At 63.0% G+C, this 110,070-nt stretch carries 108 protein-coding genes, 1 tRNA gene and 2 rRNA genes (2 of these 111 cut by a window edge); 57 read left to right on the top strand and 54 right to left on the bottom strand.

Annotation, left to right across the window (positions count from 1 at the left end):
* The 3 genes in view from lptB to lptC are tightly spaced (each overlapping or abutting the next) and all read right to left on the bottom strand, a layout consistent with a single transcriptional unit that may run on beyond the window.
* A protein-coding gene (lptB, locus tag NKJ23_RS00295; RefSeq protein WP_292664962.1) for an LPS export ABC transporter ATP-binding protein crosses the window boundary here: on the bottom strand, nucleotides 1-654 show its 5' portion. It extends 165 nt beyond the left edge of the window; the window shows 654 of its 819 coding nt (coding positions 1-654); it begins with the start codon at nucleotides 652-654; its stop codon lies beyond the left edge, outside the window.
* Nucleotides 654-1,262 (bottom strand): LptA/OstA family protein, encoded by a 609-nt coding sequence (locus NKJ23_RS00300; RefSeq protein ID WP_292664963.1) that lies wholly within the window; start codon nucleotides 1,260-1,262, stop codon nucleotides 654-656. Before NKJ23_RS00300 ends, lptB begins: the two co-directional genes overlap by 1 nt.
* Nucleotides 1,249-1,962 (bottom strand): LPS export ABC transporter periplasmic protein LptC, encoded by a 714-nt coding sequence (gene lptC / locus NKJ23_RS00305; protein ID WP_023675263.1) that lies wholly within the window; start codon nucleotides 1,960-1,962, stop codon nucleotides 1,249-1,251. Before lptC ends, NKJ23_RS00300 begins: the two co-directional genes overlap by 14 nt.
* Before the next feature lie 308 nt (nucleotides 1,963-2,270).
* On the opposite strand from lptC, the gene sppA reads away from it, so the two are divergent.
* The 4 genes from sppA to lhpI all read left to right on the top strand — a co-directional run bounded on the left by sppA (nucleotide 2,271) and on the right by lhpI (nucleotide 4,994).
* Complete coding sequence (gene sppA / locus NKJ23_RS00310) at nucleotides 2,271-3,227, top strand: signal peptide peptidase SppA (RefSeq protein WP_352677593.1); 957 nt, start codon at nucleotides 2,271-2,273, stop codon at nucleotides 3,225-3,227.
* Between the two features lie 81 nt (nucleotides 3,228-3,308).
* Nucleotides 3,309-3,593, top strand: a complete 285-nt coding sequence (locus tag NKJ23_RS00315; RefSeq protein ID WP_023675261.1) for an integration host factor subunit beta — start codon at nucleotides 3,309-3,311, stop codon at nucleotides 3,591-3,593.
* A 47-nt stretch (nucleotides 3,594-3,640) separates the two neighbouring features.
* The gene (locus NKJ23_RS00320) at nucleotides 3,641-3,973 is read left to right on the top strand and encodes a LapA family protein (RefSeq protein WP_352616482.1); all 333 of its coding nucleotides are present in this window, start codon (nucleotides 3,641-3,643) and stop codon (nucleotides 3,971-3,973) included.
* A gap of 52 nt (nucleotides 3,974-4,025) precedes the next feature.
* The gene (lhpI, locus tag NKJ23_RS00325) at nucleotides 4,026-4,994 is read left to right on the top strand and encodes a bifunctional Delta(1)-pyrroline-2-carboxylate/Delta(1)-piperideine-2-carboxylate reductase (RefSeq protein WP_352677595.1); all 969 of its coding nucleotides are present in this window, start codon (nucleotides 4,026-4,028) and stop codon (nucleotides 4,992-4,994) included.
* 115 nt (nucleotides 4,995-5,109) lie between these two features.
* On the opposite strand, the gene NKJ23_RS00330 is transcribed toward lhpI, so the two are convergent.
* Together NKJ23_RS00330 and NKJ23_RS00335 are read right to left on the bottom strand one after the other, a co-directional pair.
* On the bottom strand, nucleotides 5,110-5,478 hold the full coding sequence (locus tag NKJ23_RS00330; protein ID WP_352506606.1) for a VOC family protein: 369 nt from the start codon (nucleotides 5,476-5,478) through the stop codon (nucleotides 5,110-5,112).
* Nucleotides 5,479-5,564: 86 nt separating this feature from the next.
* A complete protein-coding gene (locus NKJ23_RS00335) occupies nucleotides 5,565-6,248 on the bottom strand; it encodes a helix-turn-helix transcriptional regulator (protein WP_352677597.1) in 684 nt (227 codons plus the stop codon).
* Nucleotides 6,249-6,354: 106 nt separating this feature from the next.
* Here NKJ23_RS00335 and NKJ23_RS00340 point away from each other — a divergent pair, with 106 nt between their 5' ends.
* The 7 genes from NKJ23_RS00340 (at nucleotide 6,355) to olsB (ending at nucleotide 13,800) form a co-directional block, all read left to right on the top strand.
* A complete protein-coding gene (locus tag NKJ23_RS00340) occupies nucleotides 6,355-6,840 on the top strand; it encodes a DUF1772 domain-containing protein (protein WP_352677599.1) in 486 nt (161 codons plus the stop codon).
* Nucleotides 6,841-6,928: 88 nt separating this feature from the next.
* Complete coding sequence (locus NKJ23_RS00345; protein WP_352677601.1) at nucleotides 6,929-7,990, top strand: RsmD family RNA methyltransferase; 1,062 nt, start codon at nucleotides 6,929-6,931, stop codon at nucleotides 7,988-7,990.
* The gene (locus NKJ23_RS00350; protein ID WP_023675255.1) at nucleotides 7,991-8,854 is read left to right on the top strand and encodes a TrmH family RNA methyltransferase; all 864 of its coding nucleotides are present in this window, start codon (nucleotides 7,991-7,993) and stop codon (nucleotides 8,852-8,854) included. It begins immediately after the preceding gene.
* A 26-nt stretch (nucleotides 8,855-8,880) separates the two neighbouring features.
* Nucleotides 8,881-9,357, top strand: coding sequence for a signal peptidase II (lspA, locus tag NKJ23_RS00355; RefSeq protein WP_352678072.1), 477 nt, complete (start codon nucleotides 8,881-8,883; stop codon nucleotides 9,355-9,357).
* A 51-nt stretch (nucleotides 9,358-9,408) separates the two neighbouring features.
* A complete protein-coding gene (gene acuI, locus NKJ23_RS00360) occupies nucleotides 9,409-10,398 on the top strand; it encodes an acrylyl-CoA reductase (NADPH) (RefSeq protein WP_352453975.1) in 990 nt (329 codons plus the stop codon).
* An 88-nt stretch (nucleotides 10,399-10,486) separates the two neighbouring features.
* Entirely contained in the window at nucleotides 10,487-12,775 is a 2,289-nt protein-coding gene (locus tag NKJ23_RS00365) for a PAS domain-containing hybrid sensor histidine kinase/response regulator (protein WP_352677603.1), read from the top strand.
* Nucleotides 12,776-12,924: 149 nt separating this feature from the next.
* Entirely contained in the window at nucleotides 12,925-13,800 is an 876-nt protein-coding gene (olsB, locus tag NKJ23_RS00370) for a l-ornithine N(alpha)-acyltransferase (RefSeq protein ID WP_023675251.1), read from the top strand.
* 104 nt (nucleotides 13,801-13,904) lie between these two features.
* Here the strand turns inward: olsB and grpE are convergent, their stop codons facing one another.
* Entirely contained in the window at nucleotides 13,905-14,540 is a 636-nt protein-coding gene (gene grpE / locus NKJ23_RS00375) for a nucleotide exchange factor GrpE (RefSeq protein WP_023675250.1), read from the bottom strand.
* 236 nt (nucleotides 14,541-14,776) lie between these two features.
* Here grpE and NKJ23_RS00380 point away from each other — a divergent pair, with 236 nt between their 5' ends.
* Entirely contained in the window at nucleotides 14,777-14,980 is a 204-nt protein-coding gene (locus NKJ23_RS00380) for a hypothetical protein (protein ID WP_023675249.1), read from the top strand.
* Nucleotides 14,981-15,107: 127 nt separating this feature from the next.
* Complete coding sequence (locus tag NKJ23_RS00385) at nucleotides 15,108-16,130, top strand: fatty acid desaturase (RefSeq protein WP_352568236.1); 1,023 nt, start codon at nucleotides 15,108-15,110, stop codon at nucleotides 16,128-16,130.
* Nucleotides 16,131-16,277: 147 nt separating this feature from the next.
* Here the strand turns inward: NKJ23_RS00385 and NKJ23_RS00390 are convergent, their stop codons facing one another.
* The 6 genes from NKJ23_RS00390 to cysG form a co-directional block, all read right to left on the bottom strand.
* Nucleotides 16,278-16,898: a DJ-1/PfpI family protein gene (locus NKJ23_RS00390; protein WP_352468335.1), complete on the bottom strand. Its 621-nt coding sequence runs from the start codon at nucleotides 16,896-16,898 to the stop codon at nucleotides 16,278-16,280.
* 135 nt (nucleotides 16,899-17,033) lie between these two features.
* Nucleotides 17,034-17,570 carry a DUF934 domain-containing protein gene (locus NKJ23_RS00395; protein ID WP_352568237.1) on the bottom strand — a complete coding sequence of 179 codons (537 nt, stop codon included), beginning with the start codon at nucleotides 17,568-17,570 and terminating at the stop codon, nucleotides 17,034-17,036.
* 210 nt (nucleotides 17,571-17,780) lie between these two features.
* On the bottom strand, nucleotides 17,781-18,545 hold the full coding sequence (locus NKJ23_RS00400; RefSeq protein WP_352448339.1) for a phosphoadenylyl-sulfate reductase: 765 nt from the start codon (nucleotides 18,543-18,545) through the stop codon (nucleotides 17,781-17,783).
* The gene (locus NKJ23_RS00405; protein WP_352568238.1) at nucleotides 18,520-20,190 is read right to left on the bottom strand and encodes a nitrite/sulfite reductase; all 1,671 of its coding nucleotides are present in this window, start codon (nucleotides 20,188-20,190) and stop codon (nucleotides 18,520-18,522) included. The genes NKJ23_RS00400 and NKJ23_RS00405 overlap by 26 nt, the downstream gene beginning before the upstream one ends.
* A 49-nt stretch (nucleotides 20,191-20,239) precedes the next feature.
* Nucleotides 20,240-20,542, bottom strand: coding sequence for a DUF2849 domain-containing protein (locus NKJ23_RS00410; RefSeq protein WP_352677606.1), 303 nt, complete (start codon nucleotides 20,540-20,542; stop codon nucleotides 20,240-20,242).
* The gene (gene cysG, locus NKJ23_RS00415) at nucleotides 20,539-21,990 is read right to left on the bottom strand and encodes a siroheme synthase CysG (protein ID WP_352677608.1); all 1,452 of its coding nucleotides are present in this window, start codon (nucleotides 21,988-21,990) and stop codon (nucleotides 20,539-20,541) included. The genes NKJ23_RS00410 and cysG overlap by 4 nt, the downstream gene beginning before the upstream one ends.
* Nucleotides 21,991-22,430: 440 nt before the next feature.
* On the opposite strand from cysG, the gene NKJ23_RS00420 reads away from it, so the two are divergent.
* Complete coding sequence (locus NKJ23_RS00420; protein WP_352448343.1) at nucleotides 22,431-22,880, top strand: baeRF12 domain-containing protein; 450 nt, start codon at nucleotides 22,431-22,433, stop codon at nucleotides 22,878-22,880.
* Between the two features lie 91 nt (nucleotides 22,881-22,971).
* On the opposite strand, the gene NKJ23_RS00425 is transcribed toward NKJ23_RS00420, so the two are convergent.
* The 5 genes from NKJ23_RS00425 to NKJ23_RS00445 form a co-directional block, all read right to left on the bottom strand.
* On the bottom strand, nucleotides 22,972-23,724 hold the full coding sequence (locus NKJ23_RS00425) for an SDR family NAD(P)-dependent oxidoreductase (RefSeq protein WP_023675240.1): 753 nt from the start codon (nucleotides 23,722-23,724) through the stop codon (nucleotides 22,972-22,974).
* 61 nt (nucleotides 23,725-23,785) lie between these two features.
* Nucleotides 23,786-26,038: a transglycosylase domain-containing protein gene (locus NKJ23_RS00430; RefSeq protein WP_352677610.1), complete on the bottom strand. Its 2,253-nt coding sequence runs from the start codon at nucleotides 26,036-26,038 to the stop codon at nucleotides 23,786-23,788.
* A gap of 291 nt (nucleotides 26,039-26,329) precedes the next feature.
* Nucleotides 26,330-26,581: a hypothetical protein gene (locus NKJ23_RS00435; protein WP_352668657.1), complete on the bottom strand. Its 252-nt coding sequence runs from the start codon at nucleotides 26,579-26,581 to the stop codon at nucleotides 26,330-26,332.
* A 43-nt stretch (nucleotides 26,582-26,624) separates the two neighbouring features.
* Entirely contained in the window at nucleotides 26,625-27,245 is a 621-nt protein-coding gene (locus NKJ23_RS00440; RefSeq protein WP_023675237.1) for a ribonuclease D, read from the bottom strand.
* A gap of 103 nt (nucleotides 27,246-27,348) precedes the next feature.
* Complete coding sequence (locus NKJ23_RS00445; RefSeq protein WP_352677612.1) at nucleotides 27,349-28,734, bottom strand: M20/M25/M40 family metallo-hydrolase; 1,386 nt, start codon at nucleotides 28,732-28,734, stop codon at nucleotides 27,349-27,351.
* A gap of 444 nt (nucleotides 28,735-29,178) precedes the next feature.
* Between NKJ23_RS00445 and polA the strand changes: the two genes are divergently transcribed.
* Nucleotides 29,179-32,127 carry a DNA polymerase I gene (polA, locus tag NKJ23_RS00450; protein ID WP_352677614.1) on the top strand — a complete coding sequence of 983 codons (2,949 nt, stop codon included), beginning with the start codon at nucleotides 29,179-29,181 and terminating at the stop codon, nucleotides 32,125-32,127.
* Between the two features lie 260 nt (nucleotides 32,128-32,387).
* Here the strand turns inward: polA and NKJ23_RS00455 are convergent, their stop codons facing one another.
* Nucleotides 32,388-32,792, bottom strand: coding sequence for a Fur family transcriptional regulator (locus NKJ23_RS00455; protein WP_023675234.1), 405 nt, complete (start codon nucleotides 32,790-32,792; stop codon nucleotides 32,388-32,390).
* 211 nt (nucleotides 32,793-33,003) lie between these two features.
* Here NKJ23_RS00455 and NKJ23_RS00460 point away from each other — a divergent pair, with 211 nt between their 5' ends.
* The 3 genes from NKJ23_RS00460 to NKJ23_RS00470 all read left to right on the top strand — a co-directional run bounded on the left by NKJ23_RS00460 (nucleotide 33,004) and on the right by NKJ23_RS00470 (nucleotide 36,389).
* Nucleotides 33,004-35,205 carry a caspase family protein gene (locus NKJ23_RS00460; RefSeq protein ID WP_352677616.1) on the top strand — a complete coding sequence of 734 codons (2,202 nt, stop codon included), beginning with the start codon at nucleotides 33,004-33,006 and terminating at the stop codon, nucleotides 35,203-35,205.
* Between the two features lie 102 nt (nucleotides 35,206-35,307).
* Nucleotides 35,308-35,688: a hypothetical protein gene (locus NKJ23_RS00465; protein WP_031211345.1), complete on the top strand. Its 381-nt coding sequence runs from the start codon at nucleotides 35,308-35,310 to the stop codon at nucleotides 35,686-35,688.
* Nucleotides 35,685-36,389 (top strand): DUF4760 domain-containing protein, encoded by a 705-nt coding sequence (locus NKJ23_RS00470; protein ID WP_352677618.1) that lies wholly within the window; start codon nucleotides 35,685-35,687, stop codon nucleotides 36,387-36,389. Before NKJ23_RS00465 ends, NKJ23_RS00470 begins: the two co-directional genes overlap by 4 nt.
* Nucleotides 36,390-36,473: 84 nt before the next feature.
* On the opposite strand, the gene NKJ23_RS00475 is transcribed toward NKJ23_RS00470, so the two are convergent.
* A complete protein-coding gene (locus NKJ23_RS00475) occupies nucleotides 36,474-37,556 on the bottom strand; it encodes a trypsin-like serine peptidase (protein ID WP_023675230.1) in 1,083 nt (360 codons plus the stop codon).
* A gap of 391 nt (nucleotides 37,557-37,947) precedes the next feature.
* Between NKJ23_RS00475 and NKJ23_RS00480 the strand changes: the two genes are divergently transcribed.
* Entirely contained in the window at nucleotides 37,948-39,036 is a 1,089-nt protein-coding gene (locus NKJ23_RS00480) for a S1 family serine peptidase (protein WP_352677620.1), read from the top strand.
* 67 nt (nucleotides 39,037-39,103) lie between these two features.
* Here the strand turns inward: NKJ23_RS00480 and NKJ23_RS00485 are convergent, their stop codons facing one another.
* A complete protein-coding gene (locus NKJ23_RS00485) occupies nucleotides 39,104-39,454 on the bottom strand; it encodes a hypothetical protein (protein ID WP_023675228.1) in 351 nt (116 codons plus the stop codon).
* Between the two features lie 190 nt (nucleotides 39,455-39,644).
* Here NKJ23_RS00485 and NKJ23_RS00490 point away from each other — a divergent pair, with 190 nt between their 5' ends.
* A complete protein-coding gene (locus NKJ23_RS00490) occupies nucleotides 39,645-39,941 on the top strand; it encodes a DUF2934 domain-containing protein (RefSeq protein WP_352677622.1) in 297 nt (98 codons plus the stop codon).
* Between the two features lie 47 nt (nucleotides 39,942-39,988).
* Here the strand turns inward: NKJ23_RS00490 and NKJ23_RS00495 are convergent, their stop codons facing one another.
* The 8 genes from NKJ23_RS00495 to NKJ23_RS00530 form a co-directional block, all read right to left on the bottom strand.
* Complete coding sequence (locus NKJ23_RS00495) at nucleotides 39,989-40,681, bottom strand: molybdate ABC transporter substrate-binding protein (RefSeq protein WP_352677624.1); 693 nt, start codon at nucleotides 40,679-40,681, stop codon at nucleotides 39,989-39,991.
* An 82-nt stretch (nucleotides 40,682-40,763) separates the two neighbouring features.
* Nucleotides 40,764-41,810 (bottom strand): L-glyceraldehyde 3-phosphate reductase, encoded by a 1,047-nt coding sequence (gene mgrA, locus NKJ23_RS00500; RefSeq protein WP_352677626.1) that lies wholly within the window; start codon nucleotides 41,808-41,810, stop codon nucleotides 40,764-40,766.
* Between the two features lie 129 nt (nucleotides 41,811-41,939).
* Entirely contained in the window at nucleotides 41,940-43,088 is a 1,149-nt protein-coding gene (locus NKJ23_RS00505) for a Gfo/Idh/MocA family protein (RefSeq protein WP_352456787.1), read from the bottom strand.
* Nucleotides 43,089-43,100: 12 nt separating this feature from the next.
* Nucleotides 43,101-43,847 carry a sugar phosphate isomerase/epimerase family protein gene (locus NKJ23_RS00510; protein ID WP_352677628.1) on the bottom strand — a complete coding sequence of 249 codons (747 nt, stop codon included), beginning with the start codon at nucleotides 43,845-43,847 and terminating at the stop codon, nucleotides 43,101-43,103.
* 86 nt (nucleotides 43,848-43,933) lie between these two features.
* Nucleotides 43,934-45,046 carry an ABC transporter ATP-binding protein gene (locus tag NKJ23_RS00515; protein WP_352448362.1) on the bottom strand — a complete coding sequence of 371 codons (1,113 nt, stop codon included), beginning with the start codon at nucleotides 45,044-45,046 and terminating at the stop codon, nucleotides 43,934-43,936.
* A 5-nt stretch (nucleotides 45,047-45,051) separates the two neighbouring features.
* Nucleotides 45,052-45,987, bottom strand: coding sequence for a carbohydrate ABC transporter permease (locus NKJ23_RS00520; protein WP_352644084.1), 936 nt, complete (start codon nucleotides 45,985-45,987; stop codon nucleotides 45,052-45,054).
* The gene (locus NKJ23_RS00525) at nucleotides 45,980-46,873 is read right to left on the bottom strand and encodes a carbohydrate ABC transporter permease (RefSeq protein WP_352644083.1); all 894 of its coding nucleotides are present in this window, start codon (nucleotides 46,871-46,873) and stop codon (nucleotides 45,980-45,982) included. Before NKJ23_RS00525 ends, NKJ23_RS00520 begins: the two co-directional genes overlap by 8 nt.
* 107 nt (nucleotides 46,874-46,980) lie before the next feature.
* Nucleotides 46,981-48,219 (bottom strand): ABC transporter substrate-binding protein, encoded by a 1,239-nt coding sequence (locus NKJ23_RS00530; RefSeq protein WP_352506635.1) that lies wholly within the window; start codon nucleotides 48,217-48,219, stop codon nucleotides 46,981-46,983.
* Nucleotides 48,220-48,614: 395 nt separating this feature from the next.
* On the opposite strand from NKJ23_RS00530, the gene NKJ23_RS00535 reads away from it, so the two are divergent.
* The 4 genes from NKJ23_RS00535 (at nucleotide 48,615) to NKJ23_RS00550 (ending at nucleotide 53,611) form a co-directional block, all read left to right on the top strand.
* The gene (locus tag NKJ23_RS00535; protein ID WP_352677630.1) at nucleotides 48,615-49,664 is read left to right on the top strand and encodes a LacI family transcriptional regulator; all 1,050 of its coding nucleotides are present in this window, start codon (nucleotides 48,615-48,617) and stop codon (nucleotides 49,662-49,664) included.
* A gap of 313 nt (nucleotides 49,665-49,977) precedes the next feature.
* Entirely contained in the window at nucleotides 49,978-50,358 is a 381-nt protein-coding gene (locus NKJ23_RS00540; protein ID WP_352677632.1) for a hypothetical protein, read from the top strand.
* Nucleotides 50,355-52,403, top strand: coding sequence for a hypothetical protein (locus NKJ23_RS00545; protein ID WP_352677634.1), 2,049 nt, complete (start codon nucleotides 50,355-50,357; stop codon nucleotides 52,401-52,403). The genes NKJ23_RS00540 and NKJ23_RS00545 overlap by 4 nt, the downstream gene beginning before the upstream one ends.
* Entirely contained in the window at nucleotides 52,403-53,611 is a 1,209-nt protein-coding gene (locus NKJ23_RS00550) for a hypothetical protein (protein ID WP_352677636.1), read from the top strand. The genes NKJ23_RS00545 and NKJ23_RS00550 overlap by 1 nt, the downstream gene beginning before the upstream one ends.
* Before the next feature lie 128 nt (nucleotides 53,612-53,739).
* Here NKJ23_RS00550 and gnd read toward each other — a convergent pair whose 3' ends face one another.
* The 7 genes from gnd to NKJ23_RS00585 all read right to left on the bottom strand — a co-directional run bounded on the left by gnd (nucleotide 53,740) and on the right by NKJ23_RS00585 (nucleotide 59,951).
* Nucleotides 53,740-55,164 carry an NADP-dependent phosphogluconate dehydrogenase gene (gene gnd / locus NKJ23_RS00555; protein WP_352677637.1) on the bottom strand — a complete coding sequence of 475 codons (1,425 nt, stop codon included), beginning with the start codon at nucleotides 55,162-55,164 and terminating at the stop codon, nucleotides 53,740-53,742.
* 267 nt (nucleotides 55,165-55,431) lie between these two features.
* A complete protein-coding gene (locus NKJ23_RS00560; protein WP_352677639.1) occupies nucleotides 55,432-57,060 on the bottom strand; it encodes a copper resistance CopC/CopD family protein in 1,629 nt (542 codons plus the stop codon).
* A 58-nt stretch (nucleotides 57,061-57,118) separates the two neighbouring features.
* A complete protein-coding gene (locus NKJ23_RS00565) occupies nucleotides 57,119-57,637 on the bottom strand; it encodes a YcnI family copper-binding membrane protein (RefSeq protein WP_352456800.1) in 519 nt (172 codons plus the stop codon).
* Between the two features lie 25 nt (nucleotides 57,638-57,662).
* Nucleotides 57,663-58,199, bottom strand: a complete 537-nt coding sequence (locus tag NKJ23_RS00570; protein ID WP_352677641.1) for a copper chaperone PCu(A)C — start codon at nucleotides 58,197-58,199, stop codon at nucleotides 57,663-57,665.
* Between the two features lie 99 nt (nucleotides 58,200-58,298).
* Nucleotides 58,299-58,655 carry a DUF2946 family protein gene (locus NKJ23_RS00575; protein WP_352677643.1) on the bottom strand — a complete coding sequence of 119 codons (357 nt, stop codon included), beginning with the start codon at nucleotides 58,653-58,655 and terminating at the stop codon, nucleotides 58,299-58,301.
* 119 nt (nucleotides 58,656-58,774) lie between these two features.
* Nucleotides 58,775-59,677 (bottom strand): GntR family transcriptional regulator, encoded by a 903-nt coding sequence (locus NKJ23_RS00580; protein ID WP_352677645.1) that lies wholly within the window; start codon nucleotides 59,675-59,677, stop codon nucleotides 58,775-58,777.
* Nucleotides 59,640-59,951, bottom strand: a complete 312-nt coding sequence (locus NKJ23_RS00585; protein WP_352592773.1) for a hypothetical protein — start codon at nucleotides 59,949-59,951, stop codon at nucleotides 59,640-59,642. Before NKJ23_RS00585 ends, NKJ23_RS00580 begins: the two co-directional genes overlap by 38 nt.
* Between NKJ23_RS00585 and NKJ23_RS00590 the strand changes: the two genes are divergently transcribed.
* From NKJ23_RS00590 to NKJ23_RS00610, 5 genes are all read left to right on the top strand, one after another.
* Complete coding sequence (locus tag NKJ23_RS00590) at nucleotides 59,932-61,437, top strand: UxaA family hydrolase (RefSeq protein ID WP_352592776.1); 1,506 nt, start codon at nucleotides 59,932-59,934, stop codon at nucleotides 61,435-61,437. The two genes, NKJ23_RS00585 and NKJ23_RS00590, sit on opposite strands and share 20 nt — an antisense overlap.
* A gap of 330 nt (nucleotides 61,438-61,767) precedes the next feature.
* On the top strand, nucleotides 61,768-62,763 hold the full coding sequence (locus NKJ23_RS00595; protein ID WP_023675208.1) for an ABC transporter substrate-binding protein: 996 nt from the start codon (nucleotides 61,768-61,770) through the stop codon (nucleotides 62,761-62,763).
* A 105-nt stretch (nucleotides 62,764-62,868) separates the two neighbouring features.
* A complete protein-coding gene (locus NKJ23_RS00600) occupies nucleotides 62,869-64,422 on the top strand; it encodes a sugar ABC transporter ATP-binding protein (protein WP_352456805.1) in 1,554 nt (517 codons plus the stop codon).
* Nucleotides 64,419-65,384 (top strand): ABC transporter permease, encoded by a 966-nt coding sequence (locus NKJ23_RS00605; protein WP_352448376.1) that lies wholly within the window; start codon nucleotides 64,419-64,421, stop codon nucleotides 65,382-65,384. Before NKJ23_RS00600 ends, NKJ23_RS00605 begins: the two co-directional genes overlap by 4 nt.
* A 70-nt stretch (nucleotides 65,385-65,454) precedes the next feature.
* Nucleotides 65,455-66,468: a zinc-binding alcohol dehydrogenase family protein gene (locus NKJ23_RS00610; RefSeq protein WP_352577422.1), complete on the top strand. Its 1,014-nt coding sequence runs from the start codon at nucleotides 65,455-65,457 to the stop codon at nucleotides 66,466-66,468.
* A gap of 18 nt (nucleotides 66,469-66,486) precedes the next feature.
* Here NKJ23_RS00610 and phnF read toward each other — a convergent pair whose 3' ends face one another.
* On the bottom strand, nucleotides 66,487-67,230 hold the full coding sequence (gene phnF, locus NKJ23_RS00615; RefSeq protein WP_023675205.1) for a phosphonate metabolism transcriptional regulator PhnF: 744 nt from the start codon (nucleotides 67,228-67,230) through the stop codon (nucleotides 66,487-66,489).
* Between the two features lie 135 nt (nucleotides 67,231-67,365).
* Between phnF and phnG the strand changes: the two genes are divergently transcribed.
* From phnG to phnE (NKJ23_RS00670), 11 genes are all read left to right on the top strand, one after another.
* Nucleotides 67,366-67,827: a phosphonate C-P lyase system protein PhnG gene (phnG, locus tag NKJ23_RS00620; RefSeq protein WP_352577420.1), complete on the top strand. Its 462-nt coding sequence runs from the start codon at nucleotides 67,366-67,368 to the stop codon at nucleotides 67,825-67,827.
* A complete protein-coding gene (gene phnH, locus NKJ23_RS00625) occupies nucleotides 67,827-68,438 on the top strand; it encodes a phosphonate C-P lyase system protein PhnH (protein WP_352577419.1) in 612 nt (203 codons plus the stop codon). The genes phnG and phnH overlap by 1 nt, the downstream gene beginning before the upstream one ends.
* A gap of 1 nt (nucleotide 68,439) precedes the next feature.
* Complete coding sequence (locus NKJ23_RS00630; RefSeq protein WP_352577418.1) at nucleotides 68,440-69,552, top strand: carbon-phosphorus lyase complex subunit; 1,113 nt, start codon at nucleotides 68,440-68,442, stop codon at nucleotides 69,550-69,552.
* A gap of 265 nt (nucleotides 69,553-69,817) precedes the next feature.
* Nucleotides 69,818-70,777: an alpha-D-ribose 1-methylphosphonate 5-phosphate C-P-lyase PhnJ gene (locus NKJ23_RS00635; RefSeq protein ID WP_502899011.1), complete on the top strand. Its 960-nt coding sequence runs from the start codon at nucleotides 69,818-69,820 to the stop codon at nucleotides 70,775-70,777.
* Nucleotides 70,774-71,550 carry a phosphonate C-P lyase system protein PhnK gene (phnK, locus tag NKJ23_RS00640; RefSeq protein ID WP_352577417.1) on the top strand — a complete coding sequence of 259 codons (777 nt, stop codon included), beginning with the start codon at nucleotides 70,774-70,776 and terminating at the stop codon, nucleotides 71,548-71,550. The genes NKJ23_RS00635 and phnK overlap by 4 nt, the downstream gene beginning before the upstream one ends.
* Before the next feature lie 211 nt (nucleotides 71,551-71,761).
* The gene (gene phnL / locus NKJ23_RS00645) at nucleotides 71,762-72,469 is read left to right on the top strand and encodes a phosphonate C-P lyase system protein PhnL (protein ID WP_352633814.1); all 708 of its coding nucleotides are present in this window, start codon (nucleotides 71,762-71,764) and stop codon (nucleotides 72,467-72,469) included.
* Nucleotides 72,466-73,083, top strand: a complete 618-nt coding sequence (locus NKJ23_RS00650) for a DapH/DapD/GlmU-related protein (protein WP_023675198.1) — start codon at nucleotides 72,466-72,468, stop codon at nucleotides 73,081-73,083. The genes phnL and NKJ23_RS00650 overlap by 4 nt, the downstream gene beginning before the upstream one ends.
* Nucleotides 73,084-73,314: 231 nt before the next feature.
* Nucleotides 73,315-74,163, top strand: a complete 849-nt coding sequence (gene phnC / locus NKJ23_RS00655; RefSeq protein ID WP_023675197.1) for a phosphonate ABC transporter ATP-binding protein — start codon at nucleotides 73,315-73,317, stop codon at nucleotides 74,161-74,163.
* 90 nt (nucleotides 74,164-74,253) lie between these two features.
* A complete protein-coding gene (phnD, locus tag NKJ23_RS00660; protein ID WP_352448387.1) occupies nucleotides 74,254-75,162 on the top strand; it encodes a phosphonate ABC transporter substrate-binding protein in 909 nt (302 codons plus the stop codon).
* 66 nt (nucleotides 75,163-75,228) lie between these two features.
* Entirely contained in the window at nucleotides 75,229-76,191 is a 963-nt protein-coding gene (gene phnE, locus NKJ23_RS00665; protein ID WP_352677648.1) for a phosphonate ABC transporter, permease protein PhnE, read from the top strand.
* Nucleotides 76,192-76,252: 61 nt separating this feature from the next.
* Nucleotides 76,253-77,620, top strand: coding sequence for a phosphonate ABC transporter, permease protein PhnE (gene phnE / locus NKJ23_RS00670; RefSeq protein WP_352677649.1), 1,368 nt, complete (start codon nucleotides 76,253-76,255; stop codon nucleotides 77,618-77,620).
* Nucleotides 77,621-77,644: 24 nt separating this feature from the next.
* On the opposite strand, the gene NKJ23_RS00675 is transcribed toward phnE (NKJ23_RS00670), so the two are convergent.
* The 3 genes from NKJ23_RS00675 to NKJ23_RS00685 form a co-directional block, all read right to left on the bottom strand.
* Nucleotides 77,645-78,496, bottom strand: a complete 852-nt coding sequence (locus tag NKJ23_RS00675; protein WP_352677650.1) for a sugar phosphate isomerase/epimerase family protein — start codon at nucleotides 78,494-78,496, stop codon at nucleotides 77,645-77,647.
* A 225-nt stretch (nucleotides 78,497-78,721) separates the two neighbouring features.
* A complete protein-coding gene (locus NKJ23_RS00680; protein ID WP_023675192.1) occupies nucleotides 78,722-79,909 on the bottom strand; it encodes a Gfo/Idh/MocA family protein in 1,188 nt (395 codons plus the stop codon).
* A gap of 161 nt (nucleotides 79,910-80,070) precedes the next feature.
* Entirely contained in the window at nucleotides 80,071-81,126 is a 1,056-nt protein-coding gene (locus NKJ23_RS00685; protein ID WP_292661180.1) for a sugar phosphate isomerase/epimerase family protein, read from the bottom strand.
* Nucleotides 81,127-81,518: 392 nt separating this feature from the next.
* Here NKJ23_RS00685 and NKJ23_RS00690 point away from each other — a divergent pair, with 392 nt between their 5' ends.
* Genes NKJ23_RS00690 through NKJ23_RS00710 form a run of 5 tightly spaced genes read left to right on the top strand, consistent with a single transcriptional unit; the run spans nucleotide 81,519 to nucleotide 85,756 of the window.
* Complete coding sequence (locus NKJ23_RS00690; protein ID WP_023675190.1) at nucleotides 81,519-82,406, top strand: sugar phosphate isomerase/epimerase family protein; 888 nt, start codon at nucleotides 81,519-81,521, stop codon at nucleotides 82,404-82,406.
* Nucleotides 82,407-82,460: 54 nt separating this feature from the next.
* Nucleotides 82,461-83,630 carry a mandelate racemase/muconate lactonizing enzyme family protein gene (locus tag NKJ23_RS00695; RefSeq protein ID WP_023675189.1) on the top strand — a complete coding sequence of 390 codons (1,170 nt, stop codon included), beginning with the start codon at nucleotides 82,461-82,463 and terminating at the stop codon, nucleotides 83,628-83,630.
* A gap of 1 nt (nucleotide 83,631) precedes the next feature.
* Complete coding sequence (locus NKJ23_RS00700; RefSeq protein ID WP_292661187.1) at nucleotides 83,632-84,348, top strand: FadR/GntR family transcriptional regulator; 717 nt, start codon at nucleotides 83,632-83,634, stop codon at nucleotides 84,346-84,348.
* Nucleotide 84,349: 1 nt separating this feature from the next.
* Nucleotides 84,350-85,330, top strand: coding sequence for a hydroxyacid dehydrogenase (locus NKJ23_RS00705; protein WP_352677652.1), 981 nt, complete (start codon nucleotides 84,350-84,352; stop codon nucleotides 85,328-85,330).
* Between the two features lie 42 nt (nucleotides 85,331-85,372).
* A complete protein-coding gene (locus NKJ23_RS00710) occupies nucleotides 85,373-85,756 on the top strand; it encodes a DUF6748 domain-containing protein (protein WP_352677654.1) in 384 nt (127 codons plus the stop codon).
* Between the two features lie 14 nt (nucleotides 85,757-85,770).
* Here NKJ23_RS00710 and NKJ23_RS00715 read toward each other — a convergent pair whose 3' ends face one another.
* On the bottom strand, nucleotides 85,771-87,066 hold the full coding sequence (locus NKJ23_RS00715; protein WP_352677655.1) for an amidase: 1,296 nt from the start codon (nucleotides 87,064-87,066) through the stop codon (nucleotides 85,771-85,773).
* A gap of 120 nt (nucleotides 87,067-87,186) precedes the next feature.
* Between NKJ23_RS00715 and NKJ23_RS00720 the strand changes: the two genes are divergently transcribed.
* Nucleotides 87,187-87,534: a GFA family protein gene (locus NKJ23_RS00720; protein WP_352677657.1), complete on the top strand. Its 348-nt coding sequence runs from the start codon at nucleotides 87,187-87,189 to the stop codon at nucleotides 87,532-87,534.
* On the opposite strand, the gene NKJ23_RS00725 is transcribed toward NKJ23_RS00720, so the two are convergent.
* A complete protein-coding gene (locus tag NKJ23_RS00725; RefSeq protein ID WP_352677658.1) occupies nucleotides 87,531-88,754 on the bottom strand; it encodes an MFS transporter in 1,224 nt (407 codons plus the stop codon). The genes NKJ23_RS00720 and NKJ23_RS00725 overlap by 4 nt on opposite strands.
* A gap of 94 nt (nucleotides 88,755-88,848) precedes the next feature.
* Here NKJ23_RS00725 and NKJ23_RS00730 point away from each other — a divergent pair, with 94 nt between their 5' ends.
* Nucleotides 88,849-89,829 (top strand): AraC family transcriptional regulator, encoded by a 981-nt coding sequence (locus tag NKJ23_RS00730; protein ID WP_023675183.1) that lies wholly within the window; start codon nucleotides 88,849-88,851, stop codon nucleotides 89,827-89,829.
* A 12-nt stretch (nucleotides 89,830-89,841) separates the two neighbouring features.
* Here the strand turns inward: NKJ23_RS00730 and NKJ23_RS00735 are convergent, their stop codons facing one another.
* From NKJ23_RS00735 to NKJ23_RS00770, 8 genes are all read right to left on the bottom strand, one after another.
* Complete coding sequence (locus NKJ23_RS00735; protein ID WP_352448400.1) at nucleotides 89,842-90,123, bottom strand: hypothetical protein; 282 nt, start codon at nucleotides 90,121-90,123, stop codon at nucleotides 89,842-89,844.
* 245 nt (nucleotides 90,124-90,368) lie between these two features.
* Nucleotides 90,369-91,472 (bottom strand): ABC transporter ATP-binding protein, encoded by a 1,104-nt coding sequence (locus tag NKJ23_RS00740; RefSeq protein ID WP_352677660.1) that lies wholly within the window; start codon nucleotides 91,470-91,472, stop codon nucleotides 90,369-90,371.
* Nucleotides 91,472-92,575: an ABC transporter ATP-binding protein gene (locus tag NKJ23_RS00745; RefSeq protein WP_352677662.1), complete on the bottom strand. Its 1,104-nt coding sequence runs from the start codon at nucleotides 92,573-92,575 to the stop codon at nucleotides 91,472-91,474. Before NKJ23_RS00745 ends, NKJ23_RS00740 begins: the two co-directional genes overlap by 1 nt.
* On the bottom strand, nucleotides 92,572-92,793 hold the full coding sequence (locus NKJ23_RS00750; RefSeq protein WP_352677663.1) for a hypothetical protein: 222 nt from the start codon (nucleotides 92,791-92,793) through the stop codon (nucleotides 92,572-92,574). The genes NKJ23_RS00745 and NKJ23_RS00750 overlap by 4 nt, the downstream gene beginning before the upstream one ends.
* Nucleotides 92,790-93,749, bottom strand: coding sequence for a carbohydrate ABC transporter permease (locus NKJ23_RS00755; protein WP_292661213.1), 960 nt, complete (start codon nucleotides 93,747-93,749; stop codon nucleotides 92,790-92,792). The genes NKJ23_RS00750 and NKJ23_RS00755 overlap by 4 nt, the downstream gene beginning before the upstream one ends.
* Nucleotide 93,750: 1 nt before the next feature.
* Nucleotides 93,751-94,656, bottom strand: coding sequence for a carbohydrate ABC transporter permease (locus tag NKJ23_RS00760; RefSeq protein WP_023722315.1), 906 nt, complete (start codon nucleotides 94,654-94,656; stop codon nucleotides 93,751-93,753).
* Between the two features lie 74 nt (nucleotides 94,657-94,730).
* Entirely contained in the window at nucleotides 94,731-96,047 is a 1,317-nt protein-coding gene (locus NKJ23_RS00765; RefSeq protein ID WP_023722314.1) for an ABC transporter substrate-binding protein, read from the bottom strand.
* A 357-nt stretch (nucleotides 96,048-96,404) separates the two neighbouring features.
* Nucleotides 96,405-97,094 (bottom strand): TetR/AcrR family transcriptional regulator, encoded by a 690-nt coding sequence (locus NKJ23_RS00770; protein ID WP_352678075.1) that lies wholly within the window; start codon nucleotides 97,092-97,094, stop codon nucleotides 96,405-96,407.
* Between the two features lie 109 nt (nucleotides 97,095-97,203).
* Between NKJ23_RS00770 and NKJ23_RS00775 the strand changes: the two genes are divergently transcribed.
* The 3 genes from NKJ23_RS00775 to NKJ23_RS00785 are packed head-to-tail and all read left to right on the top strand — an operon-like array spanning nucleotide 97,204 to nucleotide 99,694.
* A complete protein-coding gene (locus NKJ23_RS00775; RefSeq protein WP_352456828.1) occupies nucleotides 97,204-98,400 on the top strand; it encodes a Tm-1-like ATP-binding domain-containing protein in 1,197 nt (398 codons plus the stop codon).
* A gap of 11 nt (nucleotides 98,401-98,411) precedes the next feature.
* Nucleotides 98,412-99,251 carry a phosphoenolpyruvate hydrolase family protein gene (locus tag NKJ23_RS00780; protein ID WP_352456829.1) on the top strand — a complete coding sequence of 280 codons (840 nt, stop codon included), beginning with the start codon at nucleotides 98,412-98,414 and terminating at the stop codon, nucleotides 99,249-99,251.
* Between the two features lie 26 nt (nucleotides 99,252-99,277).
* Nucleotides 99,278-99,694 carry a cupin domain-containing protein gene (locus NKJ23_RS00785; RefSeq protein WP_352677665.1) on the top strand — a complete coding sequence of 139 codons (417 nt, stop codon included), beginning with the start codon at nucleotides 99,278-99,280 and terminating at the stop codon, nucleotides 99,692-99,694.
* A gap of 2 nt (nucleotides 99,695-99,696) precedes the next feature.
* Here the strand turns inward: NKJ23_RS00785 and NKJ23_RS00790 are convergent, their stop codons facing one another.
* Entirely contained in the window at nucleotides 99,697-100,377 is a 681-nt protein-coding gene (locus NKJ23_RS00790; RefSeq protein WP_352622262.1) for a DUF4304 domain-containing protein, read from the bottom strand.
* 50 nt (nucleotides 100,378-100,427) lie between these two features.
* A complete protein-coding gene (locus NKJ23_RS00795) occupies nucleotides 100,428-101,645 on the bottom strand; it encodes a M24 family metallopeptidase (protein ID WP_352677667.1) in 1,218 nt (405 codons plus the stop codon).
* A 366-nt stretch (nucleotides 101,646-102,011) separates the two neighbouring features.
* Here NKJ23_RS00795 and NKJ23_RS00800 point away from each other — a divergent pair, with 366 nt between their 5' ends.
* From NKJ23_RS00800 to NKJ23_RS00830, 7 genes are all read left to right on the top strand, one after another.
* Complete coding sequence (locus tag NKJ23_RS00800; RefSeq protein WP_352677668.1) at nucleotides 102,012-103,622, top strand: ABC transporter substrate-binding protein; 1,611 nt, start codon at nucleotides 102,012-102,014, stop codon at nucleotides 103,620-103,622.
* 287 nt (nucleotides 103,623-103,909) lie between these two features.
* On the top strand, nucleotides 103,910-104,896 hold the full coding sequence (locus NKJ23_RS00805; protein ID WP_352677670.1) for an ABC transporter permease: 987 nt from the start codon (nucleotides 103,910-103,912) through the stop codon (nucleotides 104,894-104,896).
* Nucleotides 104,893-105,723: an ABC transporter permease gene (locus NKJ23_RS00810; RefSeq protein ID WP_352677671.1), complete on the top strand. Its 831-nt coding sequence runs from the start codon at nucleotides 104,893-104,895 to the stop codon at nucleotides 105,721-105,723. Before NKJ23_RS00805 ends, NKJ23_RS00810 begins: the two co-directional genes overlap by 4 nt.
* Nucleotides 105,720-106,724, top strand: a complete 1,005-nt coding sequence (locus tag NKJ23_RS00815) for an ABC transporter ATP-binding protein (RefSeq protein ID WP_352677673.1) — start codon at nucleotides 105,720-105,722, stop codon at nucleotides 106,722-106,724. Before NKJ23_RS00810 ends, NKJ23_RS00815 begins: the two co-directional genes overlap by 4 nt.
* Nucleotides 106,721-107,512 (top strand): ATP-binding cassette domain-containing protein, encoded by a 792-nt coding sequence (locus NKJ23_RS00820; RefSeq protein WP_352677675.1) that lies wholly within the window; start codon nucleotides 106,721-106,723, stop codon nucleotides 107,510-107,512. Before NKJ23_RS00815 ends, NKJ23_RS00820 begins: the two co-directional genes overlap by 4 nt.
* Nucleotides 107,509-108,015, top strand: a complete 507-nt coding sequence (locus NKJ23_RS00825) for an L-2-amino-thiazoline-4-carboxylic acid hydrolase (protein WP_352677677.1) — start codon at nucleotides 107,509-107,511, stop codon at nucleotides 108,013-108,015. The genes NKJ23_RS00820 and NKJ23_RS00825 overlap by 4 nt, the downstream gene beginning before the upstream one ends.
* A gap of 38 nt (nucleotides 108,016-108,053) precedes the next feature.
* Complete coding sequence (locus NKJ23_RS00830; protein ID WP_352677678.1) at nucleotides 108,054-108,320, top strand: hypothetical protein; 267 nt, start codon at nucleotides 108,054-108,056, stop codon at nucleotides 108,318-108,320.
* Here NKJ23_RS00830 and NKJ23_RS00835 read toward each other — a convergent pair.
* The 3 genes from NKJ23_RS00835 to NKJ23_RS00845 all read right to left on the bottom strand — a co-directional run.
* Nucleotides 108,291-108,367 (bottom strand) — tRNA-Met (locus NKJ23_RS00835). The genes NKJ23_RS00830 and NKJ23_RS00835 overlap by 30 nt on opposite strands.
* A 130-nt stretch (nucleotides 108,368-108,497) precedes the next feature.
* Nucleotides 108,498-108,612, bottom strand: a 5S ribosomal RNA gene (rrf, locus tag NKJ23_RS00840).
* A 96-nt stretch (nucleotides 108,613-108,708) separates the two neighbouring features.
* Nucleotides 108,709-110,070 (bottom strand): 23S ribosomal RNA (locus NKJ23_RS00845); it runs 1,437 nt beyond the window's last position.

Below are 110,070 nucleotides of genomic sequence, written 5' to 3' on the forward strand. Positions count from 1 at the left end.
GCCACGTGCCGTCAAGTGGCGCACGAGCTGCTGGATGTCGGCGACGGCGATCGGATCGATGCCGGCGAAAGGTTCGTCGAGCAACATGTAGGCGGGGCGGGTTGCCAAGGCGCGGGCAATTTCGAGGCGTCGCCGCTCACCGCCGGAGAGCGACAGCGACGGAGCCTTGCGCAGATGGCTGATGTGGAATTCCTCGAGCAATTCGTCGAGCAGGCGCTCACGCTCCTTGCGGCTCTTTTCGACCACTTCGAGCACGGCCCGGATGTTTTGCTCGACATTCAGGCCGCGAAAAATCGAGGCTTCCTGCGGCAGATAGCCGATCCCGAGACGGGCGCGGCGATACATCGGCATCGACGTGACGTCGAAACCGTCGATTTCGATCGTGCCTTCATCGACCGGCACCAGGCCGGTTACCATGTAGAAACAGGTCGTCTTGCCGGCGCCGTTGGGGCCGAGCAGCCCAACCGCCTCGCCGGCGCGCACGCCCAGCGTCACGCCGCTGACGACTTTGCGGCCCTTGTAGCTTTTGGTCAGCCCCTTGGCGATCAAGGTTCCCTTGAACTTTGCCGCTTCGACGGTGACCCTGGCCGGTGCCGCAAGTTTGCTGGCGGCGCGCCCTGGAAGACGCGCCAGCAGCGACGATATACCGGTCATCAGGGTTTCGCTGCTCCAGACTTCGCCGGCGGCGTGATCGACATCATGACGCGGCCGCCGCAAGCGTCGACCTGGGCAAGGCCGCTCTTCATCTGCACAGTAAGCTTGCAGCCGACAAGCACGTTGTCGCCTTGCGAGAGCACGACCTTGCTGCCCGAAAGCACCAGCACTTCGGTCTTCATGTCGAAGGTGCCGCGGTCGCCGGTAGCAACCTGATTGTCCGATTTGATGTAGACCTTATCGTCGACCTCGAGATGGTCGATGTTGGCGGATCCGGTCATTGCCGCGGCACCCGCGGGCTGGGCGCCTTTAGCGGCGCCTGCATCCCTGACGTAATAGACCGTCATTTTGCCGGCCTTGAGCACGGTTGGACCCTGGACGACGTTGACGTTGCCGGTGAAGACGGCAACGCTTTCCGCCTGGCGCACCTCGAGCTTGTCGCTTTCGATCTGGATAGGCTTGTCGCCCGACAGCCTGAGGCCGGACATTTGGCTCGTGGCACTGGATTGCGCCAGAGACGGCGCCGTCCCGAAGGTCAGCCCCAAGGGCAACCCAAGCGTCAACGCCGAAATCGCGGCGAGGCGCCGTGCCGAACTACTGAACCGCATTGGTCTCTCCGCTCTTTGCCTCTGCCGCCTTCAAACTGGCGGGATCGATGTCGACGCGCACCTTGTTCTCGAAAACCAGGACCTTGCCATTGTCCTGGACCGACATCGAATCCGCCCTGATCCGCGACCCGCCGCGGCTGACATCGACGGGCTCGCTTGTCTTCATAGTGCCTTCGCCCATGTCGAGATAGACTGATTTGAATTTTGCCACCACACCATCCGTGGTCGACACGGTCACATCGCTGGTCAGGCTGAGCGTGTTGCCGTCGCGATCATAGGTGCCGTGCGTGGCATCGATGGCCGCCGTGTTGTCGGCCGCAATCGGCAGCTTGGCCTTGATGCCTTCCAGATCGATGATGCCTTGTTTGCTGACATCCTGTATGGCGCGCAGGGCTGTCATCGAATAGGGCAGGTTCTGTTTGGTGAAGCCGTTGAGCTTGGGGTTGGCCATCACCAGCTTGCCATCGGCAAAGGCGCCGCCGTCGGCCTGCACCTCGATTGCAGCGGGAGCCATGAGATAGGAATAGACGGGAAACGCGACCGCAATCACGGCAGCGACCAGCGGCACGGCCAGCTTGAGGATACGAACCCGGCGCGAATGACGCTGCGCAACGTCAAACGCGTCGACCCGCGCCCGGCCTGCGGCCTTGGGAGCCAACTCCGTCTCGGTGTTGGTCGGTTCGATTGGTCCCGCTAACATGACTGCTTCTTCTAAACCCCTGCCCGCCAGGCCGCCCTATAGGTGGGGTGCCGGCGCCCTCAAGCAAGCACAAGCCGAGGAAAACCGCAAAAATGTGACAGCCGCCCCTGTACAATGCAAATGGCCCCAGCGCAGCCTGTACCTCATACCAGATATGGGCGCACAGTGTTAGAGCCTGTAGAACGTGACAGGTTGAGGCTTGTCGCGAATGCCTAAGACGGCCTTTGGCGCAAGGCCGTCAGGAAACGGTAGCCGGGCGCGAATGGTTGCTTTAAAAGCATCTGCTCCCACCGACTACGAGGCTGACCATGGCATTGAGAGCCGACGACCTGATCGACCGCCGCCGCTTGCGCCGCAAGCTGACATTCTGGCGTGTCGCGGCGGTTATCGTCGCCGCAGCCGGGCTGATCGCCTTTTCGGCGTGGATCTATGGTGACGACTTCACCGGCGCGACTGTCGACCACATCGCCAAGGTCAAGATCGAAGGTACCATCACCGAAGACGAAGAACTGATCAAGCGGCTGGATGCAATCCGTCAGTCGCCGCGCGTCAAGGCTGTGATCCTGTCGATCGATTCACCCGGCGGCACCACCGTCGGTGGCGAATCGATCTACGAGGCAGTGCGCAAGCTCGCTGCCGACAAGCCGGTGGTGGCCGAGGTCGGCACGCTCGCGGCTTCGGCGGGCTACATGATCGCCACCGCGGCCGACCATATTGTCGCACGCAAATCCTCGATCGTCGGCTCGATCGGCGTGCTGATCCAGTACCCGGACGTCAGTGGCCTCATGGACAAGCTCGGCGTCAAGCTGGAGGAGGTGAAATCCTCGCCCTTGAAGGCCTCGCCTTCTCCCTTCAAGCCGACCAATGACGATGAGCGCGCCATGGTCCGCAAGCTCATCCTCGACAGCTACGACTGGTTCGTCGGCATCGTCGCCGAGCGCCGCAACATGACCAAGCCGGAGGCGCTGGCGCTCGCAGACGGGTCGATCTTCACCGGCCGGCAGGCGGTCACCAACAGATTGATCGACGCAGTCGGCGGCGAAGCCGAAGCAATCGACTGGCTTGCAGGCAAGGGTGTCGATGCCAAGCTCAAGGTGGTGGAATGGAAGGACACGGAAAAACGTGGTGGTTTCCTGTTCTCCAAGGCGATGGCGCAGACCGTCGGTGCTGCGCTTGGCCTGGCCGGCCATGGCGGCGACGTCCTTCACGAAATTGGAGCGGACCGCTTGTTTCTTGACGGTCTCGTTTCCGTCTGGCACCCTTGAGCAACCGCTTGGGACGAGTGAAAAACCAAATAAAATCATTCTGATAATTTCGGCGGCACTGCTTTTACGGGGAGCCTTTTCATGATCAAATCCGAACTTGTGCAGATCATCGCCACGCGTAATCCGCATCTTTTCCTGCGCGACGTCGAAAACATTGTCAGCGCCATCTTCGATGAAATCACCGACGCGCTTGCCGAGGGCAACCGGGTCGAGTTGCGCGGCTTCGGCGCGTTTTCGGTGAAAAATCGCCCTGCCCGCACCGGCCGCAACCCGCGCACCGGCGAATCCGTAGAGGTCGAGGAGAAATGGGTACCGTTCTTCAAGACCGGCAAGGAATTGCGTGAAAGGCTGAACGGAGGCAAATAGGCGCGGCGCCCGCCACCGCTGGTGCCTTTGCTTCCGAACGGAAAAACATGTTCAATCGCTTCATTCTCATCGTGGTTTTCGTGCCGCTGGCCGTCATCCTGATTGCGCTGGCCGTCGCCAACCGCGAACCGGTGGCCTTCACGCTCGATCCGTTCAATCCCGGCAATCCGGCGCTGACGCTGACCGTGCCGCTCTTCATTTTCCTGTTCCTGGCGCTGGCCATCGGCATGATCGTCGGCAGCCTGGCGACCTGGATCAAGCAGGGCCGCTACCGCAAGCTGGCGCGCCAGCGCGGCGCCGAGGCAGAGAACCTGCGCCAGGCGGTCAGCCGCGCGCCCACCGCGTCGCAGAGCCCAGCCTTGCCGAAGCCGACGAACTGAGCCGCGACTCGGGCCTGAAGCGCAGCTGGCCTATTTCTCCACGGAGCCTTTCATGCTGACCATTTCCGCCGCCGAGGTCGACCGCGCGCTGACCTTTCCCGGGCTGGTCGAGACATTGCGCGCCGCTTTTCGCGACGGCGCCGTGCAGCCGGTCAGGCATCATCACACGGTCGAGCGGCCCGACGGCGCCGCCTCGACGCTGCTTTTGATGCCGGCCTGGACGGACTTCAACGCCGCCGGCACCTCGGCCGATGGCCATATCGGCGTCAAGATCGTCACCGTGTCGCCCGACAACAATGCCGTCGGCAAGCCCGCGGTGATGGGGCTTTACCTCTTGCTCGACGGCACCACCGGCGAACCGCAGGCCTTGATCGATGGCCAGCGGCTGACACAGTGGCGCACTGCCTGTGCCTCGGCGCTGGCCGCCTCCTATCTGGCCCGCGAGGACGCATCGCGGCTGCTGATAGTGGGCGCCGGCGCGCTGTCGCCATTCCTTGCAAAGGCGCATTCGGCGGTGCGTCCGATCAAGAACATCCGCATCTGGAACCGCACGCCGGCGAATGCCGAAAAGGTCGCGGCAAAATTGCGTGCCGAGGGTTTTTCGGCCGAAGCAGCAGGCGATCTCGACGCCGAACTCGGAAAGGCCGATATCGTATCGTCGGCGACCATCACCACCATGCCACTGATCAAGGGGGCACTGTTGAAGCCCGGAACCCATGTCGATCTGGTCGGCGGCTTCACGCCGGCGATGCGCGAAAGCGACGACGACGCGATCGTACGCGCCCGCGTCTATGTCGACACCCGCGCCGGCGCCACCAAGGAAGCCGGTGACATCGTCCAGCCGCTGGCATCCGGCATGTTGAAGCCGGAAGCCATCGTCGCCGACCTTTATGAACTCACGCGCGGCCAGAAAAAAGGCCGGCAGAACGACGACGAGATCACGCTGTTCAAGTCGGTCGGCGCAGCCCTCGAGGACCTCGCCGCCGGCATTGCCGTGTGTCGCGCAAGCGTAGGGCAGTAGGGCAGTAGGGCAGTAGGGCAGTAGGGCAGTAGGAAACCGTACTGATCGTGCGGCGTCGCGCCAGCTATGTTTCCTGTCACGTACTGCCTTACTGCCTTACTCCCTTACTGCCGCCCTACTCCCTTTGCCAATAAACCCGCAGCCGGTGGCTGTCGGGATCAAGCGCGACGAAGGTGCGGCCGAAATCCATGTCGGTCGGCGTCTGCAGAATTTTCAGCCCGCGCCCGGCCCACTCGGCATGGGTGGCGTCGACGGCACCCGGCGTGTCCAGCGCAAAGACGATCTCGGCGCCACCGCCTGCTGCCGCGGCGGCCGGTTCCACGGTGTGACGCGACCAGAGGCCGAGCTTGAAGCCGTTGTCGAGCACGAACAGCACGAAGGTCGGCGAGGTCTCGACCGGCTGCCGCCCAAGCAGCGCGCTATAGAAGGCGCCGCTTTGCTCAGGCTTGTCGACATAGAGGATGACGAAATTGGGCGGTGTCATGAATTGCTCTCCAGATGGTTTCGACTGGAGGAGCATACCGTACGCCACTGCCAGATTCTGGCAGCAGTCTCAACTGAGCAGCAGCCTTAGCTTGGCGTGTCGAGCGTCGCCCGCCATTCTTTGAGCAGCACCTGACGGCGGCGCGGATAGCGCATCTCGGTGGCATTGAGGCCGGATATCCGGTCGGCGCGAAAGTGCCTGAAATTCTGGCGCATCTCGCACCAGGCCGCGACGACGCGCACCTTGTCGAAGAAGCCGAGTGCGAACGGCCAGACGGTGCGCTCGGAGGCAGCGCCGCCGGCGTCGCGATAGACAAAGCTCAGCTTGCGCTCCTCGCGGATGGCCTGCCGCACCACGCCGAGATCGACGCCTTCGGTGACCTCGGTGCGCGACCCGACCAGCAGCGTCGAGGCGTCGAGCTCTTCGCGCAAATCGTCCGGCAGCACCGCCGCGATCTTGGCCAGCGCGTCGGTGGCGGCGTTCGCAAGCCGCCAGTCCGGCTGCTTGGCCACCCAGCGCGAACCGAGCACGATCGCCTCGATCTCCTCATCGGTGAACATCAAGGGCGGCAGCATGAAGCCTGGCCTGAGCACGTAACCCAGCCCCGCCTCGCCCTCGATCGGCGCGCCCTGCCCCTGCAGCGTGGCGATATCGCGATAGAGCGTGCGGATCGACACACCCATTTCGCCCGCGAGGCTGCGGCCGCTGACCGGCCGGCGATGCCGGCGCAGGATCTGGATCAGGTCGAGCAGGCGTTCAGCACGGGACATGAATCATGACCTGGTTTCAATCACGATAGAGCCCCAGCACTTTCGGCGGCAAGCGACATGGTGGCAGACGGGAACGCCTGCGCCCTGACGCCGTTGTCTGGCTATTATGGATATACGCGGTTTTCTGTTGTTCTGGTCTGTTTTGACCGCCATCGTCGCTGCGCTCAGCCTTGGGCCGTCCTTCGCCCATGTGCTGGAATCGGTGCCGCGGCTGACCAGATGGCCGCCTTCGCTCTGGCGTGACACCACTGTCTTCAACGCTCAGTTCCAATTCTTCGCGATTGTCGGCGCACCGCTGGACGTGGCGGCGATCGTCTGTCCGGGCCTCCTCGCCTGGATGCTGCGCAGCGACCGCCCGGCATTCTGGTGGATTTTGGCCGCCACCGTGCTTTATCTGATGGCCCTCGTGGCGTGGTTTACCCTGGTCAAACCGGCAAACGATGTCCTGGCCACCTGGGTGCCTGGACCGATCCCGGACAATTTCGAAAGTATCCGGAGCAGCTGGGAAACCGGCCATATGGTCGTCACCGGCTTCAAGGCCGTTGGTTTCATAGCGCTCGCAGTCGGCCTGCTGTCGATCAGGCGCGGCTGATCCGGTTGCACACGTCGGCAGCCCTTTTGTTGCGCCGGTCAATGTGCTGTGGCAGAAGCGGCGAGCCGCCTTCCGGAGATGCGCCTTCTTGAAACCTTTTCGCGACAAACGCCGCGACAGCCGCCCGCCCGCGAAGGGCGTGGCGGAGCAGCCGCGGCAGCGCGACGCCAATCGAACTGCTGGTCCGGAGACAAAACCGCAGGATCGGTCCGAGCCGAAAGCCGCGCCGCGCCCTCTATCCCGCCGCGATGGTACGCTGCCTGCCGAACATTTGCCGCTGATCCTCGAAGTCGGCCCCAATCAGGACTACGCGCTGCTCGACAGCGGCGCCGGAGAAAAACTCGAGCAATACGGCCCCTACCGCATCGTTCGGCCGGAGGGCCAGGCGATCTGGCAAAAGGCTTTGCCGGCCAGGGACTGGGAGCGCGCCGACGCCATTTTCACCGGCGATACAGACGAGGAAGGCATCGGCCGCTGGCGTTTCCCCAAGACGCCGCTCGGCGAGACCTGGCCGATGAAGCATGACGGCATCGATTATCTCGGCCGCTTCACCTCGTTTCGCCATGTCGGCGTCTTTCCCGAGCAGGCCTCGCACTGGGACCACATGGCCGGACTGATCGCGGCGGCAAAACGGCCGGTGAAGGTGTTGAACCTGTTCGGTTACACCGGCCTTGCCTCCTTGGTGGCGGCGCGTGCCGGCGCCGAGGTCACCCACGTCGATGCTTCCAAGAAGGCGATCGGCTGGGCGCGCGAAAACCAGGAAATAGCGGGCTTGTCGCAAAAGCCGATCCGCTGGATCGTCGACGATGCCGTGAAATTCGCCGAACGCGAGGAGCGCCGCGGCAGCCGCTACGACATCATCCTGTTCGACCCGCCCGCCTATGGCCGCGGACCGAAAGGCGAGGTCTGGCAGCTGTTCGAGGACCTGCCGGCGCTGACCGATATCTGCCGCGCGATCCTGACGCCGAAGCCGCTCGCCGTGGTACTGACCGCCTATTCGATCCGCGCCTCTTTTTTCGCCATCCATGCCCTGATGCGCGACACCTTCGCCGGCATGGGCGGCACGGTCGAGTCGGGCGAATTGATCATCCGCGAGAAATCTGCCGGTCGGGCGCTTTCGACCTCGCTGTTCTCACGCTGGGTGGCCTGAATGAGTGCGTACGAACGGCACGCGGGCGCGCCAGGGCAGGTGAAGGAAGTCACCAGCCTCGCCAACCCGCTGGTCAAGGACATCAAGGCGCTCGCGCTGAAGAAATTCCGTGACCAGCAGAATGCCTTCATGGCCGAAGGCCTGAAGTTGGTCATCGACGCGCTCGATCTCGGCTGGTCGATCAGGACATTGGTCTTCGCCAAGGCCGGACGTGGCAATACGGCGGTTGAAAAGATCGCGGCGCGCACGGTCGCCGCCGGCGGCACCGTCCTTGAAGTTTCGGAAAAAGTGCTGGTCGCCATCACCCGCCGCGACAATCCGCAAATGGTCGTCGGCGTGTTCTCGCAGAAATTCCTGCCGTTGAAGGATATCCGCGCCCGTGACGGCGACGTCTGGGTGGCGCTCGACCGCGTCCGCGACCCCGGCAATCTCGGCACCGTCATCCGCACGGTCGACGCTGTCGGGGCCAGGGGCGTCATCTTGGTCGGCGAGACCACCGATCCCTTTTCGGTCGAAACGGTGCGCGCCACCATGGGCTCGATTTTCGCCGTGCCGGTCGCCAAGGCGTCGCCCGAAGCTTTTCTCGCCTGGCGAACGAGCTTTCCCGGCCTCGTCGCCGGCACCCATCTGAAGGGTGCGGTCGACTACCGCTCGGTCGATTTTTCAAAAGGCCCGGTGCTTTTGATGATGGGTAACGAGCAGCAAGGCCTGCCTGACGAGCTTGCCGCAAGCTGCGACAAACTGCTGCGGATACCGCAGGCCGGCCGCGCCGATTCACTCAACCTTGCGGTGGCCACCGGCGTCATGCTGTTCGAGATCCGGCGCGGCGCGCTGAAGCTCGGCCCGGAGGACGCCAGATCGTGACATCTCAAACCGTGAAACTGCAAACCATGAAGTCCTGGAGGCCGTATGCTCTTCTGGTCGTCGCCGCGATAGCGCTCGACCAGTGGCTGAAATACCTAGTCGAAACCGGTCTTGCCTTTCAGGAACGGCTCGACCTGCTTCCGTTCCTGGCGCTGTACCGCACCTATAACACCGGCATCGCGTTCTCGCTGTTTTCGTCCTTCGGCGACACCGGCCTGGTGGTCGTCGCGGTTGTGGTGGTCGCTTTCGTGCTCTATCTTGCGGCCCGCACGCCGCCGGGCCACCTGCTTGCTCGCGTCGGCTTCGCGCTGATCGTCGGCGGCGCGCTCGGCAATCTGATCGACCGCGCTATCTACGGTCATGTCATCGACTATATTCTGTTTCACACGCCGGTCTGGTCCTTCGCGATCTTCAACCTCGCCGATGCCTTCATTTCGGTCGGTGCCGTGCTGGTCGTCTTCGATGAGCTCATTGGCTGGCGGCGCGGAGCGTCGAGCGATTGACCTCGCTCGCCTGGCGCCGCACATTCTGATCTGCAAGCCCGAGGAGAAAAAATGCCCGAAACCTTCAAAGCCATCCTCGTTTCGCGTGACGCCGAGAAAAACCAGTCAGTCGCGGTGACCGAGCTTACCGAGGCAGACCTGATGGAGGGCGACGTCACCGTCGCGGTCGAGGCGACGACGGTGAACTACAAGGACGGTCTTGCAATTACCGGCAAGGCGCCGGTGATCCGCCGCTGGCCGCTGGTGCCGGGCATCGATTTCGCCGGCACCGTCATCTCGTCTTCCAATCCCGACTGGCGCGAAGGTGACAAGGTCATATTGAACGGCTGGGGCGTCGGTGAGACGCATTTCGGCGCCTTTGCAGGGCGCGCCCGCGTCAAGGGCGACTGGCTGGTGCCGTTGCCGGACGGCATGAGCCCGCATGATGCGATGGCGGTCGGCACCGCCGGCTACACCGCCATGCTTTGCGTCATCGCGCTGGAGCGCCACGGCATCGTGCCCGATCGCGGCCCGGTGGTGGTGACCGGCGCTGCCGGTGGCGTCGGCTCGGTCGCGGTCTCGATCCTGTCCAGCCTCGGCTATCACGTCATCGCCTCGACCGGCCGCGCTGCCGAAAGCCCCTATCTGATCGACCTCGGCGCCGCGGAAGTGATTTCACGCGACGAGCTCACCCAGCCGGCAAAACCGCTCGCCAAGGAACGCTGGGCCGGCGGCGTCGATGCGGTCGGCAGTCACACGCTGGCCAACGTTCTGTCGATGACCTCCTATGGCGGCGCCGTCGCCGCTTGCGGCCTCGCCGGCGGCATGGACCTGCCGGCAAGCGTCGCCCCCTTCATCCTGCGCGGCGTCTCGCTGCTCGGCATCGATTCGGTGATGGCGCCGAAGGCGGTCCGCCTCGAGGCCTGGCGCCGCATCGGCGCCGATCTCGACCACGCAAAGCTTGCCAGCCTGTCGACGAGCATCGGCTTCGACGGCATCATCGGCGCCGCGCATGACATCGTCGAGGGTAAGATCCGCGGCCGCGTGGTGGTGGATATGTGAGCCCCCAAGGGATAAAAAAGAGCGCGACCGCTAAAATTCGAGCGATCAACCACAACCTTCGATAAGCTCTGCCTGGCAGGATTTCCGTATGATTGCGGAACCCGGCATCAGAGAGGCGGAACCAGCCGAACGGGCCGACGGGACGGCCCCCGCGGCGCCAGGACGGCAGCTTGTCGACGCGCCACCGCTGGCGCCGGAACTGCCGGCCTCCAACCGCGAAGGCCTGCCCTTCCTGACGCTCGTCGCCATCGTCGTGCTGGCAGGCTTTTCGCATCTGACCGGGGCACCGATCTTCATCACCATCGGCCTTTTGGCGACAGCCATCGCCGGGCTCGCCATGCATCTGCGCAACAGGCGCACCGAGCGCCGCGCGGTGGCCCTGCTCGATGCCACGACCGCCCGCAGCCGCGCCGAAATCGAGACGCTGGCCGACCGCATGTGGGAGATGCAGGAGAGCGAGGAGCGCTTTCGCGGGCTGATCGATGCACTCGGCGATCTCGTCGTCCATCGTGACCGCGACGGCCACATTGTCTACGCCAACAAGGTTTTCGCCGACCTTGTCGAAACCGACCAGCGCGACCTTGCCGGCAAGACCCTGGCCGAACTAGGCATCGATGTCGGCATCGTCCCCGACGCCGCGTTTTCCGACCATGAATGCCTGAGTTCCACCGACGTCGCCATTCGCACGCCGGACGGCCCACGCTGGTTCTCTTGGATCGAGCTGTCGGTGCGCGACAAGGACAGCGGCGCCGTTTCGCATCGCGCCATCGCCCGCGACATCACCGCTCGCAAGCGCGCCGAATCCTCGCTGATCACCGCCCGCGAGCGGGCCGAATATGCGAGCCAGGCCAAATCGCGCTTCCTCGCCACCGTCAGCCACGAGATCCGCACGCCGATGAACGGCATCATGGGCATGGCCCGGCTTCTCGCCGACACCAGCCTTTCGCCCGAGCAGCGGACCTATGTCGGCGCCATCTCGACCTCGGCCAGCGCGCTGCTGGCGCTGATCGAGGACCTGCTCGACTACTCCAAGATCGAGGCCGGCCGCTTCGATCCCGAACCGCAGCCAATGTCGGTGCGCGAGATCGCCGACAATGTCATCGAGCTTTTGGCGGCGCGGGCTTTTGCCAAGGATATCGGCCTCGGCTGTCATGTCGAACCCGACGTGCCGCAGCTGATCACCGCCGACCCCGGCAGGGTCAGGCAGGTGCTGCTCAATCTCATCGGCAACGCCGTCAAGTTCACCGACAGCGGCGGCGTCCTGGCAAGCATCGCTCGCGTCCGCACCGAAACCACCGACCGCATCCGCTTCACCATCACCGACACCGGCCCCGGCCTGCGCGAGGAGGACATGGAGCGCATATTCGAGGACTTCGAACAGGCTGACGGCACCTCGACCCGTGCGCATGGCGGTGCCGGCCTCGGTCTCGCCATTTCCAAGCGCCTGGTGACCGCCATGGGCGGCGCTATCTCGGTGTCGAGCCGGCTTGGCCAGGGGTCCGAATTCGTCTTCGATATTCCCGCTATTTCCGCCGTCGAGGCGCCGCAGATCCGCCAGGACGCGCTGTCGGGCCGGCATGCGGTGATCGTGTCGAAGAACCTGGTCGAGGCCGAAGCCCTCGCCCGCACCATTCGCGCCAATGGCGGCACGGTCGATCTGGCCACCGCCGCCGCCCAGGCCACCGCTTTCGCCGAGGGCTGTGACGTGCTTCTGATCGATGCTGCCATGGAGCAAAGCGACGGCAGGCTGCTCAGGCGCCTGCGCCAGAGCGGATTTGCCGATTGCGAGGCAGTGACGCTGATCGCGCCGACCGACCGCGGCATGCTTGGCGAGTTCCGTGCCAACGGTTACGCCACCTTCCTGGCGAGGCCGGTGCGCGGCGAGACACTGCTGCGCGTGCTTTTGACCAGCCATGCACCGGTCATCGCCGAGCCGCAACTGCAAAGGCGCGGCGCGCAGGCGGGGCACGCCATTGGCGCCCGCCAGCAGGGCCTGTCGGTGCTGATCGCCGAGGACAACGACATCAACGCCATGCTGGCCCGCGCCACGCTGCTGAAGGCCGGGCATCGCGTGAAAGTGGTCGGCAACGGCAAGGCCGCGGTCGAGGCGGTCATCAGCACCGGCCACAAGCACCGCTACGACGTGGTGCTGATGGACTTGCACATGCCTGTCATGGACGGTCTGGACGCCATCGCCGCCATCCGCCGCCATGAGGAGGAGACCGCGGTGCCGCCGGTGCCGATCATGGTGCTGTCGGCCGACAGCCAGGAAAAGACCCGCCACGCCGTGCTCGCTCACGGTGCCAGCGGCTTCGTCACCAAGCCGCTCGACCCCGATGCCCTGGTTCATGCGGTCGAAGGGCAAGCGGCCGCCTGAGGCACAACATAGACGGTTGATAGATTACCCAGCCGACGAAGTATTGCCCGCAGAGGCGTATCACGGTACTGTCACAATCCTGTTGCACCTACACCGTATCCCCGTGCCAAGAGGGATGGCTCGAAGGAGAATCACTCGTGCATACAGTCATGCCGGAATGTGATGCTCGGCCGAACGCCAGCGGGCCTTTGCTCGTCGGCCGGAACGCCGATGCCGTCATAAAAGGCGCATCGCTCGGCCGCATCGGCAATCTCGAAGTGCGGCTCGCCCGCAACGAGGCCGAGATCGCTGCCGCGCAGGAAGTGCGCTACCGGGTGTTCTACGACGAGCTTGGCGCCAGGAAGGACCTGTTTCAGATGCAGGACCGCCGCGATGCCGACCGCTTCGATCCCCTCTGCGACCATCTGCTGGTCTTCGATACTTCGCTTTCCGGCCCTGAGCATCGCCGCATCGTCGGCACCTACCGCCTGCTGCGGCAGGAGATTGCCGCGGCCGCCGGCGGCTTCTATTCCGAAGGTGAATTCGAGCTGACCAAGCTGATCGCGCGGCATCCCGGCCAGCGCTTCCTCGAGCTCGGCCGCTCCTGCGTTCTGCCGGAATACCGCTCGAAGCGCACCATCGAGGCGCTGTGGCAAGGCATCTGGGCCTACATCAACCATTACGGCATCGGCGTGATGACCGGCTGCGCGTCGTTCCACGGCACCGTGCCGGCGGCACATGCGGAGGCGCTGACCTATCTTGCCCACCACTGCCGGACGAATTCATCCTGGGACGTGCGCGCCGTCGCCGGGCGCTATTGTTCCATGGATCTGATGCCGATCGAGGCGGTCAATACCAAGGCGGCGATCGCGGCGATGCCGCCGCTGGTCAAGGGCTATCTGCGCGTCGGCGCGCGCATTGGCGACGGTTGTGTCATCGACCGTGAATTCTCGACGGTCGACGTGTTCGTGGTGATGCCGGTCAAGGAGATTGGTGCCCGCTACGTCAATTATTATGGTGGAGAAGCGCAGCGGTTTGCGGCGTGAATAGTGAATAGTGAATAGTGAATAGTGAATAGAACATAGCACTGACTGCTGGAGCAGCAATTGGCTACTCACTACTAACCATTCACTATTGACCATTCACCCATTCACGCATCTTTCTCAGCCTGCTCGTTGACCGGCCCCGGCTCGACTGGCGCTTCGCTCGCCACATGCTTGGGGCCGCCCTTAGCGACGCCGACCATGGCGGGCCGCAGAACACGCTCGCCGATCGAATAGCCGGGCTGCACGACCTGCACGACCGTGTTGGCCGGTACGTCGGGATTGGGCACCTCGAACATCGCCTGGTGGAAATTCGGATCGAATTTCTCGCCCTCGGGCTCGAGCTTCTTCACGCCGTGGCGTTCCAGCGCCGACAGCATGGCGCGCTCGGTGATCTCGACGCCGTCGATCAGCGCCTTGAAGCCGGCATCGCCCGAAGCCTTGGCCTCCTCCGGGATGGCATCCAGCGCACGGCGCAGATTGTCTGACACCGAAAGCATGTCGCGGGCAAAATTGGCAACCGCATAGGCGCGCGCGTCGTGGACGTCGCGGGCGGTGCGGCGACGCAAGTTCTCCATGTCGGCCGCGACGCGCAGCGCGCGATCCTTCAGCTCTTCGTTTTCCTTCAGAAGCCGCACAAGCGCTTCATAGTCGCCGTCGACGCCACCTTCCCTTGGCTCCGCGGCAGCCTCGGTCTTCTCGGCTTCATCGGGCGCGCGTTCGTCTTTTGCCTGGTCGCTCATCGCCGTTTCCCGTCATTTTCGAATGGTGTGGATTTGCGCCCGATATCGAGGTTTAGCGGCCAAAAATCAAGGGGCAAGCGATACTGCAGCCGCTGTCGCTGATTGATGGCGGACGGCGCAGACCTTTCGATTTTAATTCAAACTTTACCGTACCCGACGTCTTTGCTTGCCGGGACACTACAATGCGGGAACCATTCCTCCCTTGGAAGAGTTTCGAAGCCGACACAGGATTTTGGATGATGCCCCGCAGGAATGGCGAAAAACGCGATGGGCTCGCCGCCGATATCCGGCGCCAGCTCGGCACCGAGGCGACCAAGCGCTTTCTGCGCACCTTGCCGGCCTTCCGCACGGAGTCCGATATTCCCGACCGTCTGAAGGAATTGCTCGACCGCCTGGACGGCGTGGAAGCCAAGGTGGTCGCAGGCGGGCGCCGTCGGTAGACACCATTGCAGGCCGTGCGCCCGGCGACTGCGGCCATCAATTCCTCGCCATCGCGCGACATTTACCCGCAGTAACTTTGCGTGATCGCCGGCTTGCGGCAGCGCGCTGCTCCGCCTATGTTTCATGATGAACATGATTTCCCCCGAAGCTGTGGCAAACAGCAAGCGCGCCTGGTTGAAAATCCTGTCGCGCTATAAAAAGCCCGACAGGCGTCGCAGCGCCGTCGAACTCGCCATCACCCTCATCCCCTTCGCCACGCTGTGGACATTGTCCTCGGCCGCTTATGCCTATGGCCATTGGTGGGGTCTGGTCCTCATCCTTCCAGCCGCCGGCTTTCTGGTGCGGATCTTCATGATCCAGCACGATTGCGGCCACGGCTCCTTCTTTGCCAATCGCTATGCCGACGACTGGATCGGCCGCGTCCTTGGCGTGCTGACGCTGACGCCCTACGATTGCTGGCGCCGCGCCCACGCAACCCATCACGCCAGCGCCGGCAATCTCGACGAGCGCGGCACCGGCGACATCAAGACACTGACCGTCGCCGAATACCGGCAACTGTCGTGGCGGGGCCGGCTCGCCTATCGCCTCTATCGCCATCCGCTGGTGATGTTCGGCCTTGGCCCGATCTGGATTTTCATTTTCGAGCAGAGACTGCCCTTGGGCATGATGCGGGGCGGCCTCACCCCTTGGGTGTCGTCGATGTCGACCAACCTAGCCATCACGGTCATAGCCGCGCTGCTCATCTGGTTCGTTGGCCCCGGCGCGTTTCTGGTCGTGCATTTGCCGATCGTCATCCTCGCCGGATCGGCCGGCATCTGGCTGTTCTATGTCCAGCATCAGTTCGAAGAGACGGAGTGGACAAAGGACTCCGAGTGGGAATTCCAGCACGCTGCCCTGCACGGTTCGTCCTATTACGACCTGCCGCCGGTGCTGAACTGGATCACCGGCAATATCGGCGTCCACCACGTGCACCACCTCTCGGCCAAGGTGCCATGCTACCGGCTTCCGGAAGTGCTGAGGGACTATCCGGAGCTGCGTGAGATCGGCCGCGTCACACTCCTCGACAGCCTGCGCTGCGTCAAGCTGGCGCTGTGGGACGAGAGCCGCAGCAAGCTGGTATCGTTCCGCGAAGCGCGGATGGCCGTGTAGACGTACCGCCGCACCTAAAGCGCGTCGCGCTCGACCGGCCTCATGCGACGCGCTTTAGGTTCTTGTTTATGCATGCCGTTATCGCAAAACCGCTGAACACTTTTGCGCGACATGCGTTAGGGGTGCGGCGGGCTCCACATTCCGAGCTTAAGCCGCCTGGCGCTGGTCGCGCATCAGGATCTCGCCCTGGCGGATCTCGGTGCCCAGCACTTTCAGGCATTCGCGCATGAACGCGGCAAGGCCCGGCCAGCCCTTGGCCGACACCAGATTGCCGTCGACATGGGCGCCGGTCGGCGCAACATCGATATAGATGCCGCCGGCCAGCGTGACTTCCGGCTCGCAATACTGCAGCGCCGCGACTTCGCGGCCGCGCACCACGCCGTCGACCGCGATCAGGATCTGCACGCCGTGGCAGATGGTGAAGATCGGTTTTCCCGTCTCATGGAAATGCCGCACCAGCGCCTGCACGCGCTTGTCGATGCGGATATATTCCGGCCCGCGCCCGCCCGCCGCGTAGACGGCGTCGTATTCGGCCGGGTTGACCTCGGAAAACGTCTTGTTGAGAATGTAGTCGTGGCCGAGCTTTTCCGTATAGGTCTGGTGGCCCTCGAAGTCGTGCAGCGAGGTCTTCAGGATATCGCCGGCCTTCTTGTCGGGGCAAACGACATGGACGGTGTGGCCCACCGCATGCATGGCCTGTTCAAAGACGAAAATCTCGTACTCCTCGCTGAACTCGCCAACGAGCATCAATATCTTCTTGCCAGCCATACCCGGTTCCTCCCTTGTGGCCACATTTATTCGGATCGCGAAATAATGGGTCTATCCTAAGGCGGAGAGGCGCAAAATAAAAGGTTGAATCTGGAATGTGGTCCGACCAGAAGGCTTCTGGCCCTCTGGAGCGGATCAGCCGGCGCGCACCCGCCGCCAGGAATATTTCGGGCCTTTGGCCTCCGGCTTCACCGCCGGCTGATAGAACAGCGGCAGTCCGCCTGTGCGGCCTTGCTCGAGCCGCTTCAGCAGCACCGGGTGCGATATCTCGAATTCATCGAAGCCGACGCGCAGCATATGCGGCAGCTGATCAATCAGCACCTGCCCGGTGGCGCGCATAGCGCCTGCAAAATGATAACGGCTGCGCAGCAATTCGCCCTTGGAGAACGAGCGGCCGTCATTGAACGCCGGAAACGCCAGCGCCACCAGTGACAGCTGATCGAGCAGGCCTGCGATCTTTTCGAGCTGATCGCCGGGCTGCAGCAGCACACCGATGCGCTCCTTCGCCGACCGCCGCACCTCCGGATCGAGGCCGAGAAACGCCTGCAACGGCAGGATGAAACGGCCATTGCCGACCAGCGCCTCGGCGCTTTCGGCATGAACCCACTCGTCCTCGCGGAACCCATCCGGTGTCCACAGCCGCATTGCGTTTTCGGCTATCAAGTCGCTCATCAAGAAAATTCCCAAGTCCACAATATTCTCAAATTCAAAACACCCCGGGGGTGTGTCGAGATTCAGGTCAGGCCAAGCCGAAGCCGACGGCGGGCGCGAAGCGACCAAACTGGGTGGCTTCCGAGAACCGGAGCGGAGCGTACTTTGGGTACGTGAGCGCCGGAAGCGCAGGAAGCCGCCGTTTGCAGGCCGGCTGAATATCAACATATCCTAAAGCGAGGCGTCGGTCAGCGACCTTTCCAGCCCCGACAAGTGGATGCCGCATTCGGTCTTGGCGTGCCCGGCCCAGCGGCCGCTGCGCGCGTCGTCGCCCGGCTGCACCGGCTGCGTGCATGGGAAGCAGCCGATCGACAGATAGCCATAGGCGACCAGCGGGTTTTCACGCAGCGCATGTGCGCGCATGTAGCCGGCCTGGTCCGATGTCGTCCAGTGCGCCAGCGGATTGATGCGGATGCGCGAGCCGACCGCCTCGAACACTGGCAGCGCTGCCCGGGTCGCCGCCTGGAAGCGCTTGCGGCCGGTGAACCAGGCGCGGAACGGCTCGACGCCGCGCGCCAGCGGCTCGACCTTGCGCACGTCGCAGCAGGCGTCGGTGTCGGTCTCGTTCAGATTGCCGGTCGGGTCGATCCTTGCCAGCGCCGCATCGTCGGGCCTGATCACCCGGATATCGCTCAGCCCGAAATCGGCGGCCAGCGCGTCACGATAGCCGAGCGTCTCCTCGAAATGCTTGCCGGTGTCGAGAAAGATCACCGGCAGCGTGCGGTCGATCTCGGCGATCATGTGCAGCAGCACCGCCGAATCCGCGCCGAAGGACGAGACGGCGGCGATTTCGCCGTGAAAGAACTCCCGGGTCGACCGCTCGATGATCTCCAGCGGCTTCAGATGGCCGTAGAGCGCGTCGAGACCCGCCGCTTGGGCGGCGATGCCGGCCTCGACGTCGACAATACGGTCAAGCGGCCTTGGCTTCGCCAGCATAGAGCGCCTCCTTGAACGGCGCGGGACCGACTCGGCGGTAGGCGTCGATGAATCTTTCGTTTCTGTCCAGCCGAAGCCCGAGATAGGTCTCGACGATCTGCTCGATGGCATCGGTGATCTCTTCCGAACTGAAGCCGCGGCCGATGATCTCGCCGACCGAGGTGTTCTCGTCGGCCGAGCCGCCGAGCGTCACCTGGTAAAGCTCGGCGCCTTTCTTCTCGACCCCGAGGATGCCTATATGGCCGACATGGTGATGGCCGCAGGCATTGATGCAGCCGGAAATCTTCAGCTTCAATTCGCCGATCTCGCGCTGGCGCTCCAGCGAAGCAAAGCGCCGCGAGATTTCCTGCGCCACGGGGATGGAACGCGCCGTTGCCAGCGCGCAATAGTCAAGGCCGGGGCAGGAGATGATGTCGCTGATCAGGTTGGAATTGGCCGTCGCCAGCCCGATATCGACAAGCGCGTCATAGACCGCCTTGAGGTCGGCCCGCGCCACATGCGGCAGGATCAGGTTCTGCTCGTGACTGACGCGCAGCTCGTCGAATGAATATTTTTCGGCAATGTCGGCGACCGCTTCCATCTGGCTGTCGGAGGCATCGCCCGGCGTCTCGCCGATGCCCTTGAGCGAGATGGTCACTGCCGCGTAGTCGGGATGGCGATGGGTGACCACATTCTGGTCCAGCCATTCGGAAAAGCTCTTGGAGTCGAGGCGGGCAAGCTTGACCGCCTCGTCGCCTTCCGGCCGATCGACAAGCGGAGGCGGCGCGAAATAGGCATCGATGGCGCGGATGTCTTCTTCCGGCAGCCTCAGCTCGGCGTCCTTCAATTCCTGCCATTCGGCCTCGACCTGGCGGGTGATCTCCTCGACGCCGGTCTCATGGACCAGGATCTTGATGCGCGCCTTGAACTTGTTGTCGCGCCGGCCATAGAGGTTGTAAACGCGCAGGATCGCCGTGCAGTAGGACAACAGATCCGCTTCGGGCAGGAAATCGCGGATCTTCTTGGCGACCATCGGCGTGCGGCCCTGGCCGCCGCCGACATAGACGGCGAAACCGAGCTCGCCGGCGGCGTTCTTCTTCAGGTGCAGGCCGATGTCGTGCGTCTGGATGGCGGCGCGGTCGCGCTCGGCGCCGGTCACCGCGATCTTGAATTTTCGCGGCAGGAACGAGAACTCCGGATGCACCGAGGACCATTGCCGCAGGATTTCGGCATAGGGGCGCGGATCGGCAACCTCGTCAGCGGCGGCGCCGGCGAAGTGGTCGGCGGTGACGTTGCGGATGCAATTGCCGCTGGTCTGGATGGCGTGCATCTCGACGCTTGCCAGATCCGCCAGGATCGCCGGGATGTCCGACAGCGCCGGCCAGTTGAACTGGATGTTCTGGCGCGTCGTGAAATGCCCATAACCCTTGTCGTATTTGCGGGCGATGTGGCCGAGCATGCGCAGCTGCTTGCTGTTCAGCGTGCCGTAGGGCACCGCGATGCGCAGCATATAGGCATGCAGCTGCAGATAGACTCCGTTCATCAGCCGCAGCGGCCGGAACTGGTCCTCGGTGATCTCGCCGGCAAGCCGCCGCGCGACCTGGTCGCTGAACTCGGCGACGCGGGCCTTGACGAAATCGTGGTCGAACTCATCGTAACGGTACATATTCAGGTCTTTCCGAGCGCGTCCGCCCGTTTCATCAGTGTGTGGTCGTTTACGCCGCGCGGGCTTGCGGACGGGCCTGCTTGCCCAGATCGTTGCGGGTGGTCGGGCCGGCGGCACGGATCTTTTCACGCAGCCGGACCGCCTCGACCGTGCCGTTGACCAAGGTCACGTCGATCAGATTAACGTCGACCACTTCGTTGTTGGCGGAGGCCTTGGCGCCGATCGCCTCCAGCCGGTCCTCGGCCGCCTTGTCATGGGCGATGTCGGCATGGTCGATGGTCTCGGCCCAGCCGCCATTGGCGTACCAGACGGCTATGCCGTCGGCGAGGCGGTTCGCGGTCAGGACTTTCATTGGTTCACTCCTTGCGCGGCAGCACGGGCCACGCTTTCCTGCCTGTGTGCCGCCAGCGGCTCGGACCGTTCGAAATTGGCGCCGGCGACGGCGTCGCCGATGATGGTCATCACCGGGCCGCTGAGGTCGGCACGCGCCTCCAGCGATGGCAGGTCGGCGAGCGTGCCGTGGAAACGGCGGCGGTTGGCAAGGCTGGCATTCTCGACCACGGCGACGGCCGTATCAGGCGACAGGCCGGCTTCGATCAGCCGGCCGGCGACCTCTGCAGCGACCGAGCGGCCCATATAGACGGCGACCGTCGCGCCGGAAATAGCGAGCTTTGCCCAATCTGGCAGCGAATTTCCCTTGAGGTCATGGCCGGTGGTGAACACCATCGACGACGACACGCCCCGCAGCGTCAGCGGCAGTTCGAAATCGGCGGCGGCGGCGAAGGCTGCGGTGACGCCCGGAACCACTTCGTAGGCGACGCCGGCATCGCGAAGTGCCGCCATCTCCTCGCCGGCCCGGCCGAACACCAGCGGGTCGCCGGACTTCAGCCGCACGACACGCTTGCCGGCGTGGCCAAGCTCGACCAGCAGCGCATTGATCTCGGCCTGGCTCTTGGAATGGCAGCCCTTGCGCTTGCCAACCGGCAGGCGCTCGGCATCGCGGCGGCCCATGGCGACGATCGCCTCCGGCACCAGCGCGTCATGAACGATCACGTCGGCTTCCATCAGCAGGCGATGGGCGCGCAGCGTCAAAAGGTCCTCGGCGCCTGGACCGGCGCCTACAAGCGCGATATGGCCCGATGCCGGTTCTGTCGAAAGCAGCAGGCCGACGGCCGCATCATGCGCCTGCGAAAGCTCGCCGGCCTCGACAGCGCGGGCTGGCGCGCCGCCAAAGAAATCGCTCCAGAAGCGGCGGCGGGCATTGCCCTTCGGCAGCAGTCTTTCGGCGGTGTCGCGAAACGATGCGGCGAGCGCTGCGAGCGGACCGAGCGAGGGCGACAGCATGCGGTCGATGCGGCTGCGCAGCATCTGCGCCAGCACCGGGCCGGCACCTTCCGTGCCGATGGCAATGGCGACCGGCGCGCGGTTGACCAGTGCCGGCGTGAAGAAATCGCATAGCTCCGGCCGGTCGACGGCATTGACCGGAATGCCCAGCCGGCGCGCATCCCCGGCAACGCGGCGATCGAGGGCCTCGTCGCCGCTGGCGGCAAACACCATCACCGCACCATTGAGATGTGCTGCATCATAGGCGTCGGCGATGTGGGCGGCCCCCGTCTCGGCGATAAAGGCCAGCAGCTCCGGGCTTGTTTCATCGCTGACGATGCGCAGCACAGCGCTCGACTGCGCGAGCAGCCGCGCCTTGGCCAGCGCTTCCTCTGCGCCGCCGACGATGGCTATGGCTTCGCCCTCGACCCGCATGAAGACGGGAAAGGCATTGAGCTTGGGCGTGGCTTGCGGCATGACGAGCGGAATCCTGGAACCGTTTGTCAGTTCTACGCGGGGGCGCGAAAAACCAGAAGGCACCCACTCGCGCATCGCTTCGTAGCAGGCAATCTCTTTTCTGCAAGCATGAAGGCCAAGAGAAAAATATTCCACATTCAAATGCGGAGCAGATTGAAGCTGCTGCTGCAGCCCTTGATCCGCTGCCTTTCTAGCGGCTGGAGGAGCTAACCACAAAACAGATTTTTCTAAATTCTATCAATTTAGTAGATTAAGCCGCCGGATGCTGACCGAGCGATCGACGGCAGCCCCGCGCTCTCGTCGGCCCTTGTCGGAATACCGGGTCCGAGTACCGGAACATTCCCGCCTCGGCACGCGTTTGCCCTATGGGCCCAGGCCCGGTCATGCCCCTACGGCAAAGGCTTGGCGATGGGCTTGAAAAATCAAAAAAGGAGCGCCCCATGAGCAACGTCAGACTGAAACGCGGACTGTGGATCGTGGTGGCAGATGGCGAAAAGGCGTTGTTTCTCGAGAACCGTGGAGACGTCCAATATCCCGACCTTCAGGTCGTGCACGAGATGGAGCAGGAAAATCCGGCAACCCGAGAACAAGGCACGGACCGCCCCGGCCGCTACAGCGACGGCCCTTCCGTCCACCGCAGTGCGGTCGAGGACACCGACTGGCACCGTCTCGGCAAGGAGCGTTTTGCCGAAGAGATTGCCGACAGACTCTACAAGCTCGCGCATCGCGGCAGCTTCAAGGAGATCGTGCTGATCGCGCCGCCGCCGGTGCTGGGCGACATGCGCAGGAAACTGCACAAGGAGGTGACCGACAAGATAACGGCCGAAATTCCAAAGACGCTGACCAACCACAGCATACCCGATATCGAGAGCCTGCTGCAGGCGACCTGATCGGGCATCCGCGGCGTCAACCGCCGCCAGACTTGAACACGCCGCCCGCGATGCAGGCAAATCCTGCCGGCTCGCTCGCCTGGAAAGCCTTCTACACGTGCTGGCCGCCGTTGATGTGGATTTCCGAACCGGTCACGTAAGACGCCTGCTGCGAGCACAGGAAGAAGATGATGTCGGCGACTTCCGCCGTGGTGCCCAGGCGCCTCAGCGGGATGGTCTCGACGATTTTTTCGGTGCCCGGCGACAGGATCGCGGTGTCGATCTCGCCCGGCGCAATGGCGTTGACGCGGATGCCGTGCGGGCCGAAATCATGCGCCATTTCGCGCGTCAGCGAGCCGAGCGCCGCCTTCGATGTCGCATAGGCGGTGCCGGCGAAAGGATGCACGCGGGTGCCGGCGATCGAGGTGACGTTGACGATCGAGCCCTTGGCCGATGCCAGTTCCTTGAACAATCCCCGCGCCAGCATGATCGGGGCGAAGAAATTCACCTGGAAGACGTCGCGCCAGACATGCATCGGCGTGTCGATAGAGTTCATGCGGCTGTTGCCGTCTTTGAGCTTCGGCGAGATACCGGCATTGTTGACCAGCGCGTGCAGCTGCCCGCCATGCGCCTCCAGCCGATGACGAATTTCCGAGATGGCGATGCCGACATCCTCCTGGTCGGCGAGGTCGACCTTGATATGGTCCTCCGGGCCGGCCGGCCACGGGCAGTCCTCGGCAAAGGCCTGGCGCGAGCAGGTGATGACGCGCCAGCCTTCGCGCGAAAAGCGCTTGACCGTGGCGTGGCCGATGCCACGGCTGGCGCCGGTCAGCACGATGGTCTTTCTGGTGTCGGTTTCGGCCATGTCGCTTGTCTCCAGGAGGACATGTAGCGGAACACCGTCGCGGTTGCGAGGGGTCTGTCGCTCAGCCGCCTGTCAGAATATCAAGGATCGAGGTCTGCCGCTTCTTGACAGGGCCGCCGACATTGCCGGGCGGCACCGGGTGCTTGATCGATCCGGTGGCGCTGTCGACGCCCGGCATGGCCAGGCCGCCGGCATCGACCGTCTCGGCGGGACGCACGGGACGCGAAGCCGACTGGGTAGCTGCCACAGGCGGCGCCGATTGGCCGACGGAAGCGACCGGCGCCGGCGGCGCCGTATCGGACGGTATCTCGTCTGGGACGATGGTGTCGGGCGGCGTCGACTTCCAGGTTCCAGGCAGCGGCCGCACCGGCACGCCCTCATGCGCGGCGACCATGAACTCGTGCCAGGCCTGCGCCGGCAGTGCGCCGCCGGTGACCTTCTTCATCGCGCTGCCGTCATCGTTGCCGAACCAGACGCCGGTGGTCAGATTGGCGGTATAGCCGATGAACCAGGCGTCGCGCGAATTCTGGCTGGTGCCGGTCTTGCCGGCCGCCGGCCAGGCGAACGCCGCCTTCCTGGCCGTGCCGATCTCGACCGTGCCGGTCATCATCGAGTTCATCATACCGACGACATCGGGCTTGACGACGCGCGGCGCACCGCCGCCATTGTTTTCGTAGAGCACCTTGCCGTCGCTCGTCGTGACCCGGCGGATGAAATGGATGTCCGGCTTATAACCGCCATTGGCGAAGGGAACATAGGCCGAGGTCAGTTCCAGCGGCGTCACTTCCGAGGTGCCCAGCGCGATTGAGGTGTTGGCCGTCAGCTCGGACTGGATGCCCATGCGGTGCGCCGCCTCGACCACCGCATTCGGCCCGACTTCCATGGTCAGCTGCGCGGCCACCGAGTTCAGTGATTTTGCCAGCGCCGTCGCCAGCGTCACCTTGCCGAAATACTTGCCGCCGTAATTGTCGGGCGTCCAGTTGCCGATCTTGATCGGTGCGTCGTTGCGCACGCTGTCGGGCGTACGGCCGGATTCCAGCGCCGCCATATAGACGAACGGCTTGAACGCCGAACCGGGCTGGCGGCGCGCTTCCGAGGCGCGGTCGAACTGGCTGGTCGAATAGTCGTAACCGCCGACCATCGCGCGCACCGCGCCGGAATTGTCGATCGACACCAGCGCGCCCTGGCTGACATTGAGTTTTTTGCCGCTCTGGTCGATCAGCCGGCGGATCGATTGCTCGGCGAGTTTCTGCAGCGTCAGATCGACGGTCGTGTCGACGACGATATCGCGGCGCACGTCGCCGATCAGGTCGGGCAGTTCTTCCATGATCGTATCGGCGACATAGTTTTCCGAGCCGGTCCAGTAGGACGGCGAACGCGTCGCCGGCGCGCTCATCGCCGTTGTCATCTCCTTGGCGCTGATCTTGCCCTCGTCGCGCATCGCGGCGAGCACCAGTTGCGAACGCTGTTCGGCGGCCTTCGGGTCGCGCGCCGGCGACAGCCGCGACGGCGCCTTGAGCAGGCCGGCGAGAAGGGCCGCCTCCGACAGCGTGACGTCGCGCGCGCTCTTGCCGAAATAGCGGCGCGAGGCCGCTTCGACACCATAGGCGCCAGAGCCGAAATAGACCCGGTTGAGATACATTTCGAGGATCTGGTCCTTCGTATGCTTGTGCTCCAACCACAGCGCCAAAAGCACTTCCTGCACCTTGCGTTCCAGCGTGCGGTCCGGCGTCAGGAATAGGTTCTTGGCCAGCTGCTGGGTCAGCGTCGAGCCGCCCTGCGAAAAATGCCCGCCCAGCACATTGGTCACCATGGCCCGGGAAAGGCCGATCGGATCGATGCCGAAATGCGAATAGAAGCGGCGGTCTTCGATGGCGATGACGGCCTCGGGAATATAGGGCGACATTTCGTGCAGGCCGACGGCCTCGCCGCCGCTCATGCCGCGATTGCCAAGCAGCTGGCCGTCGACCGAGACGATCTTGATGTTGGGGGCGCGGTCGGGAATGGCCCAGGTGGTGGCCGCCGGCATTTTCGCGCCGTAGTAGACTACGATGCCGGCAGTGGCGATGCCGCCCCAGATGGCCAGCACGAAGCACCAGTAGAACAGCCGGGCAAGCACGCCGAACACGCCGCGCCGGCTTTTGCCGCGCCCGCCGCGCGGCGGCTTGGCCTTGGACGATTTGCGCTTTGCAGCGGCTTTTCGGTTGCTCGGCACGACGCGGTCCTCCTCGCTTACCGAAAAACCGGTCGAGGATCTCGCCCCCGGCGATGCCTCGAAGCTGGGCTCGATGCGGCTGTCTTTCCGGTTCGCCATGCGCTGTGCTGTCTTCCCCATGCCTATGGCGTTGGGGTTGAAGACTAGATGCGGCGGTTTAAAGGCGGGTTAAGCCGGCAAAAATCGAAATAAACTGTATTCAGTCGCTTGCCGAACGGCTGCGGCCCGCGACAGCGCCAAAGCCGGAAATGAAAAACCCGCCTCGGCGGGCGGGTCGTTGGAGCCAATGAGCACCATAGCGAAATTAGTAGCATAGCTGCAGGCACAAAGCAAGAACAAAATATGCTTTGCCTCAGAATAATCACTTCAGTTCGGCGGTTGCGACAACCCTCAGTCGTCGGCATCCGCATCGTCGGAGGCCGGCCGCCAGCTGATCGGCTCGATCTTTCTTTGCGTATGGCCGTCCGTATAGGCCCACCAGCCGGCGTCGCTTTCGTCCCAGTCGCCGCCGGCCGCCTTCAGCCGGTCGAGCGAACGGTATTGCGCGATGCTCTCGTTCATCACGCCGTCGCTGTCCTGCCAGTAGACGGTGACCTTGGAGCCGTCCTTGGGTGCCGTCTCGATTGGTTTTCGCGCAGCCATTTCAATTCCTCCCGGCCGACGGCGTTAAAGTGCCAGAAGGCCATCAGCTGTGGGCGAAGATGTCCTCTTCATCCCAGCCCATCAGGTCGAGTTTCGCACGCGTCGGCAGGAAGCGGAAGCAGGCATCGGCCTCCCTGGTCCGGTTGTCGCGCGCCAGCCGCGCGCTCAGCACGTCCCGCAGCCGGTGCAAATAGAGCACGTCGGAGGCCGCATATTCGAGCTGCTCGGGCGACAGCGTCTCGGCCGCCCAGTCCGACGATTGCTGCGCCTTCGACAGGCCGACGCCGAGAAGCTCGAAGCAGATGTCCTTGAGCCCGTGCCGGTCGGTGTAGGTGCGCGTCAGCCGCGACGCGATCTTGGTGCAGAACACCGGCTCCGGCATGACGCCGAAGGCATTGTAGAGCACGGCAAGGTCGAAGCGGCCGTAATGGAAGAGCTTGGTGATGCTGCGGTTCTTGAGCAGGCTGACGAGGTTCGGCGCCTTCTTCTGGCCGGGCGCGATCTGGATGACGTCGGCCGAGCCGTCGCCAGGCGAGATCTGCACGACGCAGAGCCGGTCGCGATGCGGGTTCAGCCCCAGCGTCTCGGTGTCGATGGCGACCGCCCCGACATCGTAATGCAGCAGGCCGGGCAGATCGTTTTTGTGGAAACGTATGTCGCTCATCGTCTTCTCCGGTCGCGGCCCCGTGCAGCGATGCGCGACAGACCATGCCCGTCCTTGCCGCGATCCGGCGAAAAATCAACAAAAACTTGAGTCTGGCGCAATTTCAGCGTGTCAGCGCCTCGAGAATGCGCGCCCAGGAGCGCTGGCCCTTGTGGAAGGAGCTCATCTCGTACTTCTCGTTCGGCGAGTGGATGCGGTCGTCGTCAAGACCGAAACCGACCAGCAGCGATTCCATGCCGAGATAGGTCTGGAAATCGCCGACCACCGGGATCGAGCCGCCGCTACCGGTCACCACCGCTGGCTTCGGCCATTCGTCGGACAGCGCCTGCTTGGCCTTGGCGAGGAAGGGCGAGTCGTAGGAAAGCTGGATTGCCGGCGAGCCGCCATGCGGATGAAATTCGACCGAGCAGTCCGCTGGCACGCGCTGCCTGGCAAATGCCTGGAAGGCGGCGCGGATTTTTTCCGGATCCTGTTTGTGGACCAGGCGGAAGGAGACTTTTGCCGAGGCTTGCGCGGCGATCACCGTCTTGAAGCCCTTGCCGGTATAGCCGCCGATAATGCCGTTGAACTCGGCCGTCGGTCGCGCCCAGGTGAGCTCGAGCACCGAGCGGCCCTTTTCGCCGGACGGAATCGACAGGCCAATCGGGCCGAGGAAGGTCTCGGCCGTCTCGCCGAGCGACAGCCACGACTGCAATATCTGCGACGGCGTTTCCTCGACGCCGTCATAAAAACCTGGAATGGTGACGTGACCATCCGCATCGTGGATGTCGGCCAGGATCTTTGCCAGGATGCGGATCGGATTGGCTGCCGCACCGCCATAGAGCCCGGAATGCAGGTCGCGGTCGGCGGCGCTCACCGTGATCTCCTCGCCGACCAGACCGCGCAGCGAGACGCAGATCGACGGCGTATCGCGGTCCCACATGCCGGTGTCGCAGACCAGCGCGAAATCGGCCTTGAGCTCATCCGCATTCGCCTCGAGAAACGGCTTCAGCGACGGCGATCCGGACTCCTCCTCGCCCTCGAACAGGATCGTGATTCGGCACGGCAATCCGCCATGCACCTGCTTCCACGCGCGGCAGGCCTCGACGAAGGTCATCAGCTGGCCCTTGTCGTCGGCCGCGCCGCGGCCGGTGATCACCTTGTGGCCGGGCTCGATCTCCTTGACCGCCGGCGCGAAAGGGTCGCTTTCCCACAGCTCGATCGGATCGACCGGCTGGACGTCGTAATGGCCGTAAAACAGCAGATGCGGCGCGCCCGCCGGCCCGTCGTGATGCGCGACCACCATCGGATGCCCCGGCGTGTCGCGCACGCTGGCGTCGAAGCCGATCAGCTTGAGCTCGGCGACAAGCCATTCGGCGGTCTTGCGGCAGTCGGCGGCGTAGTCCGGATCGGTGGAGATCGACTTGATGGCGAGCAGGCCGAACAGGCGTTCCAGGCTCTGGTCGAAGTTCTTGTCTAGGCGGTCGAGAACAGGGGAAACTGCGGACATCTGGCGGGCCTTTCGATTCTGGCGGCGAATCTAGGGCCCATGCGGCGAAACGGAAAGCCCGCGACCGTTGGGCCACAGCTTCCTGTCCAAAGGCAAAAAAATGCCGCCGTGGTGGAGGGGAACCACGGCGGCCTTTACTCGAAACGATGCGGCAGCCCGGAGAGGGGGGATAGGCTGCCGCAAGTGTCCGGGATAGGCGGGGGACGGGCCTTGCTCCGGACTTCGGCGAAAACTGCCGATGGCGTTTATCTGTGTCTGCGAACGTGGCGATTCAAGGGCACAAAAATTACACTTTTGTAACATAGGCGTGAGCGAACAAAGCTCCGGCCAGGCCGCCAGGGCCGGCCAAGCTCGCACGCCATTTGTCAGGGTGTTGCCGGAACCCTTGGCGGAAGCCGCCTTTGGCATGGACCGCGGCGCTGCGCCGCGCTATTCCCTCGTGCCATGAAAAAAGGCGATCATCTCTTCCTTGTCGACGGCTCCGGCTACATCTTCCGTGCCTATCACGCGCTTCCGCCGCTGTCCCGCAAGTCCGACGGGCTGCCGACCAGTGCAGTGCTCGGCTTCTGCAACATGGTCTGGAAGCTGACGCAGGACGCCCGCAACACCGATGTCGGCATCGTGCCGACGCATTTCGCCGTGATTTTCGACTATTCGTCGAAGACCTTCCGCAACGACCTCTACCCCGAATACAAGGCCAACCGCTCGGCGCCGCCGGAAGATTTGATCCCGCAATTCGGCCTGATCCGCCAGGCGACCAGGGCCTTCAACCTGCCATGCCTTGAGACGGAAGGCTACGAGGCCGACGATTTGATCGCCACCTATTGCCGGCTTGCCTGCGAAGCAGGCGCCGACACCACCATCATCTCTTCCGACAAGGACTTGATGCAACTGGTCGGCCCAACGGTTGCCATGTACGACCCGATGAAGGACCGCCAGATCGGCGTTCCCGAGGTGATCGAGAAATGGGGTGTGCCGCCACAAAAAATGATCGACCTCCAGGCGCTGACCGGCGATTCGGTCGACAATGTGCCGGGCGTGCCCGGCATCGGGCCGAAGACGGCAGCGCAGTTGCTCGAACAGTTCGGCGACCTCGACACGCTGCTCGCCCGCGCCGGCGAGATCAAGCAGGACAAGCGGCGCGAATCGATCATCGCCAATGCCGACAAGGCGCGCATCTCGCGTGACCTGGTGACGCTGAAGAACGACGTGCCGCTGACCGGGGGGCTCGACGAGTTCGTGTTGCACGCGCCGGACGGCCCAAGGCTGATCGGCTTTCTCAAGACCATGGAATTCTCGACGCTGACCCGCCGCGTGGCCGAAGCGACGGGAACCGACGCGGGCGACGTTCCAGCCACCCCCGTCACCATAGAGCGTGCCGATACCGCGCATGGCCCCGATATGGGTTTTGGCCTGCCCGCGGCCGCCGAGAGCGCACCGCCGTCGGACGAAGCGGCACTCGAAGCCCCAGCCGCAGCCAAGCAAGGCGACACCCCATCCCTGCTTTCGGCGCTTCGCCTGGAGGCTGCCACCGCCCGCAAGATCGACACCAGCGCCTACACCTGCATCCGCGACGCCGCGACGCTGAAGGTCTGGATCGCCGAGGCGATGGAGAGAGGCATCGTCGCCTTCGACGTTAAGGCCTCCTCGCCCGATCCGATGCGGGCCGAACTGATCGGCCTTGCCATGGCCGTCGCGCCTGGCCATGCCGCCTATGTGCCGCTCGCCCATAAAAACGGCAATGGCGACCTGCTCGGCGGCGGCGCGGTCGAAAACCAGGTCCCGGTCCGCGACGCGCTGGCGTTGCTCAAGCCGCTGCTCGAGGACAAATCCGTCCTCAAGATCGTGCACGACATGAAATACCGCCTTGTCGTCATGAGCCGTCACGGCATCGAGATCGGCCCCTATGACGACACCATGCTGATCTCCTACGTGCTCGAGGCCGGCACCCACGGTGGCCATGGCCTGGAGGCGCTGGCCGATAAATGGCTCGGCCACGCGACCATTCCGCTGAAGGAACTGGCCGGTTCGGGAAGAAGCTTCGTCGGCCTCGATCAGGCCGACCTCGGCAAGGCGACGGCTTACGGCGCCGAGCACGCCGACGTCGCGCTCAGGCTCTGGCAGGTGCTGAAGCCACGGCTTGCCGCCAAGGGCCTGGTCTCGGTCTATGAACGGCTGGAACGGCCGCTGGTGCCGGTCCTGGCACGGATGGAGCAGCGCGGCATCTCCGTCGACCGGCAGATCCTGTCGCGGCTCTCCGGAGAACTGGCACAGGGTGCCGCACGGCTTGAGGACGAAATCTACCAGCTGGTCGGCGAACGCATCAACATCGGCTCGCCAAAACAGCTCGGCGACATCCTGTTCGGCAGGATGGGTCTGCCCGGCGGTTCAAAAACCAAGACCGGCCAGTGGTCGACCTCGGCGCAGCTTCTCGAAGACCTCGCCGCCGAAGGCCACGAATTGCCGCGTAAGATCGTCGACTGGCGCCAGCTGACCAAGCTGAAATCGACCTATACCGATGCGCTGCCCGGCTTCATCCATCCCGACACCAAGCGCGTCCACACCTCCTACGCGCTTGCCGCGACGACGACCGGACGGCTGTCGTCCTCGGATCCCAATCTGCAGAACATTCCGGTACGCACCGTGGAGGGGCGAAAGATCAGGACGGCCTTCATCGCCGACAAGGGCAACAAGCTGGTTTCCGCCGACTACAGCCAGATCGAATTGCGCGTGCTGGCCCACGTCGCCGAAATCCCGCAGCTCAAGCAGGCCTTCGCCGATGGCGCCGACATCCACGCCATCACCGCGTCTGAAATGTTCAACGTGCCGGTCGAGGGCATGCCTTCGGAAGTGCGCCGCCGTGCCAAGGCGATCAATTTCGGCATCATCTACGGCATTTCGGCCTTTGGCCTCGCCAACCAGCTGTCGATCGCGCGCGAGGAAGCCGGCGACTACATCAAGAAATATTTCGAGCGTTTCCCCGGCATCCGCGACTATATCGATGCGACCAAGGCCTATGCCCGCGAGCACGGCTTCGTCGAGACCATTTTCGGCCGCCGCATCCACTATCCGGAAATCAGATCGTCAAATCCTTCGGTCCGTGCGTTCAACGAGCGCGCCTCGATCAACGCACGCCTGCAGGGCACCGCGGCCGACATCATCCGCCGCGCCATGATCCGTATGGACGAGGCGCTGGAAAAAGCCAGGCTTTCTGCCCGCATGCTGCTGCAGGTGCATGACGAGCTGGTCTTCGAGACCGTCGAAGCCGAGGTCGAGGCGACGATCCCGGTCGTCTGCCACGTCATGGAGAACGCCGCCATGCCGGCGGTGTCGATGTCGGTGCCGCTGCACGTCGACGCCCGCGCCGCCAACAACTGGGAAGAGGCGCATTAGCGTACGGACGTCCGCGGCCGACCAATTGCGATCTGTAGCGATCTTTCGCGCCCCCCTCTGTGCTGCCGGACATCTCCCCCACGAGGGGGAGATTGGCAGCTTCGGCGCTGCATACCATCTTGCACCGTTGGAGATCGGCGAAAACGGGGATAATGGCCGATCTCCCCCCGTGTGGGGGAGATGTCCGGCAGGACAGAGGGGGGCGCTGTCCCGCCGACATCAAAAGGGTCGCCACCGCTATGTCGCGGCCTAACAGGGCTTCAAGCCGCCTCGGCCAAACACTTCGCACAAGTCCCGCGGAATTCGATCACCGCCTTCTTGGCGGCGAAGCCGGTCGAGCGTACCCATTCGTCGAGCCGGTGGCCGACATCGTGGTCGGAGAACTCGGTCACCTGGCCGCAGGTGTCGCAGATGGCAAACGCTGTCATCGAATGGCTGTGGTCGTGCGGCTCGGCACAGGCGACGAAGGAATTGAGGCTTTCGAGCCTGTGCACGAAGCCGGATTTCACCAGCGTGTCGAGCGCCCGGTAGACCTGCAGCGGCGCGCGAAAACCGCGCTCGCGCAGTTGGTCGAGCAACGTATAGGCGCTGAGCGGGCCGCTGGCGGCCTCGAGCTTCTCGAGAACGCAAAGCTGGTTCTTCGTCAGTACATCCCTTGCCGCCATGATCCTGTTCCAAGCCGCTCCGTGCCGATCGCTGCCATTTCGCAAGCAGTCGGACCTCTTCCACTGAGATAGCGACGAACTGCCATTTTTGCTACTGTTTCTATCCGCAGCCGGTGGTCGGCTGGCCGGCGGCGCCATATTCAAAATACTGACAAAATCCTCGGCAAGGCTGGCCGTGCTTGGAAATTCGATCGGGCTTGGGGAAGCAATCATGATCAAAGTGACGCGGCGGACGCTGCTTACCTGCACGTCCGCGCTGGCCGCTGCCGGCCTGGTGCCGTTTCGGGCATTCGCAGCGGCGCGCACCTACCATGCGCTGCTTGTTGCCTGCACCGATTACCCGAACCTGCCGAAGAAAAACTGGCTGATCGGACCGAAAAACGATGCCGGCCTAGTGCGCGATTACCTCCTGGGGAACACGCCCGCGCCGGTAAAATTCCTGGCCGAAAACGTCACGCTGCTCGCCAAGGATGTCGAAGGCGCCAACGGACCGCCGACACATGCGGCGATCAAGGCGGCGTTGGCCGATCTTGCCGCCAAGGTCCAGCGCGACGATTTCGTCTACCTGCATTTGTCCGGTCACGGCGCGCAGCAGCCGGCAGCCAACAAGGGCGACGAGACGGACGGCCTCGACGAGATTTTCTTGCCGTCCGACATCGACAAATGGGTCAACCGCGAAAAGGGCGTGCCCAATGCGCTGGTCGACAACGAGATCGGCACCGCGCTCGACGCTATTCGCGACAAGGGCGCCTTTATCTGGGCCGTGTTCGACTGCTGCCATTCCGGCACGGCGACGCGCGCCGCCGAGGTCGACGACGAGTTGGAACGCAAGGTCGAGTTCGCCGATCTGGTCGGCGGCGACGACGCTGCCAGGGCGGCTGCGGTGAAAGCCTATGACGAGATTGCGTCGGCCGCGCCGCGCGGCTTTGACGAGGACGGGCAGCGCAAGCCGGCCTTCAAGCTGACGCCGACCGGCGCCGAGCCGACCACCAAGGGCAAATTGGTCGCCTTCTACGCGGCGCAGACGGTGGAGACGACGCCCGAGATGCCGCTGCCCAAGGGCACGGCCGATGCACCGCGTTTCGGGCTGTTCACCTTCACCATCCTGTCGAAACTGGCCGAGAACCCCAACATCACCTATCGCCAGCTCGGCCAAGCCGTGCTGCAGCAATATTCGGCGGACGGCCGCACCCGGCCAACGCCGCTGTTCGAAGGGGAACTCGACGCACGCGTCTTCGGCACCGACAAGACCGAGGCGGTCATGCAATGGCCGATCGTCATCGAGAACGACAAAGCCACGATCGGCGCCGGGTTGCTGCATCGCCTCACCCCCGGCAGCAGGCTCGCAATATTGCCGTCGGCGCTGTCGCCGCTGTCCGAGGCGCTTGGCTATCTCCAGGTTCAGTCGGCGAAAAACCTGGAAAGCCGGGTCAAGCCGGTCGAGTTCGGCGGCAAGCCGGCGCTCAAGCTGGCCGACATCCCCGCCAATGCCTATGCGCGGCTGGCCGAGCTCGCCGTCGACTACAAGCTCGTGGTCGCGCGGCCGGCAGCGGCCAAAGGCCTCGAGAAAGAGGCCGCGCTGGCGAACTCGGTTCTCGACGAACTGGCGGCCAGGGAGAGCTCAGGGTTCCACATCGCGCTGGTCGAGCCGGGCAAGAGCGCAGATCTGCGTCTCGCAGTGCTGCGCGAGAACGCCATTGCCGGCGCCGCAGAAGATGCCACCGACACGCCGGCGCTGTGGTTCCTGCCGGCTTCGGGCGACATGACGCTCAAGGGCGGCAGCAAGCCGCCGTTGATCGTCATTCATCCGGACGGCCGCGAAAAGTTGATCGAGGCCGCCGCAGGGAATCTGACGAAAATCTTCCGCGCCATCGGACTGTCGAGGCTGGCCGCCGCTTCCGATTATCGGCCGGAAGAGGTCAGCGTCGAGTTCCGGATCAAGCGTTTTGACAGCGACACGCTGCAGCCGATCGAACCGTCGACGGTGCCGCGTGTTTCGCCCGACGATCAGGTCCACGTGCTGGCCAGGAACGGTTCGACCAACCTGGTCGACATCAACGTGCTCTATGTCGGCTCCGACTATTCCATCCAGCATTTTCTTGCCGAGCGCCTGACCGAAGGCGCCGTGCTCGAGGAAGGCCTGTTCAAATTCACCGACACCAGCTTCGGCATGGAGCGGATGATCGCCGTCTTGACCGAAGCACCGCCGCAGAGCGAGAAGCAGGATCTGAGTTTCCTGGCGCAAGAGGGGGTTGTCTCGGTAACGCGCGGACTGGGACAGCCAAGCTTCGCCGACATGCTGGCCGATATCGGCATGGCGCCGGCGACGCGTTCGGCCATGCGGCTGACCGACGACAAGGGGTCGAAGGGCGCCGTGATGATCTTCCCGATGGAGACGGTGCCACGCGCCTGAGGCGGGGTCAGGTGCCCGGCCGGGCCTCTTGCCTAACCGGCTGATAATGAACATTCTTCGACCGCCGCTGTCGGCGGCCGAACGGAACGGATGAGGGCGTTCGTGAACAGGATCGTATTTTCGTGGCGCGCAACAACCGCCGGCCTTGTCGCCGGGCTGTTGCTGGCCGCGAATGCTTCGGCGGACGAGGCTTGCGGCCTCTGCGCCAAGGAGGTCGTCATCAATTCCGAACTGGCGAGTTGCTTTCTCGACCAGTACGACCAGATTGCCAAAACCGGCAACGCCGCCGTCGTCGTCGATCTCAGCAGTTGCACCTCACGCGGCGTGGTCGAGCCGTTGCCGTCGCCGGGCAAGGCGCAGGTGGCGCCTGACGTGCAGTTCATCGTTTCGCGGGCGCAGCTGGATTGCCTGAAGAAGAAGCTGGAGGCGCCGGGCATCGTGCTCGACCCGTCCGCCACCATAGAACTGGACAGCTGCGGATGACGAAAGCGGGGGGCAACGCAACGCAGCAGGCAGTGACGGCGCCGGTACCGCAAAAGAAGCCGGTGTCGCTGCCGGAAACCGTCGAAGGCCTGCCGTGGGTGAGCAATCACGAGGTCAAGAAGGAGGCGAACCCATTCACCGATCGCGACTGGCGCATGCTCGTCTATGCCTGGTCCGGATTGCTGGTGCGCCTGGCGATCATCTTCACCTTGATCTTTTCGGTCTACCAGTTCCTGGCGAACCAGGAGCAGAAGCGCGTCGAGCAAACGATGTCGCTGGTCGAGCTCTGGGAAAGCAAGGATTACCAGCAGGCGCAACGGGCCCTCAAGCAACGCCTGGCGGCGCTCAACGCCAAATACAGCAATCTGCTCAGTGCCAATCCGACGCCGACCGAGGAACAGGTGTTCAGACAGCGCATCGGCATCGAAGCGATGAGCGCAACCGGCGGCGACATGCCGCTTGCCGAGTTCAGCGACAATTTCGACCGCATCGTCTATTTCCTCAACCGCCTTTCCTTCTGCGTCGAAGGCAGGCTGTGCTCGCGCGACGTCGCCGACTCCTATTTCCGCGACTATGCCGCTTCGTTCTGGAGCTATTTTGCCGGCTATATCGACAAGGAGCGCAAGGCCGGTTCGCCGACCTTCGCCGTGCCGATCGAGAACTATGTGCGCCAGGCGCCACCCTCGGCCCAGTCCAGATAATCCCCGAAAAATGCGAAGCCGGCGACGGAAATGCTCCGCCGCCGGCAGGTTTTCCGCGACGATCGCGGCCGAAATTCTGCAAGCCTATTTGTACAGGCTGTTGATCCACTGGACGTTGATGGCGTTCAGGCGCACGGCGGTATTGGCATCCGGGCTCTCGGCCACGTTCACGCCGGTGATGACGCGCTGCTTGGAGCCATTGTCATAGGCATAGACCGAGCTGCCGCTCGATCCTGGATACGTGTCGCAGTCGTACTGGAAATACTCCGTGGCGATGTGTTCGGCGAGCACTTCGCAGGTCGCCTTCCACATCGTGCCCATCGGCTTGTCGCCGGGATAGCCGACGATGTTGGCGGTGAAGTCGCCGAGATCCACATAATTGGCATAGCCCAGCCAGCCGAGATTGGTGCCGACATCCTGTTTCAGGGTGACGATGCCGAGATCCCACGGCACGACCGAGCCGTAAAAGCCCTGGTAATTGTCGATGAAGCCCTGGACGATATAGGCGCTTTCATAGGTGAAGGCGCCGAACGGTGCGTCGTCGGCGGTCTTGCCATTGAGAGCCGGGACGAACAGGATATCGTCCAGCCAGGCCTTGTCTTCGTGGCTGTAGAGGCAGTGCGCCGCGGTGAGCACCGTGCGCGGGCCGATCAGCGTCGCCGAGCAGCTGCCATAGCTGCCGCTCTTCGATTTGCCTTCGAGATAGCCGATCGCCGTGAACGGGTAGGTTTTGGTATTCTTGATCTGCTCGCGGTCGTCCGTCCCGAACACCTGGCGGCCGGCCTCTTCGCCTCCGCTCAGCCCGGAATTCTCGGACTTCTGTCCCTCGGCGGGCGCGTTCATTTCCTTGATGACAAGGTCCTTCAGCGTCTCGTTCGGATCGATCTTGATGTCCTTGCCATCGGCGGAGCGGCCGACGATGCCATAGGATTTGACGGCCGTTGCTTCGTCGGTGAGCGGCGCGGCGCGGTTGGCCTCGTCCTCGGTCAGTTTCGGCGGGGCGATCGGTTTCGCCCGGCCAGGCTTGTAATCGCCCGATGTCACATCCCGCATGCTTTCGCCGTTGCCGGCATTGGCGGAACCTGGCTCGGCAGCCAAGGCAGGAACCGCCCACATTGCGGTGGAAAGCAACGCGGACGCAATAATGCACTGTGTCAGTTTTGTCATGGTGAGACTCTCCCAAAAGTCAGCAAGGACTGGATCAAGATACAGAAATATTGTCGAGATCGTGGTGGCGCAGAAAAATGAAATTAGTTACCGGTGTCTTTACCGGGCCATTATTCAGTGCAGCCAGTTTAGGTCCCCGCCAAAAAAGCCTGCAACGGTATACTGCCTAAAATAATCCAACATTGGCAACGACAAATTGCTTCCACATAGCCCGTGGAGGGCTATAGGATTTTGGGCGGGTTTGGCTCGACAGCACGACTAGCAGAAATGGTGCTCGGCTTTGTGACGGATCGTGCTTCGCCGTGGAGCATGATCTCACCGGCCGGTTCCATTTCAGTGGATCATGCGTCGGCGACTGACCTGTCGGGAACATCGTCTCAGGGGGTTCGAGGTGAAGATCATCCATAGGTTCAGACCGATTGCCGCCGCCGCGCTGCTCGGCATCGCGGCGGCCGTGCCGGCCGTCAATTCCGTTCATGCCACGGACGCCGCCGCCCGGCCGGAGGCGGCGATCTCGCCGATGAAACGCCTGGCCGAGGCCAGGGCAAAGGCCAGGGTGGAGAATCCCGACGGCGCCGATCGCGTCTACGGCGGCAAAGAGGCCGAGAAGGGCGCTTACCCGTTCCAGGTGGCATTGCTGACCACCAACAGACTGGACAAAAGCCCGGCCTCGCAGGCGAATGCGCAGTTCTGCGGCGGCAGCCTGATCGCGCCGCAATGGGTGCTGACGGCGGCGCACTGCCTCAATGACGACGGCGGGCCGATTTCGCCTGATGTGGTCACCGTGCTCACCGGCGCCACCGATCTGAGCGAGGGCAAGCGCTACAAGGCGGTGGAGATCATCGTCAACGAGGGCTATAGCGAGCAGACGCTGGACAACGATCTCGGCTTGATCCGGCTGGCCGCGCCGGCCGATGCCCCGACCATCAAAATTGCCCGTGAGCCGACACCGGACGCCGGCAAGACGACGGTCACCGGTTGGGGCAAGATGCAGGACGGAACGTTTCCCACCGCGCTGATGGTCGCCGACCTGAACCTCCAGCCGAACGCAACCTGCAACAGCGGCATCAAGGCGATTTATGCGCATGATTTGAAGGCAGCGCTCGGCGAGCTCGCCCGCCGCATGCGTTATTCGGAAAGGGGCATCGAGGCGGCCGCCAACGCGATTGCAGCCGATATGGCCGATCCGCTTACCGGCAACATGATCTGCGCCGGCACCGCCAGCGGCGAGCGCGACGCCTGCAATGGCGACAGCGGCGGGCCGCTGTTCATGACCGGCGCCGATGGTCCGGTGCAGGTCGGCGTCGTCAGCTGGGGCGAAGGTCCGGCCGACGGCGGCACCGCCTGCGGCCACAAGAACGCCTACGGCATCTACACGCGGCTGGCCAATTACACCGGCTGGATCGAGGAGAAGATGAAGACGGCGGCGCCCGCAGCGCCCAAATCCCTCGGCACGGCGCAGAAGCCCGCCACGCCCTGACCGGTGTCATCTGCCGAATGACGGCGGGAGCAATCCCGCCGTTTCTGCCCGGAACCTTAGGTTGGGACTAGAACCAGCGATCGCGGCGCTGGTCTGTGGCGGCCAAGGCGAGGCCGAGTAGCGCCCCTACGGCCGCTCCGAGTATGAAGGCGGACGATATTGTGCCTGGATTCTCCTGGACAACCCCGGACACTGTCTGCGCCCTGTTGCGCAGGGCTTGTGCCGTCCGCGAGGCGCGCTCAGCAGCGTTGCCATACCAATCGCCGGCGTCCTCGATCGCCTCTTCCGCGCGTTCCGCCAAGGTTCGGTTGATCTTGTTGATCTCGCGCCTCAGCTGCGCGACCTGCTTCTCCAGGGCTTCCTGAGCTTCACGTTGAGTCATCTTCGGTGCTGCGGATTCGTTCGGTTCGTCGGCCATGGTAATCTCCTTTGCTCAGGCTCGGCTCAACGGCCGGCCCACTGTGCAGGTTCCTCCGCAAAACGCGTATGTCCGGTGTTTGTTCGGTGAGAAACCGGCTTTTGTCCGGCATGTCTGCGAATTCGGCATCAACATCGGATCGTTCCGGCGCTCCCCGCGTTGGTGAAAACGCCACAAGGGAGGAACCGCCATGGACAACGATCGGCATGAAAAAATTCGGCAGCGAGCCTATGAAATCTGGGTGCGCGAGGGCCGCCCGGATGGCGCGCATGAGCGTCATTGGCAGCAGGCGAAGCAAGAGCTTGGCCTCGACGACGCGGACGTTCCGGCGGGAACGATCGCCAGTTCCGACGTTCTGACGGTCGAGGCACTGGCGATGCGCACCGGGATAACCGGTGATCAGGCGCAAGAGCTGATCGACAGGCTTGGCAACGACAGAGCGACGCTCGAGGAAGCCGCGCGGAACCTCAAGGCAGCCGAAAGTTAGAGCGTGTTTGAGAAGGGGATTCCCAGCGCTGCTTATCAAGCACGCTTTTAGCGGCGCTCGACACCCTTTGCCGCCAGGATGTCATCAACGGCTGCCGACATCAGAAATTCCGACAGCTGCTTGGCCGCTTCTGCGTCCGTTGAATCGGCGCTGATGCCAATGGCGAAGTCAACGTAGCTTTGGAGCTCTTCCGGAAACCGACCGACAAGCATGACCTCGGGAGTGGCGGCGAGAATCGAAGTCACGGGAACGACCCCCAACTCGGCTTCCCCACGGCCCACGGCCGGCGCTGTCTGCCCTCCTGGTATGGCCACCAGCTTGGGCTTCACTTCATCCGCTATTCCCAAGCGTTCCAGCAAACCGGAGAAGTAGCCACCGCTGGTTCCTTCACTGGCGTAGGCAATCGATCTGGCGCTCTTCAACGCCTGTTCGAACGCTTCCACGGACCCGATGTCGAGCGGCCGACTGCCTGCCTTGGCCGCCACCCCCATTGCTATCCGGCCAAACGCCACCTGGCTCCCCGCCTTGACCTTTCCCGAGGCAGTCAGATCCTGAACCAGGTCCGGATTGGTGATGACGAGGTCAAAAGCTTGCCCAGCTTCAATCTGCTTCTTTACTGCCGGATTGAGCTCCCACTTGACCGCAACTGTGAATCCCGTGGCCGTTTCGAACTGAGGTATGAGAGCAAGGACGGCGGGACGGACTGCAATAGCGCCAAAAAGCCGGATTTCCTGATTCATGGCCTAACCCCGAATCGATCGTAACGACCTTCCTTGGAATGCGTATCTAAGCCTTCATTCGGTGACCAGATGCCGGAGTCGCCTACTTCCTTGGCGGCCCCTTGCGCTCGGCCGACGCCGCCCAGAGATTGATATCCGACTCGCGTGCAAAGCTGTCGATCTCGGCGAGCTCGGCATCGCTGAAGTCGAGCGCCTCAAGCGCGCCGACGCAATCCTCGACCTGTTCCGGCCGGCTGGCGCCGATCAGCGCCGACGTCACCTTGCCCCTGCGCAGCACCCAGGCCAGCGCCATCTGCGCCAGCGTCTGGCCGCGGCGACGGGCGATCGCGTTCAGCGCCTCGATATTGGCGACGGACTTGTCGTTGATGAATGCCGGGCGCAGCGACTTGCCCAGGCTGGCGCGGCTGCCATCGGGGATGCCGCCGAGATATTTGTCGGTCAGCATGCCTTGCGCCAGCGGCGAGAACACGATGCAACCGACGCCAAGCCCCTCCAGCGTATCGAGCAGGCCATCATCCTCGACCCAGCGGTTGAGCATCGAATAGCTCGGCTGATGGATCACGCAAGGCGTGCCGAGCTGCTTCAATATGTCGGCGGCCTCGCGGGTGCGCTGCGAATTATAGGAGGAAATGCCGGCATAGAGCGCCTTGCCCGAGCGCACCGCGTGATCGAGCGCGCCCATCGTTTCCTCCAGCGGGGTGTCGGGGTCGAAGCGGTGCGAATAGAAGATGTCGACATAGTCGAGCCCCATCCGCTTCAGGCTCTGGTCGAGGCTGGCCAGGACATATTTGCGGCCGCCCCATTCGCCATAAGGTCCTGCCCACATTTCGTAGCCGGCCTTGGTCGAGATGATCAGCTCGTCGCGATAACCGGTAAAGTCCGTCCGCAGGATCTCGCCGAACGCCTGCTCCGCCGAGCCGGGCGGCGGGCCGTAATTGTTGGCGAGGTCGAAATGCGTGATGCCGAGATCGAACGCCTTGCGCGCGATCGCCTGCTTGGTTCTATGCGGCGTGTCGTCGCCGAAATTGTGCCACAGCCCAAGCGAGATCGCCGGCAGCTTCAGGCCGGACCGCCCGCAGCGATTGTAGACCATCTTGTCGTAGCGGTTTTCGGCGGGAACATAGGGCATGGGAAATCCTCAAATCGAAACGAGCCCGACGGCTGCCGCCGCGACAGTGGGGCAGTCGAGCTTGCCACCCTTAGCCTCTCCCCGCGCAAACGGGGAGAGGCTTTTTGCGGTGCTTGGGAGGTGCGCCGCCTACTTGGTTTTCTTCTTCGCCAGCAGCTCCTTCGCCGCCTTGACGCCGAGTGCCGCGGGCCGCTCGCAGCTGGTCTGCATGGCGACGAACTTTCCGGTCTCGCCCGAACGCAACAGGCCGGTCATGACGTCGACGGCATGCAGCGCCAGTTCCATCGAGCAGCGGTGCGGCCGGCCTTCCCTGATCGCGATCGCCATGTCGGCCAAACCGGCGGTGCGGTAGTTGGCCATCATGCCTTGCGAATGCATCTCGTTGGGCACGCCGAACGGATGCGGCCATTTCGGCAGCTTCTTCACCGGCTTGGCGGCTTCGGTGTAGCGCACTTCGCCGCCGAAGAAGTTCGGATCCGGCACGAACACCGTGCCCGCCTCGCCATAGAGTTCCATCGGCGCGTGGCCATGGCTCCAGACATCCCAGCTGGTGTTGAGCGTCACCATGGCGCCGTTCTCGAATTCTAGCACGCCGTGGATCGTCGTCGGCGTGGAGACCGGGATCTTTTCGCCGGCGCGCGGCTTCGAGCTGATGATGCGTTCCGTCATCGGGATCGAAGCGAAGGCGGCGACCTGCTTCACCGGCCCGATCAGCTGGATCAGGTTGGTGATGTAATACGGTCCGATATCGAGCACCGGCCCGGCGCCCGGCTGGAAGAAGAAGTCCGGATTGGGGTGCCAATGCTCCATGCCATGGCTCATCACATGACAGGTGCCGCTGGTGATCCTGCCGAGCCTGCCGGTGTCGATCAGGTCGCGGACAAGCTGGTGCGCGCCGCCGAGGAAGGTGTCGGGGGCCGAACCGATGCGCAGCCCCTTGCTTTCCGCCCGTTTTTTCAGGTCGAGCCCTTCCTTGACCGACAGCACGAAGGGCTTCTCCGAATAGACGTGCTTGCCGGCATCGAGGATCTGCTTCGACACCTCGTAATGCACCGCCGGAATGGTCAGGTTGACGATGATGTCTATATCGTCGGCCTTGAGCAGCCCCTCGACGGTCTCGGCGCGCAGCTTGAACTCTTTTGCCCGCGCTTTCGCCGCTTCCATGTTGATGTCGGCGCAGGCGCGCATCTCGATGCCGCGAAACAGCGGCGCCAGCGAGAAATACGCCTTCGAGATGTTGCCGCAGCCGATGACGCCGATGCCAAGTTTTGTTGCCATGCTGGTGTGCTCCTAATAGGTCTTGGCGGCTGCGATCGAGCGGCGGGCGAAGCGCTCGATATCGTTGGGATTGTCCTGTTCCATGACGTAGTATTTTGCGGCGCTTTTGGCGCGTAGCGCCTTGATCAGGCCGGGCCAGTCGATGGTGCCGTGGCCGACATCCGACCAGCCGTCCTCGTCGAGGCCCTCGCCCGGCTTGGCCAAGTCCTTGACATGGACGGCGACGATGCGCTTGCCGTGCTTCTCGATCCAGGGCAGCGGATCGACGCCGCCGCGCACCACCCAGGCGACGTCCATCTCCCAGCCGATGTCGGGCGCCGAGGACAGGATGTGGTCCTGCGGCACCGAGCCGTCGGCAAGCGCCTTGAACTCGAAATCATGGTTGTGCCAGGCAAAGCCATAGCCGGCTTTCCCGGCCGTCTCGCCGACCTTGGCCAGGCGTTCGCCGAAGCCGCGCCAGCCGGCTGTGTCGGCCGGCCTGAACTCGGCGTTCAGGAACGGGCAGATGAGCAGCGTGATGCCGAGCGCGTCGGCCGTCCTGCGCACGCCGTCGAAATCCTTCTCGAGCGCGTCGATCGAGAAATGCCCGGTCGGCATGGCGAGCCCGTTCTTGTCGAGCTCGGCACGGAACGCCTTGGGATCGTCATAGACGCCGCCGAACCCTTCGACTTGGCTGTAACCAAGCTCCCCCAGCATCTTGAGCACGCCCTCCCAGGGCTGGAAATTGCGGGCGCTGTAAAGTTGGAATGACCAGTTCATCGTCTCTGTCCGTTTTCTTGTGGATGGTTAGTTTTGGGGGATGAGTCTTGGGGGAGTGGAAGAGTCTTGGGAGGCTAAGTCATGCTCTAGAGGCGGTTACCTGTGGCGGCGTCGAAAAGCGAGGCGCGCATCGGGTCAAAACCGATGCCGACCGCCTCGGCGTTGTTTGGCGTGCGCTCGGCTGTCACCCGCACCGTGAAATTCTGGCCGGCGAGCTTCAGCCAGACCAGCGTGTCGGAACCCATGGGCTCGACGACCTCGACATTTGCCGTGGCTGCGAACGGCCATCCCGTGCCGCTGTTGAACGCCACGTGCTCGGGGCGGATGCCGAACACGGCCGGCCCTGGCACCGGGTCCTTCTCGAAAGCATAGGTGGCAAGCGGTATCCGCACATCCTCGGCGACGAAGTGCCAGTCGCCTGCCGCTTGCTCCAGTCTGCCGTCGAGGAAGTTCATTGCCGGCGAGCCGAGGAAGCCGGCGACAAACCGGTTGACCGGCCGGTTATAGATGGTCTGCGGCGCATCGAGCTGCTGGATGACGCCGCCCTTCATCACCGCGATACGGTCGGCCAGCGTCATCGCCTCGATCTGGTCGTGGGTGACGTAGATCATGGTGTTCTCGAGCTTGCGATGCAGCAGCTTGATTTCGACGCGCAATTCCGCGCGCAGCTTGGCGTCGAGGTTGGAGAGCGGTTCGTCGAACAGAAAGACATCGACGTCACGCACAAGTGCGCGCCCGATCGCCACGCGCTGGCGCTGGCCGCCGGACAGCGCCGCCGGCTTGCGATGCAAAAGCGGTTCGATCTGCAGGATCTCGGCGGCCCGGGCGATGCGCTTGGCGATCTCGTCCTTGGCGAGGCCGGCAACGCGCAGCCCGAACGACAGGTTCTTCTCCACCGTCATCTGCGGATAGAGCGCGTAGGACTGGAACACCATGCCGATGCCGCGATCCTTGGGCTCTTCCCAGGTGACGTTCTTGCCCTTGATGAAGATGCGGCCTTCGGAAACGTCGAGCAGCCCGGCAATGCAGTTGAGCAAGGTCGACTTGCCGCAGCCGGACGGGCCGAGCAGCACGATGAATTCGCCTTCGGCAACATCGAGGTTGAGCGTCTGCAGCACCGATATCGCACCGAAATTCAGCGACAGGTTCTGGATCGAGACGCTGGTGCCGTTTGCCGCAATGCTGCCGTTTGCGTTCATCGCCATCATCCTTTCACCGCGCCGGCGGCGATGCCGCGCACAAACAATTTTCCGGACAGGAAATAGACGATCAGCGGCACCAGGCCGGTCAGGATGGTGGCTGCCATGTTGACGTTGTATTCCTTCACGCCTTGCACCGAGTTGACGATGTTGTTGAGCTGCACCGTCATCGGATAGGTGTCGGGGCGGGTGTAGACGACGCCGAACAGGAAGTCGTTCCAGATGCCGGTCACCTGCAGGATGATGGCGACGACGAAGATCGGCAGCGACATCGGCAGCATGATGCGGAAATAAATGCCCCAGAAGCCGGCGCCGTCGACACGCGCTGCCCGGAACAGCTCCTCCGGCATGGAGGTAAAGTAGTTGCGGAACAACAGTGTGAGGATCGGCATGCCGAAGATGGAATGGACGATCACCAGCCCGCTGAGGCTGCCGTAGAGGCCGACTTCGCGCAGGATAATGACGATCGGATAGATCATCACCTGATAGGGGATGAAGGCGCCGACGATCAGGATGATGAAGAAAGTGTCGGCACCTTTGAAGCGCCAGTTGGCAAGCGCATAGCCGTTCACCGAGGCGAGCGCGATCGACAGGATCACCGACGGGATGGTGATGCGCACCGAATTCCAGAAGCCACGCGACAGCCCGTCGCAGTTGAGCCCGGTGCAGGCGCTCGACCAGGCCTTGACCCACGGCTCGAAGGTGATCTCCATCGGCGGCGAGAAGATGTTGCCGAGGCGTATCTCGGGCATGCCTTTGAGCGATGTCACCACCATCACGTAGAGCGGCAAAAGATAGTAGAGCGCAACCACGATCAGCGTGCCGTAGAGGAAGATGTTGCGGCGCGAGAATGTGTGGCGCGGCTTCGGCCCGCTCGGCCCGTAGGCTTCGAGCCCGCCGGCGCCGGCAATGGCGGGCAATGAAACGGCTTGGTCAGACACGCTTCTTGCCTCCAAACTCGAGATAGGCCCACGGCACGATGACGATGATCACCGACAGCAGCATCATGGTCGAGGCGGCGAACCCCTGACCGAGGTTCTGGGCGAAGAACATGTAGTCATAGACATATTTGGCCGGGACTTCGGAGGCGATGCCGGGCCCGCCGCTGGTCTGGGCGACAACCAGGTCATAGATCTTGACGATACCGGCAGCGATGATGACGAGCGTGGTGATGAAGACCGGCCGCATCATTGGTATGATGATGAACAGATAGGTCTTCCAAGTCGGTATCCCGTCGACCCGCGCTGCCTTCCAGATATCCTCGTCGATCCCGCGCAGGCCGGCCAGCATCAGGCACATGATGAGCCCGGTGCCTTGCCAGAGAGCGGCGATCAATATGCCGTAGATGACGATGCTGGAATCATAGAGCGGATTGAAGCTGAAGCTCGCCCAGCCGAGGCTGCGCACCACTCCTTGGATCCCGAACTCGGGGTTGAGCAACCACTGCCAGACGAGGCCGGTGACGATGAAGGAGAGGGCGAAGGGATAGAGGAAGATGGTCCGGAACGTGTCCTCGAACCGGATCTTCTGGTCGAGCAGGGCGGCAAGCAGGAAGCCGATCACCAGCGAGAACAGCAGCGACAGCACGCCGTAGATCAGCAGGTTCTCGATCGAGACCAGCCAGCGCGGCACCGACCACAGCCGGTAGTACTGGTCGAGCCCGACGAAATTCAGCCGTGGCAGGAGCTTCGAACTGGTGAAGGAATAAAGCACCGTCCACGCGCTGCCGCCGACAAAGATCACCAGCGCGGTGAGGATCATTGGGATCGAGGCGATTTTCGCATTGAGGTTGCGAAAGAGTTGGCTAGGGCGTTCGCTCTTGCTCATCTGCACAGCCGCGCTGGATCGGGTAAGGGCCGGAGGGTCAAGAGGCCTTGACCCGAGCTCCCGACCCTGCGTTTGCAGGGGCGGGAGTGAGGCGGTCGGTCGATCGCTCAATCGGCCGAACCGACAATGGCGGCGAAGCGCTTCTGCGCATCTTCCACGGTCATGTCCTGCTTGGCGAAGAACTCGGAGAACAGATCCTCCTTCTGCTTCTGCGTATCCTGCGAAAGCAGCTGGTCGGTCCACGGCATGACATTGCCCTTGGCGAGAATTTCGAGCCCCTTCTTCATGCAGTCGTTCGCCGCCTTGAGGTCGACGTCGCCGCGCACCGGCAGCGAACCTTTCTTGAGATTGAAGGCGACCTGCGTCTTGGGATCGAGCAGCGTGTGGGCCAGCACTTCCTGTGCCTTCGATTTTTCGGGATCCTTCAGCAGCGGGAAGTAGAAAGCGTCGCCGCCGGTGGCGATGACCTCGTTGAGACCGAGGCCCGGAAGGCAAGTATAGTCCTTGCCGGCGGTCTGGCCGGCAACCTGGAACTCGCCCTGCGCCCAGTCACCCATGATCTGGCCGCCCGCCTTGCCGGTGATGACCAGATTGGTGGCCTGGTTCCAGTCCTGCACATTGGTGTTCTTGGCCATCTTGCGGGCATCGTCCGCGGCCTTGAAGACCTTGGCGACCTCGGGCCCGGCGGCGAATTCCGCGTCCTTGTCCTTGTAGACCTTGAGGAAGGCGTCGGTGCCGCCGACCGCCGCAAGCAGCACGTCGAAAGCGCCGGAGGCCTGCCAGGGCTGGCCGCCGACCGCGAGCGGCTGGATGCCTGCTTTTTCAAGCGCGGGCGCCGCAGCGACATATTCATTCCAGTTCTTCGGCACCGGCACGCCGGCCTTTTTGAAGGCCGCATTCGACAGCCACAGCCACTGCCAGGAGTGGATATTGACGGGCACGCAATAGATCTTGCCGTCGAGGGTACAGCCGTCGAGCAGGCTCTTCGGCTGCACGATTTCCGTCCACTTTTCCTTGGTGGCGAGATCGGTGAGGTCGCGCATCAGCCCGGCCTGCACCAATTCTTCCGCCTGCCGGCCGTGATTGAACTGGGTCGCGCCCATCGGGTCGCCGCCGGTGATGCGGCTGATCATGATCGGCCGCGCCGTGCCGCCGGAGCCGGCGATGGCGCCGTCAACCCAGTGATTGCCGGTTGCGTCGAAAGCCTTGGCGAGTTCGGCGACCGCTGCCGCCTCGCCGCCGGAGGTCCACCAATGGGTGACTTCCAGATCCGTCGCGGCCGCCGGGCCGGCAAATTGCAGCGCGACCGTCGCAGCCAGCGCAGCAGTCATGAGTTGGTATCGCATTTCGTTCCTCCCAGAATCTGAAACGTTACAGATTTTCGATACGGCAATTGCTTAAGGCGCGCAACCCCTCAGGCGAAGGTGGCATCAGGTTTTTTCGAAGCGCGAATAAAATCGGGTGGCCCGCCGACCTACCGCACCGCAACAGGAGAGGTTGCACTGCAAAAAGTTGATGCTGCGACGCCAGAAAACCGGAAAAGCCCCTTCTGTCGCTCTTTTTTGCGCCGACCGGAGTGCCGCTCGTTTTGCGCCTGTCACCAGTGATATCGCCACGGCAGTGACAATCTGTAACGTTTCAGTATATAGCGGTCTCATTCGGTGAAGGCCCGCGGCGTACCCGCGGCCCGCCGATTGCCGGCCTGCCCGGCAACTGCTATGCGCCTGACGGGGCGGGATGAATGAACAGGCATCAAGAAGAGAAGGCCGACGAAGCGTCGGGCCGGGGCCGACCGACACTGAAGACGCTCGCCTTCATGACCGGGCTGGGCGTCACCACCGTGTCGCGCGCGCTAAAGGATGCGCCCGAGATCGGCGCCGAGACCAGGCGGCGCGTCCAGCTTGTCGCCAAGCAGATCGGTTATCGGCCCAACCGTGCCGGCGTCCGCCTGCGCACCGGCAAGACCAATGTCATCAGCCTGGTGCTCAACACCGAGCACGAGATCATGAGCTTTGTCTCGGATATCATCTACGGCGTTTCCGAAGTCATTGCCGACACGCCCTACCATTTGATCGTGACACCCTACTCGCGCTCGCAGGATCCGCTCGACCCGATCCGTTACCTCGTGGAAACCGGTTCAGCCGACGGCGTCATCATTTCGCGCACGCAGCCGAACGATCCGAGGGCCCGTTATATGCTGGAGCGCGGCATCCCCTTTGCCACGCATGGCCGCACCGATATGGGGCTGATCCATCCCTACCATGATTTCGACAATTACGCTTTCGCAGCCGAGGCAGTGCGCCATCTGGCCGGTCTCGGCCGCCGCCGCCTGGCTCTGTTGGCGCCGCCGGTCGAGCTGACCTATCACGGCCACACGCTCGCCGGCTTTGCCGATGCGCTGAGCGAGGTCGGCGCCAGCGAGATTCCGTTCAACACCGTTTCGATCGATCATTCGATCGAGCAGATCAGAATGCGGACCGCGCAGCTGATGCGCCGCGAAAGCCGCCCGGACGGTTTCATCAGCAGCGCCGCCGCCGCGACGCTCGCCATCGTCGCCGGCATCGAAGACGCCGGCCTCAAGCTTGGCCGCGATGTCGATGTGGTGTCCAAACAATCGTCGGAGCTTCTGCACCTGTTTCGCAGCGAATTGCTGGTCGTCAACGAGAACTTCCGACTGGCCGGCGCCGAACTCGCCCGCTCGGTGCTGGGCTGGATCGGCGGCGCCGCACCCGGCACCCTGCAAAGCCTGAGCGAGCCGGGCGAAGTGCAGGCCTATCGCCGCCAGGGGTGAGCGGGATAAGTTAAGATTGAACTGGGCTCCATCTATTTGTCTTAGCCGCATTTCTGCGACGCCGAGTGATTCCACTTGGTTGGAAAATGCGCGCTGCTGAGTGGCTACCTTGGGGCCGTGAGCTGACTGGCCGGATTCAGCAAGAGCTAATGAAAAAGCTTACGGGCGCCCGCTCTGGTTTTGGACTGACGAACAGGCGGATTCTACGTGACACGTGCTACAGAATTGCGCAGCGGCTCGATGATATCAAAGTGGGTGTTAAAGAAACGGTAGCCATGCGACAGTAAAGTGGGGATGGCTGGGGAGAGAAGAATTGGCACTACGGGCAATCATCTCCCAGGGACCGCCGGATGTAGCGGGCGACTGGGAGCAGCTTTGGTACGGGGGCGTTGGGGCTTCCGATGATGAGGAGGCTTCGGGGATCACGACAGCAGCGATTCTGTCATTCGTCCCGGAGGCCCAGCCCGGCGTTTGGTACAAGCTGGCAGATTTTGAAGCGCTGCTCGGTCCTGTGGACTGGAGCAAAGAGGCGGAAGGTTGGACGTCCTTGAATTTGACCGAGCACGCTGTTGCGGCTTCGCCGATATTCACGACCGACATCCAATTATCGGAAGCGGTCGCGAGCGTCTGCTTAAATGCCCTTGATCTACTGAAATCTCTAAATAAGAAGCACGTTTGGGTCCGGTTCGAATGACCACATTCTTCAGTCAAGCCGATTTCGCGAAGGACCAGCGCTATCTAGACGTGCGTGAAGGAACATTATTCGTTTCTTATACTGATAACACCCACATCAAGGAAGGCGAGTGGAACGATCTTATCTCGATTGGGATCAATGAGCCGCCGACGTCAGAAGACGATAGAGAGTGCTCATTTCGTCTTAAGCTGAATCTAGATAAGAAATTTTTGTCGTCGGAAGACGATAGAAAAGATATTAAAGAGAAAGACAGGAAGGACCGGATTGCAAAAGTCGTAATCGACGCCATTTCCCTTAGCGCCACGCGATTGGGTATTTTGTCTCCACTTGTCTCCGGCAAAACGGCTGAGCAGTTGCTTGAGCTTCGAAGCGCCAAGGGCATTGTTCTTATACCCGACACAAACAGCCTCTATAATGGCACCCTGCATTGGCTGCTTAACGTTCTCAAAGATACGACTGTTTGGCTGATGCCCTTCGTGATGTCGTTAACGCAAATGCAGGCTCGCGAAGCAACTCTGAAGTCGCTCGCTAGAAGCGGCAAGGATGGAAATCTCGTACAGGCGCTTCGGTCGCGGGCGCTGGTGAATGCGGGGTTGAGCTTCCTCGAGCGCAATCAGCATCGTTATCAGGTTCTGGAGCTTGATCCGTCGCTACTGCGGTACATGCGTGCGGCTGGCAAGGGAGGATTAGACCAGGATGAAGGTGATGTCCTTGAGGACCGCCTCTTAATTGAGGGGGTGCATGCGGTTCTTCGTTCCACGCGGACGCGAGCCAAGCAGCTGGTTGTGACCTCGGATGTGCTGTTGTCGCGTGTGCTCGGCGCGGAAGGAATACCGAACATCTGCCTGCCCACCCCGAAGCTGCAAGAGGATGAAATCTCTAGCTTCCGCTACGACGCCTGGGCCGGCACGTTTATGGGCACCTCGATAAGAGGGTTACTCTGGGATCTAACCCACGCTTTCGGAACCGTCAGGATACGAGGTTCGACGAAGACGCCACTCAGCCTGACCTGCTATTGGCCGGGCAAACAGCCGCAAGACTGGGTGGCAGAGTATCTGGACGTTCGGAGTTCAGAGGATGACCCCTCGCCGGCGAAGAAGGCCGGTTCGGCGCGGGCCGCAAAGAGCAATGACAGAGAGGCGAAGGACGCGACGCCGGCAAACCCGAAGCGGGTGAAGGCCAAGGAGCGAGTCGATGCTACGACTTCGGAAAAAGCGGTATCAGGAGCCGACGCGCATGAGCCGGCTTTCAGCCATGCTGCGATCCCTCAATCCTCGCTCCCTCTCGCCCTACGCATAGCAGGTGCCCTTTACGCTTCAGGGAAGCTATCCTTTGCAGAACTGATGGAAAAGCTGCCCGCAGCGAACCGGCCCAATGAGGGAAATGTTCGCAGGAGTCTGGAGGTCGTTCGTCGGGCCAAGCTCGTCGATTTCGACGGTGAAACGATCATTTCCCGAGCGGAGCTAGATGTCGTCGAGAGTTGCTTGCAGAGAGCAGACTTGGATGGGATCAGTGATCAGTTTCGGAATTTTGAGCCCTATCGGGTGATCCTAGAGCATTTTCAGCAGAACGGGGAACTGGCGAGGGAGCATGTGAGGAGCATCCTTGCCGCGGCGCTCGGCGCTGACGTAGCGCAAGAGGCCAGTATCCGCCTCGTCCGCTATCATGTGCTTCTCGGACAATGCTGGTCTGACGGCGCCGTTTGGCGTGACGGCTCAAGGAGGCCTGACCCGCCGAGCTTCCTGCAAGCCTTTGAAGCTGCCTATGAGGACGCAGCGCGGGACAACATTGCGCAAGTATCTGAATTTCTGCCGAATTTCTGCCGCGCAGCCCGTATCTCTCCGTGGGGAGTATCCCGTTCGGTTCAAGAGCATGCTAGGGTGCTATCTGAAAAATTCACTTTCGGGTACGCTGTCGGCGGGAAGCCAACCGGCGTTGACGCTGTTATCTCCGGGTCGCTGCTCGGACTTGAGGAAGTGCCAGTACCAATGGATAGATTCGAAATCGGTGGGCGACCCGTCTTCACCCTTGAGAGGGTGCGGTGATGCCGTCGCTCGCGGAGCTTCTCGGCGAAACGCCTGATCAGAAGGATCATGAAGATCCCTTCTATGCTCGGTTCGGTTTCACGCGGAATCCGTTTCCGGCGGCTCGGACCATTATCGAGGAGGTGCTGTATAATCAGGTCGACGCGCGAGATCGGTTCGTCGGCCTCGTGCGAGAGGTGCTGGCCGAAGACCCCCAACGCCGCGCGATGGGTGTCCAAGGGGGTACTGGAGGGGGCAAGACCCACTTTTTGCGGCACTGTCAGTATATGATGAGAGAGTTCCGTCGCACCTCCGGGCGTCCGTTTGCGGTGGTTGAGATTCTGGCTGGATCGAGTTCGGCCTCTCACCTCGTAAGAGAGGTACTCCGCGAGGCTGATGAGGCCGCCAAACTGTCCGGTGAATACGATTTGCTTACAGCTATCGTTCGAAGCTGTGAAGATGCAGCCGAGTTCGACGATTTGAAGCAGGGCGAGTTGAGGAACGTTCTTCAGCTTCTTTTCAAAGCGAGCCGACCTGGGTTCGTACCACCAGATCGCGATGGGCGCATGTCCTTCGAGCCTCTTAGAGATCTAGCAAAAAAATGGCTTGGCGGTGCGGCGCTGAGCAATACAGAAAAGCGCCATCTCGGTGTTTTTGCTCGGCTCGGCAGCGCTGCGATGATGACACGCAATATGACGGAGCTGCTCTCGTTCGCTCGCAGCAAAGGCATAGTTTTTGGAGTTATGCTTTGTCTTGATGAAGTTGAAACGCTGTTTTCTGGCGGATACAGCGCGTCAAAGATACAAGGATACCTGCAAGACCTCCGCTATCTCTTTGATGAGGCTATTCGAAGCAACGAAGGATACTCCCTTTTGATGCTTTCTGCATCAACTCCACAGGGGGCAGCGAATCTTCGCAACTATAACTACCCGCTCTTTCAGCGGTTGGGCTTCGAAGAAGGATCACGCGCAGATTTGGCCGCTATATCCGACGCATTGGAAGTAAAAGGTATCGCCGAGCTTTATGTCTCTTACGAGCGGGAGCGCGCAGCTTTGAAGGCCGGAAGATTCCCTGCCATTTTGTCTGACGAAGATTTCGAAGATGCCTATCGCACCGCCGCAACCACAGACCGAAGCGTCGCCCCCACCCATGTCAGGCGCGTGAATCAGGGGCAACTCCTTCAAGCGCTTCACCAGATCGTTGAAAAGAAGCGTGAGGCTGCGGGATAACCGCACGGGCCAACTAGTCTCCAATCCTTGATAGTCGCTTTCAGGCGGATGAGACTCAGCCACAGAGGGCCATATTGAGGGCGCTAATCTCCGTTCGAAGGATGGGAGATGAAGGTCTCCAATGGGCGCTAGCCGCCCGCCCCACTCCCCCACGGGCCATGGAAAGCGCCTTGCCCATCGATGCGCTCGAAGCCGTGCGCGCCGAAGAAATCGCGCTGCGCCTGGATCAGGTTCGAGGTGCCCCGGCCCTGCCGGTAACTGTCGAAATAGGCAAGTGCAGATGACAGGGCCGGCACCGGCGAGCCGGCTTCGGCCGCCCGTGCCACGACACGGCGAAGTGACGGATGCGCCTCCTGCATCAATGAGACGAAAGCCGGCGCCATCAACAGGTTGGTGGCTGCGCCGCCGGCGCCGAAGGCCTCCGCCATCGTATCCAGCAATTGCGAGCGTATGATGCAGCCGGCCCGCCAGATCTTGGCGATGACCGGCATCGGCAGGTTCCAGTTGAATTCCTTCGACGCGCCACTCATCACCGCGAAGCCTTGCGCGTAGGCGGCGATCTTGCCGGCAAACAGCGCCAGTTCGAGATCGGCGAGCAGGGCGTCCTTGTTTCCGGAAATCTTGCTCACGCCGCCGCCATAGACCTTTTCGGCGGCCAGCCGCTCGTCCTTGATCGACGACAGCACGCGTGCCGCCACAGCCGCCTCGATCGCCGTGGCCGGGATACCGAGCTGCTGCGCCTCGATCACCGACCATTTGCCGGTGCCTTTCTGGCCGGCGCGGTCGAGGATGATGTCGACCACCGATTTGCTGGTCTTGGGGTCGTCGGCGGCCAGCACCTTGGCGGTGATCTCGATCAGGTACGAGTTGAGCCGGCCCGTGTTCCAGCCGGCAAACACCTCGCCGATCTCCTTCGGCCCCATGCCCAGGCCGTCTCGCAGGATGCCGTAGATTTCGGCGATCATCTGCATGTCGGCATACTCGATGCCGTTGTGGATGGTCTTGACGAAATGGCCGGCGCCATCGGTGCCGAGCCAGGCGGCGCAAGGTTCGTCCTTGAACTTGGCCGAGATCGCGGTCAGCACCTTTTCGACGCGCTTCCAGGACTCTTCGGTGCCGCCGACCATGATCGAGGGACCGTGGCGTGCGCCCTCTTCGCCGCCGGACACGCCCATGCCGATGAAGGTCAGGCCCGAATCGGTAAGCTCGGAGAAGCGCCGCATAGTATCGCGGAAATTGGCATTGCCAGCGTCGATGACGATGTCGTTGGCCGACAGGACGCCGCGCAATGCCGTGATCTGCTCGTCGACCGGCTTGCCGGCCAGCACCATGATGATGATCGGCCGCGGCGGCCGGATCGCGGCGGCCAGTTCCTCGAGGCTGTAGCAAGGCACCACCCTATCCCTGAGCGCGCCGGCATTTTCGACAAAGGCATCGGTGCGCGCCGCGGTGCGGTTGAAGACGGCGATGCGGTGCCCCTTCTCGGCGATATTGAGCGCCAGGTTGGAGCCCATCGTGCCAAGGCCGATCAGGCCGATTTCGGCTTTTTCCATCGTTTCTTCCCTGCTTTCGGATCTTGTTGGTTTGAGCCCGCGATTGGGTTGGACGCCCATTCTTGATGGCGATGATTGACGGGGGTTCGCGGCCGCGTCAACCGCCTCGCCCAATTGTCTTGCAGCCGGGGCGTGTTGAGATTCAGGTCAGGCCGAGCCGAACATGGTGGTTTCCGAGAACCGGAGCGGAGCGTACTTAAGTACGTGAGCACCGGAAGCGCAGGGATACCGCCATTTGCAGGCCGGCATCACCTGAATATCAGCACGTCACTCCGGCCTGATGTCGATCGGCGCCTCTATCTTCACCATCTCGAAATCCGAGACCAGGATATCGAGCCGCGCCGTCCACCGGCCGGCGACCGGAATGACGAGATCGTCGACGCGCCAGGTGCCGTCGCCGGGATTCGTCGCCGGGCGTTTGATGGGCTCGATGCCGGAATCGGGCTTTGACAGGACCAGCGTTACCTGCTTGGCGTCGAGCGGGCCGAAATCGCCGGTCATGATGAAGATCGAAGCGGCAACAGGTCCGGTGTGACCGGGCGCAATGCTGAGATCGGCCATCGCTTGCAGCGTGTGGATATGCACCGATGCCGGCTGTGCCGCGGCGATCGCCAGCGCCCGCGGCGGCGGCGTGAAGCGCCAGCCGGCGGCAACGCCGAAGATCGCCACCACGATCAGCAGCTCGATGGCGATCGAGCGGGCCAGCCGCCGCTGGACTTCCGTTTCGCCCGCCTCAGCCGGGGCCGTAAGCTTGAAGCGATTGACGGCGGCGAGCGTGAACAGAAAGACGAGCAGCGCCAGCTTGAGCAGCAGCAGCCGGCCATAAGCGGTATGGACCAGCGCCGACGGCGTTTGCACCTGGATGACGGCGAGCACGATGCCGGCTGCCGCAAGCACCGCCACGACGAACAGGATCGCTCGTGAAAACCGGCGCAGCAACGGCCCGGCTTTGTCCGGCTGCCGTTTCAAGGCAAGACCGAGCGGCGCCAGCGCCCCGGACCAAATCGCGATACCAGTGGCGTGCAGAAACACCATCGGCCGGGTCAGCCATTGCGGCTCGGCGGCACTGGCATGCCCGCTGGCGGCAAGTGCTGCGCCAACGCCAACCAGTCCGGCCAAGGCCAGCGGCTTTGCGTCGGCGGGCGGCACGACCAGCGATAGCAGGCCAAGGCCGAGCGCCATCAGCGCGATCAGCACCGTCCAGCCGAAGCTGGTGCCAAGCCCGGTCTGCCAGATGACCGGCTGTGCCAGCCGGGCAAGCGGCGCGCCGAGTGCATCCAGCCCCTGGAAACCGAGCGACAAGAGTGCGGCGGCCAGCCCGCACAGGATCGCTGCGACGATCATGTTCTGGGCGGATCGACCGCCTTGCGCCAGCCAGGCCTGCGCAAAGGCACCGCCGACGCCGAAAAACAGGCCGATGTATAGAAAAACCTTGCCGATCCAGATCGCCGTTCGAGGCTCCCGGTCGACAGCTTCGGAGGCGGCCGGCGCAGCACTCGGCGCACCGACCGAGAACAGCACCGAGCCGCCGACCGGATGGCCGTCGGCGGAGATTACCCGCCAGCTCAGCACATGCGTGCCGGATGTCAGCGCCTGCGGATTGTCGATCTCGACGGTCTGGCCGCTGAGCCGGAAGGAGCTCAGCGGGATCGACGTGCCGTCGGGCCGCACCAGCGTCAGCACCAGCGGCGAAACCGGCTCGCTGAAGGTCAGCGACAGCTGCGACGGGCTCTGCGCCAGCACCGCACTGTCAGCCGGCTCGGCCTTGATCAGCGCCGCGTGGGCGAAGGCTGCGTTTGGCGCGGCAATGGTGGCAAGCAGCACAATCGCAGCCAGCAGGCCGATGGCAAGCCGGCCGGTTGTGCAGGCCGTTCGCAGGATGGATGCCGCGCTCATGTCACCGCCACAAAGACAGGGGCGCGCTCTTTCGGATAGAGCGCGCCGCGTAAGGAGATCACTTCTTCGGCAGCAGCTTGAGGCCGGGCGCCGGAAATTCCAGCGCGTCCTCAGCCTGCCCGGCCGCCGGAATTTCGATCCAGCGATCGGCAACCCCGTCACATTCCTGCACCACCGGGAAATGCAGCGTCTGGCCTGCCGGCAGGTCGGACGCCAGCGTCGCGCGAAAGACGAATTCGTCGTAGAACTCGTCCGGCAGGCTGCCGGCGCTCCAGTCGATCTCCTTGACGCCGCTGGTCACTGCCTGGCCGTAGAGCTGGTAGGACTTTTCGTATTTGCCGTTCTTGACCTGCAGTGTCCAACCCGGCTTCGGCATCGGTTTGACCGAGAGCACCCCTTCCGGGATCTGCACGCGCAGCGCGGTCGTCGCCTTGCCCTCGCAGCCATGCGGCACCCGAAGAACCGCCTTGTAGGTCGAGCCCACCGCCGCCTCCGGCGTTTCGAGCGTGATGTGGGCAAAGGCCGCGCTGGTCCCGAGGACAAGAAGCACGCAGCCGGGCAAAAGAGATTTCTTCATGACGGTACCTCTCGAAGCGGCCAAGTCAGTCGTCGTCCTGGGGCGCCGCGCTGCCGATGCCTTGCACGGCGAATTCAATCTGCAGGGGCCCGGCTTTCTCGAAGGTCAGCGTGGCGGAGAACATTTCGCCCTCCTTGGGCTGCCGCTTCAAATCCATGAACATCAAATGATAGCCGTTGGGCGCCAATGCGACCTTGCCGCCAGCCGGGATTTCGAGGCCGCCGGTGACCGGCCGCATGGTCATGACGCCATTGCTGACGCCCATCTCGTGCAGTTCGGCCTTGGCCGAAATGTCGGAGGTGATCGACAGCAGGCGATCCGCCGCACTGCCTGTGTTGGTGATCGTGAAGTAGCCGCCGGCCACCTTGGCGCCGGCTGGCGTGGCGCGCGACCAGGGGTGCCCGATCTCGAGATCGCCAAGCTTGAACTCGTGTGCCAACACCGTCTGGGCGCTGGCGAACAGGAGGGCAAGAACGCAAAGGGCGACGCCGAGACGCTGCTCGAAACTACCCAGTGAGAAGCGCCTGCGGCTGGATGCGGCAGCGCGAAAAGAGTGAGACATGATTGCTCCGTGGACTTTAGGGGATCGCGCCGATGGCCGGTCGCGAACGATGTCGACAAACGCGCCGGCAAAGCGTTGCGCGGCGCGAACCAGAACGGATCAGGCCGTCGCCGGTGGTGCGCGCGGATTGGACGGAGTGCGGGCGCGGGCGAAATCGCGATGCCGGAAGGCCGGCAGGAAAAATGCGATGGTTTCGATGGAAAGGCTGCGAGCCAGGCTCCCGGCTGCATCCAGCGGCGCATAGACCGCCGAAACGAGATTGCAGCCAAGCATGCAGCAAGCCGGCATGTGCTGCTGATGCGGATCGCCGGCGGGGAGTTGCGCCGCACCGTCATGGGTGCAGATCGTGTTGCCAAAAGCATCGAATTGCGAGGCTTTCGGCTCGACGCCGGACGCAAACGCGCCGAACATCGACTGGAGCACCAAAAGCCACGCCGCGGCGAACGCGACCGGCATGCTCCATCGTCTCCGGCGTATGGTCAAGAACCAGCCTCTTCACGCAGCAACGTCAGTTCTCTAGCACGGAGCCGGCGGCCGGAAAATCGCCAAAACGTTGCTGCGGCAACGCAACACAATCACGCGCGTTGCGGCTGCCTGCCCTCGGGAATGGACGTCAGCAGCGTGTGGCGGGCCGATTTCAGGTGCTTGCGGCAGGCGGCGTCGACCTTGGCGAGATCGCGCGATTTGAGCGCGGCGATATAGGCGAGATGCTCCTGGACCGCGACTTCGTTGCGCTCGCGCTCCTGCGCCTTGTTCCACTGGTAGTGGTAGTGGAAGATCATGGCGATGACGTCGTAGAAATCGACGATGAAGCGGTTGTGCGACGCCCGATGGATCAGCCGGTGAAAGCGCTCGTCAAGCTCGGAGAATTCGTTGAAGCGCACGGCGATCTCGCGCTCCAGCCGGTGATGCTCGTCTTCCAGGCGGTCGAGGTCGGCCCACACCGGGCTGTCCTCGGGCAGAGCGGCAAAGGCTGCGGCCGAGCGCAGTTCGAACATCTCTCGGATTTCGGTCAGCTCCAACGCGAAGGCGCGGGTAAAGCCTTTCAGCACCCAGTGGCTGTTGCGGCGCTTCTCGATCAGCCCAAAGCGCGAGAAGCGGATCAGGAATTCGCGCACGCTGGTGGTGCCGACGCCGATCTCGCGCGCCAGTTCGAGCTCGTTGATCTGCATGCCGGCTTCGGCACCGCTGGCAAGCAGCCGCCGCATGAAGGAGCGCTCGATGATCTCGGCCAGCGTGTCGGTTTCTTCCTCGGGGAAGAAATCGTCCGGTCGCGGTTCGCGCAGGACCATCTTGCTGCGCTTGTTCCAGTCGATCAGCCCGGTTTCTTCCATGCGCGCAAGGATAGTGCGGACCGTCGTGCGGCTGACGCCGAGCAGCGTACCCAGCTCCGGCTCCGAAGGCAGGCTCCTGGTTTCGTCGAGCAGCCTCAGACCGCGATTATAGGCGTCCTTGTAAACGTTGTTGCTCTTCGACATCCCTGCCCCGTGGCGCATCGGCGTTTGCGGCCAGTGTGAAGCGTTTCTCGCGCATGAAACCGGTACCTTTTCGGAAAACATCATGCGCAACGCTAGTTTTAGTTGTAGAGCCTACTTCTCGCATCCAAAGACGCGTCGCGCTCTGGCGAAAAAACAATTGACGCAAAAATGTTTTTTCACGATAAAAGACATTATATGTTAAGAGCCGCGTGTCAATCCGCTCGCGCACCCAGGAACACACCCAGGAAGCTCCCGTGAACGCCGCAAACAGCATTCTTCTGTCTCCCGCCGACAATGTCGCGGTCGCCAATGGCCGCATCGAGATCGGCACCGTGCTGCCGGGCGGCGCCGTCGTCGCCGCAGTGATCGAGCCGGGCCACAAAGTGGCGATCAAGCCGATTGCGGCCGGCGAGGCCGTGGTCAAATACGCCCAGGCGATCGGCCGCGCCACGCAAGACATCGCGCCCGGCGAGCATGTCCATTCGCACAATCTGGTCTTCGAAAGCGGGCGTTTGCCGGTGGTGCCGCCGAGCGAGGCTGTGCATGCGACCGAGGCCGATCGCGCCCGCACCTTCATGGGCTACCGCCGCGCCGATGGCCGCGCCGGCACGCGCAATTTCATCGGCATTCTCGCCAGCGTCAATTGCTCGGCCACCGTCTGCCATGCCATCGCCGACGCCGCGAACCGCACGCTTTTGCCGCAATATCCCGGCATCGACGGCTTCGTCCCGATCGTCCACGGCCAGGGCTGCGGCATGAGCGCCACCGGCGACGGCATGATGGTGCTGCATCGCACGCTGGCCGGCTATGCCCGTCACCCGAATTTCGGCGGCGTGCTGATGGTCGGGCTCGGCTGCGAGGTCAACCAGCTCACCCTCTACGGCCAGAAGGGCGTTGCCGCGGGAAAACGTCATTTCAACATCCAGGAAGCCGGAGGCTCGCGCAAATCGGTCGAGAAGGCGTTGGTCGTGCTGGCCGAGATCGCCGAGGAGGTCGGCAAGCTTCAGCGTGAGCCGATCCCGGTCAGCGAGATCGTCGTCGGCCTGCAATGCGGCGGCTCCGACGGCATGTCCGGCATCACCGCCAATCCGGCGCTGGGTGCCGCGGTCGACATTTTGGCCGGCGTCGGCGGTGTCGGCATCCTCTCCGAGACGACGGAGATCTACGGCGCCGAGCACCTGCTCGCCTATCGCGCCGCAACCCCCGAGATCGCCGCCAAGCTCGACGGTTATGTGAAATGGTGGGAAGACCACGTCGCCAAGCATGGCGCATCGATCGACAACAATCCCTCACCGGGTAACAAGCGCGGCGGCCTGACCACCATCCTGGAAAAGTCGCTCGGCGCGGTCGCCAAGGGCGGCCAGACGCCGCTCAACGGCGTCTTCGGCTATGCCGAAAAGGTCACCGGGCACGGGCTGGTGTTCATGGACACGCCCGGCTACGACCCGGTCTCGGCCACCGGCCAGGTGGCGGGCGGCGCCAATGTCATCGTCTTCACCACAGGCCGCGGCTCCTGCTTCGGCTGCCGGCCGACGCCGTCGATCAAGGTCGCCAGCAACTCGACCATGTATCACACGATGGAAGAGGACATGGACGTGAATTGCGGCGTCATCGCCTCGGGCGAAAAGACCATCGCCGGCATGGGCCGCGAGATCTTCGAACTGATCGTCGAGACGGCTTCGGGCCGCAAGACCAAGAGCGAAGAGTTCGGCTACGGCGACAACGAGTTCGTGCCTTGGCATCTCGGAGCGACGCTCTAAGCCGGACATGCGCAAACGGTCGCGAACACCGGACGTGATCGCCAGGCGTCACAGTTCCAACGCTCCCGAAAAAGAATGAACATTCCATATTGACTGAGTGATGGAATTAATATTCCATGCGACATATTGGAGGAGATTGGCAGCGGAGTTCCGAGGGAGCAAGCTTTCCCACCCAGCCATTCGAGCGGCCATCAAACATCGCTTGCGCCGACCGAGGTGATGCACTATCAAAATGCGGTAAATGTTTTTTATTGATAAAGTTCCGTTCGGGCCGCGCCATCCGAATGGAGCTTCCGTAACATTCACCGGGCGACTTAGGGAGGACTCCTAATGAAATTCGTGACCAGCATTCTCAATCGCCGCGCCTTCGTGGCACTCGCAGCCGCCTCGATGCTTGCCGGCGTGATGCACTCGGCCCCGGCATCCGCGGCCGACGCGACCATTCCGATCATCGTTAAGGACACCACGTCCTTCTACTGGCAGATCGTTCTGGCCGGCGCCCGCAAGGCCGGCAAGGATCTCGGCGTCAACGTGCCGGAGCTCGGCGCCCAGGCCGAGACCGACGTCAACGGCCAGATCTCGATCCTCGAAAATGCCGTCGCCGGTAACCCGGCCGCCGTCGTCATCGCGCCGACCGAAGCCAAGGCGCTCGGCAAGCCGATCGACGAGGCCGCCACCAAGGTCAAGATCATCGGTATCGACTCTGGCGCCGACTCCAAGGCCTTCACCTCGTTCCTGACCACCGACAACATCCAGGGCGGCCGCGTTGCCGCCGACGGCCTTGCCGCAGCCATCGGCGAAGCCAATGGCGGCAAGGTCGAGGGCGACGTCGCCCTGATCACCGCTCTTCCGGGCGCCGGCTCGCTCGAACAGCGCGCCCAGGGTTTTAAGGAACAGCTCGCCGCCAAATATCCGGGCCTCAAGCTGGTCGCCGACAAATACGCCGACGGCCAGGCCACCACCGGCCTCAACATCGCCACCGACCTGATCACCGCCAACCCCAACCTCAAGGGCATCTTCGCCTCCAACCTGATCATGGCGCAGGGCGTCGGTCAGGCGATCGCCGAGAACAGTCTGGCCGGCAAGGTCGGGCTTGTCGGTTTCGACAGCGACGAGAAGCTGATCAAGTTCCTCAACGACGGCGTCATCTCGGCGCTCGTCGTTCAGGATCCGTACCGGATGGGCTATGACGGCATCAAGACGGCGCTCGCCGCCTCGAAGGGCGAGAAGGTCGAGGCCAATGTCGACACCGGCGCCAATTTGGTTACCAAGGCCAACATGAAGGATCCGAAGATCGACGCGCTGCTCAACCCGAAGCTCGACTGAGCATAGCCGCAAGTGAACTGTTTCCGGGGCCTTTTTCGCCCCGGAAACATCCCACTCGTGCCAATCGCGAGGCCAATCTTTGGGGGCCAATCTGGGAGGATTGTCATGATGTCGACGGCGCAGGAACTCCATCCGGCCCCAACGCTTGAACCGGGCAGGACCATCCTCGAACTCCGCGGGCTGGAAAAGCGCTATCCCGGCACCCACGCGCTGAAGCCGGTCGACCTCGCCTTCAAGGCCGGCGAGATCCACGCCATCGTCGGCGAGAACGGCGCCGGCAAATCCACCCTGATCAAGCTTCTGACCGGCGTCATGCCGCGCACCTCCGGCGACGTCATCTGGGAGGGCAAGCCTGCCGCATTGGCAACGCCGCATGAGGCGATGGCGCTCGGCATCAATGCCGTGCATCAGGAAGTCGTCCTATGCCGCCATCTCACCGTCGCCGCCAACATGTTCCTCGGCGAGGAGGATTCCCGCTTCGGCATCCTGCAGCAGCGGGCGATGGTCAGGCAGGCGCAGAAGATCATCGACGATCTCGGCTTCGACCTGCCGGCGCATGTCATGCTGGGTGACCTGACCATCGGCCAGCAGCAGTTGATCGCCGCCGCCCGCGCCACGGTGCGCGGCACCAAATTCCTGATCTTCGACGAGCCGACCGCCTATCTTACCCGCAAGGAGGCCGACCAGCTGTTCACGCTGATCCGCCGGCTGAAGGGCGAAGGCGTCACCATCATCTACATCAGCCATCGCATGGAAGAAGTGTTCGAGCTCGCCGACCGCGTCTCGGTGCTGCGCGACGGCACGCTGGTCGGCACCAGGAACATTGCCGAGACCAATGACGCCGAGCTGGTCAAGATGATGATCAACCGCTCGATCGAGCAGGTCTACCACAAGGAGCATTTCACCCCCGGCGCGACCATCGTCGAAACCAGGAACCTGTCCGGCAAGGGTTTCGAAAATGTCTCGATGTCCGTCCGCGCCGGCGAGATCGTCGGCCTCTACGGCCTGATCGGCGCCGGGCGCAGCGAGTTCGTCACCACGCTCTATGGCCGGCACCGCAAATCGGCCGGCCAGATCCTGTGGGAGGGCAAGGAGGTCAAGGTCAATTCCGAACATGACGCGATCAGGCTCGGCATGGCGCTGGCCCCGGAAAGCCGCCGCGACCAGGGCCTCTGCCTCAACCTGCCGGTCGGACTCAACCTCAATCTGCCGATCTACAAGCGCATCTCGAGCAATCTGCTGATCTCGCGCGCGCAGGAAAAGGCGCAAGCCGATCGCCAGATCGCCGACCTGCGCATCAAGACGCCGACGCGCGGCGCGCTGGCCTCCAGCCTGTCCGGCGGTAACCAGCAGAAGATCGTCATCGGCAAATGGCTCGCCCATGGCGCCAAGCTATTCATCTTCGACGAGCCGACTGTCGGCGTCGACGTCGGCACCAAGGCCGAGATCTACCGGCTGTTCGGCGCGCTGTTGTCCAAGGGAGCCGGCATCATCCTGATCTCGTCCTACCTGCCCGAGGTCTATGAACTCGCGGACACGCTGCACGTGTTCCGGCGCGGCAAGCTGGTGGCCACGCACGGCTTTCGTACCGCTGACCACGAGGAGATCCTCACCCAGGCGCTGGCCGAGAAACAAGAAAAACCGGGAGGACGGATATGAGCACCGAGGCGATCGCTGCCGAAAGGCCGAAACGCAACTACAACGCCCTGTTCGGGCTGACACTGCTGGCGCTGCTGGTTCTTTTATGGATCATCCTGTCGGTGGCGACGCCGAGCTTCGCCTCCGCCAACAACATCTCCAACCTGTTGCGGCAAGGGTCGATGATCGCCATCCTGGCGGTCGGCCAGACCTTCGTCATCATCACCGGCGGCATCGACCTTTCCGTCGGCGCCGTGGTCGGCTTCGCCACCGTCATCGTCGCGATGCTGATCAACGCCGGCACACCGGTTTTCCTGGCCATCCTGATTACCTTGCTGGTCGGCGTCGCCATCGGCATGTTCCACGGCTTCGGCATCGTCAAGATGGGCCTGCCACCCTTCATCATCACCCTGGCAACGCTGACCTCGCTGCGCGGCATCGGTCTGTTGATGACCAATGGCAACTCGATCTCGATCAACAACGACGCCTTCCAGACGTTCTCGCGCAGTTCCTTCGCCGGCGTCCCCAATCTGTTCTGGATGGTGATCCTGGTCGGCATCCCAGCCTACATCTTCCTGCACCACAGCCGCTGGGGCCGCTATCTCTTCTCGGTCGGCTCCAACGCCGAGGCGTCGCGCCTGTCAGGCGTCAACGTCCAGCGCACCATCTACATGGCCTACACGCTGTCGGGCCTGTGTGCGGCCTTCGTCGGCGTGCTGCTTGCCTCGCGCATCGGCATCGGCAATCCGACGCAGGCCGAGGGCTGGGAATTGCAGGCGATCGCCTCCTCGGTGATCGGCGGCACCTCGCTGTTCGGCGCTGTCGGCTCCGTGCACGGACCGCTGCTCGGCGCCTTCATCCTTGCCACCATCAACAACGGCGCCAATCTGCTCAACGTCAATGCCTTCTGGCAGCGCATCATCACCGGCGTGCTGATCATCGTCATCGTCTATTTCGACGGGCTGCGCCGCCGCGGCAAATAGACCGCCTCCCAACAACCGCCGGCCTCGCGACAGCAGGACCGGCGGTGCCATGAACCGACTGGATTGAAGCATGAAAGCCGTCGTCTGCCGCTCGCCCGGCGAACTTGTCCTCGAAGACCGCCCGGAGCCCGGCGCGCCCCCCGCCGGCTGGGCGCTGGTCGCCGTCAGCCATGTCGGCATCTGCGGCACCGACTATCACATCTTCGAAGGCAAGCACCCGTTCCTCGCCTATCCCCGCATCATGGGCCACGAGGTTTCCGGCACCGTGATCGAGGTTGGCGAGGACGTCGATCTCGCCGTCGGCGAAGCGGTGGTCGTCAATCCCTATCTCGCCTGCGGCAAATGCATCGCCTGCCGGCAAGGCAAGCCGAATTGCTGCGTCAGGATCGAGGTGCTCGGCGTCCACCGCGACGGCGCCATGTGCGAGCAGATCCTGGTGCCGGCGCAAAATCTTTATCCGGCAAACGGCCTGTCGCTGGCCGATGCCGCCGCCGTCGAATTCCTGGCGATCGGCGCCCATGCCGTGCGGCGCTCGCTCGCTGATCCAGGTGCGCGCACACTGGTCATCGGTGCAGGCCCGATCGGGCTCGGCACGGCGCTGTTCGCCCGCATCGCCGGGCTAGACGTGACGCTGCTCGACATGAGTGCGGAGAGGCTGGGTTTCGCCGAAAGCGAACTCGGCTTCGCGACCCTCGACGGCTCGCGGGGCGCTGCCGACCTGGTGCGGGAAGCAACCGGCGGCGACGGCTTCGACGTGGTTTTCGATGCCACCGGCAACACCCGGTCGGTGCAGTCGGCCTTCGCCCATGTCGCGCACGGCGGGGCGCTGGTCCTGGTCAGCGTCGTCAAGGACGACATCGCCTTTTCCGATCCCGAATTCCACAAGCGCGAGATGATGGTGATCGGCAGCCGCAACGCCCTGCGTGCCGATTTCGACCATGTCGCCGCCTCGATCCGCAACGGCGCGCTGCCGCTGGCAAAGCTGGTCACCCACCGCACCACGCTTGGCGAGACGCCGCACGACCTCGCCCGCTGGGCGCATGAGAAGTCCGGCCTGATCAAGGCCGTCATTCAAGTCGGATGATGCCAGGGCTGCCGCATCTCAGAGCGCCGACAATTTGAGCTCGATCCGCTCGGCCGGGAAGCGCGACTCCGAAAACTGTATCGGCTGACCGTCGGGCGTGACGTTGACGGCGACCGTCACCAGCACGATGGCGCCGGGCTGCAGCTCGAGGTCCGCAAGGTCGGCGGCATCGGCATGGCGCGCCGACAGCACGGTAGATTGCCTGAGATAGTCGTCGATGCCGAAACGTGCCAGCGATGCGGTGATCGAACCGGTTTCCGCCATGGCGGCATCGATGCCGGCAAAGCGCCTGGCATCGAACCAGCCGGCCGCGCGGGACACCGGCATTCCATCGGCTTCGCCGCGCGTTTCCAGGCGTATCACATCGGCCCCCGTCGCAAGGCCTAAGCCCTCTGCGACACGACGGTTGGCCGGCTCGATCGATGACGCGAGCAAGGTGATATGCCGCTCGGACGCCTGTCCTTGCAATCCCTCGGAAAAGCGGGTGCGGGCGCCGATCGGATAAGACAGCCGCTTGCGCGACAGCACGAAGGTGCCGCGCCCCTGCTCCGCCCTGAGCACACCCTCCTGCACCAGCGCTGCGATAGCGCTGCGCACCGTGTGGCGGTTGACGCCATAGCGTCCGGCCAACGCGATCTCCGGCGGCAGCGCCGCATTTTCGGGAAAATCGCCGACGGCAATCGAATGCAGGATCTGATCGGCGATCTGCCGCCACAGCGCGACACCGCTGCGCCGCTCGATGCTGTTGGCTTGTCCGATCATCTCCCGCCCCAATTCCTTGCGCCGATCTTTTGGCCCGTGTCATGCACCCGTCATAGACACGCATTAGATAATAGGTATAATTTGTATAATTGTCTATATCAATAGACAAATTTTCGATGCAAGGGAATGTTAACCATGCGAGGACAGGAAGCGCGCGATCAGGCTGAGCGCAAGGCCGTGATGGCAACGCTGGCGCAATCGACCGGCGACGATATCGTCCGCCTCTGGGACGAAGCCGGCCTGCCTTGCGAAGCGGAACTTCTGCGTGGCCCCGAAACCGGCCTGGTTACGGTACGCGGCCGCATCGGCGGCGGCGGCGCGCCCTTCAATGTCGGCGAGGCGACGGTCACCCGTGCCACGGTGCGGCTTGCGTCCGGCCATGTCGGCCACTGCTACGCGCTCGGCCGCGACAAGCAGAAGGCAAGGCTGGCGGCAATCGCCGATGCGCTGTGGCAGGACCCGGCCCACCGCAATGAGGTCGAGACCAGGATCGTTGCGCCCTTGCAGGCGGCACTGGCCAAGGCGCGTGAACAGCTCCGCGCCGAGACGGCGGCGACCAAGGTCGATTTCTTCACCATGGTGCGCGGAGAAGACTGATGGATATCGCCACTCAATCCATTGAAGGCGGCTTCGCCGATCCGGTATTCAATGCCCAGACCGTATTCCGTGCCGTGATGGACGCGATGGCGCGGCCGGGCAGCGTCCAGCCCTTGCCGGCCCTTGCCCACCCCCCGGTGCCGCTGTCGGCCACCGCCGGCGCCGTTGCGCTGACGCTGTGCGACAACGACACGCCGCTCTGGCTCGACCCGGCTTTGCAGGGGTCGGCGGCAGTGAAATCCTGGCTTGGCTTCCATACCGGCGCGCCGCTGGCCAACACCCCGGCCGACGCGCATTTCGCGCTGATCGCCACGCCGGCCGAGATGATGGCGCTCGACGGGTTTTCGCAAGGCACCCAGGATTATCCCGATCGCTCCACGACGCTGATCCTCGAGGTCGGCGATCTCGTCTCCGGCGCTGCGCTGCTGCTCGAAGGCCCGGGCATCGAGAAGACGGCGACGATCGCGCCGGCGCAAATGCCGCGCCATTTCGTCGAGCAATGGAAGCAGAACAACCAGCGTTTTCCGCGTGGCGTCGATATCATCCTCGCCACGTTCGACGCAATTGCCTGCCTGCCGCGCACGACGCGCATCAAGATCATGGAGGCGTAGCATGTATGTGGCGGTAAAGGGTGGCGAGACGGCCATTCGAAATGCTCACAAATTGCTCGCCGACCGCCGGCGCGGCGACCGTTCGGTGCCGGCACTTCGTCTAGACCAGATCGTCGAGCAGCTGGCGCTCGGCGTCGACCGGGTGATGAGCGAAGGTTCGCTCTACGACAGGGAACTGGCGGCATTGGCGATCGTCCAGGCGCGCGGCGACATGATCGAGGCGATCTTCCTGGTTCGCGCCTATCGCACCACGCTGCCGCGTTTCGGCTACACCAGGGCGATCGACACCGGCACGATGCTGGTCGAGCGGCGGGTGTCGGCGACCTACAAGGACCTGCCCGGCGGGCAGCTGCTCGGCCCGACTTTCGACTACACCCACCGGCTGCTCGATCCCGAGCTTGCCGCCGGCGGCGAAGTCGCCGAGCCGGAACAGCGTGCCGGCGAGGCGGAAGCGATGCCGCGCGTCTCGGCCATCCTCGCCCGCGAAGGCCTGATCGAGCCTGATGGCGACATGCCTGGGGATCGTGTCCCCGGCGACATCACCCGCGAGCCGCTGGAATTCCCGATGGCGCGCGACATCCGCCTGCAGGCGCTGTCACGCGGCGACGAGGGGTTTCTGCTGGCGCTCGGCTATTCCACCCAACGCGGCTATGCGCGCAACCATCCCTTCGTCGGCGAAGTTCGCATCGGCGAGGTCGAACTGGAACTGGACGTGCCGGAACTGCCCTTTGCCGTGCCGCTCGGCAGCATCCGCGTCACCGAATGCCAGATGGTCAACCAGTTCAAGGGCTCGGCCAAGGCGCCGCCGCAATTCACCCGCGGCTACGGCCTCGTCTTCGGCCAGAGCGAACGCAAGGCGATGGCCATGGCGCTGTGCGACCGCGCGCTGCGCGCCTCGGAGTTGGGCGAGGATGTCATCGCCGCCGCGCAGGACGAGGAGTTCGTCATCTCGCATTCCGACAATGTCCAGGCGACCGGCTTCGTCGAGCATCTGAAGCTGCCGCATTATGTCGACTTCCAGGCCGAGCTCGACCTCGTGCGCCGCATGCGCACCGAGCACGACGCCCGCGAAAATGCCGGCAAGGGCGAAGAGAAGAGGCAGGCAGCGGAATGACTTCAGTTAGCTCCACCACCGTGACCTCCCCCGTCTGGGGAATGGCCTCCGGATCCGCCGTAACCGTTACTGCCGCCAATGGTCTCGCCTTGCGCGCCTTCCCTCGGCTCAGGAAGAACCATTCTTCGAAGCACAAAGGCAACCACCCCGACGAACACCAGCAACAGGATTCCGAGGCGCATCCATCCGGTCGGGGTCATCGGAGCCCAGCCCCTTTTCCGTGTCTTGGAACTCAATTCGGTAGCACAGAGCGGAAGCGATCGCCATGACCGACATCGCCACCTACAACTTCGCCTATCTTGACGAACAGACCAAGCGGATGATCCGCCGCGCCATCCTCAAGGGCATCGCCATTCCTGGCTATCAGGTGCCGTTCGCCTCGCGCGAAATGCCGATGCCCTATGGTTGGGGCACCGGCGGCGTCCAGGTTACCGCTTCGATCATTGGCCCGGACGATGTGCTCAAGGTCATTGACCAGGGCGCCGACGACACCACCAATGCCGTCTCGATCCGCGCCTTCTTCAAGAAGGTCGCCAATGTCGCGGTCACCACCGAAACGGCCAAGGCGACCATCATCCAGACCCGCCACCGCATCCCTGAATATCCGCTGAGTGCCGGTCAGGTGCTGGTCTACCAGGTGCCGATCCCCGAGCCGCTGCGCTTCCTCGAGCCGCGGGAAACGGAGACGCGCAAAATGCATGCGCTGGAGGAATACGGCCTTATGCATGTGAAGCTCTACGAGGACATCGCCAGGCACGGCCGCATCGCCACCACCTACGCCTACCCGGTCAAGGTTGAGGGCCGCTATGTGATGGATCCCTCGCCGACGCCGAAATTCGACAATCCGAAGATGCACCGTTCGCCGGCTTTGCAATTGTTCGGCGCCGGCCGCGAAAAGCGCATCTACGCGCTGCCGCCCTTCACCGATGTGGTCAGCCTCGATTTCGAGGACCATCCGTTCGAGGTGCAGACCTTCGACCAGCCCTGCGCGCTGTGCGCGGCCGAGAACGTCTATCTCGACGAGGTCATCCTCGACGACCATGGCGGCCACATGTTCGTCTGCTCCGATACCGATCATTGCGAGAAGCGGCGCAACGCCCCTACCTCCCCCTTGTGGGGAGGTCGCGCCGAAGGCGCGGGTGGGGGTACTGCCACCGCCTCACCCCCCACCCCGGCGCTACGCGCCGACCCTCCCCACGAGGGGGAGGGTAAGGAGAAGCAATGACCGACGAACCTTTGCTGCGCGTTTCGGCGCTGTCCAAATCCTACGGCTCGCGCGTCGGCTGCGAGAACGTCACTTTTGACCTCTGGCCGGGCGAAGTGCTGGCGGTGGTCGGCGAATCTGGTTCCGGCAAGACGACGCTGCTCAACTGCCTGTCAACTCGACTGCTGCCCAGTTCCGGCACCGCCAGCTACCGGATGCGCGACGGCCAGTTTCGCGAACTCTACCGCATGAGCGAGGCCGAGCGCCGCTTCCTGATGCGCACCGATTGGGGTTTTGTCCATCAGAACCCGGCGGACGGGCTGCGCATGACGGTGTCGGCCGGCGCCAATGTCGGCGAGCGGTTGATGGCGGTCGGCGACCGCCACTATGGAAAAATCCGCGCCACTGCCGTCGACTGGCTGTCGCGCGTCGAGATCGACGAGGATCGCATCGACGACGAGCCGCGCGCCTTTTCCGGAGGCATGCGCCAGCGCCTGCAGATCGCCCGCAACCTCGTCACCGGGCCGCGGCTGGTGTTCATGGACGAGCCAACCGGCGGCCTCGACGTCTCGGTGCAGGCGCGCCTGCTCGATCTGTTGCGCGGCCTGGTCACCGATCTCGGCCTGGCCGCCATCGTCGTCACCCACGATCTCGCCGTGGCGCGGCTGTTGTCGCAGCGCATGATGGTGATGAAGGACGGCCGCGTCGTCGAAAGCGGCCTCACCGACCGCGTCCTCGACGATCCGCGCGCGCCTTATACCCAGTTGCTTGTCTCCTCGATTCTGCAGGTGTGACGATGATTGCTCCGGCGTACCCCCCTCTGGCCTGCCGGCCATCTCCCCCTCAAGGGGGGAGATCAGCAGCTTTTATGTCCCGCCCGTTCTGCGACACAGGAGAATGGCGAAACCGAATGCGACAGCCAATCTCCCCCCCTGAGGGGGAGATGGCCGGCAGGCCAGAGGGGGGTGTTGGCCCGCAGACGAATGACGATTGGAGAACGCTCTGATGGCAACCCCGCTCGTTGTCTCCGATGTCGCGAAGAGCTTCACCATGCATCTGCGCGACGGCATCAAACTGCCGGTGGTCGCCGGTGTCTCGTTCGCGATCAGGGCCGGCGAATGCGCCGTGCTCGGCGGCCCGTCCGGCGCCGGCAAGAGCTCGATCCTGAAAATGCTCTACGGAAATTATGCCGCCGATGAAGGCCAGATCATCGTCCAGCACGAGGGCGGGCTCATCGATCTCGCCTCGGCCAGCCCGCGCACCGTGCTTGCCGTGCGCCGGCTTACCATCGGCTATGTCAGCCAGTTCCTGCGCACCGTACCGCGTGTCTCTGCGCTCGACGTCGTGGCCGAACCGCTGGTCGAGCGCGGCGAGGAGCGCGAGGTCGCGCACGGCAAGGCACGCGCCTTGCTGGCGCAGCTCAACCTGCCGGAGAAGCTCTGGGCGCTGCCGCCGGCGACGTTCTCCGGCGGTGAACAGCAGCGCGTCAACATCGCGCGCGGCTTCATCACCGAGCACCCGATCCTGCTGCTCGACGAGCCGACCGCTTCGCTCGACGCCAGGAACCGCGATGTGGTGATTTCCCTGATCGCCGCCAAGAAGGCAGCGGGCGTCGCTTTGCTCGGCATCTTCCACGATCACGACGTGCGTGAGGCGGTCGCCGACCGCGTCATCGACGTGACCGCCTTCGCCGCCGGGAAAATCGCCGCATGACCAGGAAACTGTCGGAGGCGCCGCTGATCCACGAGACGGCGGAAGTCGAGAACTCGACGCTTGGCCGCTGGACCGAGATCGCCGAGCGCTGCCGGGTTTCCGAAAGCACGCTCGGCGACTATTCCTACATGATGCAGGACTGCGGCGTCTGGTGCGCAACGATCGGCAAATTCGCCAACATCGCCGCAAGCGTGCGCATCAACGCTACCAACCATCCGACCTGGCGGCCGACGCTGCACCATTTCACCTATCGCGCCTCGGATTATTGGGACGACGCCGAGCACGAGAGCGAATTCTTCGCCAAGCGCCGCGCCAAACGCGTCACCATCGGCCACGACACCTGGCTCGGCCACGGCTCGACCATCCTGCCGGGCGTCACCGTCGGCGATGGCGCGGCGGTCGGTGCCGGTGCGGTGGTGTCGAAGGACGTCGCGCCCTACACCATCGTCGCCGGCGTACCGGCCAAGCCGATCCGCGAACGCTTCGACCGCCGCACCGCGGAGCGCTACCAGGCGCTCGCCTGGTGGGACTGGGACCATGCAAGGCTGCGCGCCGCGCTCGACGATTTTCGGGAATTGTCGGCGGAGACGTTTCTGGAGAAATATGGCGGCTGAGGGTCGTGAAATGGTGGTGAATGTGAATGGGGGCAGCGGACAGGTTTCGAGGCTCAGGGAAGCCGTTCTTATCACCATTCACCATTCGAGCTTCTCGCGCCGAGTTGATCCCGCCCCGCTCCAGGCTGTGGGCAGTAACAAAACTGACATCGTTCCGACACCGCAGGTTCATGCGGCTGCGCTAGCCAGGGTAAACAGACCTTCAATTGCGATTGGACTGGAGCCTGCACCATGTCAGCTACGCTCGAAATCCGCGGCGTCACCCGCCGGTTCGGCAAGAACACCGCCGTCAGCAATGTTCACATCGCGATTCCGCAAGGCCAGATGGTCGGCATCATTGGCCGCTCCGGCGCCGGCAAATCGACGCTGCTGCGCATGATTAACCGCCTCATCGATCCCAGCCAGGGATCCATCCTGTTCAACGGCGTCGAGGTCTCCGGGTTGCGCGGCTCGCCGCTCCGGCGATGGCAGCGCGACTGCGCCATGATCTTCCAGCAGTTCAATCTCGTGCCGCGCCTCGATGTGCTGACCAATGTGCTGCTCGGCCGGCTCAACCACCGCTCGACGCTGTCCAACCTATTTGGCATGTTCTCCCGCGGTGAATGCGCCGAGGCGGTTGCAGCCCTCGAGCGCCTCGACATCGCCCGCACCGCCCTGCAGCCGGCCGGCACACTTTCCGGCGGCCAGCAGCAGCGCGTTGCGATTGCGCGCGCCATGATGCAGCAGCCGAAGGTGTTGCTGGCGGATGAGCCGATTGCCTCGCTCGATCCGCTCAACGCCAAGGTGGTGATGGATTCGCTGCAGGACATCAATTTGCGCGAGGGCATCACCGTCATCACAAATCTGCATACGCTGGATACGGCCCGCACCTACTGCAACCGCATCATCGGCATGGCCGCCGGCAAGGTCGTCTTCGACGGCCCGCCCGAAGCCCTCAACCGCGAGGCCGTGCGCATGGTCTACGGCGCCGACAGCAATGGCGGCGAAATCTCCGAGGCCATCACCTCCACCAGTGTCGCCATCAAACAGAAAATCGCTGCATCCGCCGGACCGCTCGAGCCCGCATTCCCGGGATATTGAGAACGGCCTGATCGCCCGCCCGCGTCAAAGGCACCTGTCAAAAAATTCGAACGCTACCGGCGCGAGGCCGGGACCAACAGGAGAGAGATAATGTTCAGGAAGATGGTTTTTGGTGCCGTTTCATTGCTCGCCATCGCGGCAAGCGCCGCTCACGCCCAGGATATCAAGGAATTCCGCATCGGCATCCTTGGCGGTGAAAACGAAGCGGACCGGCTGCGCAACTTTCAGTGCCTCGCCGATCACCTGAAGTCCGAATTCGGCTTCGAGAAGGTCTCGCTGTTCCCGGCCGCCGACTATGACGGCGTTATCCAGGGCCTGCTCGGCGGCACGCTCGATTTCGCAGAGCTTGGCGCGTCGGGCTATGCCAGCGTCTACCTCAAGGATCCGAACGCCGTGACCCCGATCCTCACCACCCAGCAGACCGACGGCGCGACCGGCTATTATTCGATCGGCCTTGCGCTGAAGTCGTCCGGCATCACCGACATCAAGTCGGCCAAGGGCAAGAAGCTCGGCTATGCCGACCCGGATTCGACCTCCGGCTACCTGATCCCGCTGACCCAGATCCCGAAGGACACCGGCGCTTCGAACGAAACCTTCTTCGCCTCGACTCAGTTCAATGGCGGCCACGAGAACAACCTTCTCGCGGTTCGCGACGGCAAGGTCGACGTGGCGGTTGACGATTCCTCGGGCATCGGCGACTTCAAGAACGGCTACACCTCCGGCACCTTCCACAAGGAAGTCGCCAAGGGCGCCGTGGACCCCAACGATTTCGTCGAAGTTTGGCGCTCTGGCTCGATCCCGAACGGCCCGCTGGTCGTGCGCACCGCACTCGGCGGCGATATGAGCGCCAAGCTCGCCAACTTCTTCACCAGCCTGCCGGCCAAGGACAAGCCTTGCTTCGAGGCCATCGAAGGCGGCGATTTCACCGGCTACGTTCCGGTGAAGCCGGACTTCTACAGCGTCATCGTCGAAGCCCGCAAAGCCGCGATCGGCGGCTGACGACAATTGCGGAAAGGGCGGCGTCCTTCAGCGCCGCCCTTTTTGCGTGTCCGCTCGTGACCCCGTATGACCTTCGCCGCTACAATTCGTTCAGACGCGGTCCGGCAGGCAGCAGACGCCTGGCGACGCCAGACGTCCTTGCGCCGGTTCTACACGGCGCTCGGCATCGGCTCACTGCTTGTCGCCATGTGCACAGCCATGTGGTTCGCCGACGAGGCCAATGCCGGACATTTCTTCGATCGGCTGCCGCACATACTGGATTTCCTTGGTTGGCTTGTTCCCAAGGACTGGAACGACGTCTGGCGGGCGCTGTTCGACATCGCATCGCCGCACGACAAGGGCAGCCAAGAGTTCAACTTCCCGCTTGGCCGCGTCTATCTCTGGGGCGGCTTTTATCTACCCGAATATTTCGAGCTGATGCTCACCACGCTTAACGTGGCGCTGGTTTCCACTTTCATCGGCTTTGTCTTTGCGGTGCCCTTTTCCTTCATCGCCGCGCGCAACTTGACGCCCAGTCCGGTGCTCAGGCTCGTCGTCAAGCGCTTCATGGAACTGCTTCGCGCCTTCCCCGAGATCGTCATTGCCGGCCTGTTCGCAGCCATCCTCTCGACCGGCCCGGTCGCAGCCATCATCGCCATCGGCCTGCATTCCATCGGCGCCCTCGGCAAGCTCTTCTACGAGATCAACGAAAACATCGACATGCGCGCCGAAGAAGGCCTGCGCGCGGTCGGCGCCAACTGGTTCGAGCGCGTGCGCTTTGCCGGCCTGCCGCAAGTGCTGCCCAATTTCATGTCCTACACGCTGCTCAGGATCGAGATCAATGTGCGTATCTCGACCATTATCGGCGCGGTCGGCGGTGGCGGCATCGGCGAGGAACTGAAGCTCTCCATCTCGCGCGGCTTCGGCGCCAAGACGCTGGCATTGGTGCTGCTGCTGTTCACGACGATCTTCCTCGTCGACCAGTTTTCCGCCTGGCTACGCCGCAAGCTCGTCGGCGAGCAGGCATTCATGATGGGTGCCTCACCATGATCCCAAAAAGTGGATTCCGGTTTTTGGAAAAGATCATGGCAAATCAACAAGAAGACTGCCCATGGCCGCAATGACCGCCGATGAGATGCGGTCGATCGAGGAGCGCTTTCCCCAAGTGTTCCGGCGGCCCTTGTACAAACGCTTCGGCCCGCTGGTCCTGTTCACCGGCATCCTGCTCTATCTCCTCTACGCCTTGTGGTTCTTCTGCCTGCCGCAAGTACTGAGGGAATCGCACTGGGAGCGCCTGCCGCTCTTCCTGACGCAATGGATCAGCTACGATCTGCAGCCGGAATTCCGTCTCGACCAGCCTCGGATCACACCCAGATACCCGCGTTTTTCGGCGCTCGGCGAAGACCCGCATCCCGATTGGGTCATCACCAACGCCAACGGCTCCTACACCATCCTGATCGACGGCCGGGCCAAATCGGTCACCTTCGACAAGACCGAGGCGACGCTGGTCGCCAATGGCCAGACGGTGCCGGTGTCCTTGGCCAGCGGCAAACCGGTAATATCCGGCCCGGTGCCGGAGTGGATCACCGCGCATGACGATGAGATCGTCGCCAGGATGGGCTTTGCCGGCGAGGTCCGTATAACCGTCGATCGCGTCAAGGTCCGCAAACGCTTCCTCGGCTGGGCGAATTTCGTCTTCGACACACGCTCGCCCTTCTTCGGCAAGTCGCCCGGCGAGGTGGTCTCGTTGCTGATGTCCGGACCCCAACTCAAGCCGGGCACGTCAAACATTGCGCTGGCCGCCGACAATATCTGGAACAACGCCCAATGGCAGCATGGCGACGTCTGGACGAAGCTGTTCCAGACCATCGTCATGGCGTTTCTCGGCACCTTGCTCGGCGGCATCGTTGCCTTCCCGCTCGCCTTCTTCGCCGCCCGCAACATCACCCCGAGCGGCCTGCTTAGCCAGGTGCTAAAGCGGTTCTTCGATTTCATGCGTTCGGTCGACATGCTGATCTGGGCGCTGTTCTTCACCCGCGCCTTCGGCCCGGGCCCGCTTGCCGGCAGCGCCGCGATTTTCTTCACCGAGATCGGCACGCTCGGCAAAGTCTATTCGGAAGGCCTCGAGAACATCGATGACAAGCCACGCGAGGGCATCCAGTCGACCGGCGCCAACGGCTTGCTGGTGCAGCGCTATGGCGTGCTGCCGGAAGTGATCCCGGTCTTCATCAGCCAGACACTCTATCAGTGGGAATCCAACACCAGGGGCGCGACGATCATCGGCGCCGTCGGTGCCGGTGGCATCGGCCTGAAGCTCTGGGAGGCGATGCGCACCAATTCCAACTGGGCCAATGTCTTCTACATGGTGCTCTTGGTCCTGCTCGTCGTTTTCATCTTCGACAACATTTCCAATTTCCTGCGCCGCCGCTTGAGCAGGACGATCCACGACTACAACCGGATCCAGGCCGGCCAGGGCTGACGGGGGCGTTGCGCAGGCGTGCGGTTAGGGCGCCTTCCTCCATCCATTCCTGATATGCCTGTAGCCGTCGCGGTAAACAGCTTCCGGGCCTTCGGAAAAGTCGCGCCACACCTTGGTGGCCGCGGCCAAATCCTTCAGCGAACGCCCGAACGCCTCGATCGTCAGCCAATCGTCATAACCGCTCTTGCGGATGGCAGAGAACGTCTCTTTCCAAGGGACGTGGCCGCGACCCGGCACGCCGCGATCGTTCTCCGAAATGTGGATATGGACGATGTTCTTGCGGTTGCGCGTATAGGCCCCGATCGGGTCAGCTTCTTCGATATTGGCATGGAAGGTATCGTACATCGCCTTGACGTGCGGCCGGTCGATCGCGTCGATATGCTCCGACAGATCGTCCATCGTGTTGAGCAGATAACATTCGAAGCGATTGAGCGCCTCCAGCCCGATAGTGACGTTTCTGTTGCCGGCATGATCGCCGATGGCGCGTTGCGAGGCGACCGAGCGCTTTTTCTCGGCCGCCGTCGGCCCGCTGCCGGAGAAGGCCCCGAGTGTGGAATGCAGCGGGCCGCTCAACGTGTTCGCGCCAAGCGCCTGAGCGCAGTCGATCGCCGATTTCATGTAGTCGATACCGGCCTTGCGCGTCGAGGCGTCGGCCGAGATCAGGTTCATCGCCGGATCGCCCATCGCCGAGACGGCGGTACGTTGCAGCCCGATGCGGTCGAGCAGCTCACCGAGCTTCTTGTAGTCGTCCGGCGTGCCGGAGAAGACCGGTATCTCGACGCCGTCGAAGCCGGTCGCCTTGATATCCCTCAACAACGGCTCGTGTTTTTTCGTGACACTGGTCGTCCACAACAACATGCACATGCCGATTTTCATCGACGCCCCTCCCCTTTGACGGCCGGGCTTGCTCCTCCGGCGACTTCGCCACAAGCCCCCCATCCGGCCACTTCGCGGCCACCTTCTCCCCTCTGGGGAGAAGATGCAGACGCCAACGCAGGCGATCTCCTCTCCCCTCGGGGAGAGATCGGAATGCCCCGAATTGCCCTTGCAATTCGGCTGGCATCCGGGTGAGGGGGACTTCCCGTTAACCGGACGCAGTGATTAAAGTTTCGTCCACGCTCCATTCTTCTTCGCCGATTTCACGCAGGCCTCGATGAAGGCCATGCCTTCGACGCCGTCTTGCACAGTTGGGAAAACGACATCCTTAGCCGGCTTGCCGCCCTTCCGGCGCGCCGCACGAATGGCCCGCGCGGCTTCCTGGTAGATGTTGGCGAAACCTTCGAGATAGCCTTCCGGATGGCCTGGCGGAACGCGGCTGACGCGCCCGGCGACGGGCAACGCTCCCGCGCCGTTTCGGGTGATCAACTGCTTCGGCTGGCCGAACGGCGTGTACCAGAGATAGTTCGGATCGGCCTGCACCCATTCGAGCCCGCCCTTCGAGCCGTAGATGCGCAATTTCAGGCCGTTCTCGTGGCCGGGCGCCACCTGGCTTGCCCAGATCATGCCCTTGGCGGAGTGCGACCCGCCGACCGGCTTGAAGCGCAGCAGCACATTGATGTTGTCGTCGAGCAGCCGCCCCGGTACGAAGGCATCGAGATCGGCCGACAACGAATCGAGCTCCAGCCCGGAGACGAAACGGGCGAGGTTGTAGGCGTGCGTGCCGATATCGCCCAGCGCACCGCCGGCACCGGCCTGCTTGGGGTCTGAGCGCCACGCAGCCTGCTTCTGGCCGGTGGCGGCCAGATCTTCGGTCAGCCAGTCCTGCGGATATTCCGACTGCACGATGCGGATATCGCCGAGCTGTCCTTTGGCCACCATCTCGCGTGCCTGCCGCACCATCGGATAGGCGGTGTAGTTATGCGTCAGCACAAACACCTTGCCGGTCTTTTCGACCAGCGCCGCCAGCTTCTTTGCCTCGGCCAGCGTCGTCGCCAGCGGCTTGTCGCAGATGACGTGGATGCCGGCCTCGAGAAAAGCCTTGGCGGCCGGCACGTGCACATTGTTCGGCGTGACGATGGCCACCACCTCGATGCCGTCCGGCCGCTTGGCCTCGGCCTGGGCCATCTCGGCATAGGAGCCGTAGCTGCGTGCCGGATCGAGCCCAAGCTCGGCCGCCGAGGCCTTGGCGCGCTCCGGATTCGACGACAAGGCGCCGGCAACCAGCACGAACTCGTTATCAATGCGCGCCGCGATGCGGTGCACCGCGCCGATAAAGGCGCCTTGTCCGCCGCCAACCATGCCGTAGCGGATCGGACCGCCTCCCGTTTCCGTCTTCGATGCGCCAACCATGATTTTCTCCCTCGTTATCTGAGATACCCCTCCCCCCCTTGAGGGGAGGGTCGACGCGTAGCGCGGGGTGGGGTCGATTCATGCCGAGCTCTACGCCCAGCGACCCCACCCCGATCCGCTGCGCGGATCGACCCTCCCCTCGAGGGGGAGGGATATCTGTGCTAGATCCCCATCATGCCGCGCAGCACCTTTTTATCGGTCGTGCCGCCGGCGAAATCGTCGAATGCTTTTTCCGTCACCCTGATGATATGGTGCTGGATGAAGGGGGCGCCTTCGGCAGCACCATCCTCCGGGTGCTTGAGGCAGCATTCCCATTCCAGCACCGCCCATGAATCGTAATTGTATTGGGTGAGCTTGGAGAAGATGCCGCCGAAATCCACCTGCCCGTCGCCGAGCGAGCGGAAACGCCCGGCGCGGTTGGTCCAGCTCTGGTAGCCGGAATAGACGCCTTGCCGCCCGGTCGGATTGAATTCGGCGTCCTTGACGTGGAACGCCTTGATCCGCTCGTGGTAGATGTCGATGAATTCGAGATAATCGAGCTGCTGCAGCAGGAAGTGCGACGGGTCGTAGTTGATGTTGCAGCGCTTATGGCCGCCGACCGCATCGAGGAACATCTCGAATGTCGCGCCGTCGAACACGTCCTCGCCCGGATGGATTTCGTAGCCGACATCGACGCCGTTCTCGTCATAGACGTCGAGGATCGGCTTCCAGCGCTTGCCCAGCTCAGCAAATGCTTCCTCGATCAGTCCCGCCGGCCGCTGCGGCCATGGGTAGAGGTATGGGAAGGCCAACGCGCCGCAAAACGACACCGACGCCTTGAGCCCGAGATTCTTCGACGCCTTGGCGGCGAACTTCATCTGTTCGACCGCCCATTGCTGCCTGGCTTTTGGATTGTTGTGCACCGCAGCCGGCGCAAAGCCGTCGAACTGCGCGTCATAGGCGGGATGCACTGCCACCAGTTGCCCCTGCAGATGCGTCGACAGTTCGGTGATTTCGACGCCGGCATCGGCGCAGATGCCCTTCACCTCGTCGCAATAGGCCTTGGAGGAGGCTGCCTTCTCGAGATCGAACAGTCTGGCGTCCCATGTCGGGATCTGCACGCCCTTGTAGCCCAGACCAGCCGCCCATTTGGTGATCGAGGCCAGCGAATTGAACGGCGCGGCGTCGCCCGCAAACTGCGCCAAGAACAGACCAGGCCCCTTCATCGTCGTCGGCATCGGCATCTCCCTATGTTTCACGACCAAGCATAGCGCCGATTGAAAACAGGGCCAGCGTCTTTGGTCTCTTTGCACAGCGCGCTCAGCGCTGCTATTCTGGTATTACCAAATGCCGAAATCTGGTCAAGCCATTTGAAGCGCTGCGACGGTCCTGCAACCATGCCGAGTTAAGCCACATGTTTAAGTATAATCAATAGCATAGACAGGAGCCAACGCTTGATGGCAGCAGTTCTTGCCGTCCAGATGAAATTACTGTAGACCTCCCTTCAAGCCCAATTGGTCGAACCAGTTTGCAAAAAATGCTGGGACGCCTTGCGGAGGAATCATGCGGCACGCTTCGGCAGAGTGCGCCGCAGGCGAACTGGTACAGGCGATTCTGGGAAGGATAGACCATGCATCTTTCGACGCACAATTGGATGCGGGCGGAGCCGCTGGAAACGACGCTCAAGCGCATCAAGAAATTCGGCTACGAGTCGATCGAGATCTCCGGCGAACCCGAACAGTACAAGCCCAAGGAGACGCGCGCACTGTTGAACGAGTACGGCATTCGCTGCTGGGGAGCGGTGACGCTGATGCTGGGCGAGCGCAATCTCGCCGCCAAGGACCAGGGCCAACGCGAGCGCTCGGTGCAGTATGTCAAGGACGTGCTGACCATGGTCAGCGAACTTGACGGCGAGATCATCACGCTGGTTCCGGCCACCGTCGGCAAGGTGGTGCCGGACGGCACCGAGGAAGAGGAGTGGAAATGGGTGGTCGACGCCACCCGGGAATGCTTCACCCACGCCAAGAAGGTCGGCGTCAAGATCGCGGTCGAGCCGCTCAACCGCTTCGAGACCTATCTGTTCAACCGCGGCGCCCAGGCACTGGCGCTGGCCGATGCGGTCAGTCCCGAATGCGGCGTCTGCCTCGACGCCTACCACATCCACATGGAAGAATTTAACGTCTACGACGCCATCCGGCAGGTCGGCAAGCGCCTGTACGACTTCCATGTCGCCGACAACAACCGCTTCGCCGCCGGCCTCGGGCAGATCGACTGGCCGAAGATCGTCGGCACGCTGAAGGAGATCGGCTATGACGGCGCGCTGACCAATGAATTCGTCGCCCCCGTCGACCGCACGCCGGCTGCCCCCTATCCCGACATGGTCGAACGCAACCCCGTCGACATCTCGCCGGAGCAGCTGAAATTCATTCAGGACCACGGCTCCAGCGTGCTCACGGAGAAATTCTACACCGACCAGATGCGCATCAACGCGGAAACGCTGCTGCCGCTGATCAAGTAGCCGACCCGTTTGGAAAAGCCCTTCCGCCTCACCGCGGCCGGGCCGAGGATGAACATGCGCATCAAGACGGTCCAAGCCTGGTGGGTCCGCATACCGATCGAAGCCGCGAAGCAGCACCGCAGCGACTTCGGTCAGGTGGCGACGTTCGACGCCGCCATCCTGCGCATCGAGACCGACGACGGGCTGGTCGGCTGGGGCGAGGGCAAGAATGCCGCCGGCAGCGCCGGCAGCTATGGCGCCCTTGTCCATTTGCTGAACTACGAGGTCGGCCCGCAGCTGGTCGGCCGCGACCCGGCTGACATCGGCGTCATATGGGAGATGCTCTATAATGGCACGCGCCACGACAGCGCCGCTCGCGCCGGCCACGCCATGCCGCAATTGGCGCGACGCGGCATGAGCATCGCCGCTATCAGCGCCGTCGACATCGCATTGTGGGACATTCTTGGCAAATCGCTCGGCGTTCCGGTCTGGCGGCTGCTCGGCGGCCGCAAGCTGGACCGCATGCCGGCCTATGCTTCCGGCGGCTGGGCTACTGCGGAAGCCATCGGCGACCAGCTGCAGTCCTACATCACCAAGGGCGGTTTCAAGGCGCTGAAGATGCGCGTCGGCGCCATGGACGGCGCCCCACATATCTCGGCCGCTCGCGTCCGTGCCGCCAGACAGGCGCTCGGTCCCGATATCGACCTGATGGTCGACGCGCACGGCACCTATACGGTGGCCGAAGCCAAGCGCTTTATCCATCTCGCCGGCGACCTCGATCTCGCCTGGTTCGAGGAGCCGGTGATCGCCGACGACAAGCCCGGCATGGCCGAGGTGCGCGCCTGCGGTTCGATCCCGATCGCCACCGGCGAAAGTGAGGCGACGCGCTATGCCTTCCGCGACCTCGCCGTGCTCAAATCCGCCGATATATTCCAGCCGGATCCGGCCTTTTGCGGTGGCATCAGCGAGGCGATGAAGATCGGCACCATCGCCAGCGCCTTCAATCTGCGCTTTGCGCCGCATCTTTGGGCCGGCGCGCCCTGCTTCTTTGCCGGGCTGCATGTCTGCGCTGCTTCACCGGCGAGCTTCACCGTCGAATATTCGCTCGGCGCCAACCCGATGATCCACGATCTGATCGAAGAGACTGTCGAAGCAAAGGACGGTATGGTAGCGATCCCTGATAGACCCGGGCTGGGATTCACCATTTCGGAGCGGTTCCTGGAGGCGCACGCGCAACACGGCTGACATGAAAGAAAAGAACCTTCTCGCGGAACTCGCCGCCTATCTGTTCTCCCATTCGGACAAGGAGACGGGCCGCACGCCGTCGGAGCGCGAACTGGCAGAGCATTTCAGCGTCAGCCGCGGCCAGATCCGCGAGGCGCTGGCCATTCTCGAGGCCATGCGCATCGTCGAGCGACGGGCGAAATCCGGCATCTACATCGATACGAAGCAGGCGAGCGTCGAGGCGATGGCGCTGTTCGCCCGCGCCGGCCTGCCGCTCGATCCCGTCCAGATCTACGAGACGGTCGAGTTGCGCAAGATCCACGAGATCAAGGCCGCCGAACTTGCCTGTTCACGCGCCACCGAGGAGAATTTCGAGCGGCTGCGCGAGATCCTGAAGGCCTCCGAGGATCGCATCGCCGCCGGTGAAGGGCTTGCCCGGGAAGACCGCGAGTTCCACCTCGAGATCGTGCGGGCGACCAAGAACAGCGTCTTCCACAATATCTGCAGCGTCTACTACATGATGGGTGAGCTGCGCCTGCCGATCTATTTCAACGATCCCGAACGCAGCGTGCGCTCCCATGCCGAGCATATCCAGATCTACGAGGCGCTGCTGCGCCGCGACGGCAATCTCGCCCAGGCGCTGATGAGCGCCCACCTGCAAGGCGCGGAAAGCTACTGGAAGGGGCTGATCGAGGGGCGTGGGGCGGAACCGGAAAGCCCTGCGCTCGAAAAGGCCTGAAATGCCCAAGATCCTGTCAACACACAGACTGCACCCTCGTGCCGCTTCCATGCTGACCGGGGCCGGCGAACTCGTCGTTGCTTCCGCCCTCGATGCGGCCACGCTGGCCGCCGAGGCGAGGAACGCCGATGTCATCATCGTTCGCGCTCCCTTGCCTGCGGCGCTTTTCGAAGGCGCGAAGAAGCTCAGGGCCGCGATCCGCCACGGCGCCGGGCTGGACATGGTACCGATGGAAGCGGCCAATGCGGCCGGCGTGCTGGTGGCGAACGTGCCGGGGGTGAACGCGCGATCTGTCGCCGAATATGTGATGTTCGCGGCGCTGGCGCTACTTAGGCGCTTCCGTGTGTTGGACCGCGACTTGCGTGCGAAGGGCTGGCTGGCGGGCCGCGAACACACGGTGGTGGCCAGCGAGCTAGCGGGCAAGACGATCGGCATTGTCGGCCTCGGCGCGATCGGTCAGGCGGTTGGCCACATCGCCGCCCATGGGTTCGATCTGAATGTGGTGGCGACGACGCGCAGCATGCGGCCGGCGCCGGACAGGGTCGGCTTCCTGTCGATCGATGCACTCATCGAGCAGAGCGACATCATCGTTCTGTGCTGCCCGCTGACGCCCGAAACACGGGGGCTGATCAGCCGCGAGCGCATTGAGCGGATGAAGCCGGATGCGCTGCTGATCAATGTTTCGCGCGGGCCGGTGATCGATGACAACGCGCTGATCGAGGCCTTGCAGAAGGGCCGCATCGGCGGCGCTGCGCTCGATGTTTTTGCTACACAACCGCTACCGCCCAACCATCCTTATTTCGGCTTCGACAACGTCATCGTCACCCCGCACATGGCTGGGATTACCGAGCAGTCGATGATGCGCATGGGCGTCGGCGCGGCTGGCGAAGCCTTGCTGGTGCTGGCCAACAGATTGCCGGTCAATCTGCGCAACGCCGAAGTGGTCGAGCACTACCGGCGGCGGTTCCCTGCCGATTTCTGAAAGCGCCCCAATTTTCCCGAATTCGCCGGCGATGGTGCCGGCATGGCAAGCGTCACAAAATTCCTGCTGACCGCCGGCTTCTTCGTGGCGACGGCGCAAGCCTTCGCCAACGGACAGGGTAGCTACGTGTTCTGCGACAACGGCATACGCTGCGTGGCGGCACCCTGTCCATCGAACAGCGCACTCGACCTCGCTGCTGGGAAGCTCATCAAAGGCGTTTCAATCGACATCGATCGCCTGCCGCAGCAAGACAAGGCGCTCGATCTTTCAGACAAGCTCTATGCCGGCAAGGTCGTTGTTGTCGGCTCGATCGAGAACCGCACCCGGACCTTCAACGGCAAGCGGTACACCCTGCCTTGGCTGGTAGCCACCAGCATCGAACGCGCCGCCAAGGACAGCGAACGCGGCCACTGCTCGTCGCGCTGACACGCGCTATCCGATCAATTTGCAAGCAGCCCCTCCACGCCCGCTGCGATGCGCAGCAGGTGGTGGTCACGGCCATTGCGCGCCACCAGCATCAGCCCGGCCGGACGCGTCATTCCCGGCATCGGCAGCGAGATGGCTGATAGATCGAACTGGTTGGCGACCTGCGTGTTGCGCAGCAGAAGGCCTTCCGTCCTGTTGCACAGAGCCTCGTCGCTGGTCATCGACACGATCGTCGGCGCCGTCACCGGTGTGGTCGGCAGGGCCAGCACGTCGACCGACGCCAGCCGGTCATCCATCGCGGCGGCCAGCGCCGTGCGGCGGCGCATTGCCCTGACATAGACCGTGGCCGGAATGGCGGCGGCGCGCGACAATGGCCCGCTTACCCGCGGGTCGACCGGCCTCGTCGCTCCCGTCGCCAGCCAGTCGGCATGGATCTCCGCCCCTTCCATCGCCGCGATCGACGCGCGTTGGGTTGCCACGCGCAGATCGGCAAGCAGGTCGTCGATCGACAGCTCCACAAGCCGTGCGCCGCTAAGCTCTATCTTGCGCAGACACCGGTCGAACGTCGTCGCGACCTCTTCCTGCGTATCATCGAACAGCACGCCGCGCGCAATACCGATGCGCAGGCCGTCCAGCGGCAGCGGCAACAGTGCCGCCAGGTTTTCGCCCGACATCACTGCATCGGCCGCCGCACATTCGGCGACGGTGCGGGCTAGCGGACCGATCGAGTCCAGCGTGGCTGACAGCGGAAACGCACCCGCAAGCGGCACGCGCCGCGCAGTCGGCTTGAAAGCGACGACGCCATTCAGCGATGCCGGAATGCGCACCGAACCACCGGTATCGGAACCGATGGAGATTTCGCTGGTGCCTTCGCCCACCGAAACGCCGGCGCCTGAGGAGGAGCCGCCCGGAATACGGCTGGCATCGCTAGCATTGCCGGGCGTGCCATAATGTGGATTGACGCCGATCGCAGTAAAGGCGAACTCGGTCATGTTGGTCTTGCCGAGGATGATTGCACCGGCCTGGCGCAACTGTTGCACGACAATGGCATCCCGCAGCGCCGGCGCTGCGTTGGCGAGCAGCAGAGAGCCGGCCGTGGTCGGCTCGCCGGCGACATCGAACAGATCCTTGATCGAGACGATCGCCCCATCGAGCGGCCCGAGCGTGACGCCGGCTTTTCGCCGCGCATCGGTGGCGTCCGCCGCCGCCCGTGCGACTTCCGGGTAGAGCTTTACGAAAACCCTCTCATCGTCGACGCGAGCGGCAAGAGGCGAAAGAATTGCTTCGAGGTGATCGCGGGCTGATTGCATTTTTCGGTGTCGGACTCCGCGCGCTTGCAACGTCTTAAGGTAGCAGCCAGAAACTGGCCGCAGGAGACATAGCCCGGCACGGTCGGATTTGCACCTGTCGAACCGAAGGAGGAAGGCCCGATGCTCTACCAAGGCAGCTGCCACTGCTGCAAGGTCGCGTTCGAGGTCGAAGGCAAGCTGACCGGAGCCGTTCGGTGCAATTGCTCGATCTGCTCGCGCAAGGGTGCACTGTTATGGGCAGTTCCGCATGAGAGCATGCGGGTGCTTGCCTGGGGCGATGATATCGGCCGCTACAGCTTCGGCAACCATGTCATCGCCCACCGCTTCTGCCGCAGCTGCGGCATTCACCCCTTCGCCGAGGATGTCGGCGAAGGGAGCGGGCGAAGTGCCTATATCAATATCAATTGCATCGAGGCGTTGGACGTCGCCGCCGTGCCGGTCTTCGACTTCGACGGCCGTTCCGTTTAGGCCTTGGGGTCGTCGATCGGCTTGGGGCCAAGGAAGAACGCCGCCAGTGCCGCAAGCAACGTCGCCGCCGCGCAATAGGCGAAGGCGGTGGCAACGCCGGTATTGTCGACCAGCAGGCCGCCGAAGACGGCGCCCAACGCGATGGCGACCTGGAACGTCATAACCATGAGCCCACCGGCGCTTTCCGCCTGATCGGGGGCGGCTCGCACCAGCCAGGTCTGCAGCCCGACTGGGACGGCGCCGAAGGCAAAGCCCCAGCTGGCCACTGCTATTGCAGCCACGACGGGTGAAACTCCGACCACCAGCAGCAGGAGCGCCGAAAACGCGATCAGCAGGGGCGCCAGGCTGACGGCTGCCTTGAGGCTGCGTTCGGCAATGAAGCCGCCGGCAAAATTGCCGAAGAAGCCACCAATGCCGTAGGCGAGCAGCACAAGCGAGATCGTCTCGATGTCCAGCGCGGGCACCTTCTCGAGAAACGGGCGGACATAGGTGAAGCCGGCAAAATGTCCCGAGGCGACCAGCAGCACCACCAGCAGTGCCACCCTGATCATCGGCCGCTTCATCACCTCCAGCAGCGTGCGAAAACCTGCCGTACCTGCAGGCGGCAGCTTCGGAATGGTAGCCACCTGCACCAGCAGCGCCAGCGCACCGACCACGGCGGCGATCATGAACGCCGTCCGCCAGCCCCAGATGTCGCCGACATAGGCGCCGACCGGAGCCGCGCAGACCGTCGCCACCGAAACGCCGGTGAGAATGATCGACATGGCGCGCGGCATCAGCCGCATCGGAACGAGCCGCATCGCCATGGCTGCCGACATCGACCAGAAGCCGCCAAGACTGATCCCGAGCATGATGCGGGCAATCAGAAGAACGGGAAGCGAGGACGCAAACGCGGCCACCAGGTTTGACAGCACAAGCAGCACCGTCAGCGCCAACATGACCAGCCTGCGGTCCAGCCGCTTGGTGACAATAGCCATGGTCGGCGCCGCAATCGCGCCAATGACGGCGGTGGCCGTTACCGCCTGCCCGGCGGCGCCTTCGGTGATGCCGAGATCCTGCGCAAGCGGCGTCAGCAGGCTGGCAGGCAGAAATTCCGCGGTCACCAGGCCAAAGACTCCGAGCGCCAGGGAGACCACCGCCCCCCATGCGGGCTCGGATCGTTCGCCGGTTTCCGATGGGTCGAGAACGGCGTCCATGACGCCTGTCGCGGGTTCGGTCATGAGGGATCTCCGGTCTGTTGCAGCGCAGCATTTGGCTGCAATGCAAGCAACATAGGGAGTGATTAGCTGGAGTTTCCATGCTAGAAACACCATTATGTTTGACCGTTCGTCCAAAATTCCAATCACCGGTGATCCGCTGACAGACATATTGCGCGGATTGCGCCTCGAAGGCGTCGATTACGGCCGTTGCGAGATGAAGGAACCCTGGGGCATCCATTTTCCGGCTCAGGCGGCGGCACGGTTTCATTTCATCGGCCGCAAAGGCTGCTGGTTGCTGCAGCCGTCCGGCGAATGGGTGGAACTGAAGGCGGGCGACGCGGTATTGTTGCCGCGCGGCTCAGCCCACACGCTGGCGAGCGAGCCGGGTATCGAGGCGGCGCCGATCCACGGCTATGAGGTCGAGGAAATCTGCAAGGGTGTCTATTGCATGTCGAATGACGGCATGCCCGGCTGCCGTCCGGGGACCTTGCTGTTTTTCGGCAGCATGTATTTCAATCTCGATGGCTTGCACCCCTTGCTCGGCATGATGCCGGATGTGATGCGCGCGCATGAGTTGGAAGCCTATGAGCCAGGTATCCCGCATTTGCTGGAAGCGATGGCCCGCGAGGTGACGATGGAGCGCGTCGGCTCTGGCGGCATCCTGGCGCGGCTGGCCGATGTGCTCGCCGCGACCGTCATCCGCTCATGGGTCGAGCGCGGCTGCGGCGACTCTTCCGGTTGGATTGCGGCGGTCAGGGACCGCGAGATCGGCCGGGTGCTGGCCGCGATCCATCTGGAACCGAACCGCGACTGGACGGTGGAGGCTCTGGCGAAGATGATGGGTGCCTCGCGATCAGGTTTCGCCGAGCGCTTCGCAACCATTGTCGGCGAAACACCGGCAAAGTACGTCACGCAGGTACGGATGCACCAGGCGAGGCAATGGCTGGTCCGCGACCGGCTCAAGATTTCCGTCGTCGCGGCGCGCCTCGGCTACGAATCCGACGCCTCCTTCAGCCGCGCCTTCAAACGGGTCATCGGATCGCCGCCCAGCCATTTCCGGGCCGAGGAACAGGCGGAGATCCGCCAGGCCGGCTAAACGTTGGCCGGCTTATTGCTCGGTGATGCAGGCCGAGCCGGCGCTGCTCTTGCAATATTTGCCGGAGGCCCCGCACCTGCCATCCGAGACTTCCACGACGGTGCCGCTCAACAACAGCTTGCAGTCGCTGGTGGACAGATTGACCGTGCCGTTGAGGTCCTTGATCTTCTTGGCGTCGACCTTCGCGCCGGCGACAACTTTCTTGGCTGCCTGCGCCTCGCCCAGATGCGCCGCCGACAATCCCATACCGGCGACGAGCAGGATCGTCGCAAAACTGCGGAACAGATTTCCCATAGCCAACCCTCCGTTTTGGGCCTCCAAATTGGGCTTGCAAAGCCCGTTTGGGACCAAAGGATCAGCCTATTCGACAAATCGGAGCATCCGCATCCCCCGTACGGGGGATGACGGGAAGACTCGAGCATTTCGCAGCCAAGCGGATCACGTGGCGTCGCACAAATGCGGCTAAAACACATGGATAGAGCGGGATGCACGGTTCACTTTGAACGCATCCCGCTCTAGCGCAGTAAAGACGCTTGTACTTAGCCGGCGTGACGCAGGCTTATTCCGCTGCCCTTGTCGAACAGCACCACCTTGTCCGGGTTCCAGGCAAAGCGCACCGGCTGCTCTATCTGGACGTCGGTCCTGGCAGGCACGGTGGCGCGCAGCATGGCGTCGCCGACCCGCAGCGTCAGGATCTTCTCGACGCCATGGTTCTCGACGTCATGGACCCGCGCCTCGACCGGCGCGCCGGTCTCGAGATAGACGTCCTCGGGACGAATACCGAAGACGAGCGGGCGACCGTCGGTCGCCGCGCCCGTCTTTAGCCCCCACGAAGTCTTGGCACCCCCCGCAAACGGCAATTCGAAATTGAGCGGCGCCATCACCGCACGTCCGTTGACGAGCTTGCCGTCGATGAGGTTCATCGGCGGCGAGCCGACGAAGCTTGCCACGTAGGTGTCGCGCGGATTGTTATAGATCTCGTACGGCGTGCCGGTCTGGACGATGCGGCCATGGTTGAGCACGCCGACCTTGTCACCCATCGACATCGCCTCGATCTGATCATGCGTCACGAACAGGAAGGTGGCGCCAAGCTGCATCTGCAGGTTCTTCAATTCGGTGCGCAGCGCCTCGCGCAATTTGGCGTCGAGCGCCGACAACGGCTCGTCCATCAGGAACACCCGCGGCTTGCGCACGATGGCGCGACCGATCGAGACGCGCTGCATCTCGCCGCCTGAAAGCCTGTCGGTCTTGCGGTCGAGCAGATGCTCGATCCTCAGCGTCCTGGCCGCGCGGTCGACACGATCCTTGATCTCGGCATCGGGCAGCCGGCGGATCTTCGGCTTCAGCGGAAATTCGAGGTTCTGGCGCACCGTATAGCGCGGGTACAGCGAATATTGCTGCAGCACCAGCGCCACGTCACGCTCGGCCGCGCCCCAGTCGGCGACATCGACGCCGTCGATAAAGACCTGGCCTTCGCTCGGGTTTTCCAGGCCGGCAATCATGCGCAGCGTCGTCGTCTTGCCGGCGCCGGTCTCGCCAAGCAGGACGAAGAACTCGCCATCGGCGATGTCGAGATCGAGCCCGGTCAAGGCGGTGTGGTTGCCGAATTTCTTCGAGATGTTCTTGAGCTGGATGTGGGCCATCAGAGTCTCACTCCCAGCGATTTGCCGCTCGCCGTGTCGAAGAAATGCGCCTGGCTGGGATCGATTCTGACGAAGACCCTTTCGCCGGGGCCGCCGATGAAGCCGCTCTTGGTGCGCGCACGCAGCATCTTGGAGCCGACCTTGAGGTCGACGATGTCGAAGGACCCGAGCGGCTCGACGATCTGCGTCTCCACCGGCAGGAACCCCTCGGCGGCTTCGCGGCGGACGAGGACGCCTTCCGGCCGGATGCCGAGCGCGAGTTGGCTGCCGGCATGGCCGTTGAGCTTCGACAGCAAGGCGCGCGGGAATTCGAAACCGGCGGCCGCATCGCCGACCGTGACCGAGGCCGATGAGGCTTTCTCGGTCACCGAAGTGTCGGCGACGTTCATCACGGGGCTGCCGACAAATTGCGCGACGAAAAGATTCGCCGGATGCGAATAGACCTCGTCCGGCGAGCCGACCTGCTGCAGCACACCTTCATGCATGATGACGATGCGGTCGGCGAGGCTCATCGCCTCGATCTGGTCGTGGGTGACGTAGATGCTGGTCGAGCCCTGCTTGATGTGCAGCCGCTTGATCTCGGCCCGCATCTCCTCGCGCAGCTTGGCATCGAGCGCCCCGATCGGCTCGTCCATCAGCATCGCCTTCGGCCGCCGCACCAAGGCTCGGCCGATCGCCACGCGCTGCATGTCGCCGCCCGACAGCGCCGACGGTTTCTTGTCGAGGAGATCGCTGATCTGCAGCGTCTTGGCGACCGAGCGCACCTCGCTGTCGATCTCGGCCTTGCTCTTGCGCGTCGCCCTGAGCGGAAAGGCGATGTTCTCATAGACGCTCATATGCGGATAGAGCGAGAACGACTGGAAGACCATGGCGATATCGCGATCGGCGGCCTTGAGGTGCTGGACCGGCTTGCCGTCGATGAGGATGTCGCCGCCGTCGATCGTCTCCAGCCCGGCAATCGCCCTGAGCGTCGTCGTCTTCCCGCAGCCCGACTGGCCGAGCAGCACGATGAACTCGTTGTCGTCGATCTTCAGGTTGAGGTCCTTGATGACCTGGACGGCGCCGAAATATTTCTGGACGCCTCGAAGCTCGATCTGGGTCAATGCTGTGCCCCCGGATTTGCCCCTTGCCCGGTGCCGGCCTTCTCCTCCGGCGCGATCTTGGAGGTGATGTTGAAGCCGATCAGGCCGATCAGGATGATGGTCACGCCATGGCTGTGCAGCAGCATGTTCCACGGCTGGCAGAGCGCGATGATACCGAGCACCATCAGCACCTGGCTGCCCGGTTCGAGATATTTCTGGTTGATGTCGCGAAAGCTCATTTGCGGATCGCTCCAAACGACATGCCGCGCAACAGGTGGTTGCGGAGCAGGAAGGTGAAGATCGCGACCGGCAGCAGGAACAGGAAGGTTCCGGCGGCAATCACCGTCCAGTCCGGCAGGCCGGAACCGACCTGGCTGGGGATGAAGGGCGGTGCTGTCTGGGCACGGCGGCTGGTCATGATCAGTGCGAAGGCATATTCGTTCCACGCCGTGATAAAGCAGAACACGGCGGTGGCGGCGATGCCGGTGGCGGCCTCGGGCAGCACGATCTTGAAGAAGGCCTCCATGCGCGTATAGCCGTCGACGAGGGCCGCCTCCTCATACTCCTTGGGGATCTCGTCCATGAAGCCTTTCATCAGCCACACCGAGAAGGACAGGTTGAAGGCGGTGTAAAGGATGATCAGGCCGATATGGGAATCGTTGAGGCCGACCGCCCGGTACATCAGGAACATCGGAATGGCGACGACCACCGGCGGCAGCATGCGTGTCGACAGGATGAAGAACAGTAGGTCCGCCTCGCCTTTTACCTTGAAGCGCGAGAACCCATAGGCGGTGAAGGTGCCCATGCCGACGGCCAGGACGGTCGAGGTTATGGCAACGATCAGTGAGTTCATGAAACGGCTCGGATAGCCCGACCACTGCACCTGGCCCTTGCCGTCGCGCACGATCTTTTCGCCCCCATTGAAGACGACGCGCTCCCACCACGGCGCAGCCGCGTACTCCTCCGGCGACGGCGGGCTGCGCAGCTGCGAACGCTTGGTGAACAACTTGACGAAGGGCGATATCTCCGGCTGGAAAACCACCGTCGGCGGAATGGTGGTGGCGAGGTTGCGCGGCTTGAACGCCGTCGAGGCGATCCAGTAGATCGGCGCCAGGAAGATGATCGTCACCAGCAGGACAGCGACGATGGCGACCCGGTTGAAGGTGATTTCGGAAGAAGTGCGGACTGCGGCCATCTCAGCGCTCCTTCACCTTGTTGAGGTACTTGACATAGATGTTGGTGATCGCCAGCACCATGATCAGCACGATGTAGGCGAGCGCGCAGGAACGCCCGGTCTGCCATTCCTGGAACGCCATCTTGTAGAGCCGGATCGAGATCAGCTCGGCCGTCGGCTGGCTGGTCAGGATGTAGGCGAGGTCGAAGGTCTTGAACGCCTCCATGGTGCGGAAGATGACCGCGATCATCAGGATCGGCGCAACCAGCGGCAGCGTTATGCGGAAGAAGGTGTAGAACGGCCCGGCCCTGTCGATCGCGGCTGCCTCGTAGAGATGCTTGGGCACGGCCGACAGGCCGGCCAGCGACAACAGCATGACGAAGGGCGACCACATCCAGATGTCGGTCAGCGCGACCGCATAGAGCGCCATTTTCGGATCCGACAGCCATTCGAAGGTGCCGAGGCCCAGCGCATAATTGATGATGCCGAAGGACGGATCGTAGAGCAGCTTCCAGAACAGGCCGACGACGGCCATCGACAGCATCATCGGCAACAACAGGAGCGTCGTCAGCAGGCCCTTGAGCGGAATGTCGCGATTGAGCAGCATGGCCACGCCGAAGCCGACGAGCAGCTGGCCGGCGACCGAGATGATGACGTATTTTGCGGTGATGGCGAAGTTGGACCAGACATAGGGATCGCTGAGCAGGTCGCGGTAGTTTTGCAGCCCGACGAAATTCGCCGCCGCGCTGGTCGAGGCGCGGAAATCGGTGAACGAATAGCCCAGCGAATAGATCAGCGGGAAGATGTTGAAGACGATCAGAAACAGGATCGTCGGGATGATGAAGAGATTGCGGATCGAAATGTCGCTTAGACCGCGAGCGGCGGCCCGCGAGGACCTGTCCAGCGTGGTGATCATCGTGGTCGCCAAGACTCTGCTCCCGGTTCAAAAATCAGAAAAAGAAACGGAGGAGGCACGAACGCCCCCTCCGTGAAACTTCATACTTATTGGCCGCGGCCGTATTTCTTGAAGGTCGCGTTCCAGTCGGCTGCCAGTGCGTCCAGCGTCTCCTTGGCGGTGCCTTCGCCGCCGATCATGTAAGGATAGATGCGCTGGTTGAGCTGCTGCAGCAGTTCCGCATATTCCGGAACCGCCCAGAAGTCCTTGACCTTGAACATGGTCTCGTAGAACGCCTTGTTGTAGGGCGTGGCGTTCTGGAATTCGGGCGACTTGAGCACGGCGGCACTGCAGGTGTAGCCGCCGAGCGCTGCCCATTTCTTCTGGGTCTCGTCCTTGATGAACCATTCCAGGAACTTCGTCGCCTCTTCCTGCTTCTGCGAGTAGGAAACGATGGAGATGCCCTGACCGCCGAGTGCGGCGAACTGGTCGCCGTTCGGGCCGGGAGGATTGGCGAAGAAGCCGGTGTTCTTGGCGTTCGGGTTCGACGCCTCGTTGATCAACGAGGGGAAGAACGCGAAGTAGTTCATGCTCATCGCGGCCAGGTTTTCAGTGATCGCCTGGTTGTCCTCGACGAAGAACGACTTGGCCCAGCCCGGAGGCGTGAACTTGTAGAGTTCCTTGTAGGCGTCGAGCGCCGCGATCGCCTTGTCGGAGTTGATGAAGCCATCGACCTTGTAGGTCTTATAGTCACCCAGCTCGCCGCCAAAGGAGAACAGCGCGTTTTCGAAGCCCATCGCCATCGCGTCATAGGAATTGTCGGTGTAGATGGCGATGCCGTATTTTTTCTGGTCCGGCCGGTAGAAGAACTCGGCGATGTCGCGCAGCGCCTTGAAATCCTTCGGCACGTCGAGATCGTAGCCATACTTGGCCTTGAAGGCTTCCTTTTCCTTGGGGTCCTCGAACCAGTCCTTGCGGTAGGACCAGCCGACGGCGTCGCCTTCAAGCGGGATGGCCCAGTACTTGCTGCTGCCGCCCGGATATTCGGCGTAGTACTTCACCGTCGCCGGTGCCATCACGTCGCCGACCTTGTGCTTGTTGAAGAAGTCGGTCAGGTCGACATAGTGGCCACCGGTCGAGCCAGCACCAAGCCATTGCGAGTCGCCGACGACCATATCGTAGGCGTCGCCATGGGCGTTGAACTCGGTGAAGGCCTTGGTCTGGAAGTCGGGCCACGGTGTGGTTTCCACCGTGATCTTGACGCCGGTTTCCTTCTCGTACTCGTTGCCGAGTTCCTGCAGGTAATTGGCCGGATCCCATTCCGCCCAGAAGATTGTAAGTTCCTTTTCCTGCGCGTAGACGGACGTTCCGCAGGCGAGCACTAGGCCGATACCAGCAAGCAAGCTGGTCATTGTCTTGCGCATAATGATTTCCTCCCTTGTGCGCATTCTACCGTTCATGAGAACCGGCATCGAGGCCGGCCCTGGTAGTCCTCCCGTGACGGCACCGTTTCGGTCTGTGAGCCTCCTCGCTCGACCGAAACGGATCTCAGCCTTCACCTTTGATCCGCTTTATTTGTCCTGATCTGGTATTACCAATTTAAGAGGAACGTCAAGCCCTTTCTTGGACGGTGGCGGACACGCAGACAAGTTGGTTTCTGCGATATCTGTCTGTTTTCCCTGAATTTTCCTACTCCTTGATACATGAATGCCTTACTTGGGCCGCTGCATCGCTAGTAGCATGAATAGCCAGGTTGAAAATCTGGTCGAACCAGATTGGCGTCATCTCACGGCGGTCGTCGGCGCGATCCCATCTCCTTCAATCATCGATTCGGTCATAGCCGCGCGCACAAGAGCGCCGGCCGCCCATTGCGCAACCGACATCATACTGCGGCTATCCAATCCCCATATATCCTTCAATACGATCAGCATCTCAACACCGAAGATCAATGACAGCGCCTGCGCGAGCCGCTTGAATTCGCGCGGCGGCAACCGGCCTTTGAGTGGCGCGATCGCATCTTTCAAAAGATCGACGCGATGGCCGCGCGTGAAGGCAGGTTCGCCGTCAAGCGTGCCTGCCCGTCGCTGCGCCCACTGGTCGAGCGACAGTTTCAGCGCCGCCTTGAACGTCGCTTCGAAAACCTCGATGCGCGGCATGGCGGTCTCGAACAGCTCGGCGACCCGGCGCTCGGGATCGGCAGAGCTCGATTTCCACGTAAGGATCGGCCCAAGCCCCTCATCGACCACCGCCTGCACCAACGCCGCCTGGCTCGGAAAATACCGATAGGCAGTGGCGCGCGAGACCTCCGCTGCCTCCGCCACCTCGCTGACGGAGGGCGTGGCGCCCGCCTGCATCAGCTTTGTCGCCGTCTCAAGCATGAGACGCCTGGTGCGAGCGCGGGCCCCGCGCTCTACCTGGGGCCCTTGGCTGGCATCGTCGTCCATTGCCGCTTGTTGACGTGAGACATTCATGTCAATACGATACGCGTGTCTCAAAAAATTGCAATGGCCCTTCGCGCCGTCGAACGGCCGGGCAAAAAGGGGCGGCAGCGCCGAGCACGCCCAAGACCGGGGAAACGCGATGAAGCGCATCTATGTGGTGGGCACCGCCGACACCAAGGGCGAGGAACTCGCATTTCTGGCCGATGCGGTCGCGGCTACCGGCGCTTCGATTGCCCGTGTCGACATCGGAACACGCGGCGCGACCGTGCCGGTCGATGTTTCGGCAGACGAGGTCGCCAGCCACCATTCCGAGGGTCGCAATGCCGTGCTCGGCGTCGACGATCGCGGCACCGCGGTGGCGGCGATGGCTGCCGCCTTTGCCCGGTTTGTCCAGTCGCGCAGCGATATTGCCGGGATTATCGGAATTGGCGGCGGTGGCGGCACCTCGATCATCACCGCAGGCATGCGCACGCTGCCGCTCGGTCTGCCCAAGATCATGGTTTCGACGTTGGCCTCGGGTGACACCGCGCCTTACGTCGACGTCTCCGACATCGTCATGATGCCGTCGGTGACCGACATGGCCGGCCTCAACCGGCTTTCGCGTGTCGTGCTGCACAATGCCGCCCAGGCGATATCAGGCATGGCGACAAAGCCGGCGCCGCCGCCCGAGGGCAAACCGTCGCTCGGCCTCACCATGTTCGGCGTCACCACGCCATGCGTGACCGCGATCGCCGATGAGCTTCGTTCGACTTATGACTGCATGGTCTTTCATGCCACCGGCACCGGCGGCCGCACCATGGAAAAATTGGCCGACAGCGGCCTGTTGTCAGGCGTCATCGACATCACAACGACCGAAGTCTGCGACTTGGTGCTTGGCGGCGTGCTGCCGGCGACCGAAGATCGCTTTGGCGCCATCGCCCGCACCGGGCTGCCTTATGTCGGCTCGGTCGGCGCGCTCGACATGGTCAATTTCTGGGCGCCGCCGACAATTCCGGAACGCTATCGCGGCCGGCTGTTCTATGAGCACAATCCAAACGTCACACTGATGCGCACCACTGCCGACGAAAGCAGAACGATCGGCGAATGGATCGGTACAAGGCTGAGCCTCTGCCAGGGTCCGGTTCGTTTCCTCATTCCGGAGAAAGGCGTGTCGGCGCTCGACATTGAAGGCGGCGCCTTCTTCGACCCTGAAGCCGATGCCGCTTTGTTCGAGGCGATCGAGCGTACCATCAAACCCGCCAAAACGCGGCGCGTGCTGCGCCTGCCGCTTCATATCAACGACCCCGAATTCGCCTGGGCTGCCACAACGGCCTTCCTCGACATCGCCAGACAGTGAGACACCAAGACATGGCCGCCATACCGCGCAAGAAAATCCTGGAGAAATTCCGCAAGATGATCGCGGACGGCGTGCCGATCGTCGGCGGCGGTGCCGGCACCGGCCTGTCGGCCAAGGCAGAGGAAGCCGGCGGCATCGACCTGATAATCATCTACAATTCCGGCCGCTACCGCATGGCCGGGCGCGGCTCGGCCGCCGGCCTGCTCGCCTATGGCAACGCCAACGAGATCGTCAAGGAAATGGCCTACGAAGTGCTGCCGGTAGTGAAGAAGACGCCGGTGCTGGCCGGCGTCAACGGCACCGATCCCTTCGTCATCATGCCGCTGCTTTTGGCCGAGTTGAAGACGATGGGCTTTTCCGGTGTGCAGAACTTTCCGACCATCGGACTGTTCGACGGCCAGATGCGGCAGAGTTTTGAAGAAACCGGCATGGGCTTCGGGCTCGAGGTCGACATGATCGCCGAGGCTCACAAACTCGACCTGTTGACCACGCCCTATGTCTTCAACCCAGACGAGGCGCGCGCCATGACAACAGCTGGCGCCGACATCGTCGTCGCCCATATGGGGGTGACCACCGGCGGCTCGATTGGCGCGACATCGGCTAAATCGCTGGACGACTGTGTGAGCGAGATCGACGCCATCGCCAAAGCGGCACGCTCAGTGCGCGAGGATATGATCCTGCTTTGCCATGGCGGGCCGATCTCGATGCCGGACGACGCCAGATATATTCTCGAGCGCTGCAAGGGCCTGCACGGGTTCTATGGCGCCAGTTCGATGGAGCGGCTGCCGGCGGAAGCCTCGATCGCCAGGCAGACGGCGGATTTCAAGGCCGTCACGTTCGGCGCTGCGTAGAGCCCAGCAAAAAGAAGGGTGGGACGATGACCGACAACAACAAGGTATTCGTATATCCAAAAGACGTCAGCGCCTTCGGCTTCGACTGGGGCAGGCTGTCGCTGACGGTCGCTCCCGAAGTGAACGGCGCAAAGCGATTTTCCGGTGGTGTCGTCGACCTACCGTCAGGCAAAGGCCATACGCGTCATAACCATCCGGGTGCGGAGGAGATCATCTTTGTCATCTCAGGCAATGGCGAGCAGATGGTCGAAGACGAGAAAGGCAACCCGGTCGTCGAGAAAGTCGGCCCCGGCTGCACCATCTATGTGCCGGAAAGCCGCTTCCACTCGACGCTCAATACCGGCGACGGGCCGATGCAGCTTTTCGTCGTCTATTCGCCGGCCGGGCCGGAACTGGCGTTGCGGGAGTTGCCGGATTTCAGGTTGATCCCGCCGGGCAGATAATGTCACAGGCTGAGGCCAATCTTCATCGCACGAGCGACCCTTGCTAGGTTGTTAGTATCGCTTCCCAGAGCGAGCCTATCCGGCAAAGTGGGGACATCGCGCTCTGATCGGAAAGCATCCGGCGAAGGTAAGCGCGCCACCCAATAGGACAAACAGTTTTCCGCTGCCTCTGGACCAAGCTGCCAGAGTACAAATCGAACAGCATTTTCAGGGAACATGAAGCCCGGAACTTCAGAACATGCGACCTGTTCGGCTAGTTTGCGCGGAACGTCGAAACGTTCGAAGAGCGGCAGGACAGTCGTTTGGATGTTGGCAACGATGTTCGCGATTTCAGCCTGGCGGGTATGCGGGTTCGCGATGTTCCATGTCCGCCAATGATGCGGGGTTCGCAAATTGCCAAGCTGTCCACCGGCGACCCAATCGCTGGCACTGGCGGGCCAAGCGCTTCGCTCGTCCCACTCCTTTATTGCCTTGCTGTAGACCGACGCATGCACGACGAGTTCGACGTACTCGCCGCCGACGTTCAGATAGTTTGATTGAAAGGAGATTTTGAATGCCCAGTCGCCGGCCCGACGACTCGCATGAGGACCGCTTTTCGCAAAGCGGAACCCAATCGGTTCGAACTCCATGGAGATCTGCTCGCACCCGTCGATAAAGACCTGCTTGGGCAGTTCGCGTTCCATATCGGCAAATGCTCGCTGGCGTGACCATTATTTGCTCGGACGAGGTAATCTCAAGAACGGGCTAGGTAACCAGCGCCTAAGCCGCCCCCGCCCCTGTTCCAGCCCCGGCCCCGATCGCCGAACATGACGTAACCGGCATCGGTCACCGCCACCGTGTCCTCCAGCTTGATGAAGCCGCGCGTCGGGTGGAGCATGGTCGTCTCGACCGAAAGCACCATGTTCTTCTCCAGCGGCATTGCGGCATAGGTGCCTTCATAGGTCACCGGATGGTTGGTCATCAGGAACGGCGCTTCATGCGTGATCAGCCCCATGCCATGCGCGAAGAAATCAGTATAGGCCGCAACCTTGGATTTCTTCAGAACGCCTTCGGCACGAGAAATCATGTCACCGCCCAGCGTGCCCGCCTTGACCTTGGAGAAGGCCGCCTGCTGCACTGTCTCGATCTCGGCCAGCAGATCCTCGAGTTCGGCGTCAGGGTCGCCCAGCACGCCCATGCGGCAAAGATCGCCGATATAGCCGTGGTAGTTGCCGCCGGAATCGATCGACATCACCTCGCCCTTCCTCCACGCCTGCGGCGAGGCGGCGCGGTTGTGGCTGGAGCCTAGCGTCAACAGGCAATATTCGAAATGCGCGCCGCGATTGGTCTCCTCGCGCCTGAGCTGTTCGATGATCTCGCTCTTGGTCGTGCCTTCGCGTGCCCAGCCGATGGTCGCCAGCATGGAATCGGTGATCAGCTCCGAAGCGATGCGCAGCTTTTCCAGCTCCGCCTCGGTTTTGATTGCCCGCATGCGCTCCAGCATATCAGTCGCATCGATCAGCTTGGCATCCGGCAGCGCGTTGCGGATCAGCATATAGGCGTCGGACGGCAGGAAGGCGGGTTCGATGCCGATGCGGGCATTGCCCTTGCCGATCTTTCGCAAATGCTCGACCGCCAGATTGGCGGCATCGAGCGTACCCCAGCAGGCGGCATGCAGTGTCGGCGTCCAGAACGGATGATTCTGGTGCTCGCCGCCTTCCATGCGGTTGCCGATATAGGCGGCATGCTCCGGCCCACCTTTCTCATAGACGACGACAGGCAGATAACGGCTGTGGCCGATTGCATCCATGGCGGCGAAGAAGATGAACTTGTAGCCGCCAAGCAGATATTGCGTGTTGTGCTTGGAGGTGGCGAGCAGCACGTCGATGCCGGCCTCCTCCATCAGCCCGTCCACCCTGGCCTGGTCGAACGGCACGCTGCCGACGGCATTCTTGCCTGGGGCAATGTTCATGTCTCTCTCCCTGAAATCCCTTAGCCGGCCGCTCGCCGGCACCGGCTTTTCCGGCTCTGAACCTCGGCTATGCTTAAATCTGCATCATTTTGCCCGATCTGGTCCAGCCAGAACGGGCGAACCAGCCCCAAAAGCTGTTCCACCTGCTGCACTTTACTCCAGTCTGGTCCTGCTAGAACCGCGCGTCGAACCGTTTTCTGTACAACTGGTCCAGCGGACGGAAATTTCAAAGCCACGTAGAGATGCGCCAATTCCGTCTTTGGCGAAACCCCGCACAAGGCCCATAATCAGCTTTGCAGGATGCTTACGAGCGTCCTAGGGGTACGGCGGACCCGGCCGGGTCCGCGGAGAGGACGGAGTTCGATCATGCCAGAGTTCACCATTTCCAGACGTACAATGCTGGCCGGCTCGGCATTGCTGTTGGCCTCCACCGCCATGCCGACGATCGGCTCGGCGCAGACGCCGAGAAAGGGCGGACGACTGGTTGTCGCCGCCGATTCCGAGCCGCGCAATCTCAATCCGGCGATTGTCGCCTCGAACGGCGTCTTCTTCATTTCGAGCAAGATCGTGGAAACCTTGGCCGAGGCCTCCTTCGGCGGCAAGGACGGGCTCGATCCGCGCCTGGCGCTCAGCTGGGAAGGTGCCGCCGACGGCCTGTCGGTGACGTTCAAACTGCGCGAGGGCGTCAAATGGCATGATGGGAAGCCATTCACCTCAGCCGATGTCGCCTTCTCGGCGCTGCAGGTCTGGAAGCCGCTGCAGAATCTCGGCCGCACCGTGTTCAAGGATCTGGAGGCGGTCGACACGCCGGACGAAACCACCGCCGTGTTCAAATTCGCCAAGCCGACACCGTTCCAGCTGATCCGCAACGCCTTGCCGGCGCTGAGCAGCGTGGTGCCCAAGCACATCTACGAGACCGGAAAGATCGAGGACAACCCGGCCAACAACGCCCCGGTCGGCACCGGACCGTTCAAATTTGCCGAACACAAGCCCGGCGAATATTACCGGCTGGAGAAGAACACCGACTATTGGGGCAAGGACGAGCCCTATCTCGACGAGATCATCTATCAGGTGCTGCCGGACCGCACGTCGGCGGCCAGCGCCCTGGAAGCCGAAGAGATCCAGCTCGCCGCCTTCTCCGCCGTGCCCCTGGCCGATCTCGACCGCATCTCCAAAGTGCCCGGTCTCAAGGTGATCACCAAGGGTTATGAAGGGCTGACCTACCAGCTCGTCGTCGAGATCAATCATCGCCGCAAGGAGCTGGCCGACCTGAAAGTACGCCAGGCGATCGCTCACGCCATCGACAAGGATTTCGTCGTCAAGACGGTATTCCTTAGCTATGCCGCCACCGCCACTGGCCCGGTGCCGAAAAACGACCCGCAATTCTACACCGCCGACGTGCCGACCTACGCCTTCGACGTCGCCAAGGCCAACGCCTTGCTTGACGAGGCCGGCTACAGCCGGGGCGATGACGGCAAGCGCTTTTCACTGAGATTGCTGCCGGCGCCTTACTTCAACGAAACCAAGCAGTTCGGCGACTATCTGCGCCAGGCGCTCGCCGCCATCGGCATCGACGCCCAGCTGGTCAACAACGACTCTGCCGCGCATATCAAGGCGGTTTACACCGACCACGCCTTCGACCTTGCGGTCGGGCCGCCGGTGTTCCGCGGCGATCCGGCGATCTCGACCACCATCCTGGTGCAGAGCGGTATTCCTGACGGCGTGCCCTTCTCCAACCAGGGTGGCTACAAGAATGCCGATCTCGACGCCCTGATCGCCAAGGCATCGGAGACGCTCGACACCGCCGCCCGCACTGAACTCTACACGGAGTTCCAGAGAAAAGTTGCCGCCGACCTGCCGCTGATCAACGTCGCCGAATGGAGTTTCATCAGCGTCGCCCGAGATACGGTCAACAACATCGCCAACAACCCGCGCTGGGCGGTATCGAACTGGGCGGACACTTGGCTGGAGGGGTAAGGAAGTCTCTCCAGACTTGCGCGCCGCTTGTGTGGGTGCTCAGCTTCAGCGATGAGAGCTTTTTCGCGCCCCCCTCTGTCCTGCCCTCTTTGCCACCACTTGGCATCTCCCCCACGAGGGGGGAGATCGGCTGTCATTGTCGCTTTTGCCAATCTCCAGCGTTGCAAGACGGCCGGCAACGCCGAAACTGCCAATCTCCCTCCTTGTGGGGGAGATGTCCGGCAGGACAGAGGGGGGCGCCGTAGAGCGCGGCACCGAAGACTTGGCTCTCCTATCGGCGTTGCGCCATGACCCGCGCCGTCATCCTCCTTCGCCGCCGTCTCGTCGGCAGCATCTTCGTGCTGCTGATTGTCGTCATCGGCACCTTCCTGTTGCTCGAAGCCGCTCCCGGCGACGCGGTCGATGCCTACATCGTCTCGACCGGCGGCGACGCCGGCATGATCGAGCTGTTGCGTCACCGCTGGGGGCTCGACCAGTCGGAGCTGACACGGCTCGCCAATTATCTTTGGGCGCTGCTGCATCTCGATCTCGGCCAATCGGTCAGCTTTTCGCGGCCGATCCGCGATGTCATCCTCGAACGCCTGCCCAACACGCTGCTGTTGATGGGCAGCGCCACCGCGCTCTCCTTCGGCCTCGGCTCGGCGCTCGGCATCTATGCCGGCGCCAGACCCGGCAGCTTCCGCGATCGCTTCCTCTCCATCGGTTCGCTGGCGCTCTATGCCGTGCCGGGCTTCTGGCTCGGGCTTGTGCTGATCATTGTCTTCGCCGTCGACCTGCGCTGGTTTCCGATCGGCGGCATCGAGAGTATCGTCTCGGCCAGGACCGGCCTCGATCGCGCCGCCGATATCGCCCGCCATCTCGTCCTGCCGATTTCGGCGCTCGGCTTCATTTATCTCGCGCTCTATCTGCGCATGATGCGCGCCGGCATGGCCGAGGTGTGGCGACAGGACTTTGTGCTGGCCGCCCGTGCCAGGGGACTTTCCCGCCGTCGCATCGTGCTCGCTCACGTCGCCCGTAACGCGCTGTTGCCGCTGGTCACCATGCTCGGCCTGCAATCCGCGCAGATGTTGGGCGGCAGCGTCGTGATCGAGAGCGTCTTTTCCGTCCCCGGCCTCGGCCGACTGGCGCAGGAAGCGGTGGCCGCGCGGGATACCCCACTACTGCTCGGCATTATTCTCACCAGCGCTGTCCTGGTCGTCATTATCAACCTTCTCGTCGACATCGCCTACGTCTTCCTCGATCCGCGCGTCGGCGCCAGTGAGGCCAGCGCATGAGTCCGCTTGCCCGCTTCCTGCGCACGCCGGAGGCTGTCGCCGGCGCGGTCATCCTGGCGGCGCTGTTTGCCATGGCTTTTGCCGCGCCTTTGTTCTTTCCCGGCGATCCGCAGGCGATTGCCGGACCGGCATTGCTGCCGCCCTTCCAGGATTGGTCGCTGCCGCTCGGCACCGACCGGCTCGGCCGCGACGTGCTAGCCGAGCTTCTCCACGGCGCCCGCACCTCGCTGGCGGTCGGGCTGGCAGCAGCAGCCGTCGCCCTTGCCGTCGGCGCCATAATCGGCACGTTGGCCGGTTTTGCTGGCGGCGTTGTCGACGAGATGCTGATGCGCATCGCCGACGCGTTCCAGACCGTGCCAGCCTTCCTGCTGGCTTTGGCTTTCGTGAGCATTGTCGGGCCGTCGCTCGGCGTCGTCGTCGCGGCGATCGCGCTTGGCGCCTGGACCGGACCGGCACGCGTGGCGCGGGCCGAAGTGCTGTCGATCCGCGAGCGCGATTTCGTTGCCGGCGCCCGCGTCATCGGCATGCATCCGTTGGAGATCGCCTTTCGCGAGGTGCTCCCCAATGCGCTGCCGCCGGTAATGGCTTTGTCGTCGGTGATCGTCGCCGCGGCGATTCTCACCGAAGCGGCATTGTCCTTTCTCGGCCTCGGCGATCCCAACCGGGTTACCTGGGGCGGCATGATCGCCGAAGGCCGCGCCGTGCTGCGCACCGCGCCCTTCCTGTCGATCATTCCGGGCGTAGCGCTCGTGCTCACCGTGCTCGGCGTCTATCTCGCCGGCGAAGGCGTCGTCGAGACCACGGCGATGAGGAGGAGCCTGTCGTGACGGCGCTTGCTTCGATCCGCAATCTGACGGTGACCTATCGCCGCGACGGCGCCGAGGTAGCGGCGCTGAAGAATGTCGGCTTCGACATCACCGCCGGCGAGCGCTTTGCCATCATCGGTGAAAGCGGTTCCGGCAAGAGCACGCTGGCGCTGGCCATTGCCGGCCTGCTGCCGGCCAGCGCCAGGATCGAAGGCCGCATCGATTGGCTCTTGCGCCCGCCACCAATGTTTGGTGCCAAGGCACCCCCCTCTGTCCTGCCGGACATCTCCCCCTCAAGGGGGGAGATCGGCAGTTCCGCAGCCGGTTCCTTTCCGCCAGCTTCGGTGATTGGCGAAGGCAGAGATGAAAGTGCAATCTCCCCCCTTGAGGGGGAGAGGGAGATGTCCGGCAGGACAGAGGGGGGTGCGACGGGACGCCGACCATTCGTCATTGCGACAAGCCACACCCCCATCGGCGGCCGCGATATCGGCTTCGTTTTCCAGGACCCATCCGCCAGTCTCGACCCGGTGATGCCAATCGGCAAGCAGATCGCGGAAGTCGCGTGCACTCATCTCGGCCTCAGTTGGCGAGACGCCTATGCCAAGGCAAAAGCCCTGCTCGAGCGCGTCCGCCTGCCCGATCCGGACGCTGCCCTCTGCGCCTTCCCGCACCAGCTCTCCGGCGGCCAGAAGCAGCGTGTGGCGATCGCCGCAGCGATTGCGGCCGGGCCGAAACTGCTGATCGCCGACGAGGCGACCAGCGCGCTGGATACGATCGTGCAGGCCGAGATCGTCGGGCTGATCCGGCGACTGGTGGCCGAGGACGGTATGACGCTGCTGTTCATCAGCCACGACATTGCGCTGGCCGCTGAGCTTGCAGAGCGCATCGCGGTGTTCCGGCATGGCGAGCTGCTCGAGCTCGGTTCGACAGCCCAAATCGTCAATGCGCCGCGTCACGCATACACTCGTGTGCTGCTTGACGCTCATCTCGGCCTCGACGCCGAGCCGCTGTTGCGAACATGACCGACCCGCTGCTCGCCGTTTCCGGCCTGACCAAACGATACAGTCGCGGCGGCAAGATCATCGCCGCGGTCGACGACGTTTCCTTCCACATCGACCCCGGCGAGACGCTGGCGCTGGCCGGACCTTCCGGCAGCGGCAAGTCGACGATAGCTCGGCTGATGCTGCGGCTCATCGAACCCGACGCCGGCTATATCGAATTTGAAGGCAGCGATTTCCTGTCACTGAACGGCGCTGCCTTGCGCGGCCGGCGCGCCCGTCTTCAGATGGTGTTTCAGGATCCGCTCGCCGCCTTGAACCCCCGCGCCACAGTCGCGCGTGTGCTCGACGACCCCTTGCGCATCCATCACATTGCCTCTGGCCCCGAGCGCCCGCGCCATATTGCAGCTCTGCTGGAACGCGTCGGCCTCAGCCCCGGTCTCGCCGGCCGCGCCATTCACGAAATTTCCGGCGGCCAACGCCAGCGCGTTGCAATCGCCCGCGCCATCGCCACGAAACCGTCGCTGGTCGTGCTCGACGAGGCCGTGTCGGCGCTCGATGTTTCGGTGCGCGCGCAGATCCTGCAGCTGCTGCTTGACCTTCAACGCGAGGAACGCATCGCCTATCTGTTCATTTCGCACGATCTCGGTGTCGTCCGTGCCATCGCTCACCGGGTCACTATTCTGGAAGCCGGGCGCATTGCCGAGAGCGGCGATGCGCGCAGCGTAATCGACGCGCCGCAATCCGCGATCGGCAAGGCGCTGGTGACGGCAGCGCCAAGACTGTCAAGGATCGAACGGGACGCATCATGACCGACGCCGAAGCCCGAGCCGAAAAACTGTCGCGCGAACTCGATTCCGCCTTCCGCAACCGCGCCGATCTCTATCGTCTATTCCTCGACGAGCTAACCGCGGAGTTGGGCGCGGAAAAAGCCGAGGCGATCATTATCCGTATAATCGAACAACGCGGCAAGGAGGTTGCGGCGGCGGCCTTTGCCGATTTCGGCCCAAACGACGCACCGGCGATCGGCGAGGCGTTCCTCGCCGTCAGCCCGGATGGCGGTCGCATGTATCCGACCGACGTCGAACGCGGTCCGGACCGCATCGCCTTCAAGGTCAGGCGCTGTCCGCTGAAGGACGCCTGGGTCGAGGCCGGCGTCGGCGACGAGAAGCTCGCCACACTCTGCCGCATCGCCGGCGCCTTCGACCGCGGCCTGTTCGAGGCCACCGGAGTGCGCTTCGACAACGTCACCTGGACGCCGGGCCACGGTTCCGGCTGCTGCCACATCGCCTTGACCAACCGGGATGCCGGTTAGAGCTGCATCCATGCAGCACAGTTAGGTGCCGGCAGGACGTGGAACTCCGTCGCGGCGCGCGAGCTTCGGTGTTTGGCAGCACGCCCCAAAACAAAGAAACCCGGCGCCGTAAGGCTACCGGGGTTTTTGATGCTCGCATGCAAGGAATTTGGTTATTTGGTTGCGGGGGCTGGACCTTCCTTGGTGTCTCGCTGTGCCTGCTTCGTGCGACGGGGATCGAACCAATCGGCCAGCAAAACGAAAACGGCCCGCACAAGGCGGGCCGTTTTCGAATTTGGTTGCGGGGACAGGATTTGAACCTGTGACCTTCAGGTTATGAGCCTGACGAGCTACCGGGCTGCTCCACCCCGCGTCAACCCTAAAGGTAAGCCTTGGCTCACCGGATTCAAGCTTCCGCCAAATGAAAGGGCCGCTTTCGCGGCCCGGAGTCCCGTTGGCGGGCCTGTTCGTAAGGAGAAGATTAAACAACGTGCGCTTGGCAGACCTGGCAGCGACCTACTCTCCCGCGTCTTGAGACGAAGTACCATCAGCGCTGGAGCGTTTCACGGCCGAGTTCGGAATGGGATCGGGTGCAGCCGCTCCGCCATAACCACCAGGTCGGCAAAACGCACGTTGCTCGAGAAGCTGTTTTCTGTGCCATCCATTTCGGCGCAATCCAAGGATTGTCACCAGAAATGGGCATTAGGAATGAGAACGATCAAGCCGATCGAACTATTAGTACCGGTAAGCTTCAAGCGTTGCCGCTCTTCCACACCCGGCCTATCAACGTGGTCGTCTTCCACGGTTCTCAGGGAATACTCGTTTTAAGGTGGGTTTCCCGCTTAGATGCCTTCAGCGGTTATCCCGTCCGGATATAGCTACCCTGCTATGCGGCTGGCGCCACAACAGGTCCACCAGAGATCCGTCCATCCCGGTCCTCTCGTACTAGGGACAGATCCTTTCAATATTCCTACACCCACGGCAGATAGGGACCGAACTGTCTCACGACGTTCTGAACCCAACTCACGTACCGCTTTAAATGGCGAACAGCCATACCCTTGGGACCTGCTCCAGCCCCAGGATGCGATGAGTCGACATCGAGGTGCCAAACAACCCCGTCGATATGGACTCTTGGGGGTCATCAGCCTGTTATCCCCGGCGTACCTTTTATCCGTTGAGCGATGGCCCTTCCACGCGGGACCACCGGATCACTATGACCGACTTTCGTCTCTGCTCGACTTGTCAGTCTCGCAGTCAGGCAGGCTTATGCCATTGCACTCAGCGAACGATTTCCGACCGTTCTGAGCCCACCATCGCGCGCCTCCGTTACTCTTTAGGAGGCGACCGCCCCAGTCAAACTACCCACCATACATTGTCCCGGACCCGGATAACGGGCCGCGGTTAGACATCCATAGTGATAAGGGTGGTATTTCAAGGGTGGCTCCACCTGAGCTGGCGCCCAGGTTTCAAAGCCTACCACCTATCCTACACATGCCACTACGAATGCCAATGTAAAGCTATAGTAAAGGTGCACGGGGTCTTTCCGTCTAACCGCAGGAACCCCGCATCTTCACGGGGAATTCAATTTCACTGAGTCTATGCTGGAGACAGCGGGGAAGTCGTTACGCCATTCGTGCAGGTCGGAACTTACCCGACAAGGAATTTCGCTACCTTAGGACCGTTATAGTTACGGCCGCCGTTTACTGGGGCTTCGATTCAGAGCTTGCACCCCTCCTCTTAACCTTCCAGCACCGGGCAGGCGTCAGACCCTATACGTCGTCTTGCGACTTCGCAGAGCCCTGTGTTTTTGATAAACAGTCGCTACCCCCTGGTCTGTGCCACCCTCCCATGCTTGCGCATGAAAGGGTCACGCTTCTTCCGAAGTTACGCGTGCAATTTGCCGAGTTCCTTCAGCATAGTTCTCTCAAGCGCCTTGGTATACTCTACCAGTCCACCAGTGTCGGTTTCGGGTACGGTCTATAAGGAGGAGCTATTTCCTGGAACCACGCAGCAGCCCTTTCAATCCGATAAGATTGGACTACCTCAATGATCCGTCACTTCCTCCAGGCCCACGAA

The organism is Mesorhizobium sp. M0184, assembly GCF_040322215.1.
Taxonomy (GTDB): domain Bacteria; phylum Pseudomonadota; class Alphaproteobacteria; order Rhizobiales; family Rhizobiaceae; genus Mesorhizobium.

Excerpts from the sequence above, each read along its gene's own strand:
- NKJ23_RS00735 (WP_352448400.1), bottom strand. The coding sequence starts at position 90,123 with ATGGGAAATCTGTTCCGCAGTTTTGCGACGATCCTGCTCGTCGCCGGT.
- NKJ23_RS00530 (WP_352506635.1), bottom strand. The coding sequence starts at position 48,219 with ATGCGATACCAACTCATGACTGCTGCGCTGGCTGCGACGGTCGCGCTG.
- NKJ23_RS00825 (WP_352677677.1), top strand. The coding sequence starts at position 107,509 with ATGACCGACGCCGAAGCCCGAGCCGAAAAACTGTCGCGCGAACTCGAT.
- NKJ23_RS00785 (WP_352677665.1), top strand. The coding sequence starts at position 99,278 with ATGACCGACAACAACAAGGTATTCGTATATCCAAAAGACGTCAGCGCC.
- NKJ23_RS00680 (WP_023675192.1), bottom strand. The coding sequence starts at position 79,909 with ATGGTTGGCGCATCGAAGACGGAAACGGGAGGCGGTCCGATCCGCTAC.
- NKJ23_RS00425 (WP_023675240.1), bottom strand. The coding sequence starts at position 23,724 with ATGGCCGAAACCGACACCAGAAAGACCATCGTGCTGACCGGCGCCAGC.
- phnH (WP_352577419.1), top strand. The coding sequence starts at position 67,827 with ATGGATATCGCCACTCAATCCATTGAAGGCGGCTTCGCCGATCCGGTA.
- NKJ23_RS00340 (WP_352677599.1), top strand. The coding sequence starts at position 6,355 with ATGGATATACGCGGTTTTCTGTTGTTCTGGTCTGTTTTGACCGCCATC.
- NKJ23_RS00600 (WP_352456805.1), top strand. The coding sequence starts at position 62,869 with ATGATGTCGACGGCGCAGGAACTCCATCCGGCCCCAACGCTTGAACCG.
- NKJ23_RS00390 (WP_352468335.1), bottom strand. The coding sequence starts at position 16,898 with ATGGCTGGCAAGAAGATATTGATGCTCGTTGGCGAGTTCAGCGAGGAG.
- NKJ23_RS00725 (WP_352677658.1), bottom strand. The coding sequence starts at position 88,754 with ATGACCGAACCCGCGACAGGCGTCATGGACGCCGTTCTCGACCCATCG.
- NKJ23_RS00565 (WP_352456800.1), bottom strand. The coding sequence starts at position 57,637 with ATGAAGAAATCTCTTTTGCCCGGCTGCGTGCTTCTTGTCCTCGGGACC.
- phnE (WP_352677649.1), top strand. The coding sequence starts at position 76,253 with ATGGCCGCAATGACCGCCGATGAGATGCGGTCGATCGAGGAGCGCTTT.
- NKJ23_RS00720 (WP_352677657.1), top strand. The coding sequence starts at position 87,187 with ATGCTCTACCAAGGCAGCTGCCACTGCTGCAAGGTCGCGTTCGAGGTC.
- NKJ23_RS00395 (WP_352568237.1), bottom strand. The coding sequence starts at position 17,570 with ATGAGCGACTTGATAGCCGAAAACGCAATGCGGCTGTGGACACCGGAT.
- NKJ23_RS00780 (WP_352456829.1), top strand. The coding sequence starts at position 98,412 with ATGGCCGCCATACCGCGCAAGAAAATCCTGGAGAAATTCCGCAAGATG.
- NKJ23_RS00770 (WP_352678075.1), bottom strand. The coding sequence starts at position 97,094 with ATGAATGTCTCACGTCAACAAGCGGCAATGGACGACGATGCCAGCCAA.
- NKJ23_RS00730 (WP_023675183.1), top strand. The coding sequence starts at position 88,849 with ATGTTTGACCGTTCGTCCAAAATTCCAATCACCGGTGATCCGCTGACA.
- grpE (WP_023675250.1), bottom strand. The coding sequence starts at position 14,540 with ATGAGCGACCAGGCAAAAGACGAACGCGCGCCCGATGAAGCCGAGAAG.
- NKJ23_RS00755 (WP_292661213.1), bottom strand. The coding sequence starts at position 93,749 with ATGGCCGCAGTCCGCACTTCTTCCGAAATCACCTTCAACCGGGTCGCC.
- NKJ23_RS00715 (WP_352677655.1), bottom strand. The coding sequence starts at position 87,066 with ATGCAATCAGCCCGCGATCACCTCGAAGCAATTCTTTCGCCTCTTGCC.
- NKJ23_RS00795 (WP_352677667.1), bottom strand. The coding sequence starts at position 101,645 with ATGAACATTGCCCCAGGCAAGAATGCCGTCGGCAGCGTGCCGTTCGAC.
- olsB (WP_023675251.1), top strand. The coding sequence starts at position 12,925 with ATGCCGGAATGTGATGCTCGGCCGAACGCCAGCGGGCCTTTGCTCGTC.
- NKJ23_RS00560 (WP_352677639.1), bottom strand. The coding sequence starts at position 57,060 with ATGAGCGCGGCATCCATCCTGCGAACGGCCTGCACAACCGGCCGGCTT.
- NKJ23_RS00550 (WP_352677636.1), top strand. The coding sequence starts at position 52,403 with ATGCCGTCGCTCGCGGAGCTTCTCGGCGAAACGCCTGATCAGAAGGAT.
- NKJ23_RS00805 (WP_352677670.1), top strand. The coding sequence starts at position 103,910 with ATGACCCGCGCCGTCATCCTCCTTCGCCGCCGTCTCGTCGGCAGCATC.
- NKJ23_RS00410 (WP_352677606.1), bottom strand. The coding sequence starts at position 20,542 with ATGAAAGTCCTGACCGCGAACCGCCTCGCCGACGGCATAGCCGTCTGG.
- lptC (WP_023675263.1), bottom strand. The coding sequence starts at position 1,962 with ATGTTAGCGGGACCAATCGAACCGACCAACACCGAGACGGAGTTGGCT.
- phnK (WP_352577417.1), top strand. The coding sequence starts at position 70,774 with ATGACCGACGAACCTTTGCTGCGCGTTTCGGCGCTGTCCAAATCCTAC.
- NKJ23_RS00515 (WP_352448362.1), bottom strand. The coding sequence starts at position 45,046 with ATGAACGCAAACGGCAGCATTGCGGCAAACGGCACCAGCGTCTCGATC.
- NKJ23_RS00380 (WP_023675249.1), top strand. The coding sequence starts at position 14,777 with ATGATGCCCCGCAGGAATGGCGAAAAACGCGATGGGCTCGCCGCCGAT.
- NKJ23_RS00695 (WP_023675189.1), top strand. The coding sequence starts at position 82,461 with ATGCGCATCAAGACGGTCCAAGCCTGGTGGGTCCGCATACCGATCGAA.
- gnd (WP_352677637.1), bottom strand. The coding sequence starts at position 55,164 with ATGGAAAAAGCCGAAATCGGCCTGATCGGCCTTGGCACGATGGGCTCC.
- NKJ23_RS00570 (WP_352677641.1), bottom strand. The coding sequence starts at position 58,199 with ATGTCTCACTCTTTTCGCGCTGCCGCATCCAGCCGCAGGCGCTTCTCA.
- phnC (WP_023675197.1), top strand. The coding sequence starts at position 73,315 with ATGTCAGCTACGCTCGAAATCCGCGGCGTCACCCGCCGGTTCGGCAAG.
- NKJ23_RS00545 (WP_352677634.1), top strand. The coding sequence starts at position 50,355 with ATGACCACATTCTTCAGTCAAGCCGATTTCGCGAAGGACCAGCGCTAT.
- sppA (WP_352677593.1), top strand. The coding sequence starts at position 2,271 with ATGGCATTGAGAGCCGACGACCTGATCGACCGCCGCCGCTTGCGCCGC.
- NKJ23_RS00685 (WP_292661180.1), bottom strand. The coding sequence starts at position 81,126 with ATGCCGACGACGATGAAGGGGCCTGGTCTGTTCTTGGCGCAGTTTGCG.
- NKJ23_RS00485 (WP_023675228.1), bottom strand. The coding sequence starts at position 39,454 with ATGGCCGACGAACCGAACGAATCCGCAGCACCGAAGATGACTCAACGT.
- NKJ23_RS00510 (WP_352677628.1), bottom strand. The coding sequence starts at position 43,847 with ATGAACTGGTCATTCCAACTTTACAGCGCCCGCAATTTCCAGCCCTGG.
- NKJ23_RS00365 (WP_352677603.1), top strand. The coding sequence starts at position 10,487 with ATGATTGCGGAACCCGGCATCAGAGAGGCGGAACCAGCCGAACGGGCC.
- phnD (WP_352448387.1), top strand. The coding sequence starts at position 74,254 with ATGTTCAGGAAGATGGTTTTTGGTGCCGTTTCATTGCTCGCCATCGCG.
- NKJ23_RS00335 (WP_352677597.1), bottom strand. The coding sequence starts at position 6,248 with ATGTCCCGTGCTGAACGCCTGCTCGACCTGATCCAGATCCTGCGCCGG.
- NKJ23_RS00820 (WP_352677675.1), top strand. The coding sequence starts at position 106,721 with ATGACCGACCCGCTGCTCGCCGTTTCCGGCCTGACCAAACGATACAGT.
- NKJ23_RS00495 (WP_352677624.1), bottom strand. The coding sequence starts at position 40,681 with ATGAATCAGGAAATCCGGCTTTTTGGCGCTATTGCAGTCCGTCCCGCC.
- mgrA (WP_352677626.1), bottom strand. The coding sequence starts at position 41,810 with ATGCCCTATGTTCCCGCCGAAAACCGCTACGACAAGATGGTCTACAAT.
- phnE (WP_352677648.1), top strand. The coding sequence starts at position 75,229 with ATGACCTTCGCCGCTACAATTCGTTCAGACGCGGTCCGGCAGGCAGCA.
- lhpI (WP_352677595.1), top strand. The coding sequence starts at position 4,026 with ATGCTGACCATTTCCGCCGCCGAGGTCGACCGCGCGCTGACCTTTCCC.
- NKJ23_RS00790 (WP_352622262.1), bottom strand. The coding sequence starts at position 100,377 with ATGGAACGCGAACTGCCCAAGCAGGTCTTTATCGACGGGTGCGAGCAG.
- NKJ23_RS00605 (WP_352448376.1), top strand. The coding sequence starts at position 64,419 with ATGAGCACCGAGGCGATCGCTGCCGAAAGGCCGAAACGCAACTACAAC.
- NKJ23_RS00525 (WP_352644083.1), bottom strand. The coding sequence starts at position 46,873 with ATGAGCAAGAGCGAACGCCCTAGCCAACTCTTTCGCAACCTCAATGCG.
- NKJ23_RS00630 (WP_352577418.1), top strand. The coding sequence starts at position 68,440 with ATGTATGTGGCGGTAAAGGGTGGCGAGACGGCCATTCGAAATGCTCAC.
- lspA (WP_352678072.1), top strand. The coding sequence starts at position 8,881 with ATGAAGTCCTGGAGGCCGTATGCTCTTCTGGTCGTCGCCGCGATAGCG.
- NKJ23_RS00705 (WP_352677652.1), top strand. The coding sequence starts at position 84,350 with ATGCCCAAGATCCTGTCAACACACAGACTGCACCCTCGTGCCGCTTCC.
- NKJ23_RS00300 (WP_292664963.1), bottom strand. The coding sequence starts at position 1,262 with ATGCGGTTCAGTAGTTCGGCACGGCGCCTCGCCGCGATTTCGGCGTTG.
- NKJ23_RS00650 (WP_023675198.1), top strand. The coding sequence starts at position 72,466 with ATGACCAGGAAACTGTCGGAGGCGCCGCTGATCCACGAGACGGCGGAA.
- NKJ23_RS00775 (WP_352456828.1), top strand. The coding sequence starts at position 97,204 with ATGAAGCGCATCTATGTGGTGGGCACCGCCGACACCAAGGGCGAGGAA.
- NKJ23_RS00765 (WP_023722314.1), bottom strand. The coding sequence starts at position 96,047 with ATGCGCAAGACAATGACCAGCTTGCTTGCTGGTATCGGCCTAGTGCTC.
- NKJ23_RS00750 (WP_352677663.1), bottom strand. The coding sequence starts at position 92,793 with ATGAGCTTTCGCGACATCAACCAGAAATATCTCGAACCGGGCAGCCAG.
- NKJ23_RS00315 (WP_023675261.1), top strand. The coding sequence starts at position 3,309 with ATGATCAAATCCGAACTTGTGCAGATCATCGCCACGCGTAATCCGCAT.
- NKJ23_RS00595 (WP_023675208.1), top strand. The coding sequence starts at position 61,768 with ATGAAATTCGTGACCAGCATTCTCAATCGCCGCGCCTTCGTGGCACTC.
- NKJ23_RS00740 (WP_352677660.1), bottom strand. The coding sequence starts at position 91,472 with ATGGCCCACATCCAGCTCAAGAACATCTCGAAGAAATTCGGCAACCAC.
- phnF (WP_023675205.1), bottom strand. The coding sequence starts at position 67,230 with ATGATCGGACAAGCCAACAGCATCGAGCGGCGCAGCGGTGTCGCGCTG.
- NKJ23_RS00350 (WP_023675255.1), top strand. The coding sequence starts at position 7,991 with ATGAGTGCGTACGAACGGCACGCGGGCGCGCCAGGGCAGGTGAAGGAA.
- NKJ23_RS00405 (WP_352568238.1), bottom strand. The coding sequence starts at position 20,190 with ATGTACCGTTACGATGAGTTCGACCACGATTTCGTCAAGGCCCGCGTC.
- phnG (WP_352577420.1), top strand. The coding sequence starts at position 67,366 with ATGCGAGGACAGGAAGCGCGCGATCAGGCTGAGCGCAAGGCCGTGATG.
- NKJ23_RS00610 (WP_352577422.1), top strand. The coding sequence starts at position 65,455 with ATGAAAGCCGTCGTCTGCCGCTCGCCCGGCGAACTTGTCCTCGAAGAC.
- NKJ23_RS00585 (WP_352592773.1), bottom strand. The coding sequence starts at position 59,951 with ATGCTGTTTGCGGCGTTCACGGGAGCTTCCTGGGTGTGTTCCTGGGTG.
- NKJ23_RS00440 (WP_023675237.1), bottom strand. The coding sequence starts at position 27,245 with ATGAGCGACATACGTTTCCACAAAAACGATCTGCCCGGCCTGCTGCAT.
- NKJ23_RS00420 (WP_352448343.1), top strand. The coding sequence starts at position 22,431 with ATGAGCAACGTCAGACTGAAACGCGGACTGTGGATCGTGGTGGCAGAT.
- NKJ23_RS00700 (WP_292661187.1), top strand. The coding sequence starts at position 83,632 with ATGAAAGAAAAGAACCTTCTCGCGGAACTCGCCGCCTATCTGTTCTCC.
- NKJ23_RS00675 (WP_352677650.1), bottom strand. The coding sequence starts at position 78,496 with ATGAAAATCGGCATGTGCATGTTGTTGTGGACGACCAGTGTCACGAAA.
- NKJ23_RS00810 (WP_352677671.1), top strand. The coding sequence starts at position 104,893 with ATGAGTCCGCTTGCCCGCTTCCTGCGCACGCCGGAGGCTGTCGCCGGC.
- NKJ23_RS00455 (WP_023675234.1), bottom strand. The coding sequence starts at position 32,792 with ATGGCGGCAAGGGATGTACTGACGAAGAACCAGCTTTGCGTTCTCGAG.
- NKJ23_RS00445 (WP_352677612.1), bottom strand. The coding sequence starts at position 28,734 with ATGTCCGCAGTTTCCCCTGTTCTCGACCGCCTAGACAAGAACTTCGAC.
- NKJ23_RS00435 (WP_352668657.1), bottom strand. The coding sequence starts at position 26,581 with ATGGCTGCGCGAAAACCAATCGAGACGGCACCCAAGGACGGCTCCAAG.
- NKJ23_RS00575 (WP_352677643.1), bottom strand. The coding sequence starts at position 58,655 with ATGCCGGTCGCGTTCGCCGCGGCGTGGCTTTTGGTGCTCCAGTCGATG.
- polA (WP_352677614.1), top strand. The coding sequence starts at position 29,179 with ATGAAAAAAGGCGATCATCTCTTCCTTGTCGACGGCTCCGGCTACATC.
- NKJ23_RS00710 (WP_352677654.1), top strand. The coding sequence starts at position 85,373 with ATGGCAAGCGTCACAAAATTCCTGCTGACCGCCGGCTTCTTCGTGGCG.
- NKJ23_RS00535 (WP_352677630.1), top strand. The coding sequence starts at position 48,615 with ATGAACAGGCATCAAGAAGAGAAGGCCGACGAAGCGTCGGGCCGGGGC.
- NKJ23_RS00320 (WP_352616482.1), top strand. The coding sequence starts at position 3,641 with ATGTTCAATCGCTTCATTCTCATCGTGGTTTTCGTGCCGCTGGCCGTC.
- NKJ23_RS00385 (WP_352568236.1), top strand. The coding sequence starts at position 15,108 with ATGAACATGATTTCCCCCGAAGCTGTGGCAAACAGCAAGCGCGCCTGG.
- phnL (WP_352633814.1), top strand. The coding sequence starts at position 71,762 with ATGGCAACCCCGCTCGTTGTCTCCGATGTCGCGAAGAGCTTCACCATG.
- NKJ23_RS00690 (WP_023675190.1), top strand. The coding sequence starts at position 81,519 with ATGCATCTTTCGACGCACAATTGGATGCGGGCGGAGCCGCTGGAAACG.
- NKJ23_RS00475 (WP_023675230.1), bottom strand. The coding sequence starts at position 37,556 with ATGACAAAACTGACACAGTGCATTATTGCGTCCGCGTTGCTTTCCACC.
- NKJ23_RS00400 (WP_352448339.1), bottom strand. The coding sequence starts at position 18,545 with ATGCTGGCGAAGCCAAGGCCGCTTGACCGTATTGTCGACGTCGAGGCC.
- NKJ23_RS00330 (WP_352506606.1), bottom strand. The coding sequence starts at position 5,478 with ATGACACCGCCCAATTTCGTCATCCTCTATGTCGACAAGCCTGAGCAA.
- NKJ23_RS00635 (WP_502899011.1), top strand. The coding sequence starts at position 69,818 with ATGACCGACATCGCCACCTACAACTTCGCCTATCTTGACGAACAGACC.
- NKJ23_RS00470 (WP_352677618.1), top strand. The coding sequence starts at position 35,685 with ATGACGAAAGCGGGGGGCAACGCAACGCAGCAGGCAGTGACGGCGCCG.
- cysG (WP_352677608.1), bottom strand. The coding sequence starts at position 21,990 with ATGCCGCAAGCCACGCCCAAGCTCAATGCCTTTCCCGTCTTCATGCGG.
- NKJ23_RS00490 (WP_352677622.1), top strand. The coding sequence starts at position 39,645 with ATGGACAACGATCGGCATGAAAAAATTCGGCAGCGAGCCTATGAAATC.
- acuI (WP_352453975.1), top strand. The coding sequence starts at position 9,409 with ATGCCCGAAACCTTCAAAGCCATCCTCGTTTCGCGTGACGCCGAGAAA.
- NKJ23_RS00505 (WP_352456787.1), bottom strand. The coding sequence starts at position 43,088 with ATGGCAACAAAACTTGGCATCGGCGTCATCGGCTGCGGCAACATCTCG.
- NKJ23_RS00430 (WP_352677610.1), bottom strand. The coding sequence starts at position 26,038 with ATGGCGAACCGGAAAGACAGCCGCATCGAGCCCAGCTTCGAGGCATCG.
- NKJ23_RS00800 (WP_352677668.1), top strand. The coding sequence starts at position 102,012 with ATGCCAGAGTTCACCATTTCCAGACGTACAATGCTGGCCGGCTCGGCA.
- NKJ23_RS00460 (WP_352677616.1), top strand. The coding sequence starts at position 33,004 with ATGATCAAAGTGACGCGGCGGACGCTGCTTACCTGCACGTCCGCGCTG.
- NKJ23_RS00580 (WP_352677645.1), bottom strand. The coding sequence starts at position 59,677 with ATGTCGAAGAGCAACAACGTTTACAAGGACGCCTATAATCGCGGTCTG.